We start from the raw sequence: 90,014 nt of genomic DNA on the forward strand, positions 1-90,014 counted from the left end.
TAAATTTTTCATTGGTTACTCTCCTTAGCTTAATATCTTTGGCTTAATTTCTAAAATAGTATCGTCGTTAGTGACTTGTTTATTTTCATTAAAAGTAGAAATAGTATAGTCTTCTGGATTGGTGACTAAAAATATTACAGTAGGATCTAGTTGTTTATTTTTAATGATGTTGATATCAAATTTAATTAAATCATCACCAATATCGACAATATCGCCAACATTAACCAGTGTCTCAAAACCATTACCATTGAGTTGTACCGTATCGATTCCTATATGGAAAAGCAGATCAGCGCCATTATTTAATTTAATACTTAGAGCATGTTTAGTATGGAATATCATAGCGATAACCCCCTTACAGGGTGATTTTAAAATTCCCTCGTTAGGAATAATACCTAAACCGTGACCAACAATTCCTGTTGAAAAAACATTATCGTTAATATCATTTATCGGTATAGCTTTGCCACTAATCGGACTTCTAATCTCTATAACTTCATCTTTAGTTATATTTTTAGTGTTGTTATTTATCTTTTCATCATCAATCTCAATACTATCTGTGAAAAATATAGCAGAAAGAATGAATGCGACTAAAAAGGATATTCCAAAAGTGACAAAAGCCCAGACTATGTTCATCGCATTGTCTTTATCAATATACATGGTCATACTGGCTAAACCGGGACCAACAAGAACAAATGCTTTTAGTAAAATAATGCCAGCAAAAGCGCCACCAATTAATCCAGCAGCCATCACGCTATAAAGAATTTTTTTATTTACAATTGTCACACCATATAACGCAGGTTCGGTAATACCAAAAAGGGCGGATAATCCGGCAGATAAAGCAATCGATTTTAATTTACTATTTTTAGTTTTAATACTTACACCAAAACAAGCACCTGACTCAGCAATATTGTGTGCCAAAGAAGCTGGCATATATAACATTTCACATCCAGTTTTACCCATTGCATCAATGGCATAAGGCAGCATTGCTTTATGCATGCCGGCAAAAACCATAAATGGAAGTACCGCGGCTAATAATCCGGTGGTAATCCATGAAAAATGGGTATAAAAAAATATAATAAATTTAGAAAATATCACACCGGCGTTGTAGCCAAGGGGACCAAGTAACAGTAACGAGACCGGTACGGTAATGATTAAACTCATCATTGGCACAAAGAACAGACGAATAACTTTAAATGAATATTTCGTGAAAAATTTTTCAACAACAGAATAAAAAAGGATGGTTAAAATGGCTGGAAATATTTGAAACGCATAATTGATATTCTCTAAAGGCAAAGAGAAGAGGGTGCTGTCCTTTTGTAGTAGAGCCACCATATCAGGAAGGATTAACGCACTTACCGCGGATGCCGCTACTAATGGATTCGCTTTTAATTTATTCGCGGTGGTAAATGCGACCAGTATCGGTAAAAAATATAAGGGCGCACTACCAATTAATTGCAAAATTTTATAGTTCGATCCATTCTCATCAATCAATCCGAGCATGGCAAACAGTATTACAAAAGATTTCAACAGACCGCCGCCAGCAATTGCTGGAATTAATGGTTGAAAAATTGAAACAAGAAAATCGAGTAAAATAGCACTTATTTTTTTCTTGCTATTAGGCTGATGGTTAACGCTATTTTCGTTAATGTTGCCAATTAATTTAATTATTTCGTTATAAACTTCAACCACTTCATTACCAATAATTATTTGGCATTGAACGTTTTGCCGTACGCCTATAACACCCTCAATTTTTTCTAAAGCCGCAATATTAATTAGGTTATCATCTTTTAAGGTAAATCTTAGCCTTGTTGCACAATGTTCTAAATGCGCGATGTTACTTTTGCCACCAATATTATCTAGAATGGTTACGGCTATTTTTTGATAATCCATTACTATCTCCTATTGCTTTTGTTAGTGGTAAAAAAAAAGCAGAACCTAATAAAATGCTGTTTTACCTACGCAATTTATTAAGGTCCTGCCTGCTCTACCAGTCACATGCCTGTTTAATAGCATACAAACATACAATAGGCGCTGAGTCAATTTTGATTTAGAAGAACTGTGAACTAGATCTCAATCGCTACCGCAGAATAACTGTTAAGTTAACTAATTGTTTTAATTTATTAAGATATGAAGTAAATAAACTATAAAAGAATCATTTACGAAGTTAAAAATAAAGGACAGAAGATTAAAGATAGAATTTGTCCATTTTAAGTTTTGATTTGAGTAGAGGATCTTGGTTACTTAGATATTAATATACTGGTTCCGGTAAAGGGTATTCAACACCATTATAATATATATTGCCTTTTTGTTGATTCAGTAATTTCTTCAACACATTCCCCTAAAGATGATTAGTGATTATTCACAGTGGATTATTTGGGTTATTTTATTAAATAAAGAGTTCAATTGATTGCACAAAGCTGAAATTGAAGGCTCCTTAAAAATTAGCAAAAATATTAAAGTTCGCGCTTAATTAACGCATAGCAATGTAATTATCTAAGTTATATAAAATAAGATATAGATCACATTTCTTGAATTTTAATTTGAAATCAATATTAGTTATATATACTATCGGATCCATTAAGGCATGTTACTGATTTAATTCAGGCAGGACCAAAACAAAAACTTATCTAGAAGGTGAGTTTTTGTTTTGGTCTTTTTTTTTGGATCTTTTAGAGTGAGTGTATATATGGATTATCAACAGTTAGGAATACAAATTTTGCGGTTAGTTGGGGGAAAAGATAATGTTAATTCCTTGACTCATTGTGCAACTCGTTTACGGTTTGATCTTTTTGATAAAAATATCGTTGATTGTGATGCAATCATGAAATTGACTGGTGTTATTAGTATTGTAGATAGTGGTGGGCAGTTCCAAGTAGTGATTGGTAACGAAGTCCAACAAGTGTATCAAGCTATTAGTCAGAATTTATCTAACCAACAACATGGCAAGGTAAAAAACAAAAAGAAAGAAGGGATACTTTCATATATTATTGGCATTATATCCACTTCATTTACGCCTGTAATTCCTGCATTAACTGGTGTGGGGATGATTAAAGCGTTATTAGCTATATGTAAGTTAATGGGGGGGTTATCGCCAGATAGCCATACCTATTATTTGTTGGATATGTTGGCCGATGCGGCATTTTTCTTTATGCCTATTTTGTTAGCCTATGGTGCTGCAAGTAAATTTTCGTGTAATCCTATTTTAGCTATGACTATTGCAGGTGCAATGTTACACCCCAATTTAGGTAAATTAATGGCGTTGGGTCAAGATGTTTCTTTTATTGGTATCCCGGTTAAATTAGCCGATTATGCAGGTTCTGTATTACCTATCATTATTACCGTATGGGCAATGTCTTATATTGAGCGCTTTGCTGAAAAAGTGACTCCATCAATGATAAAATTTTTTATCAAACCAATGATTATTCTATTGATAGCAGGGCCATTAGCATTAGTGATTATTGGTCCATTTGGCATCTTACTTAATGATTTAGTTGCACAAGGGGCGGGTTATATAAATAGTAAAGCTAGTTGGTTAATTCCAATGTTAATGGGCGGATTACAGCCATTTTTAATTATTACCGGTACAGCTTGGGCAATGACACCAATCGCAACAGGACAGTTAAGTCGTAATGGTTCTGAAATGATTAATGGTCCTGGTATGCTAGCCTCAAATATAGCACAAGGTGCAGCTACATTATGTGTAGCAATCAAAACTAAAAATAAAAATCTAAAACAACTTGGGTATTCTGCTGGTTTCACCGCATTATTAGGTATTACTGAACCATCATTGTATGGCGTAACCTTAAAGCTAAAACGCCCATTAATTGCTTCAATGATAGGTGGTGGAGTTGCTGGCGTTTATGCAGGGGTATCTGGATTATTACGTTATGCTTTTGTATCACCAGGATTAGCTGGTTTACCTGCTTTTATAGGCGATAACCCGATGAATATTATTCATGCTCTGGTGACATGTTGTATTGCGATAGTCGTAACATTTGTATTGACATGGTTTATGGGATTTGATGATCCAATTGATGAGGATGATTTGGCTAAAACTATTGATACAGAATCAACATTATCTTCAACAAATAACCCTGTCGCTGCTGATTTGAGTAATGTTATCTTAAGCAGTCCTTTAACAGGAAAAGTAATACCATTATCAGAAGTAAAAGATGATGTTTTTTCAAAAAATTTGATAGGTGATGGTATAGCCATTGAGCCTAATCAAGGTAAAGTTGTTGCACCAATTAGTGGTAAGGTTGTTAGTTTACTTGAATCAAAACATGCGATCGGTATAAAAAGTGATCAGGGTATTGAAGTTTTGATCCATATAGGACTGGATACCGTTAAGTTAGGTGGCCAATTTTTTACAGCTAAAGTTGAACAAGGTCAGCGGGTTAATGTTGGTGATGAGTTAATTGAATTTGATTTAGCTGCTATTAATCAAGCTGGTTATATGACAACCACCCCAATAATTATTTTACATTCAGATCAGTATTTTGTTGAAAATTTTAAGAAAAATATGGTGGCAATAGGTGATGATCTGATATTAGTTAAAAAATCAAATCAAGGTGATAATCATGCTCTATAAAACATTAAAACCGTTTCCTCAAAATTTTTTATGGGGAGGATCAACATCGGCTTATCAGTTTGAAGGGGCATGGGATGAAGATGGAAAGTCTCCGTCAATTGTCGATATGTATTGTCATCCTGAAGATGTAGCCGATTTTAAAGTAGCAAGTGATCACTATCATCATTATAAGGACACTAACTGGAGAGACACTATGTTTAATTTAAATTACTCTAAAGCTGATTCATCAACATTCATTATCAAATCCGTCAATGGTCGCGTTCGCCAACAAGGTAAAGGCTTGAGTTTTTGGTATAACTCCGCCACAACCTCCATTGCGGCATTGCCTTTAAACGCTCAAGAAGCACCTTTTATTTTTAATTTCCAAACCTCGGACTTTCAGGGTTTACGTATTCAAGGGCAAATCTCATTTCAGGTTAAAGCGCCCGAAAAAGCCGCAGAAGTACTCAACTTTAACTTGAGCAAAAACGGCAAATCGTATGCTTCTGAAGATCCGCTCAAACTCAGTGATCGTGTTGTACGTATTGCACAAACCTTAATTCAAGCAAAGATCCAAAGTACACCACTTAGAGAAGCGTTATTACTTAGCCAATCATTAGTGACTTTAGTGATGGAACAATTAATTGAACATCCATCATTAGAGGCATTAGGTATTGCGATTTTAGATGTCTCTATAGCGGCAATCACACCATCACCAGAAACCTTAAAAGCACTAGAAGCTGAAGCGAGAGAATCCTTACTGAAAGAAGCCGACGATGCCATTTATGCTCGTCGTAAATTCTCAGTAGAACAAGAGCGCACCATTAAAGAGGCTGAATTAGAAACCGATTTATCTGTTCAACGTAAACGCCAAGAGATTGAAGAAGCACGTTTAGAAAACGAACGTACATTACTACGCGAACAAGCTGAGATTGAAAAAGAACGCCTTGAAGCCAAAGTTAATGCGGAAGCAAAACGCAAAGAACTAGTCGCATTAAGTGCTGAAAATCAGCGAACACAATCAGAAGCGGATGCTTATGCTATTGAAGCTACCATGCGTGCTTATCGTGAATTACCAGTTGAGAACCTAAAAGCAATGGCATTAGCAAAAATGGACTCACAACAATTAATGGCAATGGCATTTGAAACCTTAGCACTGAATTCAGGAAAAATCGGCGAGTTGAATATCACACCTGATTTATTTAGCCAATTTATGAAAAAAGGCAGTAAATAATGCAACGTAACGAAGATTTTCGCTTTGTGCTGGTGATGAGAAAAAGCCGCTTACAGGAATTAATTGAGCGCTTTAATACCTGGTCACAAGCCAAATTCTATTTAGAACACAACAATGTTGAGGTAAAGGATTATCTCAATGAACACAATTTATATCAAAAGCAACTCACAGAAGCTGAGTTGATTTTAAAATCATTAGGACGATTTCAACTTTTAGAAAGAGGCTTATTACCCAGCTATCAATTCTCACCTCACGATATTGTGGTGGTGATTGGTCAAGATGGGCTTGTTGCCAATACGCTGAAATACCTTAATGGACAGCCTATCATTGCCATAAATCCTGATCCATCAAGGTGGGATGGTAAATTATTACCCTTTGAAATAGGGCAATTAAAAGAGACAGTTATTAACACCATTAATAAAAAAATGCCATTTAAAACGGTCACTTTTGCACAAGCAACAACCAATGATGGTCAATCCTTATTAGCGGTTAATGACTTATTTATTGGCCCTAAAAGCCACACTTCCGCACAGTATATTTTGCAATGGAATGGCGCTGAAGAAGTGCAATCTTCATCAGGCATTATTGTATCAACAGGATTGGGATCAACGGGGTGGTTTCAATCTATTCTTGCTGGTGCGATGGCAATTACAGGAGAAGCTTCGCACCCTCTATTACAAGGCTTTAGCTGGAGTGATCGAAAGCTACAATTTAGTGTAAGAGAGCCATTTCCAAGTAGAACAACAGGTGTTGCACTGACTTTTGGCACTATTGAGCCTGACTCACCACTGCAATTAGGATCTTTGATGCCAGAGAATGGCGTAATTTTCTCTGATGGCATCGAAGATGACTATTTACAATTTAATGCAGGTTGTATTGCTCACATTGGTATCGCTGACATACAAGGGCAACTAATTAGCCAAAAAGGGCGTCAGCGAATTTAGATTTATTTAGCGCTCTTTAATACTGTTTCAAGTCCAGAGATCATCACATCAAGGACAAACAAAAATGCAGCATCACCATTATCACTATCCATAATTGCAACGGCTTGGGTTAATAATGGCGGATAGGCAACAGTATCCGTCTCTACTTTTTCACGCTCTTTTTGGCTTTCTTGATGCTCTTGAGTTTCCAGTACGGAGCCTAATGTAAAATGCGCAATAGAGCTTAATGCATACACGGCTTGAGATAGACTAAACCCAGCATCACACAAAAACTGTAGTTGCTGTTCTGATGTCTCAAATTGACTTTCAGAGGGGCGTGTTCCCGCATGAATTTTGCCACCATCACGATACATTAATAAGGCTTGGCGGAAGCTTTTCGCGTTATTTCGCAAAAAGTCCTGCCATGTTTCATTCGGCAATGGCAAAACATGATGATGGTGCTTTTGCAAAATAGTTTCTGCTAATGCATCTAACAAAGCGCGTTTATTTTTTACATGCCAATACAATGTGGGTTGTTCCACACCTATTTTTTGCGCCAGCTTACGCGTTGTTAATCCTTCAATACCAACTTCATTAAGTAAAATCAACGCATTATCAATAACTTGTTCTTTATCTAGCTTTGCCATTACCTACCTCAAAATAAAATAGCCTTGACAATCTATCACTGATAGAGATATTTTACACCCACTCTATCACTGATAGATTTTTAGGATCTCAATGAATAAATCAATTATTATTATACTGCTGATCACCGTATTAGATGCCATTGGTATCGGGCTTATCATGCCAGTACTCCCTACTCTATTAAATGAATTTGTCAGTGAAAATTCACTGGCAACCCATTACGGTGTGCTATTAGCGCTCTATGCTACCATGCAGGTTATTTTTGCTCCTATTCTAGGACGACTGTCTGATAAATACGGCAGAAAACCCATCTTGCTGTTTTCCCTTTTAGGCGCGGCACTCGACTATCTTTTAATGGCATTCTCAACCACACTTTGGATGCTCTATATTGGGCGCATCATTGCGGGGATCACAGGCGCAACAGGTGCCGTATGTGCATCAGCGATGAGTGATGTGACTCCCGCTAAAAATCGAACTCGCTATTTTGGTTTCTTAGGTGGTGCTTTTGGTGTTGGCCTTATTATCGGCCCAATGCTAGGGGGATTATTAGGTGATATCAGTGCTCATATGCCATTTATTTTTGCCGCTATTTCACACTCGATATTATTAATACTCTCTTTGCTCTTTTTCCGAGAAACACAAAAAAGAGAAGCGCTTGTTGCCAATAGGACACCTGAAAACCAAACTGCCTCAAATACAGTCACTGTTTTTTTTAAGAAAAGCCTCTACTTTTGGTTAGCAACCTATTTTATTATCCAGCTTATCGGGCAAATTCCTGCCACCATCTGGGTGCTGTTTACACAATATCGTTTTGATTGGAACACAACTTCTATCGGTATGTCTTTGGCGGTTCTGGGTGTATTACATATTTTCTTTCAGGCGATTGTCGCTGGGAAATTGGCACAAAAATGGGGCGAAAAAACCACCATTATGATCAGTATGTCTATTGATATGATGGGCTGTTTATTATTAGCGTGGATAGGCCACGTTTGGGTCATCTTACCAGCATTAATTTGCTTAGCGGCAGGAGGTATGGGGCAACCCGCATTACAAGGTTATTTATCAAAATCTGTCGATGATAATGCGCAAGGGAAATTACAAGGTACTCTGGTGAGCCTAACCAATATTACCGGGATCATTGGTCCCCTTTTATTTGCCTTTATTTATAGTTATAGCGTCGCTTATTGGGATGGTCTGTTATGGCTGATGGGGGCAATACTTTATGCTATGTTGCTTATTACCGCTTATTTTCACCAAAGAAAAACCACACCTAAAGCTGTTATTTCAACCCCTTAATACTAGAAATTATAAAGATCATAAAAGTCCTGTCCGCTCTTAATAACGTTGAAAAGAAGATGTACGGCTTTTTGCCGAATTAGGCTTAAAAGCCTATCGTTTTTCTATTGCTTGGACGCGTATTATTCCAGATGGTATTGGTGACGTTAATCAACAAGGGTTAGCTTTTTATCACAACTTAATTGATGAACTTAAACGTTATGATATTGAACCAATAGTAACTCTATATCATTTTGATTTACCCTATAAATTGGACAAACAAGGGGGATGGAGCGAACGATCAACCATTGATGCTTTTGTCCGATATACTGAAGTTCTATTCCAAAATTTTGGTGAAAAAGTTAAATATTGGCTAACAATTAATGAACAAAACACCATGATTCTTCATCCTGGTGCAATTGGTGTTCCTGAAAATGGTAAATTACCAGATAAGAAAACACTCTATCAACAAAATCACCATATGTTTATCGCTCAGGCTAAAGCTATGCAGCTATGCCACACTCTTTGTCCCAATGCTAAAATTGGGCCAGCATTAAATATCACTTCAATGTATGCTGAAACTTGCCGACCTGAAGATGCTATAGCAGCTCATAATTGGGAAACTATTCGATGTTGGAGTTTCCTCGATACCGCTATTTTGGGGCGCTATAATGCGTTATTTTTAAGTTATTTACAGGATAGAGGGCTTTGCCCAACAATTTTGGCAGAGGATCTCGTTGTATTAAAAAATGCTCAACCTGATTTTATTGCCATGAATTATTATTCAACAGCAACAATTGCCGCCAGTAAAGGAAATGCTTCCGATATATCAGCCAGAGCTGGCGATCAACAAATAATGCTGGGTGAACAGGGCGTTTATCGAGCAGCGGAAAATCCTTTTGTCGACAAAACGGCTTATGGATGGGTAATTGATCCTGTTGGGTTAAGATTAACCTTAAGAAAAGTTTATGAACGTTACAATTTACCAATTCTAATTACTGAAAATGGCATTGGTGCTCCAGATAAACTTAATGCAGATAATACTGTTAACGATGATTATCGCATCGACTTTATTAGCCAACATATAACCCAAATGCAATTGGCTATCACTGATGGTGTTGAACTTATTGGTTACTGCCCATGGTCTGTTATTGATGTGGTAAGTACACATCAAGGTTATGGTAAGCGTTATGGTTTTATCTATGTTAATCGAGGCGAATTTGATTTAAAAGATATGAAACGTATCAAGAAAAAGAGTTATTTTTGGTATCAGAAGTTAATTAAGGCTAATGGGCAGTTGGATAAATTGACGTAACCGTTATGATAACATTTAAAGTTGATAAAATTTTAAATAACAGCCTAGTATTATCCAAAAATAGTGATAATAACGAGGTGATCCTGATGGGAAAAGGGATCGGTTTTAATGCTAAAGTTGGTGATCTGCTTGATGCTGAGCAGATTGAGAAATGTTTTGTTTTACAACAAATAACAGATATTCAAGGTTATCTTAACTTAATTGAATCATTACCTGATGATTACATCGAGTTAACGAGATTTTTGTTAGATTATGCGAGCAAAACATTACAAACTACCTTTAGAGAAACGCTATTTTTTACCTTATTAGATCACCTCAATTATGCTATTGAAAGATATTATTCAGGAGTGGTTATTCAAAATCGCTTGTTATACGAAGTGAAAAGCTTTTATCCTAAAGAGTTTGAAGTTGCAAAGTACGGCATAACCTATATAAACCAACGTCTTAATATTAGTTTACCTGAGGAGGAAGCCGGTAACATAGCCTTTCATTTAGTTAACGGCCAATCACATCAACAAACTATGCAGCACACGTTATTGTCCGTTAAAATGTTGAAGGATATATTCAATATTATTCAATTTAATTTTGCAATTCGAATAGATAAACAATCGTTACATTATTCACGCTTTTTAACTCATATGCAGTTTTTTATTCAGCGTATTTTTGAGCAGAAGCAGCTACAATCTGATAATGATTTTGTTTTTCAACAGGTGATTAGGCAATATCCAGATGAGTTTAAATGTGCAAATGTCATTAAAAAATATTTAATTAATCAGCTTAATATCACGATTTCAAATGAAGAAATTCTCTATTTAATACTACATATCATTCGTATTGTACATTAAATCAAGCAAACAAAAGTCAGCACTGATGTTTATATCGATAATTAATACCAAAATAGAAGATTATTGCTAATAATCTCTTTTTATTCGAGATAATAAGATGTTTTTGCCATCGAAATCCCAAAATAGTTTTTCAACTATGTGGTTTCCATTTTACGTGATCTGCTCACAAAAATTTGAGTTAGTATGAAAAAATACTGATCATAAAAGGTAGTGCTCAAGCAATTTCTTATAGCCATTGAAAATAAAGGCTTTACAGCCATTTTATGGATACACGCCATTATTGAACCAAATGTATCCGGGTTTGTATCCGATTTTGTACTTGATATGGGGTAATTTCAGTTGACATCGGTTGACAAAGAAAATCGCTTGAAAGGTAGCTTGGAAAAGGCTTTAGACATAAAAAAACCTGCTAGAAGCAGGTCTTAAAATTTGGTGATTGGTGCCCGGACGCGGAATCGAACCACGGACACGGGGATTTTCAATCCCCTGCTCTACCGACTGAGCTATCCGGGCAACAATGGAGCTGTATTAAACACGATTAGAGATTATTCGTCAATCCTTTTTGTAAGATATTTTTAAAAATATAAACTGTTTGGTTGAAATTTAACTAATCATCACCATCTTAATAGTCGATTGAAAATAATGTCGCTCTATATTTAGAGGAATTTTTGTATGCGAGTTATTGGTTTTATTATATTTTTTATTTATATTTATTGTGAGATTAGTTTTTTTATCGCAATTGCTAATTCAGTGGGGGTATTGCTTGCATTAATCGGCATTATTGCTACCTCGATTATTGGTTTTTCATTAATTAAAAAGCAAGGGTTAAAAAATTTAAGCCTTATGCAACAAAAGATTGCTAATCAACAAAGCCCAAAAGAAGAAATTATTAATAGTGTTTCGCTATTATTTGCTGGTTTTTTCTTATTTATTCCAGGTTTTCTAACTGATATCTTAGGGGGAATTTTATTAATTCCATATGTTCAGGAATATATTGTGCGCTTTATTGTTAAAAAACTTCCTACTAAATTTTATTCATTTTCTTCTAGTCGCAATGTACAAGTAAATAATGATGTGATCGAAGGAGAATTTGAACGGAAAGATGACGAATAATTAATCAATTAGAAAATTTTTTTATTTTATTCTCTTGAAGAATATAAATTAATCCCCATCTATAATGCACTATATAATACATATCATAATTTTATGATTTATTGTCAATAATTACTTAAGTAAAAATTAGTGCTAGGAGATAACTAATGAAAATTCGTCCATTGCATGATCGTGTGATCATTAAACGCAAAGAAGTAGAATCAAAATCAGCTGGCGGTATTGTGTTAACTGGCTCAGCAGCAGGTAAATCAACACGTGGTGAAGTTTTAGCTGTTGGTAATGGTCGCATTTTAGAAAATGGTCAAGTTCAACCACTAGATGTTAAAGTTGGTGATATCGTAATTTTCAATGAAGGATATGGCGTTAAAACAGAAAAAATTGATAACGAAGAAGTGCTTATCTTATCAGAAAGCGATATTTTAGCCATTGTTCAAGAATAACTGGCAGATAATTTAACTTATATACAGAATTTAGGAGAAATACGAAGATGGCAGCTAAAGATGTAAAATTTGGAAATGACGCTCGTGCTAAAATGCTTAAAGGCGTTAATGTATTAGCTGATGCAGTTAAAGTAACTTTAGGTCCAAAAGGACGTAATGTTGTATTAGATAAATCATTTGGTGCGCCAACTATCACTAAAGATGGTGTGTCAGTTGCTCGTGAGATCGAATTAGAAGATAAATTCGAAAACATGGGTGCGCAAATGGTTAAAGAAGTCGCTTCAAAAGCAAACGATGCAGCTGGTGACGGTACTACTACTGCAACTGTACTTGCTCAAGCTATTGTTAACGAAGGTTTAAAAGCCGTTGCTGCTGGTATGAATCCAATGGATTTAAAACGTGGTATTGATAAAGCAGTAGTTGCAGCTGTTGAAGAGCTTAAAAAATTATCTTCACCATGTGCTGATTCTAAAGCAATTGCACAAGTTGGTACTATTTCAGCAAACTCTGATGAAACTGTTGGTACTTTAATTGCTCAAGCAATGGAAAAAGTTGGTAAAGAAGGTGTTATCACTGTTGAAGATGGTACTGGTTTACAAGACGAATTAGATGTTGTTGAAGGTATGCAGTTTGACCGTGGTTATTTATCACCATATTTCATCAACAAACCAGAAACTGCGACTGTTGAATTAGATAGCCCGTATATTTTATTAGCAGATAAAAAAATCTCTAATATCCGTGAATTATTACCAGTATTAGAAGCCGTTGCTAAAGCAGGTAAATCTTTATTAATCATCGCTGAAGATGTTGAAGGCGAAGCATTAGCAACATTAGTTGTGAATACTATGCGTGGTATTGTTAAAGTTGCAGCGGTTAAAGCTCCTGGTTTTGGTGATCGTCGTAAAGCAATGTTACAAGATATCGCAATCTTAACTGCTGGTACTGTAATTTCGGAAGAAATTGGTTTAGAGCTTGAGAAAGCAACACTTGAAGATTTAGGTCAAGCTAAACGTGTGGTTATCAATAAAGATAACACAACTATCATCGACGGTGTTGGTGAAGAATCATTAATTAATGCACGTGTTGAACAAATTCGTAAACAAATCGAAGAATCAACTTCTGATTACGATAAAGAAAAACTTCAAGAACGTGTAGCTAAATTAGCTGGCGGTGTAGCAGTAATTAAAGTTGGTGCAGCAACTGAAGTTGAAATGAAAGAGAAAAAAGCTCGTGTTGAAGATGCATTACATGCGACTCGTGCAGCAGTTGAAGAAGGTGTTGTTGCTGGTGGTGGTGTTGCGTTAGTTCGTGCGGCTTCTGCAATTTTAGACCTTAAAGGTGCAAACGAAGATCAAAACGTTGGTATTAAAGTTGCTCTTCGTGCAATGGAAGCGCCATTACGTCAAATCGTTACTAACTGCGGTGAAGAAGCTTCTGTTGTGGTTAATGCGGTTAAAGGCGGTAAAGGTAACTATGGTTACAATGCCTCAACTGAAGAATATGGTGATATGATTGCCATGGGGATTTTAGATCCAACTAAAGTAACACGTAGTGCATTACAATATGCTGCATCAGTAGCAGGTCTTATGATCACAACTGAATGTATGGTTACTGATTTACCTAAAGATGATAAAGCTGACTTAGGTGCTGCTGGTGGTATGGGCGGCATGGGAGGAATGGGCGGAATGATGTAATTCCCCTATTTAGCCAGTCAAAATAAAAAACCACTTCAATATGTGAGTGGTTTTTTTATATCTAAATTTGTTTAATAAAGAATAAAATTATATAGCGAGATGTTGGTACAATGTGATTGAACCGATGACAATAAGAACGATGCCACCGATAAATGATGCTTGTTTACCAATTAAACAACCAATTTTTTTACCTAGCAATAAGCCCAACGTAACCATGATACAGGTTGCAAGCCCAATCATGGTGGCGGCAATATAAATATTAACGCTGGCAAGTGCTAATCCGACACCAACAGCAAATGCATCAATACTTGTTGAAATCGCAGTAAGAACTAATATTAGAAATGATTTTTTCGATGAAGGAAGTGGTTTTGCATCACTGTTGTCATCGTTATCTTGTTTAAAACTATGATAGATCATGTTTAGACCTAACAATAACATGACGGCAAAAACAATCCAATGATCCCATCTTTCAATATATTGTAAGGCAATATAACCAATTAACCAGCCTAGTAATGGAGTGATGGCTTCAACAAAACCAAATAAGATCCCCACTTTTAATGCGCCTAAAAACGGCGTTGATTTTAGTGATACGCCACGACAAATCGCTACCGCAAAGGCATCTGTAGACATGGCTAATGCTAGCAGTAAAATAGCCAAAAAACTCATGATATATACTCTTGCTTCCAATGATGTTAATTTTAATTTTTTATTTATAATTTATTTTTTTGATACTAAAAATAGATAGTTAGCTATCTTGTTGTCGCCTTTATTTTTATAAAGTTCGGCCGTTTTTGCTACATTACTGCGACGACTTGCATCATATGCAAAAAGTTGTTTAAACATTAGATCTGCAGTTTTTTTATCGCCGTTTTGGATAGCACAATAACCATATTGCTCGTAGGTATCTGCTTTCCAGCGGTGCCTATCTAGTTCTAGACTTTTGGCAAATTGTTGTTTTGCGTCTTGGTAACGATCTCTACCACATAAAAAGGAACCATAGTGCACACGATATAAACCATTACCTGGTTGCATTAATGTGATTCGTTTATAAATCATCTCAGCTTCATTATATTCACCAACATGTTGATCAAACATTGCCATTGCTAGCATGATTTGAGGATTATTGGGTGAATACTGAGCGGCCAATTTTAGATTATAATGTGCCGCTTTAACGTTATCTTCAGATTCATTGGCTTTGGCTAAATAACCTAAACCTAATCGCATTCTTGCTAATGCAGCGGTTTCTGGATCAAAATCCTCACGACCATTCATTTGGCAACCTGTTAGCATCAGCATGGCCAAACTGCTTAATGCTATTAATGCGTTTTTCATGTACAACTCCTTGGTTATTTTAGGCGATTTGTTGAACAAGATTTTGCTTTTTATAAAGCGTTCGTTTGGTACGATCTACAACTTCGCCTGCAAGTTGACCACAAGCTGCATCAATATCATCGCCACGAGTTTTCCGAACGATAACTGTAAATCCGTAACCCATTAATGTTTTCATAAACCGATCAATTCGGGTGTTTGAACAACGCGCATAAGGCGCACCTGGGAAAGGATTCCATGGAATTAAATTGATTTTACTTGGTACATTTTTCAGGAATTTAGCTAGTTCATGGGCATGTTCGACACTATCATTGATTTGGTTGAGTAATACATATTCGATGGTCACTTTACCATGATTAGCATTCGAGGTTGAAAGATAACGTAAAATTGAATCACGTAACATTGCCATATTATATTTTTGGTTAATTGGCATAATCTCACTACGAATTTCATCATTTGGTGCATGTAATGAAATAGCTAATGCTACATCAATCATGCCAGCTAATTTATCTAAAGCAGGTACGACACCAGAAGTAGAAAGCGTCACGCGTCTTTTGGATAAACCATAACCAAAATCATCTAGCATAATTTCCATTGCTGGTGCGACATTGGATAAATTAAGTAAAGGTTCACCCATTCCCATCATAACAACGTTAGTGATAGGTCGATCGGCTAATTTACCTGTTACGCCAATGGCATTTGATGCGCGCCAAACTTGGCCAATAATTTCAGATACAGTTAAATTACGGTTAAAACCTTGTTGCGCTGTTGAACAGAATTTACACTCCAAAGCACAGCCTACTTGTGATGAAACACACAAGGTCGCACGATCACGTTCAGGAATATAAACCGATTCAATCATTTGATTATTGCCTACATCTAATGCCCATTTTATGGTGCCATCAGATGAACGTTGTTCGATGGCAATTTTAGGCGCTTTAATTTCAGCTAATTTTTTTAATTGCTCGCGTAATTTTTTGTTAATGTCGGTCATAAGATCGAAATCATCTATCCCAAAATGATAGATCCATTTCATCACTTGATCCGCTCTAAATGGTTTTTCTCCTAACGAAATAAAAAATTCTCTTAACTGTTGTCTGGTAAAGTTAAGTAAGTTTATTTTTTCGTTAGTTAGATTGGTGGTGTTTTGATTAGTTGTATTTGTCACGTCCGAACAATTATCAGACGATTTGTGTGTAGCTGATGTTAACATATGGCCTCGTTTTTACACATTATGGCTATTTCAATTTTTAGGGAAAGGATTATACTGGTTTTCACCCTGTCTGGCTAATATAATATTAATTAGAATCTAAATGATGAAAAAAATAATAACATTGAAAACAGTTACTCATTTTAGCTCAACTTTAACTTTACTCTTATGTTCAACGTTTGCTATGGCACAATCTATTCCATTAAATAAACTTACTGGGCAATTTGATGAAAAAAAAGATAGTAATTATATTGCTCTCGATTCAACAATATTACCAGTAAACAAAAAAGGTATGTATTTACAGAAGGAACCAACTGAGCAGTTGATTAAGGCTTATAATGATTTTAAAAAATCTTATCCTAATATTCCTTTTATTGTAGTGAGTGCTACACGTAATTACACCTATCAAAATGGTATTTGGCAACGTAAGTGGGATGCATTATTACCTAAGTTGAATAATCCACAAAAAATTGCCGAACAAATTTTAAAATTATCTTCAATGCCTGGTACATCAAGACATCATTGGGGAACAGATATTGATATTACTAGTGTATCGTCTGAATATTTTAAAAATGATAAACAGGGAATTATTTTGTATAAATGGCTTCGTGAAAACTTACCGAAATATGGTTTTTGCCAACCATTCAATGAGGGGCGAAAAGGGGGCTATTTGCCAGAAGAGTGGCATTGGTCATATAAACCAATCGCCAAACAATATATTGCTGAATATAAAGCAATACTTGACAGCAATCCACAGATGATTATGCAAAATCTGAATTTTACTGGTTACGATAAAATTACCTTAGAAAGTCTGGTAAAAGAATATGTATTAACCGTTAATCCGGATTGTTATTAATTTTTTCGCCAATAAGGTAGTTTGATTGTTACCACTAAACCACCACCATCGCGATTATTAGCTTGAATAGTACCGTTATGCATAATAACGGTCTTTCTGGCGATGGCTAGACCTAGTCCATAGCCTTTACCTAACTGTGCTGACTGAATACGGACAAAGGGTTCAAAAATACTCGATAATTTGCTGGTATCAACACCGGGCCCACGATCTTTAACTTCAATTTGTAAATATTTTCCTGCTTCTTTTAATGATACTTCAACTGTTTGGCCTGCATTAGAAAAGCGGATAGCATTACGAATAATATTTTCAATCGCGCGTCGTATCTGTTCAGAATTACCTTTAACAATAGAGTGATTAATTGATGATAAGTTAAACTCTACTTCAATAGATTGGTGATTGGCTTCATAGTTGGCATCATTAACTACAACACCAATTAACTCTTTTAAGTCAAAATATTCATCGGTTCGATTATTCATTTCAGCACGTGAATAATTGAGAATTTCACCAATTAATTGATCTAATCGTTCCGACTCTAACTCAATTCTAGCTAAAGCTGTATCGATATTTTGTTTATTTTGTTGGGCAAGACCGATTGCCAATTGTAAGCGGGCCAGAGGGGTTCTGAGTTCATGAGAAACATCATGAAGTAGCGCTTGTCGATCAGATATTAAGATGTTGAGTTGCTCAACCATCATGTCAAAATCTTTACCTAATTCACTCAGTTCATCACGACGAGGTTTTAACTTTTTAAATAACCTAACCGACAGATCGCCTTGCGAGACGCGGAAAAATCCTTGTCTTAGTAATTTCATTGGTCTAGTTAAGTTCCATGCTAAAAATAGACTGAATACTAAACCAACACAGATCCCCATTAACAAAATAGGGGTCGGCATATTAAATAAAGTTTTATTTTTGCTATTGCTGTGATCTGTTTTATCGTCTTTAAATGATACCGAATAGAGGGTGCCATCAGGTGCTACTGCCATCCTTTGATATACATAAGCGCTAGGTTCTAATTCATCTGTGATGATATTAACTTGATCATATTGCGGAGACACCAATTTTATTGACAATAAAACTCGCTCACGTTCGGGTAGATGGGCAATAAAATTGAGTGTTTCATCTTCACCGGCAACATGCAATAATTGAGCAATCATATCCACTTTAGTTGGCATATGATTTAAGAATCGTTGATTTCTATTTTCTATATAATAAGAGAAAGCAATCCAAGTTAATTGGAAGGTAAGATAAAAAATTATCCAAAATATAACCAATATTTTCCAAAATAATCGACGATTCATAGCAAACCTATGGTTTGATTAACGGATACGATAGCCAACCGCTCTTATTGTTTCAATAGTCACATCATTTTGTGCTACTTGATGTAGTTTTTGGCGAATATTGCTGATATGAACATCGACGCTGCGATCATATAATTCTCGAGCACGACCTAGACCTATTTCAGACAATTCTTCTTTAGTTACTACCCGCTCACTATGTTTAACCAGTAAAACTAACAAGTTAAATTCAGTAGAGGTGAGATCTATTGGTTGACCATTCCAAGTACAAAGTCGTTGTGGTAGATCTAAAGTTAAGCCATTAAAATGATATTTTTTCTCATCGACTAATTCGACTGAACGTTCGTCAAATCGACGTAATACCGCTCTTAATCTCGCTAATAACTCACGAGGATAACATGGTTTTGGAATGTAATCATCAGCACCTAATTCTAACCCTAATACGCGATCAATATTATCGCCTTTAGCAGTTAGCATAATAACTGGCATATTACATTGTTGACGAATGCTTTTTAGGACATCAATGCCATTAATATCAGGTAACATAACATCTAAAATTGCTGCACGATATTTACCTGACAGTGCTTCATCAATACCATCCTTACCTAAATAAACACTTTTAATATTAAAACCTTCATTGGTTAAATATTCGCTAAGCATTTGTGATAATTCTACATCATCATCAATTAATAAAATATTTATCATATCTCGCCATTATTATTTAATTTTTGATAGTTACATTATTGCAATAATAAAAAAAAAGTCAGGTGGTTTTACTAAAATATTACATATTTTGAACTATTCCTGATTAATTTATTTACTATGCAGTTAAGTATAGATGTTTCAGATTTAGTATATTTTTGTCGTATATATTTTAAACAAAAAATGGTTGAATAAAAATCTGTTTATAGTGGTATAACGTATTAATAAAATCAGTATAAAACTGATAAATTATGTTCACTTACTCTTTAATATGTGAGCTTAACATTTAGTTTTCAAGTTAAATAGAATAAAATAATCACTTAATTTTGTGGCTAAATGTTTCACTTTCTAACACTAATGTTAGTAATATGGAGATAAAAAATGGAACAACAAGTAATGTGGCAACAATTAATCAAATTGGTGAAACATGAAGTCTTGCCCGCACTTGGTTGCACTGAACCTATCTCACTTGCTTTAGCTGCTGCTACGGCAACTCAATATATTGATAAAAACGAAATTAGCCACATTGATGCTTATGTCTCCCCCAATCTTATGAAAAACGGCATGGGGGTTACTGTTCCGGGTACTGGTATGGTGGGATTAGCTATTGCAGCGGCCATTGGTGCTATTGGTGGTGATGCTGAGGCTGGTCTTGAAGTCCTTAAAAATATTACTCAACAACAAATCGAACAAGCCAAAACGATGCTCAATGAGCATAAAGTTAATGTGCAAATTGCCAATAATAATACTGCTATTTATTCTGAAGCTAATATTTATACTAGTCACGATCATGTCCGCATCTGTATTGAAAACTCACACACTAATGTGATTTTGATTGAAAAAAATGGTGAAATAATTTTTAAAGCCAATAATCAAAAGCAAGATGATCCGAAAGATGCAGCTATTATCCAATTGATGTCAGTAAAAAAGATATATGATTTTGCCTCGCAGGCTGATTTTGCTGATATCGAATTTATTTTACACTCAGCAGAATTAAATGATGCCTTATCTCAGGAAGGATTAAGACGAGATTATGGCTTAAGTATTGCGGCGACATTACATGAACAAACTAAAAATGGTTTATTAGCCGATGATCTATTGTCTAAAGTAATTATTCGTACTACTGCTGCATCAGATGCTCGTATGGGCGGTGCAACGTTACCGGCTATGAGTAATTCAGGTTCAGGCAATCAAGGTATTACTGCAACTATGCCGGTCGTTGTTGTTGCCGATTATTTAGATGCAACACCAGAGCAATTAGCTAGAGCACTTATTTTATCACATACCATTGCCATTTATATTCATAGTAAATTTCCGCCATTATCTGCACTTTGTGCAGCCTCAACAGCAGCCATGGGATCGGCTGCCGGTATGGCGTGGTTACTGGGTAAAGGCCAATATGAGCCAGTTAATATGGCCATATGTAACATGATTGGTGATTTGTCTGGAATAATTTGTGATGGTGCATCAAATAGTTGTGCAATGAAAGTTTCAACTTCGGTTTCATCCGGATTTAAAGCTGTATTAATGGCACTAAACCGAATTCGTGTTACAGGTAATGAAGGTATTGTTTGTGATAGTGTTGAAACTTCAATTAATAATTTAGGGGCGATTGTTAGTAATAGTATGAAAGCAACTGACACTCAGATAATTGATATTATGTCGCATAAAGCCTAATTTTTTGGGGAAACGCTAAAAGAATAACCTTTTAACGCTTTTAATATAACCAATTGGTATTATTTTTAAAAAATATGCTGGACAATATTATTTTTTATGCGTAATATTTCGTCCTGCTTCTATGGTGGCTATAGCTCAGTTGGTAGAGCCCTGGATTGTGATTCCAGTTGTCGTGGGTTCGAGTCCCATTAGCCACCCCATTTTATATTTAGAATGTGAAGCAATTTCTGACGGCGAGTAGCGCAGCTTGGTAGCGCAACTGGTTTGGGACCAGTGGGTCGGAGGTTCGAATCCTCTCTCGCCGACCAATTTAATAGAAAAGCCTACTTATTTGAGTTGGCTTTTTTATTATTACTACTATGCATTTGATTCGAACCAATAAGAGGTTCGAGCCTAGTAGCACGAGACTGCGTAGCTTTAGAGCAACGATCTGTAGGGCGAGCATGAAATGCGAGTCAATCCCCTCTCGCCGACCAATTTAATAAGAAAGCCTACTCATTTGAGTGGGCTTTTTTATTACTACAACGGTGCATTTGATTCGAACCGATAAGAGGTTCAAGCCGAGCAGCACAAGACAGCGTTGCTTTAGCAACGACTAGACATTTTTATTCTTCTAAATTAGCTAAGCTGTAACTATGCATGTTTACCATGCTCTTTATAATTAACTCAATAAAGGCTTTATACTCAGTTCCTTCTTATGACTTGATAAAATTGCGTTTTTACATTGAGTTTTCTTCAAGTCTTTCTTTATTGCAAATCAAATAAATACATACATTTTAAAATATATCATATTGATTTAATTATAAATAATGATAAAAACTGTGATCTATACAACAAATTTGGTACTTAAAATTGACAACATGTATTTTTTTGTTTATTTTTTAACAATGTTTACGTTATATTAACGTATATCTATTTTATAAAAAAGTCCATCAATGGAGTGTGTTTTTTGGAATATCGTGAAATAGCTTCAAAAACTTATGTTGAAGAACAGATTAAAGCTAATCCGACTATTGTCAGTAAGAAATTGACAGAACGTGCACTAGCAGAACATTTTGGTGTAAGTCGTACAACAATAAGAAACGCTTTAAATGATTTAGCTATGGAAGGTTATGTATTCCAAAACGATACTGATGTGGAACCGCATAAAATTTTTGAAATTAATATGTTAAAAATGTCTTCTTTCAGTGAAGAAGTTAAAAAAGAAGACGATATTGACCTTAATATTAAAGTTCTCACCAATCAAATTATTAATATGCCAGCTGAATTGAGATCTTTTTTTGGTACAAATGAAAAATTGATTAGAATTGTTCGGCAAAGGATATTAAACAAAACTCCGCTTTCCTACGAAGTAACATATTTACCATCTAATAGATTTAAAGGCTTAGAACAAGTCGATTTAAATAATGTTTCTCTTTATCAATTTTTGAAAGAGAATTATCCATTCAAGCCAAGTCACGGTCGTGAAGAAATTACTTATGAGTCAGCAACCGAAGATAAAGCCAAATATTTAGAGGTTATTGAAGGGACACCCATTTATAAAGTATCGAGTAATAGCTTTGATATTAACTTTCAACCATTTGAACATACCGAGCAATATCTAGCAGGAAAACGATTTAAATATCATCTATCGGCGAAAAATATCTTCAATTATGGAGAAAAACAATTATGAAATTGTTTGAAAAAATTGCCGATCATTTAATGGGGCAGATCAACTCGGGTCAATATGGTGTGGGTGCGGAGCTCTCCCCAGAAGTTCAATTACAAAAAGATTTTGATGTCAGTCGTACTACTGTTCGTAAAGCCATTGACCTATTAGTAGAAAAAAATTTGGTTGTACGAAAAAAAGGGGTTGGTTTATTTGTTGCACCAATGCTGTCTACCCAAAATATTCTTGAGATGACTGGTATTATTAAACCTGGCACTTATCAACATCATAAAAAAATTCTTAAAGAGAATTATTTAAGAAAAGCTGGCCCTTACTATAGCCAATTATTAAAGATAAAACCGTCAGCACTAATTTATTATATTAGTTTTTTAGAAGTTGCTAAAACTAGTGTAGTAAAAGAGATTTTTCTTTTACCCCTTCACTATTTTCCTGATTTTCAAGTTTCAATAATAAAAGTGCTATCAGCGCTTGAAATTACTAATTCGGGTAAGAAAAAAGTCGATAAATTAGAACAAGATTTACAGCTAATTGTTGCCAATGCTGAATTGGCTAAGCAATTACGCTGCCAAATTGATGAACCATTATTTAAAGTGTCTAATCACTATTTTGATATAAATAGCGAACCGATTGCTATTGAATACAAATTCGCTAGTAATACCAAATATGTGGTGGATTTCACCTAGGAGGAAGAAAACCAATGATTAAATTGTTACGTGTCGATCACCGCTTATTGCATGGTCAGGTTGTTGTTTCATGGTTCGATAATGTTGGAGCTAATACTATTTTAGTTGCCAACGATGCTGTTGCTAATGATGAATTTCGTAAATCAGCGATTCGATTAGCTAAACCTGAAAATGCCAAACTAGTCATGAAGTCAATTGATGACAGTATTGGTGCTATTAATTCTGGTGTAACAGATAAATATCAGATGTTAATTGTGGTGGAATCGATAGAAGATGCAGAAAAACTCATCCGAGGAACTCAAGGACAAATAACTAGTCTTAATTTAGGAGGAACTAAACCTCGTGAAGGGACCAAAAATTATTCTAAAACAATTAATTTGACAGAGTTAGAAGCAGACTTATTAGCTGGATTACAACAAGATGGTGTTGAAGTGTATATACAACAGATCCCAAGTGAATCTAAGCAAAAATTTGAAAAATAGACAAAAAGGAATACAAAATGAGTATTGTTATTACAGCAATTATTTTGGCCTTGATTGCTATGTTAGCCAATGGTGAATACTTTTTAGGTTCATCTATGTTATCAAGACCTTTAGTTACTTGTACCTTAGCTGGGCTAGTAATGGGGGATGTTACACAAGGAATTATTATCGGTGCGACATTAGAGTTGGCGTTTGTTGGTTCTTTTTCTATTGGTGCATCTATCCCTCCAGAAATTATTTCAGGTAGTGTATTAGGAACCGCGTTTGCGATTGGTGCCGGTAAAAGTACGGCAGTTGCCTTAACTTTAGGGATTCCAATTGCTTCTTTGGTTTTAGTGGTTAAAAACTTATGTTTCTTGTTCATTTTACCTTACTTTGTGCATAAAGCAGATAAGTATGCTAGTGAAGGTAATGGTAAAGGCGTTGATCGCATGAATATTTTCGGCGGTTTCTTTTCTATCAACCTACCAATTGGCTTAGTCGTTGGTTTTTCTTACTTATTTGGAAGTGAAGCAATAAAAGGCTTACTTGATGTGATCCCTGAGTTTGTCATTAACGGTTTAGGAATTGCAACAGGCTTATTACCTGCATTTGGTTTTGCTATGTTAATGAAGATTATGATCAAAAAAACCAATGCAACATTCTTTATTCTTGGTTTTGCTGTAGCAGTATATATGAAAGTACCTGTCACTGGTGTTGCCGTTTTTGGCGCTTGTATGGCGTTAATTCTTACCGGTTACTCTTCATTTACCGGCAAAAAACTTACCACCTCAGACAATCAAGAAGTTAATAATCAATCAGGCAATGCTTTAGTAGGACAGGAGATCAATTATGAAGATGAAGAATTCTAATTTAATTACTAAAAAGGATTTAATGCGAACATTTTGGCGCTCTTTCACTGCTGAGTGGTCATGGAACTATGAACGACAAATGAATCTAGGTTATTCTTTTGCGATTCGTCCTGCTTTAGAAAAAATTTATAGCCAAAAACCAGAACAATTAACTACTGCTTATCAACGACATTTAGAATTTTATAATGTTACGCCATGGTTAATTACTTTCCCATTAGGTATTTCTATTGCTATGGAAGAGCAAAATGCCGTAAATGAAAATTTTGATGAAAGTTCAATAAATGACGTCAAAATTGCATTAATGGGACCACTAAGTGGTTTGGGAGATTCATTCTTCTGGGGAACATTACGGGTTATTGCAACAGGTATTGGTACTTCACTGGCGATGCAAGGTAATATCTTAGGGCCACTGCTATTTTTATTAATTTTTAATATTCCAGCCATTATTGCTCGTTATTTTGGTCTATTTATTGGTTATAACATTGGTGCATCTTTTATTGAAAAAGTACAAAAAACTGGCTTGATGGATAAATTGTCTTATGGCGCATCTATCTTGGGGCTCTCGGTTGTAGGGGCCATGGTGGCGACGATGGTAACATTAAATATGCCACTAACCATTGGCTCAGGCTCTGATGCAACATCGTTACAAGACATCTTTGATGGAATTGTTCCACAAATATTACCGTTGTTATTTACTTTATTTATCTTTTTATTAGACAGAAAAGGGCTAAAAGCACATTGGATCTTATTAATGATTGCAGGTATTGGTATCTTTGGTGCTTGGAGTGGATTACTAGGTTAATAAAAAGGAAGATGTAATGAAAAGTATTGCTGATTATGTAGCATTAGAACCTGAATACTATCAAAGCATTTTAGACAATTATCAAACATTGTTTGTTGATACTATTGATTTAAGTAAAGTTAAACAATTTAACTCAATTGTTATCTTTGCTACAGGTTCAAGTTCTAACGCAGCTTATGGGGCGAGACCTTTAATGAGTAAAATCTTAAAGGTTCCCGTTTATATTGAAGATCCTTCAATCGCTGCTAATTATTTACATTACAGCGATCCTAATACCCTCTATTTTGCTATTTCACAAGGGGGTGAAAGCTATTCAACGATTCATTTAGTTGAAGAGTTTATCAAGAATAATCAAACTATCTATACGCTTACCAGCAATCCTGATAGTCCATTATATAAAATTAGTAATAATGTGTTATCTATGGGCATTCCTATTGAGGAAATGCCTTATGTCAGTGCTGGTTATAGCGTTACGATTCTAGATTTGATAATTATTGCTTTAGTCATTGCACAAAAAAATGGCAGCATGGATGATCAACAATTTGCTAGTTATTTCGATCAACTTAGAAAAGTTGCAGGTTTGCTACCTAAAGTTATTGAACAATCCCAAGCTTGGGTAAATCAATATCAACACAAATTTTATCATTCTCAACGAGTCATATTTATTGGCTACGGTGCAACCTATGGTATTGCTCGAGAAGGTGAAACAAAGTTTACCGAAACTATACGTAATAGTGCTTTTGGTAAAGAGCTCGAAGAGTATATGCATGGTCCATATTTAGGTTTACATGAGAATGATAATATCGTTTTTCTTGAACCACATGGCGTGTTATCTAACCGTGCTGAATTGTTAAAAGTATTTTTAACTAAACATGTTAAAAATATTTCTACGATTTACGCCAATAACAGTAGCAACGTTAAACAAGACGATTTGTGTCTTAATATTGATATAGATGAACTGTACGCATCACTATTTATGACAATACCAATTCATCTATTAAGTTACCAAGTTTCACGATTAAAAGGTCATAACCTTGAAAAATCAACCTATCCAGAATTTGATGAAATAACTAGCTCGAAAATTAAGAGGATTTAAAAATGAGAAAATATGACGAAAAGAAAGAACTAGACAGCATGAATGGTGCATTAGCATTAAGACCACAAATCAATGAATTTATTGATAAAATCCACGCGCGTGGTTATAGCAACGTTTGTTGGTTAGGTATTGGTGGTACTTATGCATCATCAATGCAAGCAGTTGTACATATGAAAGAAAAAACAGCGATTGAGACCTTTGTGCAACACGCTGCTGAATATTTAGTAACTGGTAACAAACGTATTACTAAAGATACGCTTATCATTATTTCATCAGTAACTGGCACAACACAAGAAGTGGTTGCTGCTATTGATAAAATCCAAAAAGAAGTGGGTTCAACTGTATTTGCTTTCATGGATAAAGCCGATACTCCATTAGGAAATATGGCCGATCATGTAGTTGTTTATCCAATGAATGAACAATTAAAATTCTTTATGACTGCTGATCGTTTAATGTTTTTAGCTGGAGAATTTCCTGATTATGACGAGTTCTACCAACAAATGGATCAACATTTTGCTAAAAATATTGTTGCAGTTGCGAAAAAAGCCGATAAATTTGGTCAAGAAGTTGCTGAAAAACATCATAATGATCCAATGCACTATTTTGTTGGCGCGGGTAATCAATGGGGGGCAACTTATTCTCATGCTATGTGTTATTGGGAAGAACAACATTGGTTACGTTCAAAATCAATTGAGTCAGCAGAATTTTTCCATGGTACATTAGAAGTTATTGATCGTGATACTGCAGTAACCGTTTATGTCGGTGAAGATACTCAACGCCCATTAAGTGAAAGAGTCGCTAAGTTCTTACCGCAAATTTGTGGTAATTATACTATTATTGATACCAAAGATTATGAATTACCAGGTATATCAGAAAAATATCGTGGAAATCTTTCACCATTTGTTTTCCGTGCTATCAATAATCGTATCGATGCTTATGTTGAACATTTAAATCGTCATCCAATGTCAATCCGTCGTTATTATCGTTGTTTAGATTACTAAAATAGGAACTTAAATCGATGATTTCTGTATTAGTCAGTACACATGGTTCAACAGCGAAAAGCTTAATTGAAACGACTGAAATGATTTGTGGTAAACAATCTCAGTGTGAAGCGGTTTCGTTTGCAATGGGGCAATCAACAGATGATTTTCAACAACAACTGCAACAAAAGCTAGAAGAGTTACAGCATTTTGGCTCAGAAATTGTCTGTTTTGTTGATTTAAAAGGTGGCACACCATTTAATACTTTAGTTAGATTGATGGCTGATTTTCCTACTATAGAAATAGTCACTGGTGTAAATGTTCCTATGTTGTTAGAAACCTTTATGCAACGCACTGACGCAAATCTAGTAACATTGTTACCAGATATTATACAAGCCGGAACTCAAGGGATTGAGCGGTATAATATGGCAGCAATGGCAGTAGATGAACCAAGTGATGAAGATTTCTAAAATTGACAACACACAAAACTAAAATAAGCCCGATAATTCGGGCTTTGTTTTATCAAAAACCAATTATTTAAATTGCAATAATAATCTATATGTTAGACGAAGAGTTAGCCAAAACGAATGAATAATAATCATTTGATACATTAAGATATAAATGATAGAACTAGATAATTACTCTAGTTTTATTTTTTATAGAGCATGATAAAAGGAAATCAATAATGTTCTGGTTAAAAAAAATTTTTTTTATCATTATCGTCTTTTTATCATTAGTAAACTGCATTAGTTGTGTATCGAATAACTCTTATTCAGCAGTTGACAGTTATGGTTGGATGGAAACAGAAAAGGATCTAACTAATAATTGGTTATTATCTGAATCAAATCGTTCAATGAAAATTCTTGAAAAACTCGATTTGTTCTCATTGATTGAAAAACGATTCAGTGAATTAACAGATTATGGAACTGAACCAATAATTCATAATATTAGACTAAAGGGTGAGAATACTTTTTACTTGAAACGAACAAATAAGCATCCTTATAACCGTTTGTTTGTTAAAGATCGATTCGGCAAAGAAAGATTATTAGTCGACCCACCAGTTGGTTATATATATAATTTGTACCCTTCAAATGATGGTAAGTATGTTGCTTATGCTATTTCTGAAAATGATTCTGAAATTTCATCAATCAAAGTGATTAATGTAAAAACTAGAGCACATCTAGCCGATAGCTTATTCGGCATAACTTTCTCAAATTTAGTATGGGCGAATGATAATTTATCTTTTTTCTATCATCGTAATAATTTTGCTGATTCCGGTAATCGAAAGTCAGGAACGGAGGAACTTTATCTTCATCGTTTAGGCTCCAATAGTGACAAGGATTTGGCTATTTTTGGTAAAGCTAATATTGAGAATTATCAAGCTAATATTGACCAATATACCTACTTATCGCTATCAGCCAATTGGGCAGTTGTCTCAGTAGAATCTTCGATATCCGGTGATACCATAGATTTGTATTTAACCGACTCTAACTCTCTTAATCTGGAAAACAAACATTGGAAAAAAATCATCGATAGAAAACAAAAAGTAACCAATTTTTTGCTGCGAGATAATTGGCTTTATTTGGCTAAATATAACAATTTTTCAGGTTATACTCTTTCGCGATTAGATCTTAATCATATCCATTATCAAGAAGAAAAAATAATTGAATGGAAAAAAGGCGAATTGACTCGGTTTTCAGTCAGTAAAGATGCTATTTATCTTACTTATTATGACTCTGGAAAGTATAAATTTGTGACTATTCCTTTTGCTGATTTGCATAACATCAAATCGATTCCTGTTAGTGATGGTAACGAGGTAACGGCTATTTTTTCTAGTTCAGATCATAAAGAGATTTTATTTACCCAACAAAATTGGAATATACCACCAAAAATATGGCAATATGACCCTGATAGTCAGTTAATAGAAGATTCTAAAATAATAAAGACTGATGCATCACTATTTGCAGATTATGAATCAGAGCAAAAAGGGGTTAAATCCAATGATGGCGAACTTATTCCTCTTACACTTATTCATCGAAAAGGAGTTAAACTTGATGGAAGTAATCCAACTTGGTTATTTGCTTATGGAGCCTATGGTCAAAGTGAATATCCTTACTATTATGATACTACTCGTTTAATTTGGCTTGAAAAAGGGGGTATTATTGCTATCGCTCATGTTCGAGGAGGTGGTGAGTTAGGACCTAAATGGCATTATGATGGAAAGGGTAAAAATAAAATTAATTCCGTCAATGATTTTATCAAATGTGCAAAATACCTTATTGATCATCGTTACACCAATTCATCCAAGTTAGTTATTAGTGGTGTAAGTGCTGGTGGTATTGTAATTGGTTCAGCATTAGCAAGACATCCAGAGCTTTTTGCCGCCGCATCAATTACCTCAGGTATGTTGAATATGAGCCGCTTAGATCAAATACCAATTGGTAGTGTGAATTTTGCGGAATTTGGTTCGCCTTTCAATAAACAGGAATTTAAAAACCTGCAAACTATCGATGCTTATCTTAATCTACGTGAAGGTATTAACTACCCACCGGTGATGCTTTCAGTTGGATTACAAGATGCGCGCGTATATCCTTGGCAGAATGCCAAATTTGCAGCTCGACTCGGTGAGATAAATAGTTCTCAAAATGAAAATGTCTTTATTATAGCTAACCAAGAAGATGGCCATTTTATTAATAATTTTGTCAATATGGTGGTGTTTTTTATGTGGAAAACGAATATTAGCGACTAGTTTATGATGTGCAGTCTTTATGTCACCTTCAGTTTTGTCGATAAAATTATATATAACACCACGTTATTATCTGCTTGACTAGAAAAATAATTCTAATCTGACTTGTTTTATGGTGATTTTTTGCTTTAATAGTAAATGAATATTTCTTTATATAACATCTACTTTTGGAAATAAAATATGAAAAATGTTGGTTTTGTCGGTTGGCGAGGAATGGTGGGCTCTGTTCTTATGCAACGTATGGTTGAAGAACATGATTTTGATTATATCAATCCTGTTTTCTTTTCTACTTCTCAAGCTGGTCAAGCAGCTCCTTCGTTTGGTGGAAAAACAGGAATATTACAAAGCGCCAATGATATTGATGCTTTAAAAGCATTAGATATTATTGTTACCTGCCAAGGAGGTGATTATACCTCTGAAATTTATGCAAAATTGCGAGCAACCGGTTGGCAAGGCTATTGGATTGATGCTGCGTCAACTTTACGTATGGAAGATGATGCAATTATTGTTCTTGATCCAGTGAACAAAGCTAACATTCAATCAGCTTTAGATAGAGGCATTAAAACTTTTGTTGGTGGTAACTGTACAGTAAGTTTAATGTTGATGTCACTTGGTGGATTATTTGCCGAAAACTTAATCGATTGGGTTTCGGTTTCAACTTATCAAGCGGCTTCTGGTGGTGGTGCACGTCATATGCGTGAATTACTTACTCAAATGGGAATGTTAAACGCAGAAGTTGCTAAAGAACTACAAGATCCTAACTCTTCTATTTTAGATATTGAACGGAAAGTGACGCAAAAAATGCGTGATGGTAGTTTACCAACTGATAATTTTGGCGTGCCTTTAGCGGGTAGTTTAATCCCTTGGATTGATAAAGCTCTTGATAACGGTCAAAGTCGTGAAGAGTGGAAAGGCCAAGCGGAAACCAATAAAATTCTAGGAACGAGTCAGATTATCCCTGTTGATGGACTTTGTGTACGAGTTGGGGCATTACGTTGCCATAGTCAATCATTCACAATTAAATTGAAGAAAGATATCAGCATTCCTGAGATTGAAAAACTACTTGCTGCTCATAATGATTGGGTTAAAGTTGTACCAAATGATCGTGAACTTTCTATGCGAGAACTGACTCCAGCTGCGGTTACAGGTACCTTAAGTACACCAGTTGGACGTTTACGTAAATTGAATATGGGTAAAGAGTATCTATCAGCCTTTACTGTTGGCGATCAGTTATTATGGGGTGCTGCTGAACCATTACGAAGAATGCTACGCATCTTAGCTTAATGATGAATAACAAAAGCCCTATTTATGGGCTTTTATTTTTATTGTAAAGCAATTTATTAGATCGTTTCTAACAAGGTCATTAACAGCGAACCGTTAAATAATGCTTGTTGTACTAAGGCAAATGCACCAATTGCTGAACGGTCATTAAGTGTTGAACAATTGATAGTTAGATTGTTTCTTAACTCTTCTAAACTTTGAGCATTTAACGCACTAGTTACTGCATTTAATAATACATCGGGTGATTTTGTTAATTCGCCAGCTAATACAATCCGTTGTGGGTTAAAAATATTCACCATTATCGCGACAGCTCTACCCAGATTTTCACCGGCATCTTTAACTAACTTAAGTGCTAACTCATCTCCTTGATTGGCATATTTGCAAATATTGCTGATATTCATGTTATCTAAACTTAATTTAGTCGGATAACCTTGCTCTATCATCTGTTTTGCTCGTGCCTCGATGGCCTTATGAACTACACGATTTTCTAAACAGCCAAAATTTCCACAATGGCAACGTTCACCTAATGCATCAATTTGGATGTGTCCAACTTCACAAGCTGTTTGGTTATGGTTAGTAAGTAATTGTTGATTAATAATTACTCCTGAACCAACACCACGATGTACACGAATTAAAATTGAATCATCAACATCTTGAGTTGAACCGAAATAGCTCTCAGCTAATGCCAAACTTTGAATATCATTACCAATAAAAATCGAAACATTAAACTGATCACGTAATACATCCGCTAAAGGCCATGCCTTAACTTGAATATGTGGCGTATAACGAATAATTCCGCGAACTGAGTCAATTAAGCCCGGTAGTACTACTGAGATGGCAACAAGGTGTTTAACTTTTTTATTATTTTTTTCGATGAACTGTTTAATTAGTGCAATTAAATATTCTTGTGCTAACTGTTCCGTAAAAGTAGTCAATGGATAAACTTCAGATATTAAGCAATTGGCTCCTAGATCATAAAGTTCAATTGTGACATGTGAACGACTCAACTGAATAGCAATTGTCTGGTAATAGCTAAATTTTGCTTGTATTGAAACCGCAGGTCTGCCCCCTGTTGATTGTTGGGCATCAACTTCTTTGATCATATTTTTTTTAAGAAGTTGGCGAGTTATTTTGGTGATACTAGCGGGTGCTAATTGACTAATTTCGGCGAGTTGAATACGTGAAATGGGCGCTTGCTGAACAATCAAACGATAAATCATTGCATAATTTAATTGCTTGATTAGTTCAGCATTGCCGACTAGATGTAGATAATTAAAGGTCATATTTTATCTCAATATTTTCATTAACTATCCGACATTCTAACGGCTCATCTCTCCATTAACAATAGTTTTCACATTTGAAAAGTCACGATTAAAAATAACTAAGTTGGCAATTTTGCTTTCACTAATTGTACCTAGTTGTTTATCTACGCCAATCGCTTTGGCTGGGTAGAGTGTTGCCATTCTTAATGCTTCATCTAAAGCAATACCAACGTACTCCACTGCATTTTTTACTGCTTCAATCATGGTTAATGCTGATCCACCTAATGTGCCATTTTCATCAACACAACGGCCATCTTTATAATAGATAGTTTTATCAGCAAATACCCCTGAAGTTAAATTAGAACCAGCTAATAACATCGCATCAGTAATCAAAATTAAATGATCTTGTTTAATTTTGTGGCTATTACGGATATTCGCCCAACTTACATGCTGGCCATCAGCAATGATACCGACATACACTTCTGGTTCATCATAAATTGCGCCAACAACACCCGGTTCGCGACCAGTAATATAAGGCATAGCATTAAATAGATGTGTACCTAGACGGATACCAGCATTGAAACCACGACGGCAATCTTCATAGTGGCCGTTAGAATGTCCAACTGAAACGTGAATTCCGGCATCGCATAATTGTTTAATATGTTTAGCATCAACTTTTTCTGGGGCTAGAGTAATAATTTTAATTACATCGGCGTTTGCACAAAGAAAGTCGAGCATCTCCTGTGAAGGTTGACGAATGTAATTTACATTATGAATACCTTTCTTCTCAGGATTAATATAAGGTCCTTCAAGATGTAAACCTAATGCTTGGTTAGGGTGCTTAGCTAAATATTCACGCATCACGTTTACTGCTTTGATCATAAATTCGTCAGTTGAGGTGATTAAGGTTGGTAAATAGCTAGTACAACCATACATAAGGTTAGTTGCTTGCATAGCTTCTAAGGTTTCAATACTTAGTGCATCAAGTGTTTCATTAAATTGCACACCACCACAGCCATTGACTTGGATATCAATCAAGCCTGGTGCAACATTTGCACCTTGTAAATCTTTAATGGTGATGTCGGCTGGTAATTGTTCTTGTTTACAAATTTTTGCAATTTTATCACCGTCAATAATAACAGCGTGATTATCAAGAATTTCATAACCAGTGTAAATACGGCAATTGGTTAATGCGTACATTGAGTTATCCTTTATAAAATGGTTACTTGAAGATTATCTGCTTCCATTTGTTTAAAATATTTTAGTGTTTTTACTTTAAGATCATCAGTGCTTGTCTCATCACAAACAATAATTGATTTTGGATGCATTTGTAATGCGGAAACAGTCCATAAATGGTTAACACTTCCTTCTACCGCTGCTTGCAATGCTAAACTTTTGTTGTGTCCACAAACTAATAAAATTACCTCTTCGGCATCCATTAATGTTGCAACACCAATGGTTAATGCATGTTTTGGCACTTGTTTGATATCATTATCAAAAAAGCGTGAATTAGCAATAATTGTATCTTCAGTTAAGGTTTTGATACGAGTTCGTGAACAAAGTGAAGAACCTGGCTCATTAAATGCTATATGACCATCTTGGCCCACGCCACCAAGGAAAATATTGATTTTGCCATAGGATTTGATTTTTTCTTCATATTCTTGGCATTCTTGTTCTATATCAGCTGCATTACCATTTAATATATGGATGTTGTTTTTATCAATATCAATATGGTTGAAGAAATTTTCATACATAAAAGTGTGATAACTTTGTGGATGATCTTCAGGAATACCGACATACTCGTCCATATTAAATGTCACGACATGTTTAAAACTTACTTTACCCGCTTGGTACTGTTTAATTAGTTGTTGATACATTACTAATGGTGAACTTCCCGTTGGTAAACCTAGTAAAAAAGGACGATCTGCAGTTGGATTAAATTGATTAATTTTGTTTACGATGCGCTGAGCAACCCACGCGCCAACTTCTTGCGCATTTTTTAAAGGAATAAGTCTCATAAAATATAATCTCTTCTGATATAATTGAATAAATCTTTTTTTTTAAAGTAAAAAATGTTGTAGTTATTTTACTATATTAAACTAATTAAGCAAAAAAAAAGCGTGATATAAATCACAAAAAGCAAACATTTAATTTGCGAAGTAAAATAATATAATGTCAAATATATTTGACTTACTTCTTTTACTTAACGATGTGAGATTTTATTATTTTTAAGTAACTCCCTAATGATAATATGAGGCAAAACTATGGGAATTTTAGCTTATTTACAACGAATTGGGCGCTCTTTAATGGTGCCCGTGGCAGTATTACCTGCTGCAGCAATACTTTTAGGTATTGGTTATTGGATTGATTCAGATGGTTGGGGTGCCAACAATATTGCTGCGGCATTTTTGATTAAATCCGGCAGTGCTATTATCGATAATATGCCAATTCTTTTCGCAATCGGTGTTGCGTATGGTATGTCTAAAGATAAAGATGGCGCAGCAGCATTATCTGGATTGGTAGGCTTTTTAATCATTACTACACTATTATCACCAAATACTATTGCCCTATTTGAAGGTGTTGATACCAGTGTAAAAGGTTGGGAGGCACAGATATCCCCCTCTTTTTTCAAGATAAATAACCAATTTATCGGTATTTTAGTTGGGATTATGTCTGCTGAACTATATAACCGCTTTAGTTCTGTTGAACTACATAAAACATTAGCTTTTTTCAGTGGTAAGCGTTTGGTCCCAATCATTGTATCTATTGTGATGTTACTTGTTTCTGTAGTGCTATATTTTATTTGGCCTATGGTCTTTAGCGCATTAGTATCTTTTGGTGAATGGATTAAGAATTTAGGTTCAGTAGGTGCAGGTATTTATGGCTTCTTTAACCGTTTATTAATTCCTGTTGGCCTACACCATGCTTTAAACTCAGTATTTTGGTTTGACGTTGCTGGTGTTAATGATATTCCTAACTTCTTAGGCGGACAAGGTTCTATTGAATCTGGTAAAGCGATTGCAGGTATAACTGGTCGTTATCAAGCAGGTTTCTTCCCTATTATGATGTTTGGTTTACCTGGCGCTGCACTGGCAATTTATCATACTGCTAAAAAAGGTAATAAAGATAAAACAGCTTCAATCATGTTAGCGGCATCTTTTGCGGCCTTCTTTACTGGTATTACTGAACCATTAGAGTTTGCGTTTATGTTTGTTGCGCCTGTGTTATATGTAATCCATGCTGTTTTAACGGGGATCTCTCTATTTATTGCTGCAACAATGCAATGGATATCTGGATTTGCATTCAGTGCAGGTCTAATCGATATGTTGTTACAATCTCGTAACCCATTAGCTGTACATTGGTATATGTTAATTCTACAAGGTATCGTATTCTTCTTTGTTTACTATATCGTATTCCGCTTTGTAATTGTGAAATTCAATCTTAAAACGCCGGGTCGTGAAGATGATGTTGCTAATGCAACTGAAATTACTGAAGAAACATCATCACAAGAAAATGCACCAGTTGGTGGTGATTTATCTAAACTTGCTGAACAATATTTAGTAGTTATTGGTGGTAAAGAAAACTTAACTAATATTGATTCATGTATTACTCGTTTACGTTTGAATGTTCATGATACCGATCTAATTGATGAACAAGCAGCTAAAGCACTAGGTGCAATGGCAGTTATAAAATTAGGTAAAACAGGCGTACAAATCGTAGTTGGTCAACAAGCTGAAAAGATTGCAGATCAAATGAAAAAACTTGTTTAATCGAAATTTTATCTAACAAATTTTAGTAAAATTATCCCTGTGACTTAATCAGTAATGATAAAAGTCATGGGGATTTTTATATAGTTTTAAAAATAATTGATCTATTTTTGGTGACTAAAATATCGATAAGATTATATAAAAATATTGAGGAAACGGGTTTTTTTAGCAAGATTTAGAAGCGTAAAACTGCATCTTGATTGGCTAATAGTTGAGTTAACTGATTCTTATCAATTAGTTGGTTTGCAATATTGAGGGGAGTCTGGCTTAATTTACGTTCATCTAATGATGCTTTACAGACATAAACATCTTCAATGTCATAAAGTTCCAACATATTAAAAGTGGCAATATAATCACGCATTAATATCAACTCTGGATGTTGATTAGCTAATAGATGAAATACACCATCGCCGATAAAAAAGACCGATATATGATTGAATGTTGAAAGGGCTAAAGCGGTATCTAATGCTTCTCGACCTTTGGCAGTGCTATGTGGTGCTGAGCTAATAATGATTGCTACTTTTTTCATGTTATCTGCCTATATTTAAAATTGTAGAACTCGATCTGAACTTGCTACTGCTTCACTCAACTCGCCAAGACCGGTTAGTTCAAAATGTTCGGCAAGATTATTTTCACTGATACCACGTCTTTGCGCGGCTGCTACGCAAACAGTCAGTTTTAACGAATACTGTTTTGCTAAGCGTTGCCAAGCTTTGACTAGATCAAATTCATCATTGGCTGGATCACTATAACAATTAGCATTATAAACGCCGTCAGCATAGAAAAATATGTTAGTAATTGAATGGTTACTATTTGCAAGCAGTGTTTGAGCAAATTGATAGGCACAATAAGCAGATTGGGTCCCATAAGCGGGACCCATAATAACCAATGTATAACTTAATGGTTTCATCAAATTAGTTAGCTGCTGGTTGATTTTGCTCTTGCGTTTGTTCTGGCTCAGTTGATGATGCTGGATTATTTTCCTTATCATCATCAATACCAAGTAATTCAACTTCAAAAACTAGCGTTGATGCTGGTGTAATACTTGCTTTGTCACCTTGACTCGGGAAGCTTTGGTCACCATATCCTAATTCAGGAGGCACAACTAATTTAATTTTACCACCAACACCAACTAATTGGATCCCTTCTGTCCAACCTTTAATTACTCCATTAAGTGGGAAAGTTGCAGGTTCGTTACGATCATAAGAACTATCAAATGTACGGCCATCTGTTAATGTACCAACATAATGAACAATAACGGTATCTTCTGCTGACGGATGACGACCGGTTCCTTCATTAAGAATTTTATACATTAAACCAGATTTAGTTTTAATTACACCTTCTTGCTTAGCAAAATCCTCGCGATATTTTTCACCAGCAGCAGTATTTTCCGTTTTTTGTTTTTCAAAACGAGCTTGGCTTTCTTCTTGAATTCGTTTACCAAATGCATCTAATACATTTTTAACTTCATCTTGGCTAAGTTGTGAGGCACCACGCATGGTTTCATTAAAGCCACTGATTAGGTATTCTTGATCGGCAGTTACTTCATTTTGTTCTAAATTTGATTTCATATAGTTAGCAAATGAAGAACCTAATGCGTAAGCTTCTTTTTGCGCATCAGTTGAAATTGTCAATTTATCCGCTGAGTTTTGCGCAGTCGTTGCTTCAGTTTTACTTTCTGTCGTATTGGTATTAGCATTTTCAGTGCTATTTGCCGGTGCAGTGGTTGTTGCTGCTGGTGCTTTGTTTTCTTCAGTGGTTTTTTTGTCATCACAGCCAGCCAATGCTAATACGATAGCACTACTTACTAATGTCATTTTTATAAATGATTTCATTCTACTCTCCAAGTTAAATATCTTTTTAGCTAAATATTGAACATATTATATATGATCTAATATAGTATAAAATAGTATTTACATATCATTTAGATAATTTATTGCATTTATTTGATTTTTTAGTCATTACGAATTTTAAAATTTGTGGCTTAAATCACTCCTTGAGTGAAAGTGGTATCCTCAGTTATAATACAAATAATTTATAGCAAATAATGTATAAGGATAGCTATTTTGACTACCGAACTTAATACCCTTGATATTGAAGAAATTATTAGTTTACTTCCACACCGTTATCCGTTTTTGATGGTTGATCGTGTACTTAGTTATGAGAAAGGTAAAACATTAAAAGCCATTAAAAATGTAACTGTAAATGAACCATTCTTCCAAGGTCACTTCCCGAATAAACCTATTTTCCCAGGCGTTTTAATTTTAGAAGCGATGGCGCAAGCAACTGGAATTTTAGCCTTTAAAAGTATTGAAGAATTGTCACCAGGTCAACTTTATTATTTTGCTTCAATTGATAAAGCTCGCTTTAAGCGACCAGTGGTACCAGGTGATCAAATTATGCTTGATGTTGAATATATTAAAGAGCGTCGAGGCATTGCATTGTTCCATGGTGTTGCAACTGTCGATGGCAAATTAGTTTGCGAAGCTGAAATGATGTGTGCTCGTAAATAATAATGATTTTTGAAATATCCCAAAAGTATTAAGGAATTGCTATGGCAACGGAAATACACCCAAGTTCAGTAATAGAAAAGGGGGCAAAGATTGGTGATAATGTCAAAATCGGGCCTTTTTGTTATATTGGTGAAAATGTTGAAATAGGTGATGGTACCTTTTTAAAATCACATGTTGTCGTTAATGGACACACCAAAATTGGTCAAAATAATCAAATTTATCAATTTGCTTCAATTGGTGAAGTTAACCAAGATCTGAAATATCGTGGTGAACCAACTCGCACCGAAATTGGTGATCGCAATATGATTCGTGAAAGTGTGACGATTCATCGTGGCACTGTTCAAGGTGGTGAGTTAACCCGTATTGGTAGTGATAATTTATTGATGATTAATGCCCATGTTGCGCATGATTGTATCATTGGTGATCGTTGTATTTTGGCTAATAATGCCACGCTTGGTGGTCATGTTCAGTTAGATGATCATGTGATTATTGGCGGCATGACCGCAGTGCACCAATTTTGTGTAATCGGTTCTCACGTTATGGTTGGCGGTTGTTCTGGCGTTGCTCAAGATGTACCTCCTTATGTTATTGCTCAAGGAAATCACGCAACACCACATGGCGTCAATTATGAAGGCTTGAAACGTCGTGGCTTCAGTAAAGAAGCACTACAAGCCATCCGTAACACGTACAAAATTCTATATCGAAATGGATTAACGCTTGACGATGCAAAAGTTGAAATTGCAATGCTAGCTAAACAGTATCCAGAAGTACAGCTGTTTAACGACTTTTTTGCTCGTTCAACCCGAGGCATTATCCGTTAATGACAGATAAGCAGTTAACTATTGCTCTGGTCGCTGGTGAAACATCTGGCGATATTCTTGGTGCCGGTTTAATTCGCACTCTTAAAAAACACCATCCTAATATTAAATTTGTCGGTATTGCTGGTCCACTAATGCAAGCTGAAGGTTGCCAAGCTTGGTATGAAATGGATGAGCTATCAGTGATGGGGATTGTTGAGGTATTAGGTCGGCTACGGCGTATTTTAGCTATTCGTCGTGATATTACTAAACGTTTGATTGATCTCAAACCCGATGTTTTTATTGGTATTGATGCGCCGGATTTTAATCTCTCGTTAGAAGGTAAACTTAAGCAAGCTGGGATTAAAACGATTCATTATGTCAGTCCTTCTGTTTGGGCTTGGAAGCAAAAGCGGGTATTTAAGATTAAACGCAATACAAATTTAATTTTAGCTTTTCTGCCTTTCGAGAAAGCCTTTTATGATAAATTTGATGTACCTTGTCGATTTATTGGTCATAAAATGGCCGATGATATTCCCCTCGAACCCGATCAAACAGCTATGCGTCAACAGTTAGGTATTCCTGTTGATTGCCAATGCTTAGCCTTATTGCCTGGCAGTCGCCATGCCGAAGTGACATTATTATCTGAGCCTTTTTTAAAAGCAGCGCAATTGTTACGTGATAAATTCCCTGATTTACATATTGTAGTTCCATTAGTGAATAGCAAAAGAAGAGCAGAATTTGAACAAATAAAGGCAGAGATTGCACCAGAGCTTAAGCTGCAATTATTAGATGGTCATGCTCGGGAAGCGATGATTGCCAGTAATGCTGCAATTTTAGCTTCAGGGACGGTGGCACTTGAGTGTATGCTGGCTAAATGCCCAATGGTTGTTGGCTATAAAATGAAAGCTTTCACCTTTTGGTTGGCAAAAAAACTTATCAAAACCCCTTATGTTTCTCTACCTAATATTCTAGCGGGTAAAGAAATCGTCCCTGAATTATTACAGCACGACTGTACACCAGAAAATATCGCTAATCATGTTTTACCTTTTTTAGAAAGTGACAACACCGAACTAAAAGCAACATTTTTAGCTTTACATAAACAAATTCGCTGTAATGCTGATGAACAAGCTGCCCAGGCGGTATTAGATGTATTAGAGGATTCCCCTTGTTATTAGAGTTTACTTACCCTGATGCGACATTAATTGCCGGTGTTGATGAAGTTGGTCGCGGACCACTTTGTGGCGATGTCGTAACTGCTGCGGTGATTTTAGATCCGAATAAACCGATTGAGGGATTAACTGATTCTAAAAAATTATCAGAAAAAAAACGTGAAGCACTCTTTGATATTATTAAACAAAATGCATTAGCATGGTGTGTCGCTAGAGCATCGGTTGATGAAATTGATGAACTCAATATCCTACATGCTACCATGCTGGCAATGCAACGAGCCGTGTCTGGCTTAAACATTAAACCAAATTATGTGTTAGTTGACGGTAATCGGTGCCCTAATTTTGGTATTCGAACCCAAGCAGTGGTTAAAGGTGATCTGTTAGTGGCTGAAATTAGTGCTGCATCGATCTTAGCCAAAGTGACCCGTGATCGTGAAATGGTTGAGCTTGATAAGTTATACCCTCAATATGGTTTAGCTAAACATAAAGGCTATCCAACCAAAGATCATTTAAACGCCATTGAACAACATGGCGTGAATCATCTATATCGTAAAAGCTTTGCACCAATAAAAAGATTATTACTAATTTAATCCCGCTTATCAACAGTGATAAGTAGTGGTGAATTAAATATCGCAACCGGTGATATCACCGTTTCTTGATATGGAATGTTATTACCATAACGTTCTTTTAGTTTTTGTTTAACCGCTGGCGATGATAAATTAAAATCTTTAATTGTTTGTAATTGACCAATTTTTAATTTAAGCGCTCGATTATAAATTTTCCACACTAATTCTGAACAATAAATATATTTGTCATCCCAACCAAACCAAATATCGTAAGGTTTGTTTTCAAATTTATGGGCAACTTGTTTTAAACTGGTAATTTCTTGCTGAGATAAAGGATGATTTTTTAACCGTTTAATCACATATGTTTTATTTTTACCACGATTTATCCATTTATCTAACGGGGTATAAATAACTTTACTTGCTGCTTCAAAAACATAAGGTTTGCCATTTTTAATAAAAATGATTCCTACATGACTATAAGGTGAATTTGTTGCTTGCTCAATGGCTTTACTTTGATTTGATTGAGAAGATTGGAAAATGACATCGCCATCATGTGGCTGATAATTTGCTATAGCTGTGTAACTAGCGAAAAGTAAACTAAAAATGAAAATAAAACGCATCATCTATTATCTAAAAATTGTAATTATGATAATAGTATAAGCGAAAACAGCTACTTAACAAAATTTTTCAGTAGCTGTTAAATATTTTTTAGCAATTAATCACGATTACTAAAAATCGAAGTTGATTTGGTTTTATACATAAATTTGCTAGCACTGGCGAAACGAATAGTTTTGAAAATACCAAGTAAGCTTGCTTGATGCATACGATAGAGTAGTTTGTGGATCATTAAAGCGAAAAATCCTTTCACTCCCATTTCACTATTACCAATTAATTTGACTACACCTTCAGCAGTATCATGTAATGAAATCACAGTACCTTTATCAGTGTATTTAAATGTTTTTAATGATTGGTTGTTTAATAATCTAACAATATTTTCATAGCAAATTTTTGCCATTTGATGAGCTGCTTGAGCGGTAGGTGGTGAAGCATGACCATTGTCTTTCATTGCGTATGCACAATCACCAATAACAAAAATATTGTCATCACGAGATGTTTGTAATGTTGGTTTTACCACTAATTGATTTGATCGGCTTGATTCTAGACCAGCGATCTCTTTTAAATAATCAGGAGCTTTAACGCCGGCAGTCCAGATCATCATATCGGCTTTAATGGTTTCGCCTTCTTTCGGATAAAATCCATCGCTTTCCGCTTTAGTAATCATAGTATTGGTTAATACATGAATCCCTTGTTTTTTAAGTGTTTTAGTAATACTAGCTGCGGTTTTTTCTGGTAAAGCCGGTAAAATACGATCGGTTGCTTCAATGACTGAAACATCTAACAGATCGGAACACATTTTATTACGACCGCAAGCACCAAATGTTTCCACCATATGAGGTAGTTCAGAAGCTAATTCAACACCAGTCGCGCCACCGCCAACGATAGCGATATGGATTTTATCTTCTTTTTTGGTTTGCTCGTCATCAATGATCGAACAAAAACCAGTAAATTTATTAATTAAAGTTTCACGTAAGCGAATAGCGGCATTTTGGTCATCTAAGAAAATACAATGTTCTTTCACACCAGGAGTACCAAAGTCATTAGATGTGCTACCAATAGCGATAACCAAAATATCATAATCAACAAGAACAGTTTCATCGTTATGATTGATAATGCTAATTTGCTTTTGGTTGCGATCAAGGTTGGTGAAGGTACCTTGAGTAAATTCGAAATTATGCTGTTGTCCTTGCGATGCATAATAAATATTATCAACTTGCTCATCAAGTACACCAGTTGCTACTTCATGTAATAGTGGTTTCCATAAATGATAACTGTTTTTATCAATTAAGGTAATTTGAGCTTTATCAGTTTTGCCTAATTTATCGCCTAGGTCGGTAGCAAGCTCTAAACCGCCAGCACCACCGCCAATAATAATTATTTTTTGCATATTTTAAGCCTTATTATTTCAATTAAAAAATATCATACTAAATAAGTAGGTTTTTATCTATTTCTTTTGACCGATAACATTTATAAATAAAATCTATTAAAATGATGGTTTACAATTATTGAAATTTATTTAAGGCTAAAATAGAATAATCTGTAATATAGTTGTAAATAATTCCTTCTAATTGTTATTTGAGCATAAAATATAGCTTTGATTGTTTAAATTCAGCACGATATCCCATGATATAATATTTGTAATTGAAGTATGCTAATTCTTTATTACATACAATTATCCTAATTATTTAGGTCTTATCTGATACTTATTAATCTAAAAAATATATGAATAAAAAAATTTTTATTGTAATTGCATTGATTGTTATTTTAATTTCAATGACGATTTTAATTCGTGCTCATAGTAGCCAGCTAATTTTGCAAGGTGAAGTGGATGCACCTAATGTTAGCATTTCCTCAAAAGCAAAGGGGCGAGTGCAGACTATTCATGTCAATCGAGGTGATGATGTTAAGCAAAATGATATCTTAATTACACTCGATAGTCCTGAATTGTTAGCGCAAGTTAAAGCCGCTGAAGCAGCCAGAGAGCAAGCGCAAGCACAAGTGCAACTTTCTCAAAATGGTACTCGTGAAGAGAGTATTCGTTATTATGAAGCATTACTTGAACAAGCTAAAGTTGCTTATGATAACGCCTCTAAAGAATACAATCGTAACAAAGCGATTTCGGCCAAAGGTTTTGTCTCTCAATCAATATTAGATAGTACGCTAAAAACTCGCGATGCGGCTTACCAACAAGTATTGTCAGCTCAAGCTAATTTAGATCAAGCCAAAAATGGCGATCGGGTTGAACAACGTGAAATCTATAATGCTAAATTAAAAGAGGCTGAAGAGCAGCTTAAACAACTACAGATCCAATATGATGATTTGCAAGTTAAAGCGCCAGTAGATGGGGAAGTAGGTTCAATTCCAGCTGAAGTTGGCGAGCTATTTAATCCTAATAGTCCACTATTAACGGTTATTCGCTTACCGCAAGCTTATTTTGTGTTTAATCTGCGTGAAAATATTATGCCTAATATTCACAAAGGTGATCATGTTAAGCTGGAAGTTCCTGCGCTTGGTAATAAAGAAATTGAAGCTGAAATTCGTTTTATTGCGCCAATGGGAGATTATGCTACTAAACGGGCAACCCGAGCGACTGGTGATTTTGATTTAAAAACGTTTGAAATTAGACTTTATCCAACTAAACCTGTAGAAGGCTTACGTGCAGGTATGAGTACATTATGGAAAATCAACGACTAATTTTAGACTTCTGGCATCGCTTTAAAGACGCATTTAACGATGAAATCCCAGATATATTTAAGCGCTTTACTTTCCACTGGTTAATGTGGATTTTACCGCTGATTATCTTTGTGATCATCAGTAGTATCTTTTACCGAGGTGTGTTATTTGATCTGCCAGTAGGCTATGTCGATCAAGATAAAAGTATTTTATCTCGTGAAATTGTTCGCGATCTTAATGCTGGTGCGCATGCAAATTTATTCAATTATGATAATCAGCTTGAGAGCGCAGAACGCGATTTAGAAAAAGCAAAAATCTACGCTATTTTGTATATTCCACCTAATTTTGAAGCTGATGTGTTAGCAGGTCGTCAACCAACGCCGATGCTCTATTATAATGCTTTATACTATAGTGCCGGCCTCTATTCTATAATGGATTATTCAGGTTTGATTGCCTCATTAAATACTCAATATCGTACCACTATGGCGACGAGTATTGGTTTGCCAGTACCAAAACTTGCACAAGTTAATTTCAATTATGATGGGCTATTTAATGCCAGTGGTAACTCAATGTACTTTCAGCAGTTTTCTGCAGTGGTACATCTATTACAATTATTTGTTGTAACGACAACTATTTATATTTTATCAAAATTACCTAAACGAACTCGACCTAATTATCCGTTTGTTTTGGGTAAATTAGCACCTTATACCATTTGGTATACTATGTTATTAATGTTTGAAATTGCAATGCTGGTGTTATTTTCTGATGCTCGAGTATCCGGTTCTCCATTCGCCATGATGTTCGTAGTGTTTTTTTATGTGATTGCAGCACAAAGTATCGGTATTTTACTTTATACGTTTACTAAAAATGTATTAGATGCCTATACCTATATTGGGGTATTAGTTGGATTGGCATTAACTTATTCGGGGGTAGTTGTGCCAGAACTGTCAATGCCGTGGATAGCGAGATTTATTTCGTCACTTGAACCTTTAACCTATGCGCTTAATAAATTATTCGATCTATTTTTACGGCATTCTAGTTATCTATCCGTATTGAAAACCTGCGCTATTTTAATGATCTATCCAATAATTATTACAGTATTAGTAAGAAAACGTTTAGTCAAACGTTTACATTCACAGTAAGAGGCAATGTTGGCATGCTTAAGCTATTTCTATCTTCAGCAGTAAAAATGTTTTTTTATATGCTAATGCGACCAATGTGGCTGTTGCTGTTAGTGTCTGTTTCGTTAATGAGTTTAGTATATGTGAATGGTACCATCACCAATTTGCCGGTTGCGATTGTTGATCAAGATCATACTACCACCAGTCGAAGTCTGATTCGTTCTTTAAATACCAGTTCCAAAATTGATGTGCTTACTTATGAAAATTCATTGCAAGCCTACGATGATATTAACAGCCGTAAGTTATTTGCGGTGTTCACCATTCCACGGGATTTTGAAAAGCGACTATTGAATGGTGAAGATGTGACAATCCCTGCTTATGGCGATGCATCTAGCCGTTTAGCAAATGGTTTGATACAGGTGGATATTAGAGGAATATATCAACAAATATTGACCGAATATAATACGCGGGTGATGCGGAATAGTGGTTTTTCTGATCCTCAGATTAATATCATCTTATCACCAATTAAAGGGCAAACAATGCCGCTTTATAATGCTGGTATCAGTTTTGCGGCGATAACTTTCCCTGGTTTGTTAGTTATGTTATTGCAACATACCTTTTTAATAGCTTCAACACGAACTAATCTAACTTTGCATTCACTACCACAAGGCAAACCGCCAAAAATTGTCATATTTGGTAGTTTGTGTGGCCTTATTCCGATATGGTTATTTTTATCTTTAGTCCTGTTTGGATTATGGCCATGGGTGCTTGGTTATCGGCAATTAGCTAGTATACCAGCGATTTTGGTGATGACATTTCCGCTATTATTAGGCGTATTAGGTTTAAGTAAATTACTGACTGAATGTTTACATCGAACCGAGATGATTTATTTAACTTTAGCTTTTTTGACAACACCGGTATTTTATCTATCCGGTACCATATGGCCACTTGATGCTATGCCGTTATGGGTACAAACGGTATCACGGATGTTACCATCAACCTGGGCAACCAATATGATTGCTGGCGTAAATCAGATGGGATTAGGTTTGTCAGATAATTTATTTAATATCTTTATGATTCTATTTCTTGGTGCAATTTATGGTTCGTTAGGCTTTTTTATTGCTGCATTACGAGAGGGTAAAATCAGAGGATACATCAGAAAAATAAAGAAATTTATGCATTCCAATAATCAAAAAATTGATAATAAACCATCAATTAGTTAATGCTAATGGATGAATATACTATCAATTACTGATATGATGAATGATTGATTTTTTCGCAAAAAAACAGTTATATGGCCAATAAATGTTATCCATGGATTATTAGTTTACGTCCGAAAACATTAGCTTTATCGTTTTCTGCTATTTTGTTGGGCAATGCGCTTGCCTATTGGCAACACTCTTTTGATCTAATAATTATGTTGTTAGCAATGATTACTGCAGCGCTGTTACAAATTTTATCCAATTTAGCCAACGATTATGGTGATGCGGTTAAAGGTGGCGATAAACACAATTTAATCGGCCATCAACGTGGTTTACAGCTAGGTCTAATCACTCTTAATCAGTTAAAAATAGCTATTTGGATCACCATTATATTGTGTGTTTGCTCAGGATTGACTCTACTTTGGTTAGCCTGTAATAACGGTTATCAATTATTAATTTTTATCTTATTAGGTTTATCTTCAATCATCGCAGCAATTACTTATACTGTCGGTAAAAAACCTTATGGCTATATTGGCTTAGGTGATCTATCGGTGTTAATCTTCTTTGGCTTAGTTGGTGTGATGGGCAGTTATTATTTACAGACTAAAACTTTATCAGCATCAATCGTTTTTCCTGCAATAGCTAGTGGTTTGTTGGCTGTGGGAGTGCTAAATATTAATAATTTGCGTGATTATGAAAGTGATAAACAACATCATAAACGGACTTTGATTGTGCTGATTGGCAAAACTTATGGTTGTTGTTATCAGTTAGTTTTGTTAATTGTATCATTATCTTTTTTTGGTTTATTTGCTTATCAACAGTTACACACTTATTGCAGTGGTATCTTTTTATTAACACTGCCGTTGTATCTCAAACATATGTACATGGTGTTTAAATTTAATACGAATAAAGACGCTGTGCCACTATTAGTACAAATGGTCAAACTTGCTTTATTGACTAATTTACTTTATTGTTTAGGTATTATTTTGAGCTAGCTCACGTTTATTCCAAATTTATATCGTTTTACTTCATGTTAGCGTTATACTAGAACCGAATAGATATTATACAGTATAAGGAGACTCGACCATGGAATTTGATACATCAATTCTTTGCGATTACTATCCAGAAGATGTGAACGTTGTCGAACCGATATTTAGTAACTTTGGTGGTGTGGCTTCATTTTCTGGCCAAGCTGTCACCGTGAAATGTTTTGAAGATAACGGCATTTTGTACGAAGTGTTACAATCCAATGGTGCAGGGAAAGTATTGGTTATTGATGGCGGTGGTTCGGTGCGTCGAGCATTGATAGATGCCGAATTAATTGATATTGCCCTACAAAACCAATGGGAAGGTATCATTGTTTATGGAGCGGTGCGCCAAGTTGATTATATCGCCGATGCTGAAATTGGAGTGCAAGCACTAGCGGCAATTCCTGTCGGCTCTGATGATCAAGGTGTTGGTGAAATAGATATTCGCGTTAACTTTGGTGGCGTGACGTTCTTCTCTGGCGACTTTATCTATGCTGATAATACTGGCATTATCTTATCTGAAATTGCACTTGAAGTAGACGATAAATAACTTGGTTATTCTTTTTAGTTATTCTTTTTAAGGAACCGCAGTATCTTTACAGCGGTTTTTTATGTTGAAAAACCCCGTTCCTCAATTTTTTCTGATAATTTTATATCGTGCGGTTACGAATATAGCCTCCGGTGACGGTGATAATTAAGCCAGCTATTTCCATATCTAATAATTTAATGGTTAACTCAGGAATGGGTAAACCAACTAGCGTAGCGATTGTATCAACAGCAATAGGCTGATGATGAATAACAGCAAAAATTTCTGGATATAAAACGGTATTACACTCTTTGTTTTCATGATTATTCTGTCGATTAAGAGATGATAAAAAGCCACTATAATGTTCTAAAATATCGGTTGGTTTGGTAACCAGATAAGCGCCTTGTTGGATTAAATAATGGCTTCCATGGCTATTTGGATTATCAATATCACCCGGCAAAGCAAAAACATCACGATTTTGTTCAAGCGCATAACGAGCAGTAATAAGTGATCCACTTTTTTCCGATGCCTCAACCACAAATGTCCCTAAACTTAATCCACTAATAATACGATTGCGGCGCGGAAAGTATTCGGATCTGGCTTTTTCAAATGGATAAAATTCTGAAATGATAGCCCCATTTTGTGACAAAATATCATTGGCTAATCTAACATTTGAACGAGGTGTGATTTGTGCTAAACCGCTACCCAAAACGGCAATAGTATTTCCTGATACATCGAGTGCACCACGATGACAGATCGCATCTAAACCCAGTGCCAGTCCGCTAGTTACCGTCAAGCCATTAATGGCTAATTCACTAGCAAAATATCTTCCCCATTGTGCACCATACTCACTAAATTCACGACTACCTACCATCGCAATTTGTGGTGAATGTAATAGTTGTTTATTGCCCATAACAAATAGCAATAACGGTGGTGAACTGATTTGTTTAAGTAATGTTGGATAATCTGAATCACAATAAGCAATCAAATGTTTAGCCGGGTTAGTAGTAGCTAACCAATCAAGGATGGGTTCAAAATGAAGATAGGAAATCGCAAAAAAATGACTTTGAAGTGTTTTACAAATGCCTATCTTTTCCAATAATAATGGAACATTATTTATTTTATTAGGTAGACCGGAGCTAAAATATAGCCCTATTTTCTCAAAATATCCCATTCTTTTATGGCCAAGCATTGAAATTCGCAATAAAAATTCATATTTACTCATTACAGCCCTTTTATATACATCTTTCGCTTGAACCATATCTAGAATTGATTAGATATATTTTACCAATAGCCAACTAAGGCTATTCATGGGCATAATAAATGTTTACAATGTATACGAAATTGAGAAAACACCAAATTGAGGAGTAGATCGAAGAATTTATGGCTATTTTACCGGTATTACGTTTCCCAGACGAACGACTTCGCAAAGTTGCTAAGCCTGTCTCTAATTTTACACCTGAGCTACAAGAAATTATCGATAATATGGTTGAAACCATGTACGCTGAACATGGCATTGGGCTTGCTGCAACGCAAGTTGATGTGCATGAGCAAATTATTGTGATTGACGTGTCAGAAGATAAAAGCCAACTTTATGTGATTATTAATCCTGAAGTGATTAGTCAAGAAGGTGAAACAGGCATTGAAGAAGGATGCTTATCGATACCTGACTGCCGTGGATTTGTGCCAAGATCAGAAAAAATCAAGATTAAAGCGTTAGATCGTAATGGTAATCCTTACGAAATCGATGCAGATGAACTGTTAGCCATCTGTATTCAGCATGAAATGGATCATTTAAAAGGTAAACTGTTTGTTGATTATCTCTCGCCATTAAAGCGGCAACGTATTGAACAAAAGATGAAAAAACTAGCTCGTGAGGAGCAGAAAAATCGATAAAAAAACCGCCAGCTATTTTGGCGGTTTTTACTATATAGCCTAACGTTATTTAGCTACAATCACCATTGCTGGTCGAATTAATCGGCCATTAAGTGTATAGCCTTTTTGAATAGTATTAACAATTTGTCCTGATTGATGTTCTGGTGATTCAACCATACTAATTGCTTGATGCAGATCAGGATTTAGCTGTGAATCAGCTGTATTGATAACTTCAATACCAAATTTTTTGACCGTATCTAAAAATGATTTAAGTGTTAGCTCTAATCCTTCTACCGTTGCTTTATGTTCAGGATTATTTTTATCGGTAGATTCTAATGCCCGCTCAAGATTATCAATCACCGGTAAAAGTTCATTTGAGAATTTTTCAAGAGCAAATTTACGTGCTTTATCAACATCTTGTTCAACACGTTTGCGTACATTATCAATTTCAGCACGAGCACGAATCATTGCTTCACTCTCGTTTTTCTTAGCAAGTTGCAGTGCTTGTTCAAGTTCGCTAATGCGAGCATCTTTAGCCTTTAACTGATCTTCAACACTTGGTTGTGATGGGGTTTGCTCTTCAGTACTTTGCTCAGTTGGGGTTTCAATGTTGGTTTCATTTTCTGACATATTGTTCTCTTGTTCTGTCATACGGTACTCCAAATTTAGTCGAAAACTTAGTGAATAACAGTTATTATGGGGATAATTTTTATTATTACAAGTTTAACGATAAGATGATATCGTGTTTTTTAATTGATAACTAAAAAATAATTGTACTTAAGTCAAAAATAAACAAGGATATTTTATGGGTAGACCATTTAAATGTGTTGGTTTGGTTGGGATTCCACGTAAGTTAGAGGCGATTGAAACTCACCAAGTACTATATGACTGGCTAGTTAACTTAGGTATTGAAGTTTTGGTTGAAGATCGATTAGCGCAATATATTAAATTACCTAGCAATGTTTATGCGTCTCTCGATACTATTGGTGAACAAGCAGATTTAGCCATTGTGGTGGGCGGTGACGGCAATATGTTACGTTCTGCGCGTCACTTATCACACTATAAAATCAAAGTAATTGGGGTGAATCGAGGTAATTTAGGTTTTTTAACCGATATTTCTCATGATCATGTCATCGAACAATTAACCCCAGTTATCAAAGGTGAATATGATGATGATCCTCGATTTTTGCTGGAAGTATCAATCTATAGTGATGGTCAGTTAATTAATTCTGGTTTTGCGGTAAATGAAATAGTGGTTACCCCCAATACGGTTGCCCATATGATTGATTATGATGTCTATATCAATGAGCGTAATGCGTTTTCACAACGTGCTGATGGCTTAATTATTGCAACACCGACCGGTTCGACCGCGTACTCACTATCGGCCGGTGGTCCAATTCTTGCACCACATTTAGATGCGTTAATTATTACACCAATGTTTCCACACTCTTTGGCAGTTAGACCTTTAGTTATTAAGAGTGATGATCCGATTCATCTTAAATTTCCAACTACCGCTTTGGATCTTAATATTGCTTGTGATAGCCAAATTATTTTACCGGTTAGGCCAACCCAAGATGTGATAATCCGTCGCTCCAATTATGAATTTAATCTAATCCATACTAAAGACTATGATTATTTTAATAATTTATCGAGTAAGTTAGGTTGGTCACAAAAAATGTTTTAAGGGTTGCTATACTAAGTAACCCTTATTTTCATATTGAAATTATCATTTAAAGATAGATTTATTTTTAAATGATAAAGGTTAAGGCATAAACCGTTAATGATGAAAAGATTGCGGCGATCACATCATCAACCATAATGCCAAATCCACCCGGCACGCGTTTATCAAACCAGCGGATTGGCCAAGGTTTGGCCATATCAAAGACTCTAAAAGCAAAAAAAGCAATAGCAATCCATAAAACAGATATTTGTGGAATAAAAAATAGGGTAATCCACATACCAACAAATTCATCCCATACTATATGTCCTGAATCATGAGTATGAGTATCATCCGACGTTTTTTGACATAAAAAACAACCAAAAATAAAAGCGACAACAATCAACACCCAATATAAATATGGTTGCAGACCATCAAATAGCAGCCAAAGTGGAATAGCCATTGCTGATCCCATTGTGCCGGGCATAATAGGTGACATACCCGATCCTAAACCCACCGCGAGTAGATGGATAGGATTTGTTAATTGGACATATTTTTTAAAGTCTTTATTTCGCTCTTGTTTTGTCATTATGTTAAAGGTCTTTTAGATAAAATAATGCCGACTTAAAGTCGGCAAAAAAACAGCTTAGCTAAATCAAGCTAAGCATTAGTGATAATCAACTATATTATTCGTCTTTAGTTAACGTTGCAACCATTACCGCTTTTATCGTATGGAGGCGGTTTTCTGCTTCGTCAAACACGATGCTATGTTTTGATTCAAATACATCATCGATCACTTCTAAACCATTTTTTAAACCATACTGAGCAGCCATTTGTTTACCAACAGTGGTATTCATATCATGAAATGCCGGTAAACAGTGCATAAATTTGACTTCTGGATTACCAGTTAAATTGATGACATCCTGATTTACTTGATATGGTGTTAATAATTTTACTCGTTCATCCCACACTTCTTTCGGTTCGCCCATCGATACCCATACATCGGTATAAAGAAAATCAACATCCTTAACACCTGAAGCAACATCTTCCGTTAAAATAATTTTAGCACCTGTCGTTTTGGCTATCTCTTGACACTTATGCACTAATTGAGCTTCGGGTTGACAGGCTTTTGGTGCAACTAAACGAATTTCCATACCCATTAATGCCGCACCTTCCATTAACGAATTTCCCATATTATTTCGTGCATCACCTAAATAGGCAAATTTAACACTGCTTAATGCTCGCTCACCGATATGTTCTTGCATAGTCATAAAATCAGCTAAAATTTGGGTTGGATGGGCTTCAGTGGTTAAACCATTCCAAACCGGAACACCAGAATATTTAGCTAAGGTTTCAACAATTTCTTGCCCATAGCCACGGTATTCAATGCCATCATACATTCTGCCTAATACTCGAGCTGTATCCGCAATTGATTCTTTGTGTCCAATCTGGCTACCGCTTGGTCCTAAATAGGTAACTTGTGCACCTTGATCAAATGCACCAACTTCAAATGCACAGCGTGTACGGGTTGAGTCTTTTTCAAAAATAAGCGCAATATTTTTACCAACTAAATGTTGTTTTTCAGTACTTTGTTTTTTGGCTTTTTTTAATTCAATAGCTAGATTAATTAATTGATTAATTTCTGCTGGAGTAAAGTCAAGTAAACGTAAAAAATGACGTTGATAAAAACCGTGCATACAGAGCTCCTAATAGCCATAAAAAATTATTAAGATTCTATTTGAATAATTATGCAATTTCAAGTTAAACATTTCATATTGATGTAATATTGGTGTTAAATTATGAAATAGTCTAAAAAATTAGACTTTATTGTTTAATTATTTTTTATAATACTGCTTTTTTTGTTTAAAAAATTGTAATAAAATGGCCAAATATTGTCTGTTTAGAAAACAATTAATTGAATTTTTATTCATAATTATTGATTATTTAATCAAAAGGTCGTTTAATCATGCAAACTTATGCCCTCCTTATTTTACAAGATGGTTCGCAATTTATTGGTAAATCAATTGGTGCTGATGGCCAAACTGTTGGTGAAGTTGTGTTTAATACTTCTATGACAGGGTATCAAGAAATTCTTACCGATCCTTCATACTGTGAACAAATAGTGACATTAACTTATCCGCATATTGGTAATGTTGGTACCAATAGTGCTGATGATGAATCAACACAAGTTTATGCAAAAGGATTGATTATTCGAGATTTACCATTAATCGCAAGTAATTATCGTAGCGAAATGGATCTTTCAAGTTATTTAAAAAAACATAATGTGATTGCGATTGCTGATATTGATACACGTCGTTTAACACGTATTTTACGTGAAAAAGGGGCACAACATGGCGTGATTATTACCGCAAATGATAAACAGACCTTACTTGATAAAGCAGAAAATGCCAAACAGCAGGCAGTAGAATATAAGGGTTTAAGTGGTTTAGATCTGGCTAAAGATGTGACGTGCAGTAAAAGTTATACATGGACCAGCAGTATATGGACAATTCAACAAGAGCATCCAACTCCAAAAGCAGAAAGTGAATTACCTTATCATGTTGTTGCTTATGACTTTGGTGTTAAACAAAATATTTTACGGATGTTAGTTGCGCGTGGATGTAAGTTAACTGTTGTTCCCGCTAAAACGCCAGCAAATGAAGTGCTGGCACTGAATCCGGATGGTATCTTTTTATCAAATGGTCCAGGAGATCCGGCGCCTTGTACTTATGCCATTGAAGCGATTAAGCAGTTTCTGACTACCGATATTCCAGTTTTTGGTATCTGTTTGGGGCACCAACTGTTAGCACTAGCCTGTGGTGCTAAAACTATCAAAATGAAATTTGGTCACCATGGTGGTAACCATCCAGTTAAAGATCTGGAAAATAATAGGGTAATGATTACAGCGCAAAATCATGGCTTTGCTGTCGACGAAATTACTTTACCGACTCATTTACGAGCTACACATAAATCGTTATTCGATGGTTCATTACAAGGTATTCATCACAATCAAAAACCTGCATTTAGTTTTCAAGGACACCCTGAAGCCAGTCCAGGTCCACACGATGCTGCGCCACTTTTTGATCACTTTATCGAATTAATTAAAATTTATAAGCAGGAGCAATAACATGGCTAAGCGAACAGATATTAAAAGTATTCTAATTATTGGCGCAGGCCCAATTGTTATTGGTCAAGCTTGTGAATTTGATTATTCAGGCGCTCAGGCATGTAAAGCATTACGTGAAGAAGGATACCGAGTAATTTTAGTTAACTCGAATCCCGCAACCATTATGACCGATTCAGAAATGGCTGATGCCACCTATATTGAGCCAATTCATTGGACATGTGTGCGCAAAATTATTGAAAAAGAGCGACCTGATGCCATTTTACCGACAATGGGGGGGCAAACGGCATTAAATTGCGCATTAGAGCTTGAAAAACAGGGTGTATTAAAAGAGTTTAATGTTGAAATGATCGGCGCTACTGCCGATGCGATTGATAAAGCGGAAGATCGCAAACGCTTTGATCAGGCGATGAAAAAAATTGGTCTTGATACAGCTCGTTCTGGTATTGCTCACTCATTAACAGAGGCTTATGCGGTACTAGAACAGGTCGGATTTCCTTGTATTATTCGTCCTTCTTTTACAATGGGGGGAACCGGTGGCGGTATAGCATACAATCAAGAAGAATTTGAGGAAATATGTACTCGAGGCCTTGATTTATCGCCGACTAATGAATTACTTATTGATGAATCATTGATTGGATGGAAAGAGTATGAAATGGAGGTCGTGCGGGATAAAAACGATAATTGTATTATTGTTTGTTCGATTGAAAATTTCGATCCTATGGGGATCCATACTGGCGATTCAATCACGGTTGCACCGGCACAAACCTTAACAGATAAAGAGTATCAAATTATGCGTAATGCTTCAATTGCGGTATTACGTGAGATTGGCGTTGAAACTGGTGGTTCAAATGTACAATTTTCGGTTGATCCAAAAACAGGTCGATTAATTGTCATTGAAATGAATCCTCGGGTATCTCGTTCTTCAGCGTTAGCATCTAAAGCAACCGGTTTTCCTATTGCTAAAATCGCGGCTAAATTAGCGGTTGGCTATACACTTGATGAACTCTGCAATGATATTACTGGTGGAAAAACTCCTGCTTCTTTCGAACCTTCTATCGATTATGTCGTTACTAAGATTCCACGGTTTAATTTTGAAAAATTTGCTGGCTGTAATGATCGCTTAACCACGCAAATGAAATCAGTGGGTGAAGTGATGGCCATTGGCCGAACATTCCAAGAATCCATGCAAAAAGCACTACGAGGGCTAGAGGTTGGCGCCAGTGGGTTGGACGAAAAAATCGATAATTATAGTGATGAAAAGAATCTAACTAAAATTCGTTACGAACTACAAGAGGCAGGTAGCGATCGCATTTGGTATATAGCCGATGCTTTTCGAGCAGGTTTTACCGTTGATGAAGTGTTTTTATTAACTCATATTGATCGCTGGTTCTTAGTGCAAATAGAAGAATTAGTACAAATAGAAAACCGCTTAAAGCAACAAACCATTAATGATCTTGATCAAGAGACATTATGGCAACTTAAACGTAAAGGCTTTTCGGATCTTCGTATTGCTAAACTGCTTAATACTCAAGAACAAGCCGTGCGAGATCTGCGCGTACAATATGATATTCACCCAGTTTATAAACGTGTGGATACCTGTGCAGCCGAGTTTTCAACCGATACCGCCTATCTTTACTCAACCTATGAACAAGAGTGTGAAGCCAATCCACAATTTAATCGTAAAAAGATTATGATTTTAGGAGGAGGACCTAATCGTATTGGACAAGGGATCGAATTTGATTACTGCTGTGTACATGCTGCTTTAGCTTTACGCGAAGACGGCTTTGAAACCATTATGGTAAATTGCAATCCCGAAACGGTTTCAACCGATTATGATACTTCCGATAGACTCTATTTTGAGCCAGTTACCCTTGAAGATGTGCTTGAAATTGCTCACGTTGAAAAACCTGATGGCGTGATAGTGCAGTATGGTGGACAAACTCCGCTGAAATTGGCGCGAGCCCTTGAAGCTGCCGGAATTCCAATTATTGGTACTTCACCTGATGCCATAGACAGAGCTGAAGATCGCAAACGCTTTCAAGAAGTAGTTGATAAATTAAAATTAAAACAGCCTGTTAATGCCACCGTAATCGATATCGATGAAGCAGTAATCAAAGCAGAGCAAATCGGTTATCCACTTGTGGTGCGTCCATCTTATGTATTAGGCGGACGAGCAATGGAAATTGTCTACAATGAACAAGATTTACGACGCTACTTTAAAACCGCAGTAAGTGAATCCAATAATGCGCCAGTACTGCTTGACCACTTTTTAGATGATGCAATCGAGGTGGATATTGATGTGATTGCCGATGGCGAGCAAATCGTTATTGGTGGCATTATGGAGCATATTGAACAAGCCGGTATCCACTCGGGTGATTCAGCTTGTTCACTGCCAACTCATACCTTAAGCCCTGAAATTTTAGCTGAACTGCGAAAACAAGCGAAACAATTGGCGTTTGAACTTAATGTAAAAGGTTTAATGAATGGGCAATTTGCAGTCAAAGATAATCAAGTTTATCTGATTGAAATTAATCCGCGTGCAGCGCGTACGGTGCCATTTGTCTCGAAAGCCACAGGCTTACCACTGGCTAAAATTGCGGCTCGCGTCATGACAGGGCGATTGCTTGCCAAGCAAAAGGTCACCCAAGAAGTGATTCCGCCTTATTATTCCGTTAAAGAGGTAGTATTACCATTTAATAAATTTAGCGGTGTTGACCCAATTTTAGGACCAGAAATGCGCTCAACCGGTGAAGTTATGGGAATTGGTAAAACGTTTGCCGAAGCTTTTGCTAAAGCACAACTTGGCAGCTTGTCGAATATGAAAAAATCTGGCAAAGCATTACTTTCAGTTCGTGAACAAGATAAATCAAGACTATTAGAAGTGGCTAAACGTTTAATTGCGCATGGCTTTACGATTGATGCCACACTTGGCACAGCAAAAGCATTGCAACAAGCAGGAATTGCCTGCCAAATTGTCAAGAAAGAGAATGAAGGTCGGCCCAATATTCATGATCATATCAAAAATGGTGAGTACAGTTATATTCTTAACACAACCTCAGGTCGTGCAGCTATTGAAGCATCTAAAATCCTACGCCGTAGTGCTATCCAATATAAGGTTCATTATGATACAACTATGAATGCAGCTTATGCTACGACAGCAGCTCTGGATTACAATCCTGCTGATAGCGTGATACCGTTACAGGCACTTTATCAATAAACAAAAAGACGAGCTATAGCTCGTCTTTTTTGATTGATCATAATTTATTTTTTAACTCTTGGCTTCAACCATCGCTAAGATATCCGCTTCGGTTAATTTGTGAGTCTGATTAGCAAACGCATAGCAAGTTGGTTTTTTATCAATAAAGACTTCAGCCGTGAATTTTAAATCCTTAATATCGTCAAAGATCCAAGCTGCAAAATAGTAATTTTGTGTATCTTTTAAACGATAATAAAGATGTGAACCACACTCTTTGCAAAATGTTCTTTCTGCCCATTGTGATGAATTAAAATGACTAATGTTCTCTTGCCCTTCTATCGTTATATCGCCACTATGTGCTAATGTCATTAATGGCCCAGCACTCCATTTACGGCAAGTTTGGCAATGACATGCACTTAAATGGGTATTAGCAAACGGAACCGTTAATTTTACTTTTCCGCATAAACAAGATCCATGATATTGAGTTGACATATTTTTTCCTTTTTCCAATTAATGATTTTGCTAATTGGTTAAATATTAGCATAATGGATAATCAACTAGAATAAGTTTAGTTGTAAAAAATATTGAGGAGTGTATACCGTTTAGTATATAAATTGTCTTTATTTGTTAAGGAATGTGTAAAAAAAGGACAGTTAGACTAGTAGGGTATTGCTTTATTATTTTATTGATATAATATAGCCACCTCTTTGACGCGGGGTGGAGCAGCTTGGTAGCTCGTCGGGCTCATAACCCGAAGGTCGTTGGTTCAAATCCAGCCCCCGCAACCAATTCTACCAAACCTTTCTCATATTCTTACAAACAACTAAATAATTACGCTGATTTTGGCACCGCAAGTAATGTTGATACCGCTTCGCTAATGCGTCTAGCAATGTAACTATTGTTCATTGTATATAAATGGATACCATCAACATTTTGTGAGACTAAATCAACAATCTGATCGATAGCATAAGCAATACCAGCATCACGAAATGCATCCGGATGATGTTCATATTTTTCCATCATTTGCTTAAATTTCTTAGGTAGATTAACACCACACATTGAAACCATTCGTTCAATCTGATTTTTATTGGTAACGGGCATAATGCCTGCTTCAATTGGTACATTAATATCCATGTCATGTGCTTTATCTAAAAAAGCATAAAAATAGTCATTATCAAAAAATAGTTGTGAAATTAACTGATCGGTACCGGCATTTACTTTTTCTTTTAGATGGATTAAATCTTGTTTAAGCGTCGTTGCTTCAAGATGTCCTTCCGGATAACAGGCACCAATTACGTTAAAATCACCATTTTCTTTAATAAATGAAACAAGTTCACTTGCAAAACGAAAATCATCTTTGGGGGTTACGTTTGGATTGATATCTCCGCGTAACGCCAGCACGTTATCAATTCCCGCACATTTAAGGTCATGGAGGATTTTTGACATTTCTACTTTATCAAAGTTAATTCCTGGTAAATGGGCGACACTTTCAATCCCATAGGTATGTTTAACCGAATGGGCAATGTCGATTGTGGTTTGACCATTCAAACTACCACCGGCACCATAAGTGACACTAATAAAGTCAGGTTTAAAATAACCTAATTCGCGTAATGTGCTATAAATTGTCTCTAATGGTGACGTTTTTTTAGGTGGAAAAACCTCAAAGGAAAATACTGTTTTTTGGTTAAATAATAAATTTGTTTTCATTGGTACCATCCATTCTTGCTATCTTTTTTACTCTACTGACATTACCGCCGCCTATAAAGGCGGCGGTAATTAAGACAGACAAAGCTAATTAACTTTATAAAAAACAGTGTTAATTAAGAGTCTTTCTCACTTCTAATGTGGCTTTAACTAAGTGTTCTAAGCTTTCAATTACTTCTTTTTCACCGCGAGTTTTTAAACCACAGTCTGGATTAATCCACAATTTTTGCTTATCAATTTTGGCTAATAATTTTTCAATAGTTGCTTTGATTTCAGCAACTGGTGGTACGCGTGGTGAGTGGATGTCATACACACCAGGTCCAACTTCTGTTTTAAAGTTATTAGCTTTAAGCACATCAATTAATTGTAGATTTGAGCGTGATGCTTCAAATGAAATAACATCAGCATCCATTGCGTCGATATCTTTGATGATGTCAGCAAATTCGCTATAACACATATGGGTATGAATTTGGGTATCAGCTTGTACTTTGCTGTGAACCAATCTAAATGCTGGAATTGCCCAATCTAGATATTCACTATTCCAATCAGCTTTACGTAATGGTAATTTTTCTTTTAATGCCGCTTCGTCAATTTGGATGACTTTAATGCCAGCCGCTTCAAGATCTAATACTTCATCACTGATCGCTAAACCAATTTGGAATACCGATTCTTTTTGTGAGATATCTTCACGTGGGAATGACCAGTTTAAGATAGTCACAGGGCCGGTTAACATGCCTTTAACTGGTTTATCAGTTAAACTTTGCGCATATTTTGAATATTCAACCGTAATTGGTTTTGAACGTGAAATATCACCCCAAACAATTGGTGGCTTAACGCAACGTGTACCATAAGATTGTACCCACGCTTTTTCAGTAAATACGAATCCGTTTAAGCTTTCACCGAAATATTCCACCATGTCATTACGTTCAAATTCACCGTGAACTAATACATCAATACCGATCTCTTCTTGCAGTTTGATACATTCAGCAATTTTTTGTTTATTAAATTCGGTATATTCATTTAAACAAATTTCGCCTTTTTTGAATTTAGCACGATTTAAACGTACATCCGGCGTTTGTGGGAATGAACCAATAGTTGTAGTAGGTAATAATGGTAAATTAAAGGCTTTTTTCTGCGCAGCTTCACGTACTGAAAACTCAGGTAAACGAGTAAAATCAGACTCTTTCAGTGCCGCCACTTTTTGACGAACTACTTGGTTAGCTCCTTCACGCTCACGGGTAAAGAGTGTTTGGTTCGCTTTATAAGCGGCATTATTATCTGGATTGGCTTCATTAAGTAATTGGCCTAATTCAGCAAGCTCTTGTAGTTTTTCTTGAGCGAAAGCAAAATAAGCACGTTGTTGAATAGTTAATTTAGTCTCGTTCTGTAAAGTATAAGGTACATGCAATAATGAGCATGAAGTATTCACCACAACGTTTGCCGCTTTTTGTTTAATTTTAGCTAATAATGTTAAGGTTTTTTTGTAATCATTTTTCCAAATATTTTTACCATTAACGACACCAGCAAATAATACTTTTTCAGCAGGGAAGCCATTATTTTCAAGTAAGGCTAAAGTTTGTTTACCTTCAACAAAATCAAGACCAACACCATCAAAAGGTAATGCAACAAGTTCTTTATAACAGTCACGTACATCACCAAAATAAGTTTGTAATACGACTTTCGTTTTACCTTTAACAGATAAAATAGCTTGATAAATTTCGTTAAATAACTCGATATCTTGTTGAGTAAGATCAGTCACTAAAATTGGCTCGTCAATTTGAATCCAATCAGCGCCAAGAGCAGTGAATTTTTGAATGATTTCTTGATAAGCTTTAATAATATCAGCTTTAAAATCAACTAATTGCTTTCTACCTAAGTATTGAGCTAATTTGAAAAAGGTTAAAGCACCAATGATAACCGGTTTCGTTTGAATGCCGAGTTCTTTGGCTTCTTGGTATTCATCAAATGGTTTGCTACTGGCAATTTTTATTTCTAGTGAATCTTCGATTTCAGGAACAAGATAGTGATAATTGGTATTGAACCATTTTTTCATAGCTAATGCACGAACATCACCTTTATCGCCTTGATAACCACGAGCCATAGCAAAATAACGATCGAGTTCAGGTAAACCTAAATCTTGATAACGTTTTGGTACAACATTTAGTAAACATGCTGTGTCTAGAACTGCATCATAAAATGAGAAGTCATTTGATGATATAAATGCTATTTTTTGAGCAGCTTGTTGATTTAAATGTTCTGCACGTAGCGCTTTTGCTTCACTTAATAGCTCCGCTTGAGTTTTATTTCCTTTAAAATAAGCTTCGGTAGCAAATTTTAATTCACGAAGCTTACCAACACGTGGATATCCAATAACAGCAGTATTCATTTTATTTTCCTTTCATTTCATCGCAGTTCTTTTAGTAACTAAAAAGATAACAAAAAAAATCGCTATTGAATAATTCTAGTTTTTTATGGATTGATATAGTTTTTAACTATATCAAAATAATTTACCATTTCCAGTTAACCCAAAATTAAGTATATTTATTTACTAAATGGATATAGGATAAGAAGAAATTCTAGATCATGATCAGTAATAGTTTCTATGTGTATTATTCTTTATTTAATTTACTTTCTTGAGCTTACTTTGATCTATCCATCATTAGGTAATGACCATAGCGGTGTTATGACTGTTCAGTCGATTTTGAACTTTTTTATTGTAGTTTTTTTCTTTTTTAACTGTATTGTCAATATTCTGTATTGCCTATTTAAGTCACGTAAACATTGGTTTGATTATCTTGCGGTTGGATTACTGTATGCGGTTATTATTTTTATTCCAGTAAATAATTTCATGGTGGAAAAGACAAAGGAAGCTCGTCAATCACACTGGCTTGAGCGACAACTTAGTTATATAAAGGTGGAAAGAGTAGAGAAGATTAATCTAAATATTTTACAAAAATGATTAATAATTAATTTATATAGTTAAGATTCAAAACCCTCCTATCTTGATTGGGACAGAAGGGTAGTAAACAATATTTATTTTCGCCATTCGCCTCGGATTGGTCTGGAAAAGTGCGCTAGTACTGCAATCATACAGATCTCGATAGAAACACCCCAATAAATATGACCTAAAATTTCACTCCATAATTCATAGCCATTTAAATTCCACAACCAACCAATTGTTCCTTCAGGTGCATAAGCGGGATGGCGGAATCCTAACAATGGAATAAAAAATCCGTGCATGACAACGGTAATAATTAGCCCATAAAATGCCCCATACCAAAGTCGGATTTTATTCCAAAAATAAGCAATAAATACATAAACAAAAGCAAAAGCGAAACTAAATAACCAGTGATAAAGAGTGACTGCACCCAAAACATTGGTTCCTTGATAAATATAATCAAGCGAGTGGGAATTGATGCCTAACCAACCAAGCCAAGCATCAATATGTGCCGCTGGTGGCGAAATTTCACCGGGAACTCGAGGAGGCATATTAACTTCAGATCCCCATTTGACTAATGAACTGATAAAACCACCAATAATTGTTGTCCAGATGATAATTTGACGATTTGTTTTATTTCCAAACATTGAAGTTATTCCTTACTATATTTAATAGAATTGAAATTAAATAGCCAATAATATAAATAAATTGTGTTCTATCTAAGTTCTACCTAAATTGGGTAGGACGTTTTATTGTATATTCGTTTAAAACAAAATTTGTTTGCTCAGCATTACTTTTGGGGTGGACTAATATAGCTTTAATCAGTCATAATGGATAGATGCCGACATACCGATTTATAGACTAATTACGGTTAAATAATATACGCTTTTAAATCTAAATAATACACATTATCCCGATCATAATTTTTAAAAACACCTAAAATGATTATTTTAATTGATAATGATTCTCATTATCATGTATAATGGCAATATATCAATTTTGAGGTTTTGATTATGTTGAAAATATCCACAGTAAGTTTAGAAGAGATCAATAATACTGTTCATATTCCCGATCCGAATGCGAGTTTTTTTCGAAAACTGTGGGCTTTTTCTGGTCCGGGGGCTTTAGTAGCGGTTGGTTATATGGATCCCGGTAATTGGATCACCTCAATTCAAGGCGGTGCGCTTTATAGTTATTTGTTGCTATCAGTGATATTAATTTCTAGCTTGATAGCCATGTTATTACAGGCCATGTGTGTCAAGATTGGCGTAGTCACCGGCATGGATCTTGCACAAGCAACTAAATCAATGGTGGGTAGAAAGGTAGCATTTTGCTTATGGATATCAACTGAATTAGCGATTATTGCCACAGAAATTGCCGAGGTGATTGGTAGTGCCGTTGCCTTGAATCTTTTGTTTGATATTCCATTATTAATTGGGGTTTTATTAACGGTATTTGATGTAGTTATTTTGTTAATTCTAATGCGTTTTGGTTTTAGAAAAATAGAAGCTATCGTTTTTTGTTTAATTGCGACAATATTTATTATCTTCACTTATGAAGTGTTAAGAGCTTCACCGGCATTGAGTGACATTATTAATGGCTTTATTCCTCGAACAGATATTTTTACTGCCTCAATTAAAGGGCATGATTCAGCATTAGTTATAGCATTAGGTATTGTTGGTGCGACTGTTATGCCACATAATTTATATCTACACTCTTCAATCGTTCAAACCAGAAAATATGACAGAAAGAATCGAACCAGCCTAAAAGATGCAATTAAATATGCCACCATTGATTCCAATATACAGTTATCCTTTTCGTTCATCATCAATTGTCTATTATTGATTCTTGGTGCCGCCCTTTTTTACGGCAATAATCCCGATGATCTTGGTCGATTTACACAGCTATATGATGCTTTGAAAGATCCACATATGGTTGGCCCGGTAGCCAGTTCGATTATGGCAACATTATTTGCTGTGGCATTACTGGCATCCGGTCAAAATGCAACAATTACTGGTACATTGACGGGGCAAATCGTTATGGAGGGATTTATCAATTTATCAATTCCTCTTTGGGCAAGACGAATAATTAGTCGTGGATTGGCGGTGACTCCGGTTATTTTATGTATTTATATTTGGGGAGATAAAGAAAATATTGTCGAAAATTTATTAATTTATACTCAAGTATTTTTGAGCATCGCTTTACCGATATCCATGGTGCCTTTAATTTGGGTCACTTCAAATAAAAAAATTATGCAGGAGTTTGTTAACAGTAAGTTAACTATTATTTTAGGCTGGATAGCAACTATTTCGTTAGTGATATTAAATTTACAACTAATTTATGAAGTGATTAGTTCATTATATTAACTAACTATATATCAACTTATATATCAACTAGTGATTGCTCAAAACCATTGATTCAGTTGTTATCAATGGTTTATATTTTTTCTTATCAATTGATGACACACTTTTATTGATTTGCTCAGTTATTAAGCAAAAGGATCCGTTTTAAAAACTAGGTAAAATCTAGATAGCAACGTAATTCTAGTTAAAATAATAAAATTAAATCGTAATTTTATTTAAAAAGCTGTATTTATTTACAGTGTTTTTGTTGATATACTCGTACTAATTTTAATCAGCTGCATGTGTTTATTTAATTATTATGATAACTCAACTTACTATTAATAATTTTGCTATTGTCGATCAGTTGTTAGTTGATTTTACAACAGGGATGACCGCAATTACAGGGGAAACTGGGGCCGGTAAATCGATTGCGATTGATGCCTTAGGACTATGTTTAGGTAATCGTTCTGATGCCTCTGCCATTCGTAATGGTGCGGAAAGGGTAGATATTTCAGCTAGCTTCGTACTTGATGACACGCCAGCGGCATATGCATGGTTAACTGAAAATCAACTTGATGAAGGTAATGACTGTATTTTACGACGAGTTATCAATCAAGATGGGCGTTCTAAAGCATTTATTAATGGTCGAGCTGTACCGATTTCACAATTAAAAGATTTAGGACAGATGCTAATTCAAATTCATGGCCAACATGAACATCAGCGTTTGTTAAAAAGTGATTATCAACAAATATTACTTAATCACTATATGCATGAACCGAACTTATTATCGCAAATGCAACAGGCCTATAAGCAATGGAAAACGGCTAGCCAAGCTTATCAACAATATCAATCCTCAAAACAAGAGCGCGATGCACATATTCAATTATTGCAATATCAGTTAAAAGAGTTAAATGAATTTTCGCCGATTGAAGGAGAATATCAACAAATTGATGAAGAATATAAAAAGTTAGCCAATAGTGAACAGCTAATTAGTCTTAGCCAACAATCGATGATGTTACTCGACGAAGCTGATGAGTACAATGTAAGTAATATGCTTAATAGTGTTAAACATATTATTAATGATTTAGCTGGGTTAGATCCATCTTTAAATAATGTTTCAGCAATGCTAGAAGAAGCCACTATTCAAATTAAAGAAGCTTGCTATGAATTACGTCATTATAGTGAAAGTTTAGAGTTGGATCCGGCAAGAGTGATGCAACTTGAACAACGCTTATCAAAACAGATCGCTTTAGCTCGTAAGCACCATGTGTCACCAGAAGCATTACCTGAATTACATCAGAGCTTACTTAATGAATTTAAACAGATTAATCAGCAAGATGAACAAGGTGAACAGTTAAAAGAGCAGATCAAAAAATATCAACAAATTGCCGTAGAATTAGCAACTAAATTACACCAAAAACGCTTAACAGCTAGCAAAACATTAGCTAAAAACGTATCGGCTACTATGCATGAATTATCTATGCCAAATGGTGATTTCAGTATTGATATAACATTCGATGAAAACCGCTTGAGTGAAGATGGTGCAGATCAGGTATCTTTTTTAGTTAGTACTAATGCAGGGCAAATTGCACAACCTTTGGCTAAAGTCGCATCTGGCGGTGAATTATCTCGTATAGCGTTAGCTATACAAGTTTTAACTGCACAAAAAATGGACACACCGGCACTGATTTTTGATGAAATTGATGTTGGTATTAGCGGGCCTACTGCCGCTAAGGTGGGACAGTTATTAAGACAACTTGGTGAATCAACTCAAGTTATTACTGTGACACATTTGCCACAAGTTGCTGGTCAAGCTAATCAACACTATTTTGTAAGTAAACAAACCAATGGCAAACAGACCGCTACTGATATGCAAAGATTAGATAAAAATGGTCGTTTAAATGAACTAGCTAGGTTATTGGGCGGTGATAAAATCACAGATGCAACATTAGCCAATGCGAAAGAGTTACTTATTATCTAATTTAATTATGGTAAAATAACGACTTTAATTTTGGACTGAGGATAGCTAGAATCATGAGCTTATCTGGTAAAAATATTTTATTAGGCATAACGGGTGGCATTGCTGCTTATAAATGTCCAGATCTTGTCCGCCATTTAAAAAAGGCTGGTGCGCAAGTACGAGTTGTATTGACCGAGTCCGCTAGTCATTTTGTCGCACCGATGACGTTACAAGCGGTATCTGGTAATGCAGTATCAAAAGAGTTATTCGATCCTACAGCTGAACTCTCAATGAGCCATATTGAATTAGCTAAATGGGCTGATTTAGTATTAATTGCCCCGGCTACAGCGAATATTATTGCTAAGATGGCAAATGGTATTGCCGATGATCTGTTATCGACGATGTGCCTTGCGACGCCAGCCAAAATTGTTATCGCACCAGCAATGAATCAACAGATGTATAAAGCTGCCGCAACGCAGCAAAATTTAGCGACATTAGAATCACGCAATACGTTAATTTTAGGTCCAGATGAGGGTTTTCAAGCGTGTGGTGATATTGGTCCTGGTCGCATGGTTGAACCGACAACTATCGTTGAAAGTATTAATAACTATTTTCAAGCTAATTCCGAACTTGCTGGAACTACCATTACCATCACTGCAGGCCCTACCATTGAAGAGCTTGATCCAGTACGTTATATCAGTAATTATAGTTCTGGTAAAATGGGCTTTGCCATTGCAAAAGCAGCGGCCGAAATGGGAGCAACAGTGAACTTAATTAGCGGTCCAGTTAATTTAACAACACCTGATAATGTTAATCGCATTAATGTAAAAAGTGCTAAACAGATGTATGATGAGGCATTGGTTTTGGCGAAGAAATCTACGATTTTTATCTCTTGTGCCGCTGTTGCTGATTATCGGGCTGAGACTATTGCTAAGAATAAAATTAAAAAAACTGATGATAGCAATGAGCTTGTGATTAAATTAGTTAAAAATCCGGATATTGTTGCCAGTATTGCTGGATTAAAAGAATACCGTCCATTTGTCGTTGGTTTTGCCGCTGAAACGAATGATGTAAAGGCCTATGCCCTTAAAAAATTGACCACAAAAAATTTAGATTTAATTTGTGCTAACGATGTGTCAGACCAGAATATAGGTTTTAACTCTGATCAAAATGCATTAACCCTTTATTGGCAAAATGGCGAACAAACGTTACCATTAAGCAGTAAACAACAATTAGCAAAACAGTTACTTCAAGCAGTTATAACACGATATAAAGCGAGTCATGATGAAAAGAAAAATTGATATTAAAGTATTAGATAAACGTTTAGGTAATGAGTTTCCACTACCAACTTATGCAACCGAAGGTTCAGCTGGTATCGATTTAAGAGCAATGTTTGATAAAACTACCGAAATTAAACCTGGTGAAACGATTTTAACCCCAACTGGTTTATCTATGCATATTGCTGATCCTAGCTTAGCTGCATTAGTGTTACCTCGTTCAGGACTTGGTTCAAAAAATGGTATTGTTCTTGGTAATTTAGTTGGTTTAATTGATTCTGATTATCAAGGTCAATTATTTGTGCCAGTTTGGAATCGAAGCCAAACTCCATTTGTTATTGAACCGGGCGATAGAATTGCGCAATTAATTATTGTGCCAGTCGTGCAAGCTGAATTTAATATTGTTGATGATTTTGTTGAATCAACACGCGGTGAAGGTGGATTTGGGCATTCAGGTAAGAAATAATCGTGAGTAGCAAAAATAAAAATCGTAAAGAAGATATACTCCAAGCATTGGCAACTATGCTTGAATCTAATGAAGGTACGCAACGAATCACAACGGCTAAATTAGCTGCAACAGTTGGTGTTTCTGAAGCTGCATTGTATCGACATTTTCCCAGCAAGACGAAAATGTTTGAGAGCTTAATTGTTTATATTGAAGATATTTTGCTTTCTCGTATTAATGTTATTATGCAAGATGAACCGAATACCTTTGTTCGACTGCAACTTATTTTAGCCTTAATACTTGGTTTTTCTGAAAAGAACCCTGGTCTGACTCGTATCATGACTGGGCATGCATTAATGTTTGAACAAGAGCAATTGCAAGATCGAATTAGTCAATTATTTGAACGAATCGAAACCCAGATAAAGCAAGTCATACGAGAAAGAAAAATTCGTGAAGGTATCGCTTTTACCACTGATGAACGTATTTTGGCTGGTCAGTTACTTGCATTTTGTGAAGGGATGATGGTACGTTATTCTCGTTCAGGTTTTAAGTATTTACCCACAACAAACTTTGAAACCCGTTGGGCTTTATTAGCAAAACAGTTAGTTTAATTCGACTCACTAACAATTATCGTTCTAACTATTTCTGTTATTGTTACAGAGGATAATTTCATGAATTTTGAAAATATAACCAATCAAATTCTATTCTTTATAGAAAAATATGATGGGGTAGTATTAAGTTATGTAGCTCATTTTTGTTTTGCCATTGTTATTTTTCTTATTGGCCGAACCATTGCTAAATTTGTTGCTCGCCAATTAAGAAGAATATTAACCAATCGTCATGTTGATCCAACCGTAGTTAAATTTGTTAGTTCGTTATCTTATTACGCCATTATAGTGATGACTTTCGTTGCTGTATTGGGACAACTTGGTGTGCAAACCGCTTCAATTGTTGCGGTAATCGGTGCGGCAGGCTTGGCGGTAGGTTTAGCTTTGCAAGGGTCGTTGTCGAATTTTGCTGCTGGTGTAATCTTAATTATTTTTCGTCCTTTTAAAGTTGGGGAAACCGTGGTTATTAATAACCAAAAAGGGGATATTGATTCAATTCAAATCTTTTCAACCACTATTGTCACCCCAACAAATGAAGTAGTCGTTATTCCAAATGGCCAAGTAGTTAGTGCCAATATTATTAACTATACCCGTTTGCCGGAAAGACGTTTAGATTTAGTCGTTAATGTTGGCTATGATTCAGATATTCAAAAGGTTTATCAAGTTTTAAATCAAGCAGTGAATAAAACGAATAATATCTTAACCAGTAAAGATTCAATTATTCGTTTGGATTTATTGGATGCTTCATCGATGAATTTTAATGTTTTAGTTTGGACTCTCAATGCCAATTATGGACCAGTTAAAGCTGAATTGCTTGAAAATATTAAAAATGGCTTAACTGAAAATGGTATTAACATTCCATATCCAACTATGGATGTAAATGTAAACTCTCAATCATAATATTCAATTATTGTATTCTGTTGCTGGTGAGCAACGGAATACAACACTTATTTTTGTAGTTAGATATCTTGATCCATATTTAATGCTGGTTTATCGCAATCAGGGCAACCAACGATTTTAGCTGGCACACCTGCCACAGTAGTATGTTCCGGTACTGGTTCTAAAACTACTGAACCGGCACCAATTTTAGCGCCTTTACCAATTTCAATATTCCCTAAAATTGTCGAATGGGCACCAATCATAACGCCTTCACGAATTTTCGGATGACGATCGCCATTTTCTTTACCGGTGCCCCCTAAAGTGACTGATTGTAGGATAGAGACATCATTTTCAATGACTACCGTTTCACCAATGACAATACCTGTTGCATGGTCAAACATAACACCACAACCAATTTGGGCTGCTGGATGAATATCAACACCAAAAACAATGGCAATTTGGCTTTGTAAGAAGGTTGCTAAAGATTTACGATCTTGTTTCCAAAGCCAGTGTGCAATTCGATAAGCTTGTAATGAAAGGAATCCTTTATAATAGAGCAATGGCGTTGAATAGTAATTAGTGGCTGGGTCACGAACGTACACTGCAAGAATATCAGTAATGGCGGCATGGATAATATTATCATCAGCCTGATAAGCTTGTCTGGCTATCTCGCGGATTTCAATTGCAGGTACAACTTGGGTGGCAAGTTTATTGGCTAAAATGTAACTTAAGGCACTACCTAGATTTTCATGATTAAGTAACGTTGCATGGAAATAACTCGCTAACATTGGTTCACTTTCAACCAGCTTCGATGCTTCTTGTCGAATTGTTTGCCACAACATAGCTGGTTTAACAAATTTTTTGCTTGTATTCACGCCAAATACCTATATAGATTTAAACATTAGTCATAATATTTAGTATTGTTTCGCAAACAAAGGATAGACGCAAGCTTTAATAGACAAACAGATGATAATTTGTGAAATGGGAACCCGCAGTTCCCATTTCTATTCAATTATTGAATTATTATTGATTATTTGCTTGTTTATTATCACTTAAAGTAAATATTGCGATGCATGAAATGATTAGCACGATACTAGCTAGTATATAAAAAGTCGTTGAATAACCATGATTATCAAATAATTTACCCACAGGTTTTGACAACACAATAACCCCTAAATTTGATGAAATATTAAAACCAACCAAATAAAGTGTTGCTGAAAGTCTGGCATCGAAATTAGCTACAATATATTTGAACATTGCCAAAATAAATAGTGGAATTTCAATTGCATGAAATAGTTTGACCAAAGAGATTAGATAGACATTATCTAAGCTTGCTGATAAACCTATTCGACAAATCATAACTAATGCCGCCACTAATAGTGATTTTTTAGCTCCCAATTTATTAATAAAATAAGGTGCAATAATCATACAACTTGCTTCAAGAAAAACTTGGAATGAATTTAAATAACCATAAATTTTATAACCGGTTTCCTCTTTTTCGAAAAAACTGGTGTAAAAATTCGGAAATAGCTGTTGATCATAAATGGTATAAAAACTGAAAGTACCAATAATAAAGACAACAAATAGCCAAAATTTACGAAGAGCAAAAAGTGATAATATTTCACTGATTGTAGGAATATTTGGCTTCGGTACTATTATTTGCGGTGTGTTATTGCTTACCGATAATTTTTGTGTAGGTTTAAAAAATAAATTGATGATGAAATAGATAGCTGCGACGCCAGAAGCGAGCCAAAAGTTAATATGTGGATCAATGCCAAATGAAAGACCAGCAACAAGAGTCGCAGCAGCATAGCCAAATGAGCCCCAAAATCTTGCTGGGCCAAATTCAAAGTTACATAAACGACTTATCCGCTCGATAAATGAGTCAATTAAGGCACTGCCAGATATAAAGCCTGCACTTAATACCGGTGCTCCGATACAAACACCTAATATAAAATCCTGCCTTAATAGAGGTTCATAAACATAAATCAAAAAAGGGCCAATCAGTATCATCATGATACTTTGAAAAGTAACAACCGCTTTTCCTATCTGTAATTTATCTTGAATGAAACCGTAAAAGATCATAAAAAACATGGCTGCAGCCGAATTAGCTGCATACACAACCCCTAGTTGTTCTCCGGATAATCCAATTTTGCTTTTAAGCCAAATCGCATAAAAAGACCACCAAAGCGACCATGCAGCATAAAAGGTAATAAGATAGCCTGATGAGAACCAATAATTTTTATTTTTTATCATATCTATATTCATTTTTTAGTCTCTTCTATTGGGTAGTTTAACGTTAACATGTTAATGTTAACATTATTGTCATAATTGAAATAAAATAGATACAATCAGATCTCATAAATGTTACTTTCCTCACACTTTTTATCATTTTTATTTGTGGTATCATCACACTAACTAAATATTAATTATTTTTATGCTGAGTAAAAGGATCCAACTATGGCTTCACTAAAGGATGTGGCTAAACTGGCATCTGTTTCATTGATGACAGTGTCTAGAGCGATTAATAATCCTGAAAAATTAAATAAACAAACTTATAAAAAAGTGAAGAAAGCTATTGAAGAATTGAATTATGTGCCCGATTTATCGGCACGTAAAATTCGAGGTGATAATTCAGGACCACATGCTATTGGTGTGCTGGCATTAGAAACGGCAACGACACCATTTTCAGTTGAATTACTTCAGGCAATAGAAAAAACGGCACAGCAACATGGTTGGAATACATTTATTGTCAATTTATTTGATGATAAAGATGCTGATCATGCGATTAATACGCTTTTATCTTATCGGCCTAATGGTATTATTTATACCACAATGGGATTAAGAAAAGTTGAATTACCTGAAAAACTATTAGGTAAGAATCTAGTATTAGCCAATTGTATTAGTGATTCAGAACAACTTGCTTGTTACATTCCTGATGATTATTCTGGTCAGTATCAAGCCATGCAAAACGTGATCAACAAAGGCTATAAAAAACCACTTTGCATCTATTTATCAGAAAATACTTTAGCTGGTAAAATTAGACGTAAAGCGGTTGAACAAGCATGGCTAGATGCAGGTAATGATTTAGCGGATATCAAAAGCTATCATACGTCTATATCCCCTGATAATCTTGCGTTAGAGTATATGATGACGGTAGAGATCTTAGCAAAACATTGTATTAAAAAACCTGATTTTGACGTATTGATCTGCGGTAATGATCGCATAGCTTTTGTTGCATATCAATTTTTACTTAGCAAAGGGTTTCATATACCAAAGGATATCGCCGTTCTTGGGTATGATAATATGGTTGGCACTGGTGAGCTTTTTTATCCTGCACTGACTACCGTGCAATTACCTCATTACGAAATAGGACAAGCCGCTGCATTACATATCATTAATGGCCTAAGCGAAAAAAATGTCACGCATATCCCATCGCCTTATTTAGCACGAGAATCTGTCTAGAGTAAAAAAACCACCATAATATGGTGGTTTTTATTATCAATTATTGATAAATAGATTTTAATTGCCAGCTTTCTAATTTGCTAATTCTTGCTTGTCCATTTTCAGCAAATAAATTAATTAAACGTGTAGCTGGTAATTTTGGATAAATACGGCTTGAAAGACTATATAAATCTTTGTTGACGAAAACCTCGACTGATGATGCATCCACAAAAATATGCAATGTTACTTTTTTGTTTCTTGGTAATGGCACGCTGCGATAACCTTTTAAATCGAGTCCAGAAAGGCTTCGATCAAGAACCAGTCGATTAGATTGCAAGTCAATATACAATAATGTAGCTTGTTTACCATCTGAGGTGGCAGCGAGTTGTAAGCCAAAACGTTCGGCATTACTATTGGCTAAATCAATTTCAACATTAAGTTCACAACTAATTGACTCGATATCGGTATTTTTTAATTCATTATTTAATGTGATATTGGTTAATAATTGCGGTTTTTCTCGCAAAGCTTCAAGTTCTTTTACTGGTCGGTTACGAACTTTGTTTTGGCGGTCTAGGATTAATTCACGTGGTAAAGTAAATGCCCCCATCCATTTATCGTGTTTACTTGGCATTTTTGACTCCCACATATCCATCCATGCAAATACAATACGGCGACCATCAGCGGCAAGAAATGATTGTGGTGCATAAAAATCATGACCAAAATCCATCTCTTGAAATGATTTAATGACGGTAAATGGTTTACCAGGTTGCCAATCGCCAACAATATAACCTGACTGGAATCGATTACGATATTGATAACCTTTAGCGTGCATGCCTTGCGGTGAAAACATCAAGATCCATTTATCACCCAATGGGAAAAAGTCAGGACATTCAAGCATATAAACATTAGGATCAATATCACTGATAAGTACTTGATCAAATATCCAATCTTTTAAGTCAGTTGAACGATAAAGCAATACTTGCCCAATGTCATTGGCTTCTCGTTGCCCAACCACCATCCACCATTTTCCTTGTTGTTGCCAAACTTTAGGATCACGAAAATGCATAATCCCTTCTTTTGGTGTCAGCACAGTACCATGTTTTTCAAAATGAATACCATCTTTACTGGTAGCAAGACATTGGGTTTCACGAATATGTTCATCATTGCCTTGACCATTTAGCCAGATATGGCCAGTGTAAATTAAACACAGTTCATCATTATTATCTACGGCAGAGCCAGAGAAACAGCCGCTTTGGTCATAATCATGATCGGGTGCAATAGCAATGGGTAATCTTCGCCATGTAATCAGATCATCACTTACCGCATGACCCCAATGCATCGGCCCCCAATTTTCATCATAAGGATGATGTTGGTAAAAGGCATGATATTGCCCTTTATAATAAACTAAACCATTGGGGTCGTTCATCCAGCCAGCTTGCGGTGCTAAATGAAAATGAGGGAAATACTGTTTATTTATTTGTTGTTCTAGTTTTTCTACAGCTTGGTTTGCTTTATCAATTGCAGTATTCATAACATTACCTTCGTTCAAATTGAGTTAAGTTAATATAGTTACATACTACCTTAAAATATTTGTTAACGTTAACTTATAATAAAATAAACGTTAATTTATGTGATACTAGTCACATATTTTTAACGTTAACAATGATTTTTTTTATAAATGATTTAGTTTATTATTAATATTGATTATCAGCATATCAATTAATTAGTCATTAATTAACTAATTTAATCGAAAAGTATAGTGCAATAACATTAATCGTGTTACATAGATTCAATCCCTTTTAACAATAATATGAGTGACAAAATGAAAAATACAAAAGTATGGTCTCTTGGTGATGCCGTTATTGACTTATTGCCATTTGGTGAAATGAACTATCGAGCTTGTGCTGGCGGGGCTCCCGCGAATGTTGCCATTGCGATAGCTAAGTTAGGGCTACCATCGGCTTTTATTGGTCGAGTTGGTAATGATCCATTTGGCCACTTTATGGAAAAAACTTTTTGTGAACATCATGTTGATTGTCAAAGTCTTGAAAAGGACGATGAGCATAGAACGAGTACAGTGGTAGTTGATTTAGGAGACAATGGTGAACGCAGTTTCACTTTTCTTGTTTCGCCTTCAGCTGATCAATTTTTATCTGAACAAGCATTGCCGGATTTTAATCAGGACATTTTACATTTTTGTTCTTTGGCGTTAGTTGGCACAACCTGTCGACAAACATTAAAAACAGCTATTGAAAAACTGACTGCCAAAAATGGCTTAATTAGCTTTGATATTAATTTGCGCGAACAAATGTGGCTGGATAAAAATGAAATGCGCACTATTATTACCCAATTTTGTCACGATGCAGATATTCTTAAACTTTCAGATGAAGAGCTATTCTGGTTAACGGATAGTCAAGATTGGCATGCAGCACTTAATAAACTGCAACAACATTATAATGCACCACTTAAATTAATCACTAAAGGTAAAGACGGTAGTATTGTGTTATGGCAAGGTAAAACGTTTAGTTTTGACTCTTTCCACGTTAATAGTATTGATACAACAGGCGCAGGCGATGCATTTGTTGCTGGATTACTTAGTAGTATTGCTTCATCGGGAATGCCGGAAGATAAATTAATGTTAGAAAGTATGATGACGATAGCTAGCGCTTGTGGGGCATTGGCTACTACTAAAAAAGGCGCATTAACAGCATTACCGGATAGTGCATTTTTACAATCTTTTATTAGTGATAACCCAGCGCTAATTGCTAAACAAATGGTGTAAATAATGACAGAAAAACAAAAAATGCTAACAGGACTACTTTATGATCCTAGTATCGATGAACTTGAAAATGAACGGCTTTATGCCCAAAATATCTGTTTTAAGTTAAATTAACTTTTGTATAGCAAAAAGGCATAGCAATCCTTTTATGTAAACAATTTAAAGTTAAAATAGTTGACAATGTAATGCTATGTATTATGATGCACACAGATTTATTTTGATTCTTAAAAGGATTTTCTATGTCATTAAATGGCATTCGCCATGACTGGGTATTGTCTGAAGTAATGGATATTTTTCAGTTACCTTTCAATGATCTTATTTTCAAAGCACAAACCATACATCGACAATATTTTGATGCGAATAAAGTACAGGTGTCTACTCTGCTATCAATAAAGACAGGTGCTTGTCCTGAAGATTGTAAATATTGTCCTCAATCTATCCACCATGATACTGGCTTAGAAAAAGAAAAATTACTTGAAGTACAAAGAGTAATTGAAGAAGCTAAAGCCGCCAAAGCTGTAGGGGCTACACGTTTTTGTATGGGGGCTGCTTGGAAGCATCCAACAAATCGCGATATGCCTTATCTCTTGGAGATGGTAAAAGGCGTCAAAACTCTGGGGATGGAAACCTGCATGACTCTGGGGCAACTATCCCAACTACAGGCTTACGCATTAGCCGATGCAGGTTTAGATTTTTATAATCATAATTTAGATACTTCACCTGAGTTTTACCAGCAAATAATTACTACTCGTACATACAGTGAGCGTTTACAAACATTGGCTTATGTAAGAGAAGCTGGTATTAAAATTTGCTCGGGTGGTATTTTGGGTATGGGGGAAACTTTAAAAGATCGAGCCAATTTATTGATACAACTTGCTAATTTAGACCAACACCCAGAAAGTGTTCCCATTAATAATTTAGTCAAGGTTAAAGGTACCCCGTTAGCAAATGAAAAAGATATTGAACCATTTGATTTTATTAGAATGCTAGCTGTCGCTCGTATTATGATGCCTAAATCTTATATACGCTTGTCAGCAGGAAGAGAACAAATGAATGAGCAAATGCAAGCACTGGCTTTTTTAGCCGGTGCTAATTCAATATTTTATGGTGATAAGCTATTAACTACATCTAATCCGCAAGTCGATAAAGATAATGCTTTATTTTTTAAATTAGGCATTAATCCAGAAAAGATCCAAGATTATAGCGATGAGGTACATAAGGCTGCTATTGTGCAAGCAATTAGTGAGCAAGCGCAAAATAATCAATCTGGCGATAATTCTTAAGATTTAAATATAAGAACATTAATCTTAACTTTTTGGCCGATTGCTATAAGTTTGCGCAGGTTTGTCTTGCCCACAGATCGATAGCAAATACGTCTTCAATCGTGGTTGGTTCAGGAAAATCAAGTGTTTCTAAAACTGTTGCTACCTGTTTAGCAATATCCATAAAGCCGATTTTATTTTGTAAAAATGCTGCTACCGCCATTTCATTAGCCGCATTGAGTGCCGTTGTTGCTGCTTGTCCTTGATTGAATGCCTCAATAGCTAACTTTAAACAAGGATAACGGTTAAAATCGGGTTGAGAAAAAGTCAGTGATGAAATTTGCGTAAAATCTAATGCCGGCACGCTTGATGCAATTCTATCAGGATAAGACATTGCATAAGCAATTGGCGTACACATATCTGGAATGCCGAGCTCGGCAATCACACTGCCATCTTGGTAACGAACCATCGAATGTATGATTGATTGAGGATGAATGATAATTTCCATCTCTTCTTCACTGGCATTAAACAGCCAACGAGCTTCAATATATTCTAGTCCTTTATTCATCATGGTAGCTGAATCGACAGAGATTTTCTTACCCATTGACCAATTAGGATGAGCAACCGCTTGTTCAGGCGTAACTGTGGTTAATTGATTTAACGGTAAATCTCGAAATGGTCCTCCTGAACCGGTTAGGACAATTTTGGTGATGCCATAATCGGCTAAATTAGCAAATCCTAAATTTTGTTGAACTTCTGATGGGAGGCTCTGAAAGATTGCATTGTGCTCACTATCAACTGGTAATAATTGTGCTCTATATTGTTTAACTGCCTGCATAAATAAATGGCCACAAGTTACCAAAGATTCTTTATTCGCTAACAAAATCCGTTTGCCTTTTTTAATGGCGGCAAGGGTAGGTTTTAATCCTGCAGCCCCGACTATAGCTGCCATTACCATATCTACTTCAGTAAGCTCTGCTAAATCGCATATAGCTTGTTGACCATGAAATACTTCAATATTTAATTTTAGGTCTACGAGATTTTTTCTAAGTTGCTGTGCTGCTTCTTCATCAGCCATGGCGACATAATTTGGTCTAAATTCCAAACATTGTTCGGTCATTTTGCCGACATTTTGCCCACCAGTTAAAGCAATTGCTTTAAATAAATCTGGATTTTGCCGTATAACAGCTAAAGTACTACAACCTATTGAGCCAGTTGAACCTAAAATTGTAATGTTTTTCATATTAGTAAATTAAATTTATGTTGTTTTCAGCAAAAAATGAGACGAATCGCTCATCAGGCAGTTTATCAGTAATTACTTGATCGAACAAAGTTAATTCACTGATGAAAGCCGGCTTGATTTGGCCAAATTTAGTATGATCAGCAATTAAGATGTTTTGACCTGATTTTTTCATTGCTTGTTGCTTCATATCTAATTCTTCAAAATGATAACAAGTTACTCCTTGTTGCAAATCAATACCTGCTGCTGAAATAAAGGCTTTATTCGGACAGATAGAATCTAACTGGTTGGATTGATGTAAACTTGTAAAGATAGCATTATTTGGTTGGAATTGACCACCGCATAAAATGATCTTACATTTAGGTTTATGTTGTAGTGCCAATAAACTATTTAATGAATAACAGATAGCAGTAAATGCAATATCATTATCTATTGTATTAATGATAAAAGGCATGGTGGTGCCACAATCAAAAAATATTGTATCGTTTTCATTGATAAATTGACTAACAAGTTTTGCAATATAAGCTTTTTCTTCAACTTGCTTATCCTGCTGATCTGAAACGAAATACTTTGCGATTGAATGACGGTCTTCATTGACAATATAGCCACCTAAGACAATTAATGAGGAGGGGCAATTGTTAAGATCACGCCTGATAGTCATCTCTGACACTGCTAATTTTTCTGCCGCTGCTTTTAGGTGGATCTTGTCAGTGTTTTTTAGGATTTCAAGGAGTTCATTTATTCTTTTTTGTGGTTGAGTTTCCATTGTTTTTCCTAAATAACAAAAAGCTACATAATATATATGTAACTTATTGTTATGATTGATTAGTAATTGCTAGATGATGTACTGTTACCTGAAACGATTGCAATACCAGCACTTGCGCCTAAACGATTTGCACCAGCTTGAACCATTTTTTCGGCAGTCATACGATCACGAATACCACCAGACGCTTTCACGCCCATATTTTCACCGACTGTTTCACGCATTAATTTTACATCTTCAACTGTTGCTCCAGAAGTACTAAAGCCGGTAGATGTTTTGACAAAAGCAACTCCAATATCTTTACAAATTGTACAAACTTTAACAATTTCTTCTTTGGTTAATAAGCAAGTTTCTAAAATAACTTTTAATGGTACTGAACCGCAGGCTTTGAATACCGCTTCGATATCATTTTTAACTGCATCCCAATTATTGCTTTTTAGCCAACCGACATTGATTACCATGTCAATTTCTTCTGCACCAGCTTTAACAGCCATTTCTGTTTCATAAGCTTTAGCTGACGTAAGCATAGCACCAAGTGGAAAACCGACTACTGAACATACTTTTACATCACTACCTTTTAATAACTCTGCCACTAAAGGTACATAGCCAGAATTAACGCACACAGAATAAAAATGATATTCTTTTGCTTCATCACAGAGTTTTCCAATCTGATCTTCAGTCGCATTCATCGCTAATAAAGTATGATCAATATACTTTGCATAATCCATAAGGGTTTCCTTAAATTTTTTATTAATGTTAAATCTAGTTAATTTTGTTAATCTGTAAATAGTAATGTTATAAAAATAACAAATATAACCAAATAATGTTACTTTAATAACATTATATCGCTAATTTGTGAGAATTTGAAATATAACAACTGCTATTAATATGTTAAAGAAATAAATAAAAACGCCCAATTTAATAAAATTGGGCGTCAAAATGGTATTTATGAATTTTTGAAATAGATTAGAATTCCATTAATTCTTTCTCTTTCTCAGCAAGTACGCTATCTAATTTTTTGATTGCCGCATCGGTTGCTTTTTGAATGAGATCTTGTGATTTACGTTCATCATCTTCAGAAATTTCTTTATCTTTCAATAATGCTTTAATCTGATCATTGGCATCACGACGGATATTACGGATTGATACGCGTCCTTGTTCTGCTTCACCACGAACAATTTTCGTTAAATCACGACGACGTTCTTCAGTTAACGGTGGTAGAGGAACTCGAATAACGGTACCCGCTGATGCAGGGTTCAAGCCTAAATCAGAAGTTAAAATTGCTTTTTCAATTAATGGTGTTAATGATTTATCAAACACGGTAATTGCAAGTGTTCTTGAATCTTCAGCAACCACATTGGCTAATTGGCGAAGCGGTGTTGGGCTACCGTAATATTCAACCATAATACCATCTAATAAACTAGGTGATGCACGACCAGTTCTAATTTTAGAAATATGATTCTGAAACGCATCAATACTTTTTTCCATGCGCTCTTGCGCTTCTTTTTGAATCTCATTTAGCATAATAAAAAACCTTTTTAAATAAATAAGACTAGCAGCTAACTGTAGCCTGATTATTGATTAATGTTCCTTCTGATTCGCCTAGAATGACGCGACGTAATGCACCGGGTTTATTCATATTAAACACACAAATTGGTAAATTATGATCACGTGCTAATGTAAATGCGGCTAAATCCATCACTTTTAATTCATCATCTAACACTTTCTCGTAATTAAGTGTTTTATAAAGTGTTGCATTAGGATCTTTTACCGGATCGGCTGAATAAACACCATCAACTTTGGTTGCTTTTAAAACCACATCAGCTTCAATTTCAATACCTCGTAAACAGGCTGCTGAGTCAGTTGTGAAAAATGGGTTACCGGTTCCAGCCGAAAGGATAACGACCTTACCATGTTTAAGCAAGCTGATTGCTTCAGTCCAGCGATAATCATCACAAACGCCGTTTAATGGAATTGCCGACATCAAACGGGCATTAACTTCAATTCGGTGCAATGCATCACGCATAGCAAGACCGTTCATTACTGTGGCAAGCATACCCATATGGTCACCAACAACACGGTTCATGCCTGCTTTAGCAAGTCCTGCACCACGAAATAGATTACCACCCCCAATAACAACAGCAACCTGAACTCCCATGTCGATAAGTTCTTTAATTTCTTGAGCCATACGATCAAGAACGGTTGGATCAATACCAAAACCTTCATCACCTTGCAGCGCTTCACCACTAAGTTTGAGAAGGATACGTTTATAGAAAGGGGTTACCATATGAAGTCTCACTATTTCGTTATTTAATTACTTAAAAAGCTAGCATAACTAGCTGGCAATCATTTTAAAATATTTTGTGGATAAACAAAACCGCCATGAAGGCGGTTTTGATAAAACAATTAAGATTGTTTCGACATCGCAGCCACTTCTGCTGCAAAATCAACTTCGACTTTTTCGATACCTTCACCCACTTCAAAGCGGATAAATGATGCAACAGTCGCTTTTTTCTCAGTAAGTAAATCACCAACTGTTTTGCTTGGATCCATTACAAATGGTTGACCAGTAAGTGATACTTCACCAGTGAATTTACGCATACGGCCTTCAACCATTTTTTCTGCGATTTCACGAGGTTTACCAGATTGCATTGCAATATCAATTTGAATATTACGTTCATGCTCAACCACATCTGCAGGTACATCGCTAGGGTCAACATATTCTGGTTTGCTTGCTGCAATGTGCATTGCAATGTGTTTAACTAATTCTTCATCACAACCACTGTTAGCTGCAACTAAAACACCAATACGTGCACCGTGTTGATAACTACCAACTACATCGCCAGTAATTTGTTGAACACGACGGATGCCGATGTTTTCACCAATTTTAGCAACTAATGCAGTACGTTCTTCTTCAAATTTTGCTTGTAAAGCTGCAATATCAGTGATTTTATCATTTAAAGCAGCTGTTGCTACTTTATCACTGAATTCTAAGAAACCAGCATCTTTAGCAACAAAGTCAGTTTCACAGTTAATTTCTAAAATAACACCAACTTTTTTATCTGCTGAAATTTTAGAAATAATTACACCTTCAGCTGCCACACGACCTGCTTTTTTAGCTGCTTTGGCTTGACCTGATTTACGCATGTTGTCGATAGCAAGATCGATATCACCATTTGCTTCAACTAATGCTTTTTTACATTCCATCATACCTGCGCCAGTTCTTTCGCGCAGTTCTTTTACCATAGAAGCGGTAACTTCAGCCATTTTAAAATCCTCTATTTAACCATTATGATGATTTTCATTAGAATGGGTCGACGATATTATCGACCCTGAAAATATTTGAGTTTATTATTCTGCTGCTGGAGCTTCTTCAACAAAGCTTTCTTCAGATACTGGAGATTGGTTTTGTTCACGACCTGAACGTACTGCTTCAGCAACTGCATTTGCATATAATTGAATTGCACGGATTGCGTCATCATTACCAGGAACAATGTAATCAATACCATCTGGATCTGAGTTAGTATCAACAACAGCAATGACTGGAATACCTAAATTGTTAGCTTCTTTGATTGCGATATGTTCATGGTCTGCACCAATAACAAAAATCACATCGGGTAAGCCACCCATATTTTTAATTCCACCCAAGCTATTTTCTAATTTAGCCATTTCACGAGCACGCATAAGTGCTTCTTTCTTGGTTAATTTATCAAATGTACCATCATTAGCTTGTGTTTCTAAATCTTTTAAACGTTTGATTGATTGACGTACTGTTTTCCAGTTAGTCAACATACCACCTAACCAGCGGTGATTAACGTAGTATTGTCCACAGCTTTCAGCTGCTTGTTTAATTGCTTCACTTGCAGCACGTTTTGTACCAACAAATAGAATTTTACCTTTACGCGCAGCAACTTTGTTTAATTCAGCTAATGCTTCATTGAACATTGGTACTGTTTTTTCAAGATTGATGATGTGAACTTTGTTACGAGCACCAAAAATAAATGGTTTCATTTTTGGGTTCCAATAACGAGTTTGGTGTCCAAAGTGTACACCTGCTTGTAACATATCGCGCATTGATACTGTAGTCATGATTTCCTCATTTTTACGTTGGGGTTATGCCTCCACATATCCGCTTTATCCGACCTTATTACTTTAAGTAAAAGGCACCCCGGCAAAGAGTAATGATATGTGTGTGTTATAACGTTAATTAATTATTAAATTTTATGCTGATGTTTCATTATTATTTTCAATAAAAATAATCTGAAATATAGCGCGCGTTTTATACCACATTTAAATTAAGATTACCAGAAGTATTTATTTTTATAGCTGATGAAATATTAGTTTTTTATTAAAGGTTGTGGATTTGGTCTGGAAAAATAACGATATAAGCTAACAAAGTCAATTTATTAGCTTATATTAAAAAAGTTGCATGTTGCTTTAAATCATTAAGCCTTTTTAACAAAACAAGCTTTAAGCATTACTTTCATGCCATCGATTTTACAATCAATTTCGTGATCACCGTCTACTAGACGAATGCCTTTAGCTTTAGCCCCTTTTTTGAGGACGGTTGATGAGCCTTTTAATTTCAAATCTTTGATCAAAATAATATCATCGCCATCAACTAACAAATTGCCATTGCTATCTTTAACTTGTAATTCATCGGTTGTCGAAGTTTCTTGATTTGGATCCCATTCGTGTGCACATTCCGGACAAACATAAAAAGTACCATCGTGATAAGTGTGTTCAGATTGGCAAGCCGGGCAATTAGGTATAGATTCCATAGTTTTTCATTAATCCAAATTAAATAAAATGATGTCCACTATAGCAAAAAAAGACTATTTAGTCATGATATTCAGCTATACCTAATAGTTTTTTATTATTTCGGTTTGACACTACAGATAGCAATGTAATTAAGGTATTTTTTATTTTTTCTAAATGTTTTAAACATTTTGATAAATTGTGGTCGATTTTGTTTATGTAATGCATTACCAACAATTTTGATTGCACCAAAAAATCCTTCATCGGTAATCATACCTCGTGGTGACATTAACGTCATAGCGGCATGTTCTGATTTTATATTGATAAATCCTATAGTTGAAAAAAGATTAATCCATTCATCATGACTCATAGGCTGTGCATTAACATTGATCGCATTATGAATCTGTGCCGTGACGTCTTGAGAGTTTTCTGGATTTACTAACATAATGTCATGCGTTAATAATTTTCCACCTGGTTTTAATACTCGAAAATACTCGCTGAGTAAGCGAGCTTTCGCTTTGTCTGCATACATGGTTAACATCGCTTCATTAATTACAATATCAAAGCTGTTATCAGGGAAAGGTAATTTGGAAGCGTCGGCTTGTTGTATATCGACTAACTGACTAACATTATTTTTTATAACATTTTGTTTGGCTTTCTCTAATGCCATTTTATCCATGTCGATACCAATAATATGGCATTTAAATCGCTTAGCTATTTCGATAGAGGTCGTACCCATATTGCATGCGATCTCTAACACTTGGCTTTGTGGCGTAAATTCTGCTTGTTTAAATAACCATTCCGTAGCTTTCTTTCCCCCTGGGCGTAACCTTGTTTTCCCTAAACGAGCAAGAAATTTATGGCCAGCTTCTTTTTTAATTTGTTCCATTGTCTATCCTTAGTTTAATTAGTCTTTAATGTGATTTCTCTCAACATAATTAATAGCATTTTTGCTGGTATTGGTGCTTCAACAGCATGAGGGATATTAGCTGGCATTTTTACTATCGTTCCTGGTTCAGCTTTAACTGGTTTGCCATCAATAATTAAATTTAATTGCCCTTCTATGACCATAACGATCGCATCAAATGGTGCACTATGTTCAGAGAGCCCTTGTCCTTTATCAAAAGCAAATAAGGTTAAGTTACCACCAGATGTTTTAGCTAATACTCGACTAGCAATACCTTGCTCCGTTTGTTTAATTAATGAAGCTAAATTTAGTTCTTGTGCTGGAGGAATAGTATTATTTGGCATAAGATGCTCCTGTTTTTCAGTAAGTGCAAAACAAAATATAATTGTTATTTTGGTCAAGGCTTATGATATAGGTTATAAGTGGTTAAATTATTATTGTTAAAAAACATTATATTTCATATGGTTATTGATAATTAATAATAAGGCTTTATTTATTGAAATAAGAATTATTATCAATTATATTGAAGTCATTCTAAAGTTATTATTAGGCAATCCCTATGACATTTGTCAAAAATATACCAACTCAAGATGAGATTTTAACTTGGTTAAATAATGTAAAAATGTTTGATGGGCTAACCACTGATGCATTAATACCAATCCTTGAAAATGCTAGTTATATGGAATTTAGTACCGGTGAGCTAATTAGTTATGAAGGTATGCCTTTTTCTGGTTGTTCGTTGGTTCTTGCTGGTAAAGTTGAGGTATTTAGAAATACTTATTTAGGTGAAGAAAAAGTTTTTGGGATTTTTTCGCCTTATGAATTAGTTGCCATTGCTGCAGTGTTTATGCCTCATAATCGCTTTCCCATGACAATTCGAGCAAAAACTAATTGCTCATTATTATTACTTGAAAAAAATAGCGTATTACAAGTTTGTATGAATAATCCTATTGTTATGCAACGCTTGTTAGTGCAATTTAGTACTAAACTATACGAACAAATTAATAACATCGATTGGTTAACATCCAGTTCGGCAGAACAGCGTTTAGCTGCTTATATTTTATCGTTATCTTCGAAACAAGATACAAGTTTTGTGTTACCAATATCACGCAGTCAATTGGCAACTAAGCTCGGTATCCGTTATGAAACGTTAAGCCGACTAATTTCTAGTTGGCGTAAACAAAAAATAATTGAAATTAAATTGAATCAGGTAACAATTTTAAAGAGAACCTATCTTCACCAGCTTACGCTTCCTTCACAACGTTCATTTTAAGTAGCTGTATCTGACAGCATTACTGTCAGATACACTTTTTTAGAAGTGATAAACAAGCCCACTATTGAGATTGAATCCCATAGCTGGGAATAAAGTATTTTCTTGTTTTGATTTTACTACATCATTAGCAACCGAGGCGGTAGCATAATGTTTGTTGGTTAGGTTATCTGCAGTTAAATAAGCCGACCAACCATTAGGATTTTGATAATTAATTTTAAAGCCTAAAGCTACATATTTATCTCGGTATTGAACATTCATATTATTGGCATGATCAACCGGCGTATTAGTTGGGGACCAGTGAATATTTGGGCCAAGTGTCCAGTTATCATATTTATATAAAATTTCTGCAGTAATCGTATTTCTTGGGATGCCGGCAATATAATTACGATTATATTCGCCACCCATAAAACGAAAATCGTTATACGTCCAAGCTAGACGATATTCAATATCGCCAGAAATAAAAACTGAAGGTATTAGTCCTTTTAGGCCTGCTTCTATCCCTTGATGACGTGTTTTGGCGCCATAATTAAATACCCCTATTGCCGTTCCACTTGTGTCGTAAGTGGTAATATATTCATCTTTAATGATGCTTCTATATAAAGCAATATCCCAGTTTAATTCTTGGGTTATCTTACCATTACCACCAATTTCAGCAGTAATGCCTTTTTGACGATTTAATTTGTTAATTTTGGCTTTCATGCCATCGCTAGTAATAATTTCACGAAAGGATGCGGGTTCGTTACTGGTGCTTAAATTGGCATAAAATCGCGTATCATTTGTTTGATTCCAAATTACCCCTAATTTAGGTGACCAAAATGTCCATGTTTGATCAAGGGCGTTTTTATTGTGCCGCGCATCAACCTCTCGTTTGGCATGCGTAATTTTAGTATCTAAATTGAGTTGCCATTCATTGTTGATTTGCCATGAGGAACCAATGGATCCATATACGTTTTCTGCGGTAGCATCATATTTTCCCAGTGAACGTTTATTCATTTTGGTATGACGTCGATTCATCAATAATTGACGATCAAGATTGGTTTTATCCCATGCTAGAGCTGATCGATAGCTAAAATTATCAAAGGTCATATTATAAGTTAATTGACTACCAATAGTGTTACTATCACTTAAAACATAATCGGTTGGTGTAACAAAATTATCATGTGTACGCTGATACCATAAACCTAGCTCAATCGCTTGGTTGTCTAAAGTCCAATTTGCGCGGTTAGCAATACGCCCCTGTTGAACATTACGATGCGGATCTCGCATTTGCACAACTTTAAAAATACTCGTTGGATCACTTTTGCTTTTACGTTGCGATAAAGGTCCTGGAATATCAAAACGTAAATCTGTCCAACTTAACCATGTTCTATTTTCAAAGTTTTCATTACTATAACCAAAGTTAGATCGAACTGTTTTCCGTTGCGAGGTTGAATGATCTCGATAACCATCAAAATGGTCATAAGATAGGCTAATGCGACCATCCATATCATAACCGCTATGACCTAATGCGATTTGCGCGGCTTCTCGACCAAATGCTCCATATTCATAACGAGCACTACCAAGTTCATCTTTTCCTGTGTAGGAGATGAAATTCAATTCTCCCCCTAAACTATTAGCTTGAGGATGGGTATTATTGGCTCCACGGTAAACTGAAATTAACCGAGCTTCACGCATATCTAAGGTACTAATATGGAAATCACCATCAGCATCCGTGATAGGTAGCCCATCTTGTAATAGTAAGACACCTCGTGATAGCGGGGCACTTTGCACTCCGGAACCACGAATGTTTAATCTTGGTTGATCTGTACCGCCAAAAAAGTTTTGAATAATAATTCCAGGTTGATAATCAAGCGCATCTTGTAGTGTGGATAATCTATTTTCCTGTTCTGGAATGATTAAGTTAGTTGCCCCAGCAGTTTGTTTCTGTTTAACTTGTTCCTGCTGAAAAGTCGGAGACAATGAATTTTTTCTATTATCACTATCATTAGGGGTAACAATAATTGTATCATGACTTGTCTCGGCTAATGCATAACCGCTAAACATCATAGGCGAATAGAATAGGGTTAATATACTTATTTGAATAACTTTATTTTTTCTGCACATAACATCTCACTTCTCATTCGATTTAATGATAATGATTATTATTTACACAAAAAACAAGAAACACTATGACATTTGTCAAATATAACAAAAAATAAACAATAAAAGTTTAAGGAATAGATTATCTCAGGCTTTTGTCAATCAAGAATAATAGTATAAATTATTTTTCTTAGTTGCTTTTTCTTAGTTTTGGTAATGCCTTTAGCAGCTATATAGCTGCATCTTCACTGATATCGCCTTTAGCTTGATACCTAGGTCTAAATAGGTTAATTAACCTGTTTAATTCGTTTAGTTAAATATTGAGGACAATAAAAAAGGTGCACAGAGTGCACCTTTTTGGAACTGATAAGAGCATTTAACATGCTCTTTAGTTACGCTTAAATTATTTGATAACTTTAGCAACAACACCAGCACCAACAGTACGACCACCTTCACGGATAGCGAAACGTAAACCGTCTGCCATTGCGATTGGGTGAATTAATGATACTGTCATTTTGATGTTATCACCTGGCATTACCATTT

Annotated in this window: 85 protein-coding genes, 4 tRNA genes and 1 pseudogene (1 of these 90 only partly in view); 50 read left to right on the forward strand and 40 right to left on the reverse strand. The window is 35.4% G+C overall.

Annotation, left to right across the window (positions count from 1 at the left end):
* Both B6C84_RS03705 and B6C84_RS03710 read right to left on the reverse strand, forming a co-directional pair.
* A protein-coding gene (locus tag B6C84_RS03705; protein WP_086353956.1) for a glycoside hydrolase family 1 protein crosses the window boundary here: on the reverse strand, positions 1 to 12 show its 5' portion. Its footprint begins 1,455 nt before the window's first position; the window shows 12 of its 1,467 coding nt (coding positions 1–12); its start codon is at positions 10 to 12; the stop codon falls past the left edge of the window.
* Positions 13 to 24: 12 nt separating this feature from the next.
* Positions 25 to 1,887 (reverse strand): beta-glucoside-specific PTS transporter subunit IIABC, encoded by a 1,863-nt coding sequence (locus tag B6C84_RS03710; RefSeq protein WP_086353957.1) that lies wholly within the window; start codon positions 1,885 to 1,887, stop codon positions 25 to 27.
* A gap of 796 nt (positions 1,888 to 2,683) precedes the next feature.
* On the opposite strand from B6C84_RS03710, the gene B6C84_RS03715 reads away from it, so the two are divergent.
* Genes B6C84_RS03715 through B6C84_RS03725 form a run of 3 tightly spaced genes read left to right on the forward strand, consistent with a single transcriptional unit; the run spans position 2,684 to position 6,745 of the window.
* Entirely contained in the window at positions 2,684 to 4,588 is a 1,905-nt protein-coding gene (locus B6C84_RS03715) for a beta-glucoside-specific PTS transporter subunit IIABC (RefSeq protein WP_086353958.1), read from the forward strand.
* Positions 4,578 to 5,801, forward strand: a complete 1,224-nt coding sequence (locus B6C84_RS03720; protein WP_082205220.1) for a family 1 glycosylhydrolase — start codon at positions 4,578 to 4,580, stop codon at positions 5,799 to 5,801. Before B6C84_RS03715 ends, B6C84_RS03720 begins: the two co-directional genes overlap by 11 nt.
* Complete coding sequence (locus tag B6C84_RS03725) at positions 5,801 to 6,745, forward strand: diacylglycerol kinase catalytic domain-containing protein (protein ID WP_015060270.1); 945 nt, start codon at positions 5,801 to 5,803, stop codon at positions 6,743 to 6,745. Before B6C84_RS03720 ends, B6C84_RS03725 begins: the two co-directional genes overlap by 1 nt.
* 2 nt (positions 6,746 to 6,747) lie before the next feature.
* On the opposite strand, the gene tetR(H) is transcribed toward B6C84_RS03725, so the two are convergent.
* Positions 6,748 to 7,371: a tetracycline resistance transcriptional repressor TetR(H) gene (gene tetR(H) / locus B6C84_RS03730; protein WP_006248868.1), complete on the reverse strand. Its 624-nt coding sequence runs from the start codon at positions 7,369 to 7,371 to the stop codon at positions 6,748 to 6,750.
* Between the two features lie 91 nt (positions 7,372 to 7,462).
* Here tetR(H) and tet(H) point away from each other — a divergent pair, with 91 nt between their 5' ends.
* The 3 genes and pseudogenes from tet(H) to B6C84_RS03745 all read left to right on the forward strand — a co-directional run bounded on the left by tet(H) (position 7,463) and on the right by B6C84_RS03745 (position 10,804).
* Positions 7,463 to 8,665, forward strand: a complete 1,203-nt coding sequence (gene tet(H), locus B6C84_RS03735) for a tetracycline efflux MFS transporter Tet(H) (protein WP_006248867.1) — start codon at positions 7,463 to 7,465, stop codon at positions 8,663 to 8,665.
* A gap of 52 nt (positions 8,666 to 8,717) precedes the next feature.
* A pseudogene (locus tag B6C84_RS03740) lies at positions 8,718 to 9,959 on the forward strand (glycoside hydrolase family 1 protein); the annotation flags it as partial.
* 5 nt (positions 9,960 to 9,964) lie between these two features.
* Positions 9,965 to 10,804, forward strand: a complete 840-nt coding sequence (locus B6C84_RS03745; RefSeq protein ID WP_034901038.1) for a PRD domain-containing protein — start codon at positions 9,965 to 9,967, stop codon at positions 10,802 to 10,804.
* 437 nt (positions 10,805 to 11,241) lie between these two features.
* On the opposite strand, the gene B6C84_RS03750 is transcribed toward B6C84_RS03745, so the two are convergent.
* Positions 11,242 to 11,317: transfer RNA gene (locus tag B6C84_RS03750), tRNA-Phe, on the reverse strand.
* 159 nt (positions 11,318 to 11,476) lie between these two features.
* On the opposite strand from B6C84_RS03750, the gene B6C84_RS03755 reads away from it, so the two are divergent.
* The 3 genes from B6C84_RS03755 (at position 11,477) to groL (ending at position 14,051) form a co-directional block, all read left to right on the forward strand.
* Positions 11,477 to 11,917, forward strand: a complete 441-nt coding sequence (locus B6C84_RS03755; RefSeq protein ID WP_065652015.1) for an FxsA family protein — start codon at positions 11,477 to 11,479, stop codon at positions 11,915 to 11,917.
* Positions 11,918 to 12,063: 146 nt separating this feature from the next.
* Positions 12,064 to 12,357, forward strand: a complete 294-nt coding sequence (locus tag B6C84_RS03760; RefSeq protein WP_034901049.1) for a co-chaperone GroES — start codon at positions 12,064 to 12,066, stop codon at positions 12,355 to 12,357.
* 47 nt (positions 12,358 to 12,404) lie between these two features.
* Positions 12,405 to 14,051, forward strand: a complete 1,647-nt coding sequence (gene groL / locus B6C84_RS03765) for a chaperonin GroEL (RefSeq protein WP_065613631.1) — start codon at positions 12,405 to 12,407, stop codon at positions 14,049 to 14,051.
* Between the two features lie 87 nt (positions 14,052 to 14,138).
* Here groL and B6C84_RS03770 read toward each other — a convergent pair whose 3' ends face one another.
* The 3 genes from B6C84_RS03770 to rlmN are packed head-to-tail and all read right to left on the reverse strand — an operon-like array spanning position 14,139 to position 16,593.
* On the reverse strand, positions 14,139 to 14,717 hold the full coding sequence (locus B6C84_RS03770; protein ID WP_086353959.1) for a manganese efflux pump MntP: 579 nt from the start codon (positions 14,715 to 14,717) through the stop codon (positions 14,139 to 14,141).
* A 51-nt stretch (positions 14,718 to 14,768) separates the two neighbouring features.
* Entirely contained in the window at positions 14,769 to 15,383 is a 615-nt protein-coding gene (locus B6C84_RS03775) for a hypothetical protein (protein ID WP_086321082.1), read from the reverse strand.
* A 19-nt stretch (positions 15,384 to 15,402) separates the two neighbouring features.
* Positions 15,403 to 16,593 carry a dual-specificity RNA methyltransferase RlmN gene (gene rlmN / locus B6C84_RS03780; protein ID WP_086353960.1) on the reverse strand — a complete coding sequence of 397 codons (1,191 nt, stop codon included), beginning with the start codon at positions 16,591 to 16,593 and terminating at the stop codon, positions 15,403 to 15,405.
* Positions 16,594 to 16,696: 103 nt separating this feature from the next.
* On the opposite strand from rlmN, the gene B6C84_RS03785 reads away from it, so the two are divergent.
* Positions 16,697 to 17,446: a M15 family metallopeptidase gene (locus B6C84_RS03785; protein WP_065613636.1), complete on the forward strand. Its 750-nt coding sequence runs from the start codon at positions 16,697 to 16,699 to the stop codon at positions 17,444 to 17,446.
* Here B6C84_RS03785 and B6C84_RS03790 read toward each other — a convergent pair.
* Both B6C84_RS03790 and B6C84_RS03795 read right to left on the reverse strand, forming a co-directional pair.
* Positions 17,443 to 18,747 (reverse strand): ATP-binding protein, encoded by a 1,305-nt coding sequence (locus tag B6C84_RS03790; RefSeq protein ID WP_086321079.1) that lies wholly within the window; start codon positions 18,745 to 18,747, stop codon positions 17,443 to 17,445. The two genes, B6C84_RS03785 and B6C84_RS03790, sit on opposite strands and share 4 nt — an antisense overlap.
* An 18-nt stretch (positions 18,748 to 18,765) precedes the next feature.
* Entirely contained in the window at positions 18,766 to 19,446 is a 681-nt protein-coding gene (locus B6C84_RS03795) for a response regulator transcription factor (protein ID WP_034901087.1), read from the reverse strand.
* Between the two features lie 381 nt (positions 19,447 to 19,827).
* On the opposite strand from B6C84_RS03795, the gene B6C84_RS03800 reads away from it, so the two are divergent.
* The 13 genes from B6C84_RS03800 to asd all read left to right on the forward strand — a co-directional run bounded on the left by B6C84_RS03800 (position 19,828) and on the right by asd (position 31,716).
* Positions 19,828 to 21,123: an L-cysteine desulfidase family protein gene (locus B6C84_RS03800; protein ID WP_065652020.1), complete on the forward strand. Its 1,296-nt coding sequence runs from the start codon at positions 19,828 to 19,830 to the stop codon at positions 21,121 to 21,123.
* 124 nt (positions 21,124 to 21,247) lie between these two features.
* Positions 21,248 to 21,323 (forward strand) — tRNA-His (locus tag B6C84_RS03805).
* 31 nt (positions 21,324 to 21,354) lie between these two features.
* Positions 21,355 to 21,431 (forward strand) — tRNA-Pro (locus B6C84_RS03810).
* A gap of 641 nt (positions 21,432 to 22,072) precedes the next feature.
* Positions 22,073 to 22,795 (forward strand): GntR family transcriptional regulator, encoded by a 723-nt coding sequence (locus tag B6C84_RS03815; RefSeq protein WP_133052291.1) that lies wholly within the window; start codon positions 22,073 to 22,075, stop codon positions 22,793 to 22,795.
* The gene (locus B6C84_RS03820; protein WP_065613640.1) at positions 22,792 to 23,475 is read left to right on the forward strand and encodes a GntR family transcriptional regulator; all 684 of its coding nucleotides are present in this window, start codon (positions 22,792 to 22,794) and stop codon (positions 23,473 to 23,475) included. Before B6C84_RS03815 ends, B6C84_RS03820 begins: the two co-directional genes overlap by 4 nt.
* A gap of 14 nt (positions 23,476 to 23,489) precedes the next feature.
* On the forward strand, positions 23,490 to 23,957 hold the full coding sequence (locus B6C84_RS03825) for a PTS sugar transporter subunit IIB (protein WP_086321077.1): 468 nt from the start codon (positions 23,490 to 23,492) through the stop codon (positions 23,955 to 23,957).
* A 17-nt stretch (positions 23,958 to 23,974) separates the two neighbouring features.
* On the forward strand, positions 23,975 to 24,808 hold the full coding sequence (locus tag B6C84_RS03830) for a PTS mannose/fructose/sorbose/N-acetylgalactosamine transporter subunit IIC (RefSeq protein WP_034903231.1): 834 nt from the start codon (positions 23,975 to 23,977) through the stop codon (positions 24,806 to 24,808).
* On the forward strand, positions 24,789 to 25,610 hold the full coding sequence (locus tag B6C84_RS03835) for a PTS system mannose/fructose/sorbose family transporter subunit IID (RefSeq protein ID WP_065652021.1): 822 nt from the start codon (positions 24,789 to 24,791) through the stop codon (positions 25,608 to 25,610). The genes B6C84_RS03830 and B6C84_RS03835 overlap by 20 nt, the downstream gene beginning before the upstream one ends.
* Before the next feature lie 16 nt (positions 25,611 to 25,626).
* Positions 25,627 to 26,706, forward strand: coding sequence for an SIS domain-containing protein (locus tag B6C84_RS03840; RefSeq protein WP_065652022.1), 1,080 nt, complete (start codon positions 25,627 to 25,629; stop codon positions 26,704 to 26,706).
* 2 nt (positions 26,707 to 26,708) lie between these two features.
* A complete protein-coding gene (locus tag B6C84_RS03845) occupies positions 26,709 to 27,707 on the forward strand; it encodes an SIS domain-containing protein (RefSeq protein WP_086353961.1) in 999 nt (332 codons plus the stop codon).
* Positions 27,708 to 27,724: 17 nt separating this feature from the next.
* Positions 27,725 to 28,156, forward strand: coding sequence for a PTS sugar transporter subunit IIA (locus tag B6C84_RS03850; RefSeq protein ID WP_065579090.1), 432 nt, complete (start codon positions 27,725 to 27,727; stop codon positions 28,154 to 28,156).
* A 215-nt stretch (positions 28,157 to 28,371) separates the two neighbouring features.
* On the forward strand, positions 28,372 to 30,435 hold the full coding sequence (locus B6C84_RS03855; protein WP_086353962.1) for a prolyl oligopeptidase family serine peptidase: 2,064 nt from the start codon (positions 28,372 to 28,374) through the stop codon (positions 30,433 to 30,435).
* Positions 30,436 to 30,612: 177 nt separating this feature from the next.
* Positions 30,613 to 31,716 (forward strand): aspartate-semialdehyde dehydrogenase, encoded by a 1,104-nt coding sequence (gene asd, locus B6C84_RS03860; RefSeq protein ID WP_065613655.1) that lies wholly within the window; start codon positions 30,613 to 30,615, stop codon positions 31,714 to 31,716.
* Positions 31,717 to 31,772: 56 nt separating this feature from the next.
* Here asd and B6C84_RS03865 read toward each other — a convergent pair whose 3' ends face one another.
* The 3 genes from B6C84_RS03865 to nagB are packed head-to-tail and all read right to left on the reverse strand — an operon-like array spanning position 31,773 to position 34,993.
* Positions 31,773 to 32,996, reverse strand: coding sequence for an ROK family protein (locus B6C84_RS03865; protein WP_086353963.1), 1,224 nt, complete (start codon positions 32,994 to 32,996; stop codon positions 31,773 to 31,775).
* Positions 32,997 to 33,032: 36 nt separating this feature from the next.
* The gene (gene nagA, locus B6C84_RS03870; RefSeq protein WP_086353964.1) at positions 33,033 to 34,175 is read right to left on the reverse strand and encodes an N-acetylglucosamine-6-phosphate deacetylase; all 1,143 of its coding nucleotides are present in this window, start codon (positions 34,173 to 34,175) and stop codon (positions 33,033 to 33,035) included.
* An 11-nt stretch (positions 34,176 to 34,186) separates the two neighbouring features.
* The gene (gene nagB / locus B6C84_RS03875; protein ID WP_065579093.1) at positions 34,187 to 34,993 is read right to left on the reverse strand and encodes a glucosamine-6-phosphate deaminase; all 807 of its coding nucleotides are present in this window, start codon (positions 34,991 to 34,993) and stop codon (positions 34,187 to 34,189) included.
* 246 nt (positions 34,994 to 35,239) lie between these two features.
* On the opposite strand from nagB, the gene nagE reads away from it, so the two are divergent.
* The gene (nagE, locus tag B6C84_RS03880; RefSeq protein WP_086353965.1) at positions 35,240 to 36,745 is read left to right on the forward strand and encodes an N-acetylglucosamine-specific PTS transporter subunit IIBC; all 1,506 of its coding nucleotides are present in this window, start codon (positions 35,240 to 35,242) and stop codon (positions 36,743 to 36,745) included.
* 172 nt (positions 36,746 to 36,917) lie between these two features.
* Here the strand turns inward: nagE and tusC are convergent, their stop codons facing one another.
* From tusC to fkpA, 3 genes are read right to left on the reverse strand one after another with little or no spacing between them, the layout of a single operon-like run.
* Entirely contained in the window at positions 36,918 to 37,271 is a 354-nt protein-coding gene (gene tusC / locus B6C84_RS03885) for a sulfurtransferase complex subunit TusC (RefSeq protein WP_086353966.1), read from the reverse strand.
* 15 nt (positions 37,272 to 37,286) lie between these two features.
* Positions 37,287 to 37,652, reverse strand: coding sequence for a sulfurtransferase complex subunit TusD (gene tusD, locus B6C84_RS03890; protein WP_086353967.1), 366 nt, complete (start codon positions 37,650 to 37,652; stop codon positions 37,287 to 37,289).
* 4 nt (positions 37,653 to 37,656) lie between these two features.
* Positions 37,657 to 38,577, reverse strand: coding sequence for an FKBP-type peptidyl-prolyl cis-trans isomerase (gene fkpA, locus B6C84_RS03895; RefSeq protein ID WP_086353968.1), 921 nt, complete (start codon positions 38,575 to 38,577; stop codon positions 37,657 to 37,659).
* 231 nt (positions 38,578 to 38,808) lie between these two features.
* On the opposite strand from fkpA, the gene fabZ reads away from it, so the two are divergent.
* From fabZ to rnhB, 4 genes are read left to right on the forward strand one after another with little or no spacing between them, the layout of a single operon-like run.
* A complete protein-coding gene (fabZ, locus tag B6C84_RS03900) occupies positions 38,809 to 39,255 on the forward strand; it encodes a 3-hydroxyacyl-ACP dehydratase FabZ (protein ID WP_034903732.1) in 447 nt (148 codons plus the stop codon).
* Between the two features lie 41 nt (positions 39,256 to 39,296).
* On the forward strand, positions 39,297 to 40,076 hold the full coding sequence (lpxA, locus tag B6C84_RS03905; RefSeq protein WP_034903735.1) for an acyl-ACP--UDP-N-acetylglucosamine O-acyltransferase: 780 nt from the start codon (positions 39,297 to 39,299) through the stop codon (positions 40,074 to 40,076).
* A complete protein-coding gene (gene lpxB / locus B6C84_RS03910) occupies positions 40,076 to 41,230 on the forward strand; it encodes a lipid-A-disaccharide synthase (RefSeq protein ID WP_086353969.1) in 1,155 nt (384 codons plus the stop codon). Before lpxA ends, lpxB begins: the two co-directional genes overlap by 1 nt.
* On the forward strand, positions 41,221 to 41,814 hold the full coding sequence (rnhB, locus tag B6C84_RS03915; protein WP_065613672.1) for a ribonuclease HII: 594 nt from the start codon (positions 41,221 to 41,223) through the stop codon (positions 41,812 to 41,814). Before lpxB ends, rnhB begins: the two co-directional genes overlap by 10 nt.
* Here rnhB and B6C84_RS03920 read toward each other — a convergent pair.
* Positions 41,811 to 42,410 carry a YiiX family permuted papain-like enzyme gene (locus tag B6C84_RS03920; protein WP_370545647.1) on the reverse strand — a complete coding sequence of 200 codons (600 nt, stop codon included), beginning with the start codon at positions 42,408 to 42,410 and terminating at the stop codon, positions 41,811 to 41,813. The genes rnhB and B6C84_RS03920 overlap by 4 nt on opposite strands.
* A gap of 95 nt (positions 42,411 to 42,505) precedes the next feature.
* Positions 42,506 to 43,795: an NAD(P)/FAD-dependent oxidoreductase gene (locus B6C84_RS03925; protein WP_086353970.1), complete on the reverse strand. Its 1,290-nt coding sequence runs from the start codon at positions 43,793 to 43,795 to the stop codon at positions 42,506 to 42,508.
* 335 nt (positions 43,796 to 44,130) lie between these two features.
* On the opposite strand from B6C84_RS03925, the gene B6C84_RS03930 reads away from it, so the two are divergent.
* From B6C84_RS03930 to rraA, 5 genes are all read left to right on the forward strand, one after another.
* Positions 44,131 to 45,102 carry an HlyD family secretion protein gene (locus B6C84_RS03930; RefSeq protein WP_086353971.1) on the forward strand — a complete coding sequence of 324 codons (972 nt, stop codon included), beginning with the start codon at positions 44,131 to 44,133 and terminating at the stop codon, positions 45,100 to 45,102.
* The gene (locus tag B6C84_RS03935; RefSeq protein ID WP_086353972.1) at positions 45,084 to 46,223 is read left to right on the forward strand and encodes an ABC transporter permease; all 1,140 of its coding nucleotides are present in this window, start codon (positions 45,084 to 45,086) and stop codon (positions 46,221 to 46,223) included. The genes B6C84_RS03930 and B6C84_RS03935 overlap by 19 nt, the downstream gene beginning before the upstream one ends.
* 14 nt (positions 46,224 to 46,237) lie before the next feature.
* Positions 46,238 to 47,425 carry an ABC transporter permease gene (locus B6C84_RS03940; RefSeq protein ID WP_086353973.1) on the forward strand — a complete coding sequence of 396 codons (1,188 nt, stop codon included), beginning with the start codon at positions 46,238 to 46,240 and terminating at the stop codon, positions 47,423 to 47,425.
* Between the two features lie 71 nt (positions 47,426 to 47,496).
* Positions 47,497 to 48,399 carry a 1,4-dihydroxy-2-naphthoate polyprenyltransferase gene (locus tag B6C84_RS03945; RefSeq protein WP_086353974.1) on the forward strand — a complete coding sequence of 301 codons (903 nt, stop codon included), beginning with the start codon at positions 47,497 to 47,499 and terminating at the stop codon, positions 48,397 to 48,399.
* Positions 48,400 to 48,490: 91 nt separating this feature from the next.
* Positions 48,491 to 48,982 carry a ribonuclease E activity regulator RraA gene (rraA, locus tag B6C84_RS03950; protein ID WP_065579104.1) on the forward strand — a complete coding sequence of 164 codons (492 nt, stop codon included), beginning with the start codon at positions 48,491 to 48,493 and terminating at the stop codon, positions 48,980 to 48,982.
* A 100-nt stretch (positions 48,983 to 49,082) separates the two neighbouring features.
* Here rraA and dprA read toward each other — a convergent pair whose 3' ends face one another.
* On the reverse strand, positions 49,083 to 50,183 hold the full coding sequence (dprA, locus tag B6C84_RS03955) for a DNA-processing protein DprA (protein ID WP_165755139.1): 1,101 nt from the start codon (positions 50,181 to 50,183) through the stop codon (positions 49,083 to 49,085).
* Between the two features lie 158 nt (positions 50,184 to 50,341).
* Here dprA and def point away from each other — a divergent pair, with 158 nt between their 5' ends.
* Positions 50,342 to 50,854, forward strand: a complete 513-nt coding sequence (def, locus tag B6C84_RS03960) for a peptide deformylase (protein ID WP_034903137.1) — start codon at positions 50,342 to 50,344, stop codon at positions 50,852 to 50,854.
* Positions 50,855 to 50,899: 45 nt separating this feature from the next.
* On the opposite strand, the gene grpE is transcribed toward def, so the two are convergent.
* Entirely contained in the window at positions 50,900 to 51,484 is a 585-nt protein-coding gene (grpE, locus tag B6C84_RS03965) for a nucleotide exchange factor GrpE (protein ID WP_086353976.1), read from the reverse strand.
* 154 nt (positions 51,485 to 51,638) lie between these two features.
* Here grpE and nadK point away from each other — a divergent pair, with 154 nt between their 5' ends.
* The gene (gene nadK, locus B6C84_RS03970) at positions 51,639 to 52,517 is read left to right on the forward strand and encodes an NAD(+) kinase (RefSeq protein ID WP_086353977.1); all 879 of its coding nucleotides are present in this window, start codon (positions 51,639 to 51,641) and stop codon (positions 52,515 to 52,517) included.
* A gap of 64 nt (positions 52,518 to 52,581) precedes the next feature.
* On the opposite strand, the gene B6C84_RS03975 is transcribed toward nadK, so the two are convergent.
* Entirely contained in the window at positions 52,582 to 53,079 is a 498-nt protein-coding gene (locus B6C84_RS03975) for a phosphatidylglycerophosphatase A family protein (RefSeq protein WP_086353978.1), read from the reverse strand.
* Positions 53,080 to 53,176: 97 nt separating this feature from the next.
* A complete protein-coding gene (argF, locus tag B6C84_RS03980; protein WP_086353979.1) occupies positions 53,177 to 54,187 on the reverse strand; it encodes an ornithine carbamoyltransferase in 1,011 nt (336 codons plus the stop codon).
* A gap of 269 nt (positions 54,188 to 54,456) precedes the next feature.
* On the opposite strand from argF, the gene carA reads away from it, so the two are divergent.
* Entirely contained in the window at positions 54,457 to 55,617 is a 1,161-nt protein-coding gene (gene carA, locus B6C84_RS03985) for a glutamine-hydrolyzing carbamoyl-phosphate synthase small subunit (protein ID WP_086353980.1), read from the forward strand.
* A 1-nt stretch (position 55,618) separates the two neighbouring features.
* A complete protein-coding gene (gene carB / locus B6C84_RS03990; protein WP_086353981.1) occupies positions 55,619 to 58,834 on the forward strand; it encodes a carbamoyl-phosphate synthase large subunit in 3,216 nt (1,071 codons plus the stop codon).
* A 51-nt stretch (positions 58,835 to 58,885) separates the two neighbouring features.
* Here the strand turns inward: carB and B6C84_RS03995 are convergent, their stop codons facing one another.
* Positions 58,886 to 59,305 (reverse strand): GFA family protein, encoded by a 420-nt coding sequence (locus B6C84_RS03995; RefSeq protein ID WP_086353982.1) that lies wholly within the window; start codon positions 59,303 to 59,305, stop codon positions 58,886 to 58,888.
* Positions 59,306 to 59,524: 219 nt separating this feature from the next.
* On the opposite strand from B6C84_RS03995, the gene B6C84_RS04000 reads away from it, so the two are divergent.
* Positions 59,525 to 59,601: transfer RNA gene (locus B6C84_RS04000), tRNA-Met, on the forward strand.
* A gap of 43 nt (positions 59,602 to 59,644) precedes the next feature.
* Here B6C84_RS04000 and metF read toward each other — a convergent pair.
* Entirely contained in the window at positions 59,645 to 60,520 is an 876-nt protein-coding gene (gene metF, locus B6C84_RS04005) for a methylenetetrahydrofolate reductase [NAD(P)H] (protein WP_086353983.1), read from the reverse strand.
* 109 nt (positions 60,521 to 60,629) lie between these two features.
* Complete coding sequence (gene metE / locus B6C84_RS04010; protein ID WP_086353984.1) at positions 60,630 to 62,903, reverse strand: 5-methyltetrahydropteroyltriglutamate--homocysteine S-methyltransferase; 2,274 nt, start codon at positions 62,901 to 62,903, stop codon at positions 60,630 to 60,632.
* Between the two features lie 216 nt (positions 62,904 to 63,119).
* On the opposite strand from metE, the gene B6C84_RS04015 reads away from it, so the two are divergent.
* On the forward strand, positions 63,120 to 63,476 hold the full coding sequence (locus B6C84_RS04015; protein WP_086353985.1) for a hypothetical protein: 357 nt from the start codon (positions 63,120 to 63,122) through the stop codon (positions 63,474 to 63,476).
* A gap of 74 nt (positions 63,477 to 63,550) precedes the next feature.
* Here B6C84_RS04015 and B6C84_RS04020 read toward each other — a convergent pair whose 3' ends face one another.
* Positions 63,551 to 64,102, reverse strand: coding sequence for a YagU family protein (locus B6C84_RS04020; protein WP_065579115.1), 552 nt, complete (start codon positions 64,100 to 64,102; stop codon positions 63,551 to 63,553).
* A gap of 366 nt (positions 64,103 to 64,468) precedes the next feature.
* On the opposite strand from B6C84_RS04020, the gene B6C84_RS04025 reads away from it, so the two are divergent.
* The 6 genes from B6C84_RS04025 to B6C84_RS04050 all read left to right on the forward strand — a co-directional run bounded on the left by B6C84_RS04025 (position 64,469) and on the right by B6C84_RS04050 (position 70,987).
* On the forward strand, positions 64,469 to 65,821 hold the full coding sequence (locus B6C84_RS04025) for an Nramp family divalent metal transporter (protein WP_065579116.1): 1,353 nt from the start codon (positions 64,469 to 64,471) through the stop codon (positions 65,819 to 65,821).
* 295 nt (positions 65,822 to 66,116) lie between these two features.
* Positions 66,117 to 67,778, forward strand: a complete 1,662-nt coding sequence (recN, locus tag B6C84_RS04030) for a DNA repair protein RecN (RefSeq protein ID WP_086353986.1) — start codon at positions 66,117 to 66,119, stop codon at positions 67,776 to 67,778.
* Between the two features lie 50 nt (positions 67,779 to 67,828).
* Complete coding sequence (coaBC, locus tag B6C84_RS04035; protein WP_174565008.1) at positions 67,829 to 69,058, forward strand: bifunctional phosphopantothenoylcysteine decarboxylase/phosphopantothenate--cysteine ligase CoaBC; 1,230 nt, start codon at positions 67,829 to 67,831, stop codon at positions 69,056 to 69,058.
* A complete protein-coding gene (gene dut, locus B6C84_RS04040; RefSeq protein ID WP_065579119.1) occupies positions 69,042 to 69,500 on the forward strand; it encodes a dUTP diphosphatase in 459 nt (152 codons plus the stop codon). The genes coaBC and dut overlap by 17 nt, the downstream gene beginning before the upstream one ends.
* 2 nt (positions 69,501 to 69,502) lie before the next feature.
* The gene (gene slmA / locus B6C84_RS04045) at positions 69,503 to 70,090 is read left to right on the forward strand and encodes a nucleoid occlusion factor SlmA (protein WP_244893525.1); all 588 of its coding nucleotides are present in this window, start codon (positions 69,503 to 69,505) and stop codon (positions 70,088 to 70,090) included.
* Positions 70,091 to 70,150: 60 nt separating this feature from the next.
* Entirely contained in the window at positions 70,151 to 70,987 is an 837-nt protein-coding gene (locus tag B6C84_RS04050; RefSeq protein ID WP_065579121.1) for a mechanosensitive ion channel domain-containing protein, read from the forward strand.
* A gap of 59 nt (positions 70,988 to 71,046) precedes the next feature.
* On the opposite strand, the gene cysE is transcribed toward B6C84_RS04050, so the two are convergent.
* Positions 71,047 to 71,808: a serine O-acetyltransferase gene (gene cysE / locus B6C84_RS04055; protein ID WP_065579143.1), complete on the reverse strand. Its 762-nt coding sequence runs from the start codon at positions 71,806 to 71,808 to the stop codon at positions 71,047 to 71,049.
* 181 nt (positions 71,809 to 71,989) lie between these two features.
* Positions 71,990 to 73,234 (reverse strand): oligosaccharide MFS transporter, encoded by a 1,245-nt coding sequence (locus tag B6C84_RS04060; RefSeq protein WP_065579122.1) that lies wholly within the window; start codon positions 73,232 to 73,234, stop codon positions 71,990 to 71,992.
* Between the two features lie 192 nt (positions 73,235 to 73,426).
* Here B6C84_RS04060 and B6C84_RS04065 point away from each other — a divergent pair, with 192 nt between their 5' ends.
* A complete protein-coding gene (locus B6C84_RS04065; protein ID WP_086321054.1) occupies positions 73,427 to 74,431 on the forward strand; it encodes a LacI family DNA-binding transcriptional regulator in 1,005 nt (334 codons plus the stop codon).
* Between the two features lie 40 nt (positions 74,432 to 74,471).
* Here the strand turns inward: B6C84_RS04065 and B6C84_RS04070 are convergent, their stop codons facing one another.
* A complete protein-coding gene (locus B6C84_RS04070) occupies positions 74,472 to 75,941 on the reverse strand; it encodes a glycoside hydrolase family 32 protein (protein ID WP_086321053.1) in 1,470 nt (489 codons plus the stop codon).
* A gap of 291 nt (positions 75,942 to 76,232) precedes the next feature.
* On the opposite strand from B6C84_RS04070, the gene B6C84_RS04075 reads away from it, so the two are divergent.
* The 3 genes from B6C84_RS04075 to bioB all read left to right on the forward strand — a co-directional run bounded on the left by B6C84_RS04075 (position 76,233) and on the right by bioB (position 78,472).
* A complete protein-coding gene (locus B6C84_RS04075) occupies positions 76,233 to 77,192 on the forward strand; it encodes an aminoimidazole riboside kinase (RefSeq protein ID WP_086353989.1) in 960 nt (319 codons plus the stop codon).
* Between the two features lie 3 nt (positions 77,193 to 77,195).
* Positions 77,196 to 77,303: a maltose acetyltransferase domain-containing protein gene (locus B6C84_RS04080; protein WP_086321051.1), complete on the forward strand. Its 108-nt coding sequence runs from the start codon at positions 77,196 to 77,198 to the stop codon at positions 77,301 to 77,303.
* Positions 77,304 to 77,428: 125 nt separating this feature from the next.
* Positions 77,429 to 78,472 (forward strand): biotin synthase BioB, encoded by a 1,044-nt coding sequence (gene bioB / locus B6C84_RS04085; RefSeq protein WP_086321050.1) that lies wholly within the window; start codon positions 77,429 to 77,431, stop codon positions 78,470 to 78,472.
* Positions 78,473 to 78,515: 43 nt separating this feature from the next.
* On the opposite strand, the gene ispC is transcribed toward bioB, so the two are convergent.
* The 10 genes from ispC to B6C84_RS04135 form a co-directional block, all read right to left on the reverse strand.
* Positions 78,516 to 79,694 (reverse strand): 1-deoxy-D-xylulose-5-phosphate reductoisomerase, encoded by a 1,179-nt coding sequence (ispC, locus tag B6C84_RS04090; protein ID WP_086321049.1) that lies wholly within the window; start codon positions 79,692 to 79,694, stop codon positions 78,516 to 78,518.
* Position 79,695: 1 nt separating this feature from the next.
* Entirely contained in the window at positions 79,696 to 80,457 is a 762-nt protein-coding gene (gene deoR / locus B6C84_RS04095) for a DNA-binding transcriptional repressor DeoR (protein ID WP_086321048.1), read from the reverse strand.
* Between the two features lie 59 nt (positions 80,458 to 80,516).
* Positions 80,517 to 81,182, reverse strand: coding sequence for a deoxyribose-phosphate aldolase (gene deoC / locus B6C84_RS04100; protein WP_065652057.1), 666 nt, complete (start codon positions 81,180 to 81,182; stop codon positions 80,517 to 80,519).
* A 238-nt stretch (positions 81,183 to 81,420) separates the two neighbouring features.
* A complete protein-coding gene (frr, locus tag B6C84_RS04105; protein WP_086321047.1) occupies positions 81,421 to 81,978 on the reverse strand; it encodes a ribosome recycling factor in 558 nt (185 codons plus the stop codon).
* Between the two features lie 28 nt (positions 81,979 to 82,006).
* On the reverse strand, positions 82,007 to 82,741 hold the full coding sequence (pyrH, locus tag B6C84_RS04110; RefSeq protein WP_065579131.1) for a UMP kinase: 735 nt from the start codon (positions 82,739 to 82,741) through the stop codon (positions 82,007 to 82,009).
* Positions 82,742 to 82,860: 119 nt separating this feature from the next.
* Positions 82,861 to 83,721: a translation elongation factor Ts gene (tsf, locus tag B6C84_RS04115; RefSeq protein ID WP_065579132.1), complete on the reverse strand. Its 861-nt coding sequence runs from the start codon at positions 83,719 to 83,721 to the stop codon at positions 82,861 to 82,863.
* A gap of 84 nt (positions 83,722 to 83,805) precedes the next feature.
* Positions 83,806 to 84,543, reverse strand: a complete 738-nt coding sequence (rpsB, locus tag B6C84_RS04120; protein WP_065579133.1) for a 30S ribosomal protein S2 — start codon at positions 84,541 to 84,543, stop codon at positions 83,806 to 83,808.
* A gap of 356 nt (positions 84,544 to 84,899) precedes the next feature.
* The gene (locus tag B6C84_RS04125) at positions 84,900 to 85,235 is read right to left on the reverse strand and encodes a zinc ribbon domain-containing protein YjdM (protein WP_065579134.1); all 336 of its coding nucleotides are present in this window, start codon (positions 85,233 to 85,235) and stop codon (positions 84,900 to 84,902) included.
* 95 nt (positions 85,236 to 85,330) lie between these two features.
* On the reverse strand, positions 85,331 to 86,101 hold the full coding sequence (locus B6C84_RS04130; RefSeq protein WP_065613727.1) for a class I SAM-dependent methyltransferase: 771 nt from the start codon (positions 86,099 to 86,101) through the stop codon (positions 85,331 to 85,333).
* Positions 86,102 to 86,115: 14 nt separating this feature from the next.
* Positions 86,116 to 86,463 carry a cupin domain-containing protein gene (locus tag B6C84_RS04135; RefSeq protein WP_065579136.1) on the reverse strand — a complete coding sequence of 116 codons (348 nt, stop codon included), beginning with the start codon at positions 86,461 to 86,463 and terminating at the stop codon, positions 86,116 to 86,118.
* Positions 86,464 to 86,678: 215 nt separating this feature from the next.
* On the opposite strand from B6C84_RS04135, the gene B6C84_RS04140 reads away from it, so the two are divergent.
* Positions 86,679 to 87,392 carry a Crp/Fnr family transcriptional regulator gene (locus B6C84_RS04140; protein WP_086321046.1) on the forward strand — a complete coding sequence of 238 codons (714 nt, stop codon included), beginning with the start codon at positions 86,679 to 86,681 and terminating at the stop codon, positions 87,390 to 87,392.
* Between the two features lie 39 nt (positions 87,393 to 87,431).
* On the opposite strand, the gene B6C84_RS04145 is transcribed toward B6C84_RS04140, so the two are convergent.
* Together B6C84_RS04145 and B6C84_RS04150 are read right to left on the reverse strand one after the other, a co-directional pair.
* Positions 87,432 to 89,495, reverse strand: a complete 2,064-nt coding sequence (locus B6C84_RS04145) for a TonB-dependent receptor family protein (protein ID WP_086321045.1) — start codon at positions 89,493 to 89,495, stop codon at positions 87,432 to 87,434.
* A gap of 379 nt (positions 89,496 to 89,874) precedes the next feature.
* Positions 89,875 to 90,014 (reverse strand): EF-Tu C-terminal domain-related protein (locus B6C84_RS04150; protein WP_086320474.1); only part of this gene is annotated, 140 nt, incomplete at its 5' end.

This window comes from Gilliamella apis (assembly GCF_002142155.1).
GTDB classification, from domain to species: domain Bacteria; phylum Pseudomonadota; class Gammaproteobacteria; order Enterobacterales; family Orbaceae; genus Gilliamella; species Gilliamella apis.

Coding starts and splice junctions, on each gene's coding strand:
- B6C84_RS03710 (WP_086353957.1), bottom strand. CDS start 1,887: ATGGATTATCAAAAAATAGCCGTAACCATTCTAGATAATATTGGTGGC.
- B6C84_RS03715 (WP_086353958.1), top strand. CDS start 2,684: ATGGATTATCAACAGTTAGGAATACAAATTTTGCGGTTAGTTGGGGGA.
- B6C84_RS03720 (WP_082205220.1), top strand. CDS start 4,578: ATGCTCTATAAAACATTAAAACCGTTTCCTCAAAATTTTTTATGGGGA.
- B6C84_RS03725 (WP_015060270.1), top strand. CDS start 5,801: ATGCAACGTAACGAAGATTTTCGCTTTGTGCTGGTGATGAGAAAAAGC.
- B6C84_RS03745 (WP_034901038.1), top strand. CDS start 9,965: ATGATAACATTTAAAGTTGATAAAATTTTAAATAACAGCCTAGTATTA.
- B6C84_RS03755 (WP_065652015.1), top strand. CDS start 11,477: ATGCGAGTTATTGGTTTTATTATATTTTTTATTTATATTTATTGTGAG.
- B6C84_RS03760 (WP_034901049.1), top strand. CDS start 12,064: ATGAAAATTCGTCCATTGCATGATCGTGTGATCATTAAACGCAAAGAA.
- groL (WP_065613631.1), top strand. CDS start 12,405: ATGGCAGCTAAAGATGTAAAATTTGGAAATGACGCTCGTGCTAAAATG.
- B6C84_RS03770 (WP_086353959.1), bottom strand. CDS start 14,717: ATGAGTTTTTTGGCTATTTTACTGCTAGCATTAGCCATGTCTACAGAT.
- B6C84_RS03775 (WP_086321082.1), bottom strand. CDS start 15,383: ATGAAAAACGCATTAATAGCATTAAGCAGTTTGGCCATGCTGATGCTA.
- rlmN (WP_086353960.1), bottom strand. CDS start 16,593: ATGTTAACATCAGCTACACACAAATCGTCTGATAATTGTTCGGACGTG.
- B6C84_RS03785 (WP_065613636.1), top strand. CDS start 16,697: ATGAAAAAAATAATAACATTGAAAACAGTTACTCATTTTAGCTCAACT.
- B6C84_RS03790 (WP_086321079.1), bottom strand. CDS start 18,747: ATGAATCGTCGATTATTTTGGAAAATATTGGTTATATTTTGGATAATT.
- B6C84_RS03800 (WP_065652020.1), top strand. CDS start 19,828: ATGGAACAACAAGTAATGTGGCAACAATTAATCAAATTGGTGAAACAT.
- B6C84_RS03820 (WP_065613640.1), top strand. CDS start 22,792: ATGAAATTGTTTGAAAAAATTGCCGATCATTTAATGGGGCAGATCAAC.
- B6C84_RS03825 (WP_086321077.1), top strand. CDS start 23,490: ATGATTAAATTGTTACGTGTCGATCACCGCTTATTGCATGGTCAGGTT.
- B6C84_RS03830 (WP_034903231.1), top strand. CDS start 23,975: ATGAGTATTGTTATTACAGCAATTATTTTGGCCTTGATTGCTATGTTA.
- B6C84_RS03835 (WP_065652021.1), top strand. CDS start 24,789: ATGAAGATGAAGAATTCTAATTTAATTACTAAAAAGGATTTAATGCGA.
- B6C84_RS03840 (WP_065652022.1), top strand. CDS start 25,627: ATGAAAAGTATTGCTGATTATGTAGCATTAGAACCTGAATACTATCAA.
- B6C84_RS03845 (WP_086353961.1), top strand. CDS start 26,709: ATGAGAAAATATGACGAAAAGAAAGAACTAGACAGCATGAATGGTGCA.
- B6C84_RS03850 (WP_065579090.1), top strand. CDS start 27,725: ATGATTTCTGTATTAGTCAGTACACATGGTTCAACAGCGAAAAGCTTA.
- B6C84_RS03855 (WP_086353962.1), top strand. CDS start 28,372: ATGTTCTGGTTAAAAAAAATTTTTTTTATCATTATCGTCTTTTTATCA.
- asd (WP_065613655.1), top strand. CDS start 30,613: ATGAAAAATGTTGGTTTTGTCGGTTGGCGAGGAATGGTGGGCTCTGTT.
- B6C84_RS03865 (WP_086353963.1), bottom strand. CDS start 32,996: ATGACCTTTAATTATCTACATCTAGTCGGCAATGCTGAACTAATCAAG.
- nagA (WP_086353964.1), bottom strand. CDS start 34,175: ATGTACGCATTAACCAATTGCCGTATTTACACTGGTTATGAAATTCTT.
- nagB (WP_065579093.1), bottom strand. CDS start 34,993: ATGAGACTTATTCCTTTAAAAAATGCGCAAGAAGTTGGCGCGTGGGTT.
- nagE (WP_086353965.1), top strand. CDS start 35,240: ATGGGAATTTTAGCTTATTTACAACGAATTGGGCGCTCTTTAATGGTG.
- tusC (WP_086353966.1), bottom strand. CDS start 37,271: ATGAAAAAAGTAGCAATCATTATTAGCTCAGCACCACATAGCACTGCC.
- tusD (WP_086353967.1), bottom strand. CDS start 37,652: ATGAAACCATTAAGTTATACATTGGTTATTATGGGTCCCGCTTATGGG.
- fkpA (WP_086353968.1), bottom strand. CDS start 38,577: ATGAAATCATTTATAAAAATGACATTAGTAAGTAGTGCTATCGTATTA.
- lpxA (WP_034903735.1), top strand. CDS start 39,297: ATGGCAACGGAAATACACCCAAGTTCAGTAATAGAAAAGGGGGCAAAG.
- lpxB (WP_086353969.1), top strand. CDS start 40,076: ATGACAGATAAGCAGTTAACTATTGCTCTGGTCGCTGGTGAAACATCT.
- B6C84_RS03920 (WP_370545647.1), bottom strand. CDS start 42,410: ATGCGTTTTATTTTCATTTTTAGTTTACTTTTCGCTAGTTACACAGCT.
- B6C84_RS03925 (WP_086353970.1), bottom strand. CDS start 43,795: ATGCAAAAAATAATTATTATTGGCGGTGGTGCTGGCGGTTTAGAGCTT.
- B6C84_RS03930 (WP_086353971.1), top strand. CDS start 44,131: ATGAATAAAAAAATTTTTATTGTAATTGCATTGATTGTTATTTTAATT.
- B6C84_RS03935 (WP_086353972.1), top strand. CDS start 45,084: ATGGAAAATCAACGACTAATTTTAGACTTCTGGCATCGCTTTAAAGAC.
- B6C84_RS03940 (WP_086353973.1), top strand. CDS start 46,238: ATGCTTAAGCTATTTCTATCTTCAGCAGTAAAAATGTTTTTTTATATG.
- B6C84_RS03945 (WP_086353974.1), top strand. CDS start 47,497: ATGGCCAATAAATGTTATCCATGGATTATTAGTTTACGTCCGAAAACA.
- rraA (WP_065579104.1), top strand. CDS start 48,491: ATGGAATTTGATACATCAATTCTTTGCGATTACTATCCAGAAGATGTG.
- dprA (WP_165755139.1), bottom strand. CDS start 50,183: ATGAGTAAATATGAATTTTTATTGCGAATTTCAATGCTTGGCCATAAA.
- def (WP_034903137.1), top strand. CDS start 50,342: ATGGCTATTTTACCGGTATTACGTTTCCCAGACGAACGACTTCGCAAA.
- grpE (WP_086353976.1), bottom strand. CDS start 51,484: ATGACAGAACAAGAGAACAATATGTCAGAAAATGAAACCAACATTGAA.
- nadK (WP_086353977.1), top strand. CDS start 51,639: ATGGGTAGACCATTTAAATGTGTTGGTTTGGTTGGGATTCCACGTAAG.
- B6C84_RS03975 (WP_086353978.1), bottom strand. CDS start 53,079: ATGACAAAACAAGAGCGAAATAAAGACTTTAAAAAATATGTCCAATTA.
- argF (WP_086353979.1), bottom strand. CDS start 54,187: ATGCACGGTTTTTATCAACGTCATTTTTTACGTTTACTTGACTTTACT.
- carA (WP_086353980.1), top strand. CDS start 54,457: ATGCAAACTTATGCCCTCCTTATTTTACAAGATGGTTCGCAATTTATT.
- carB (WP_086353981.1), top strand. CDS start 55,619: ATGGCTAAGCGAACAGATATTAAAAGTATTCTAATTATTGGCGCAGGC.
- B6C84_RS03995 (WP_086353982.1), bottom strand. CDS start 59,305: ATGTCAACTCAATATCATGGATCTTGTTTATGCGGAAAAGTAAAATTA.
- metF (WP_086353983.1), bottom strand. CDS start 60,520: ATGAAAACAAATTTATTATTTAACCAAAAAACAGTATTTTCCTTTGAG.
- metE (WP_086353984.1), bottom strand. CDS start 62,903: ATGAATACTGCTGTTATTGGATATCCACGTGTTGGTAAGCTTCGTGAA.
- B6C84_RS04015 (WP_086353985.1), top strand. CDS start 63,120: ATGTGTATTATTCTTTATTTAATTTACTTTCTTGAGCTTACTTTGATC.
- B6C84_RS04020 (WP_065579115.1), bottom strand. CDS start 64,102: ATGTTTGGAAATAAAACAAATCGTCAAATTATCATCTGGACAACAATT.
- B6C84_RS04025 (WP_065579116.1), top strand. CDS start 64,469: ATGTTGAAAATATCCACAGTAAGTTTAGAAGAGATCAATAATACTGTT.
- recN (WP_086353986.1), top strand. CDS start 66,117: ATGATAACTCAACTTACTATTAATAATTTTGCTATTGTCGATCAGTTG.
- dut (WP_065579119.1), top strand. CDS start 69,042: ATGAAAAGAAAAATTGATATTAAAGTATTAGATAAACGTTTAGGTAAT.
- B6C84_RS04050 (WP_065579121.1), top strand. CDS start 70,151: ATGAATTTTGAAAATATAACCAATCAAATTCTATTCTTTATAGAAAAA.
- cysE (WP_065579143.1), bottom strand. CDS start 71,808: ATGTTGTGGCAAACAATTCGACAAGAAGCATCGAAGCTGGTTGAAAGT.
- B6C84_RS04060 (WP_065579122.1), bottom strand. CDS start 73,234: ATGAATATAGATATGATAAAAAATAAAAATTATTGGTTCTCATCAGGC.
- B6C84_RS04065 (WP_086321054.1), top strand. CDS start 73,427: ATGGCTTCACTAAAGGATGTGGCTAAACTGGCATCTGTTTCATTGATG.
- B6C84_RS04070 (WP_086321053.1), bottom strand. CDS start 75,941: ATGAATACTGCAATTGATAAAGCAAACCAAGCTGTAGAAAAACTAGAA.
- B6C84_RS04075 (WP_086353989.1), top strand. CDS start 76,233: ATGAAAAATACAAAAGTATGGTCTCTTGGTGATGCCGTTATTGACTTA.
- B6C84_RS04080 (WP_086321051.1), top strand. CDS start 77,196: ATGACAGAAAAACAAAAAATGCTAACAGGACTACTTTATGATCCTAGT.
- bioB (WP_086321050.1), top strand. CDS start 77,429: ATGTCATTAAATGGCATTCGCCATGACTGGGTATTGTCTGAAGTAATG.
- ispC (WP_086321049.1), bottom strand. CDS start 79,694: ATGAAAAACATTACAATTTTAGGTTCAACTGGCTCAATAGGTTGTAGT.
- deoR (WP_086321048.1), bottom strand. CDS start 80,457: ATGGAAACTCAACCACAAAAAAGAATAAATGAACTCCTTGAAATCCTA.
- deoC (WP_065652057.1), bottom strand. CDS start 81,182: ATGGATTATGCAAAGTATATTGATCATACTTTATTAGCGATGAATGCG.
- frr (WP_086321047.1), bottom strand. CDS start 81,978: ATGCTAAATGAGATTCAAAAAGAAGCGCAAGAGCGCATGGAAAAAAGT.
- pyrH (WP_065579131.1), bottom strand. CDS start 82,741: ATGGTAACCCCTTTCTATAAACGTATCCTTCTCAAACTTAGTGGTGAA.
- tsf (WP_065579132.1), bottom strand. CDS start 83,721: ATGGCTGAAGTTACCGCTTCTATGGTAAAAGAACTGCGCGAAAGAACT.
- rpsB (WP_065579133.1), bottom strand. CDS start 84,543: ATGACTACAGTATCAATGCGCGATATGTTACAAGCAGGTGTACACTTT.
- B6C84_RS04125 (WP_065579134.1), bottom strand. CDS start 85,235: ATGGAATCTATACCTAATTGCCCGGCTTGCCAATCTGAACACACTTAT.
- B6C84_RS04130 (WP_065613727.1), bottom strand. CDS start 86,101: ATGGAACAAATTAAAAAAGAAGCTGGCCATAAATTTCTTGCTCGTTTA.
- B6C84_RS04135 (WP_065579136.1), bottom strand. CDS start 86,463: ATGCCAAATAATACTATTCCTCCAGCACAAGAACTAAATTTAGCTTCA.
- B6C84_RS04140 (WP_086321046.1), top strand. CDS start 86,679: ATGACATTTGTCAAAAATATACCAACTCAAGATGAGATTTTAACTTGG.
- B6C84_RS04145 (WP_086321045.1), bottom strand. CDS start 89,495: ATGTGCAGAAAAAATAAAGTTATTCAAATAAGTATATTAACCCTATTC.